Source organism: Thiohalophilus thiocyanatoxydans (genome assembly GCF_004366735.1).
Classification (GTDB): Bacteria; Pseudomonadota; Gammaproteobacteria; order UBA6429; family Thiohalophilaceae; genus Thiohalophilus; species Thiohalophilus thiocyanatoxydans.
Genome location: NZ_SOQX01000007.1, coordinates 1 through 113172 on the forward strand (window position 1 = coordinate 1; position 113172 = coordinate 113172).

The window sequence follows — 113172 nt, forward strand, 5'->3', positions numbered from 1 at the left end:
TGAGTACAACTGGCACCGCCCCCATGCCAGCCTGGATTACAAACCGCCGGTTAGCCGGTTGGGGCTTTCCGTGAACAACCTGGTGGGTTTACACAACTAGGTTATAAGCGTTTAGTCGGGTCAGGGCCTGAGGTATCCCCACAAAATCGCGAAGCATGCCTTTGCTCACCCGAAAAGGTTTTGACCTCTTGAACTGGAAATTAGATTTTCTTCCTCGAGTGGTTAATCGGGCACAATCTCGACGCGATCACCAACCGCGATAACACCTCCACTGATAACGGTGACACATATCCCGCTGTTTTTGCCCAGTGCGCCCCCAAGCCCCTTGCCTTCGATCTTGTCCAGGTAGCCGCATGGCGGGCGAGGCTTATGGTAGCGAAAAATGGCCCCGCCTATCCGAAAGGTCTTGTCGTGCAAATCCCGGGTTTTGAGATGGCTAATCACAAGGTTGCGGCGATGATGCCCCGTATCCAGCCTGGCACACAGGGGCTCTGACAGTTTCTTTTTGGCTTTATCCAGATCATCTTCGCTGATCAGCGTGACCTGGCAGGCTTCGGTCACCTGCCAGTAGCCCCTGGCGACACTGTAACGATCACCGCCCAGACCGGTTTGCTCAAGCGCCTGGATACGATCGACGGACTGCATTTCAGCCCCCGCCGAACCGGCAATATAGATCGCCTTGAGTTGCGGCAAAGCGCGATTACGCGAAAGAGGAAACAGCTTGTTAAAAAGTGACAAGATAGGGGCGGTCCTTAAATACTACCATTAACTGGCGGCAACACGGCCCGCCCGAATTTCAGGATTCGAAAAACTTGTTTGTGACAACCGTTTTTCAAATGAAAGGAGACGCATTCGTCAGCGACGTCCCCTTTTACGGTTGTTCGGTGACCCGGTTTTTTCGGGCCGTCAGTAGCGACTCATTCCCGGTACCAGCTGCCATCCGGCAGCGGCTTCATCCACAGAAAGCTGTACCAGAACCACTGCTCGCCATCGGTCGCCGGCGCAGTGCAATTGACCTTGGACCGGCCGGGCTGCAACGGCCTGGCGGGGCGTAGCGACAGGCGCGGCGGGTTACCGGTCTCGAGCTCGAGCGGGACCGTATCGCCACCCAGGTAGCACCGGATCGCCTCCGGGCGGTAGGGCCCCGGGCCCAGAGTCAAACGCAGTCCCGGCCGGTCATCGCCGGGTTCGAGCACCCCGCTGTCGGGTCGGGTTGCGGTCACCGGCAGGGGCCGCGAGCGGACCTTGATCGCGAAACTCTCCATGCCGGCGAAGGCGGTCGCGATCGGAAACCGCGGCAGGGCCGAGAACTCGCTGTCGGACCCGACGGCGCCGGACTGCTGGCCGAAGCCGACGAAATCGAGCTCGCGGACGATCCTCGCGACCGCCGGCGAGAACTCACCGAACGGGTACGCGAACAGCCGTGCCGGTCGCTTGAGTTCCTGGTCCAGGCGCTCCTGCGCCTCCACGATCTCACCCCGCAGGCGCCGCAACCAGGCGGCCTGGTCCTCGCCTTTCAGGCGCCGGATCATATGCGGATGATTAACACTGTGATTACCGATCGTGACCCCGGCTGCCTCCATCTCGCGCAGTTGATCCCAGGTCACGAAGTTGCGGTCGCCGTCGTCGATCGAATCGGTTGCGATGAAGATCGTGAACGGCCAGCCGCGCGCCTGCAGGCGCGGGAACACCTCTTCGTAGACCGAGCGGTAACCGTCGTCAAAGGTCAGCGCGATCGTCCGCTCCGGGATATCCTTCCCGGCACGGACGGCGGCGACCAGGCGCGGCAGGGGCCAGACCTCGAAGCCGTTCGCCGCGAGGTACTCCATATGGCGCTCGAACGTCTCTGGCGTCACGCTGGTCGAGGGGGGGGTATCTTCGGCGACATGATGGTACTCGAGCACCACCGCGCTGTCGGCAGCGACCGCCACCGTGGACAGAAAAAGCGCGACCAGCGCGAGGCTAGCCTGCGCCATCCAGCCGGTCCAGATCGTTGCGACGGATGACACTCCTGATGTGGTGGACATATTTCTCTCCAATAGCAGCGTATTTGATCAGCCCGGCCGCCATTGCCAGCCCGCCCGGCTTGCGTCCCGCCCTGCGTGCCTGGGCGCGGATATCACGCAGCGGCTGGAAGGCCGGGTGCGAGTTAAGGGTCCTGAGGTAGGTCCGCACCGATCCCGCGATGGTATCAAAGGCCTGCACCTCGTAGGTCGCCTGCTCCGGACGCCGGAGTGGAACGAGTCCGCATCCCGGCGTGAAGCACCACTGACCAAACAGATTGTTGCCCTCACGCGCGAAGCGCGAGGTGCCCCAGGCCGACTCCAGTGCCGCCTGCGACAGTGCCAGCGAGATCGGCACGATGTCGATCCGCGTGGCGAGCTCGCGCGCGCGCTGGAGATCCCCTTTCGCCTTCACCCGGTACCGCTTCGCCTGTTTTACCAGCCAGGCATGCTCATCGGGTGTGGCCTGCTCGCCCTCCTCAAGTTCGTCGAGGAGGGCGAGCAGCTTGTCGCGCTGCGCGAGTACCCGCCGGTTCTCGGACTCGACCACGGGCGACAGGAACTCGATGAACGCCGCCTTGCGCTCGCCGGTGTTCTCGATCACCCGAAAGTCCGGCAGTGCTCGATCGGCGGGCGGCGACACAGGCATGGGATCGTCACTGAACCGCGCCATGGCCAGGATCACTATGCCTATGCCGGCACCCACCACCACGGCCTGCCCGACGAGGTGGGGATGTCGTGACTCGATGGCCCGGATCCGCCCGGCAATGCCCCCGGGCAACCGGGCGACGATGGCCGCGCCCAACCGCCCCGGGTAGGCGAGTACCCGGCGGAGCGCGTCGATCGCCCTGGCCAACAGAGGCCGGCGGCCGATGGCGCGCGTCCCCTCGGCCAGTCGCTTCAACAACAACTTCATCGGGTCATTGTGCCCGAGCCCCACCGGTCGAGGCCAGCCGAATTCGGCACGACACGATCAACATGGCAGTTCGACCCCGCGCATCTTTGCATCGAAGCGCCTCGCCTTCGCACTGAATCGATCCCCGGACCGGGTATAGACAGCATCAATCCCCTTTCGCTGAAAAATCCCCCTGCCCCCCCGCCTTAATCCGGGCTTTTCGCGGCCGGGCCTTTCCAGTCTCCCCCCCTGGAAAGGGGCTTTGAGTTTTGATCAGCCGACAGCACCGAGGGCGACCAGCGCAAGATTCATCCCCTGCACCAGGGCAATAACCAGGATGAGCGCGACCGGATAGACCGAGGAATACGCGATAACCGGTCGCTCCGAGACGTCGGCCTGACGAATGATATCCAGTCCCGGGGTAAAGGTCATGCCGCCGCAAATGACACCAAAACATTCGCTCACCGGGATTTTCATGAAAAAGTGTCCAAACAGGAAACTGGCGAGCATGGGAATGACGGCGAACAGCACCGCGTAGGCCGCGTAATAGACCGCCTGAAAGTCCAGCGACTCGACAAAGCTCTGCCCGGTATCGAACCCGACCTGGACAAAGAACAGTGCCAGCCCCAGTTCCTTTAGCACCGCTGTCGCATTGCGCGGGAAGCGACCGATAAAATTACCAATGCGACCAAAGTGGCCGAAGATCAGGCCCGCCACCAGCGCCCCACCGGCGAGTCCCAGGGAAAACGGTCCCAGTGTCGGCACCGGGATAATAAGCCCGCCGATGGCAAAGGCAAGAAACAACGTCGCCGCCAGCGAGCCAATATCCACCCGCCGCTGCACCGTGTGATGTTCATGGCCAAGGAACAGCTCCAGTTGATCAAGCTGGTAGGGTGTCCCCACCGCCACAACCACATCGCCGTATTCCAGTGTGAGGTCGTGGCGCGGGACAAATTCCACATTAGAGCGAATGACACGGGTGATCGAGATATTGTATCGAAGTCGAACACCGAGATCGTTCAGGGAACGATTCAGTACGGAAGTGTTCTCCACCACGATGGAGCGGGTGTCGAGTTCCGAGTTCTCATCGAACTTCTCATGAATCTCCTCACCGAGCAGTTCGCCCACGGTTTTTACATCGTCGGGCAGGCCTTCCAGGCGTACGACGTCACCAACCAGAAGCACGGTGTTACCGCCCGCCGTTCGCAGCGAGAGATCGCGCAATATCCCGGATACCACCACGTTGTGCAGCTGGAACAGCTCGATATCGCGAATCAAAGTGCCGGTTAATTCGGTGTTATGGACTTTGTATACGGCAGTATGCACTTGCGAACGGGATTGCACTTCCGCCTCCATTCGCCCGCGCAATAATTTAACCGAGATCGTAATAAAAAGAATCACCCCCAGCAGGCCGAAAGGATAGGCGACGCCGTAACCAAAAATAACCTCACTCTCCGGACTGAACTGCAAGGCACTGATCAGCGCCGGGCTGGAGGTGAAGGCCCCGGCAAACAGGCCGAGTCCAACGCCGGGAGGTACCGAGGCAATGGCTATGATCGCAACCACGGTCACGCCCGCAACAGCCAGCAGTACCAGGACATTGGCAATATAACGTTTTCCGTGTTGTTTGAAGGCACGGAAAAAACTCGGGCCAGCCTCCAGTCCGACACAAAGCAAAAACAGAACAATGCCGAGATCCTGAAGGATGATGATAGGCTCGAATTGATAAAAGTAGCCGGCTATCATCGCAACGATCAAAACACCGCTGGATCCAAAACCGACGCCCTTGATCCGCAGATTACCAAATGCAATCCCGAGCAGAATCACCAAAAAGGTGACAATCAGCTCGGTCTTGCGGAAGAAGAATTCAATCGGTACAACACCTTCTGTTTCCAGCATAGGACCTGATCCCGGTTAGCGAGAAATGCCACGGACTCCGATGAGCCGTGTTCAGAGTGCAGAAAAATGAATCACTCGCAAGCTGAGGAGCGATTCACAGCGTCGTACAAGTTAAATTCATCATAGTTGACCAGACCGCCTGGTTCAATTAAACCAGAGGTTCCTGGATGAGTCAGGGTCAGCACAGATTTCTCTAATATTGTAACAATTGTTTTCTGACCCGGTTTTTCGAATTGCGCGTCGCGTTACACGAAGGCAATCAAACGGCCACAGACCAGTGCGCCGAGCCAGCACACCGTCGACAGGGTGGCATGCACCCTGAGCCGCGGTTCAATCGCGCCATGGAGCGCCAGACCGTAGGCCCGGTGCAGCAGCCATGCCGACAACGTCCCGACCGCCACCAGCACGATCTTGGTTTGCAAAAACACAATTTGTGAGTATTCCACAGCCTTGACCGAGAACAACAAGGTGCCGGCGACAATCGCGAGCGCCAGCCCGGTTGCGGCGACCGGCAGGAGCACCCGCGCCAGATTCATGCGCGGGATGTTCCGCCATAGTCCGAGGAGGTGCAGGTTGAAGGGCATGATTGCACCGACCAGCAGCGCGATGCCCAGAATATGCGTCGTGATGACCGCGGCGTAGCCCCAGCGTGATACGCGCAGATACTCCGCAACGGCGGTCGACTCCAGCGCGGCGAACAGCGATTCCACCAGCCCCTGGTCTCTAATCTCGATCCGGATACAATACGTACTCGCGCTCGCCCAGGAACAGGCGTTCCACTTTCATGTGCTTCTGCGTGCCATCGGCCGCCGGCTCACCGATGGCGCGGATCTCGACACCTTCCGCCAGATCGCCGTCCTTCAGGCCGGCCCGTTCATTGCGCCACGGCTGTCCCACTTCGACGGTCCAGGTCTCGCCTTCCACATCCACTTCGAGTCTGCCGTGGGGATTGCCGAGTCGAACGCTCGTGATCACGCCAGTGAGCTCGATATTGCCGCCGGTCGTCCAGGCCCAGCCATGATGCGCGAACCCGCTGCTGCTAAATAAGAACAGAACGATGGCCGCCAATGGCGCGAATAGTGTCCTCATGATCGTCTCCGTGCCGCAAGGCATTTGGATTGAACAGAATAGTTCAAGATCGGACTTCCCGGGGAAGCCGCCGTTAAAAACCAGACAACAAGACCGTGACGCTGGTTCCGCCGCTGCGCGGTCCAGGAGGAGTAAAGGGCTTTGACTCCTTAAGTTTTTGCTCCTCAGTCGGCGGCAAGACCGATTTCCAGGACGACCGTGCCATCATTGGCCTTGACTTCAAGGGGTGCCATCCAGCGTACACGGTCGGGCTCGATCGCCGGGGCGTCGCCCTCACCCAGGATGACATTGCGAACGGCGTCGGCGCGGGCCTGCGCCAGCGCTTTGAGGTCTTCTTCAGTGACGGTCTGGGCGGCAGTCACTTGCGTGGCCAGGTGTTCGCGGTACGCGGCGGCGTCGAGTTTCGGTGGCTCATTTTCTGCTGCGCTGGTGAAGCGCTCGCGAACCTCCCCGAGCGCCTGCTGCGGATACCGCTCGGCAAACATCGCCTCCAGCGTCTCGCGGGTTTCGGCGGCCTTCAGGCTCGGGTTGGCGACGTCGAGACCCGCCTGCTCCAGCCGCTCGACCATAGCGGCCAGGGCCTGTTGCCGCTGGAGCGCCGTGCGGTCGGCGTCCGGTGCATACGGTGCGGGAAGCTTGAGGGCGAGTTCGGGCCGTTGGTTAAGAGCGGTGCGCAGCTGGTCCAGGCCTTTTTGTTGCGGTGGTGCGACATCGCTGGAACCCGGGACGAAGGCCACCTTCGCGAGCTCGTCGGGGTCGGCGTCGCCGCCGACGAGGCTGGCCAACAGATTGAACGGCGAAGTGATAATGCCTTGCAGTATATCCGTGAACGCCTGTCGAATCGCCGGCCCGAAGGAGAACTCGGGATCGTTGACGTCACCCTGGACCGGTATATCGACCCTGATCACCCCGTCGCTATCCTTGAGCAGCGCAATGGCCAGACCCAGCGGCAGATTCGTCGCGTCCGGGTGTTCGAAGCTTTCACCCAGCTTCAGGTTGCGCAGGACAATGTGGTTGCTGGCGTCGAGACGGCCATCGTCCAGCACGTAGCCAAGATCGAGGTCCGCACGACCCGCGGCGATCCGCTGACCGGCGAACTGGACTGCATAGGGTGTAAACGCCGGGATAGCCAGGTTCTCGAAGACGAGATCGACCTGCGCCCGGCTGAGCGGGTGCCACGGATTCAGCTCCCCCTTGATCCGGGCCTGGCCGTAATCCTCGACCTGTCCTTCCAGATCAACCCGCGCCGGCTCCTCCAGCCCGGACGCAAGCCGCGAGATGCTGCCCTTGAGCTGCTGCACGCGGGTGGCGAACGGCAGCGGCAGAGACCGGTCCGAAAAGGCCAGTACCCCACCGTCGAGACGGGCGCCGCCGATCACGATGTCGAACGGTTCGGTCTCAGTTTCCGGCGCCGCTTCCGGGACGGCAGGCCGATCGACCAGTAAATCGCCCAGATTCGTGCTGCGGTCCTCGGCGATGAACACCCGGGCGGAAGGCTGATCGATCCGGATGACCGACAGCTCGAGCAAACGCGCGCCGAGGCGAAAATCGATCTCATCGATGGCCAGCGCCTGCCAGCCCACGACATCCTCACTACCGTCGCGTTCGCTAATGCCCAGCGCATCGATCCGGGCACTGCCGGCGTAGGTCAGCGGGTCGTGGCGGCCGCTGCGCAATTCGCCTTCGGTGCTCAGGTTGCCGCTGTCGACTCGCACGTGGGCGAAGCGCCGGACAAACGGTTCCGCCAGCGCGAGCGCCAGATCCTCGACCTCGAGGGTGCCGGCCAGGTCGAGCCCGGGCAATAGCTGAACCTTCCCGTCGAAGGCGAATTCCCCGCCCAGCTCGAATCGACCGCTGACCTGAAACGGCGTGACGGCGTCCTCGGCGAGGATAAAATCATCAAGCGAGAAATCGATATCGTCGAGCGCGATCGGCACCGTTGGGCCGCTCTGTTCGGGCCGGATGATCACGCCTTCTTCATCGCGCGGCAGCGGCCGGCGGACGAACTCGGTCAGCAGACGGGTGACACGCGTCTGTCCCGAGTCAAACCCTTCTTCGTGGACACGGGCACCTTCCAGGCGCGCCGTGGGTACAACAGCCGTCCACTCGAACAGGCTGGACCAGGCCGCCACGTCGACGAACAGGCGTTTGAAACCAATGAGTTCCTGGCCATCGACATCGTCCAGCGCGAGATCCTCGATCTCGACAGTGAGCGTAAACGGATTGGTGTGCACGGCCCCGATGCGCAGATCGCGGCCGAGATCGTCCGCCACCATATTGACCGCATACCCCGTTGCCACCCACGGCAGAACAAAAAAGCCGACAAGCGCGTACACAATGACGACCGCGACAAGCCAGAAACGGATTCGGCGCAGGTTGAGCCAGTACTCGCGAAGCCAGGACCAGGCCGAGCGGGCGGTATATGTCTTCATGGATTCGCCTTTGGCACGCACGGCGCCCATATAGCCAGAGAAAGCGGGATGCGAGGCGTGGGGGGGTCAGCTTTGACGCACCACCCGGAACGGACGTTCGTAACCGTCAGCTCCACTGCCGCTATCCACACTGCCGGGGACAACGATTGGAAAGGCCCCGGACAAATAAAGTATAGGAGCCATAACCCCCCTTTTCACTGAAAAACGCCCCTGCCCTCGCAGCAACCGGACTTTCACGACCAGGCCGTTCCAATCTCACTATTGGAAAAGGGCTTTAACTCCTTGAGTCGACCGCCGGGTGTACGTTGTCCTGAACAACATGGATTTATGGCGGTCATACATCGTGTATGTGGCGTAACAGGCCACCGGTGCAGTAATATAGCGTATTGCAAACACAACCAGTCTAAAGCCAATGAACGACGAGACACCGACGACAGCGCAGCCCGCCCCCACGCATAAACCCAGACCCCTGGTCGACCTGTTGGTCAGCATCCTGATCCCCTCCGCCATCCTGATGAAACTCAGCGGCCCGGAGCATCTGGGCCCAGGCGGCGCGCTTGTCATTGCGCTGGCATTTCCGCTCGGCTGGGGCACATTTGAATTATTCAAATACCGGAAATTCAACTTCATTGCGCTGCTTGGTCTGGTCAGTGTATTGCTCACCGGCGGTATCGGTCTTCTGGAGCTCGCCCCCAAATGGCTGGCGGTCAAGGAAGCCGCGATACCCGGGATCATCGGTATCGCGATCCTCGTCTCGACCTATACGCCCTATCCGCTAATCAGAACATTGGTGTATAACCCGCGGATAATGAATATTGAGAAGATCGAGATGAAGCTTCATGAACTCGGTAACCGGGGGATATTTGACCGTCGACTACAGAATGCGACGTATCTGTTGAGCAGCACTTTCCTGTTCTCCGCCACCATGAACTATCTGCTTGCCATCTGGATCGTCACCAGTCCGGCAGGCACGACCGCGTTCAACGAGGAACTCGGACAGATGACCTTACTGAGCTACCCGATGATTGCCATCCCCTCAACCGTGATGATGATAGCCATTCTGTTTTACCTGTGGCGGACAATTCGGCTGCTGACCGGGTTCAAATTGGAGGACGTCGTTAACACACAGTGAAAACTGATCGTGCCAGCGATCGAGCCTGAATTTCCCGGACTCTATACATAATAATGAACCGCGTTTGTCATCGCCCCCTTTTATGATTGAAGACCTCCGTCAGCTTTCTCATTATTAACTGAGTCGCTTCTGGTCAAGAAGACTTTTCTCAGGCGCATCGTTACGATTTCTGCGAATGGACTGTCACCAAGCGGAAATCCCTCCGGCATTTGCGCGAGGTTATGGCAGGGAAGGTAGTTCGGCTCGATAAGAATGGGTCCATTCTCGAGTACGGCGACATCCCATCCGATCACAGGTACCTGTGCATGTATCAAGTCGTGTGCGCGGCAAGTCAGCGCAAGGCATTCGGACCAATAGGGAATCGCCAGTCCCGCGATCACCGAGCCCGTATCCGGATGGGTGTTGACGGTGTCAGGGGGCAGCTGGCCCTTCTTTCGTATTCCCGGGCGACAGGTGCCCGTGTTGAGATCGATCGGGGCCGCTACACCACCGAGGTCGAAGTTATCTGCGACGGCCTGGCCTGTTGGCATGCGCAGGGCGGCCATCAGTGGCTTTGATGACTGGCCAGAGCCGCGCACAGTCATCAACCGAACAGTCGCCAATGAGCCGTTTGTGTAGCCGCGCAAAGTTTCATGATTCATGAGCGCGGGTTGCACGATATAGGGTCGACCCTGCTCAAGCGAGGTTCGACAGATAAAGTCTTCAAACTCTGTTGTACTTAACTCGAGGCCTGAACCGTCGGTGTAGTGATGGCCGTGCGCGGATGGCACACACTGCCAGCGAGAAGTGCCTTTTCCCTGGATCCAATTAGTCGGTTTTGCAAAGAGGTCCGATGCGGGTAGCTGTTCAGTCAAGCGCGAGACAACCTCTCCTCGATTGACCTCGATCAGGTTTTCGACGGTCGGTATTCCATTCGCCGTGCACCACCGTCGAAACTCTTCTTTGCTCAAAAACAGCCGCTCGTCGGCCGTCCGGGGGGAATGTCGACAGACGACCTGTAGCAACTGGCCGATCTCTTCGAGGTAGTCCGCTGCGGCAGAAAACCGCTCTGGTTTAAATAACTGAAACTTATAGTACGAATTGGGGCGTACGCCGAATTGCCAGCGCAGCATAAGCAGTTGCCGAAACTGGGTTGAGCGGGAAACACCATGCACGTTCTTGGTCTTATGGCCGAAACGTCGTACACCGCCCCATGCCTCCAGCGGGGCCTCGATGAAGCCACGCAAGAACCGGACTGCCGCGAAGAGCCGCTTTTGCGCTCCACGCTGACGTTCCCACCACACCCAGAGCTGCCAACGCCTCAGTCCAGCCCCATCCGGTTTTGCACCGGCGAGCCACCAGGACCAGATGGGTCCCGGTATGTCTCGTTCCCATTCGGTTGAAACGAGCGGCTCACTTTCATCAGTGATCTCAGGCATTCGCGTCACCTCCTTTTGACGAATAACGAACGGTCGATAGGCTCAGGCTGCCAAGAGGGCAGCAAGTTTCAGTTAGTGTGTTTGCAGGACATATGCAGGGCTCATTGAATTACGCATCATGATTATGATTCGATATGGAGGCCACAATTAGCACTACATCCCCTCTAATTGAGACAAGTGTAGGACATGTGAACCCCTTTTTCACTAAACAACCACCCTGACCATCCCGCATCAAACCGGCCATGTCGCGGCCAGGCTTCGCTAATCATACCTGGCACGGCAAATCGGCGGGTTCTCAAGCCTGTCATCCCATTCGGAGAAGGGCTTTTCCTACTTAAATTCAGGGCAGGCCCACACCGTTCCCATCTAAATAAACGTTCCCAATACCAGTCCATTACTGAGCAGCCTGGATCAAGGCTCAACGCGACGGATCCCGATTTTTCCGGTTCAGGTGGTACCGCTGCGCTTGTTCCACCCTACGTAGAGCGATTGGGTAATCGGGACTTTTATCTAAATATCCGTTCCCAAAAGGTGCAAAGCGCATAGGTCAGATTGCGCGCAGCGCTACCTGATATCCTCTGTATCGGCAGGGTGTCACGCAGGCTAACGCCAGCGTGACCTACTGGGATAGCGTGATTGGGTAATTGGACGTTTTATCTAAATACCCGTTCCCAAAAGGTGCAAAGCGCATAGGTCAGGTTGCGCGCAGCGCTACCTGACATCCTCCGTATCGGCATGGGTGTCACGCAGGCTAACGCCAGCGTGACCTACAGGGATAGCGTGATTGGCTAATTGGACGTTTTATCTAAATACCCGTTCCCAAAAGGTGCAAAGCGGCGTAGGTCAGGTTGCGCGCAGCGCTACCTGACATCCTCCGTATCGGTAGGGTGTCACACAGGGTTAGCCAGCGTATAAAGTCCGCATGAATTTGGAACCGTTGTTTAGCCCTAATTACTTTTCTGTGATGGCTTCACTGTAGTCAGGCCCAGGTTGGACCAGTTCTGCATCCCGCCGCGATACCATTTAAGTTTATGCGCAGGGTAACCGTAATCCAGCAGGGTGCGGATATTGGCCGGCGACTGACCACACCACATACCATTACAGAACATCACCAGGGTTTTCGCGCCCGAATAGTCAAACAGACCGTCCTGCTCTTTGACATCGAACTGCTCGGTCAGGATATCGATAATATCAAATGGTGCGGCACCGCGTTCCGGGTTGAGTTCTACCCAGGGAATATTAATAGAACCGGGAATGGTGCCGCGCTTGACCCAGTCCGGGGTACGCGAATCGATCACCAGAACCGAGTTGTCACCGGAAGACGCTTTTTTCAGGTACGCCAGCATTTCCACTTCACCAATGGTCTCAACCCCCGGCGCCAGTGACATGGGCTGAATACAGAACGGCGGACAATTGCGTGAGGTCTTGGCAAAGTCATCCTCTACCTTGTGGTCTTTGTCCTGATTACGTTTGATGGTAACGGTTTTGCCATTGTGCTTTACATCCACACTGCCGATTTCCGGGGTAATCTTGACTTTCAACTCTTGTGCATAGGCAGGTTGTACCAGGAGGCCAATGGAGAGCACCGCGATGGAAAACAGATGATTTATATTCATACTTGGACTCCGTGATTTTGCATGTTGTGGGAAAGAGCAGGTCAGGGAACAATCGATTCCAACATAGTATAGCCTAACAGAGTAATCAGCCTGCCCGCTCCCATTCCTGGTCTGCCCGGTTATCGCAGACCGATCTGCCGCTGATCGGGGAACAGCTCAAGCGGGAAAGGGTTTTGCCCCCCCCCGGGACTTTCGACCCGGTATTGACCTGGTACGTGGCCCGCTGTCTCTAGTATCATAGCTTTTATGAATCAACGAAATGCCTTTCCCATCCCGGTTGTCCCGGCACTGCTGATCATCAATGGTCTGCTATTCCTGCTGGAGATGACCGCCGGCGGCCGCCAGTTGATCGAGCTGTTTGCCCTGTGGCCGCTCGGTTCCGGATCGGGTGCCGGCTCGAGCCTGTTTGACAGCACGGCGCCCGGCTTTCAGATCTGGCAGCTGGTCACGTACTCGTTCCTGCACGGCGGGGTGTTTCATTTGCTGGTCAATATGTACGCCCTGTGGCTGTTCGGCTCGCGCATGGAAATGGTGTGGGGCTCGAAGGCCTTTTTGATTTACTACTTTGTCTGTGTCATCGGTGCCGCGCTGGTGCAGTTGCTGGTGGCCAGTCAAAGCGGAACGGTCTACCCCACCATCGGCGCCTCGGGCGGGGTATTCGGCCTGCTGCTGGCCTTTGGCCTGACCTTTCCCAACGAAAGGCTGATGTTGCTGTTTCCGCCGGTGGCGCTGAAGGCCAAGTGGTTCGTGTTGATCTATGGCGGCGTTGAACTCTATTTCGGCGTCACCGGCAGCTTTGCCGGCGTGGCCCACTTTGCCCACCTGGGTGGCATGCTGTTCGGTTATGTGCTGATTCGCTACTGGCGCAGCCATCCACCGCGCTATCGTTAGTCACATTGTTAATTCTGTTTTGACTGCAACTATCGCGGTTCAACGTTTATTAATGACGTACTCCAGTATCTCGACCACCTGCTCGGGGCTCTCACAGACGGCGTTGGCGGCCCGATCCACTTCTTTCAACGCGTGGGTCAACGCCGGATCATGCAGGGTGATAATGGACTTGCCCAGCGCGGCGGCATAGCCGGCATCGAACGCGGCATTCCACTGGCGATACTTGTCCCCGAACCGGACCACCACGATATCCGCGTCTTTAATCAACGTCTGGGTGCGAATAGCGTTAATCCCCGCACCTTTATGGTCATGCCAGAAGCTGTCGTCCTCTTTGCCCAGGATATTCACTCCGACGTCGTCACTACTGGCATGATCGGTAACGGGACTGACAAACGACACATCCAGACCCGCGGCCTGCGCCCCGCTCTGGATTCGCTCGCGCCAGTCGGTATGGATTTCACCGGAGAGATAGACGATCCACTGCTTGCTCATTTTCATAGAACCTTTAATAGCTTGAGCTTTTACTCTGATCCATATGTTTAAGGGTATGACTATTCAAGCCAATTGCTCTCGGCTGCTTTTTTCTAACCAACTTTATTTCTTTGGATATCGAGCTCTGAGCTCTGCCATAACCTGTTCGGCATCCAGGAGTTCGACCCGACCCTCATGCACATCCTGCACACGCCGTTGAATTTCTTCAAGCCACGCTGCATCCAATTCTTCGCGGGAGAGTATCTCGTCGTCTTTGTCCAGGCTGCGGATTAAATCGGCCGCAATGCGCGCCCGGTCCTGTATGGGCAGGGCCATTAGATCCTTTTCAATCTCTGCAATGCTACGTGACATGGTGTCCTCCTGCAGCGATTGTAGTTCATGAATTTTGAGAAACGCTACCTTCATACATACTTACCAGAAGACGGCAGGCATTCAACTATCCGGGACGGACCAACCTAACCTGTTGAAAAACTAAATTAATCCTTTCAATTCGACCTTCGATTGGCCCTTACAACGGCGGTTCGACCCCAAAATCGGCCTTGTAAGCCGTGGCCGGCTCCCGCAGTGCCAACATTCCGTGCTGTTCTTCAATGTCCCGGTAGCGGCCACGGCTGCCAAGTGTTGCCCTGACCGCCTCGAGAAATTCCCGGCCACCCACCGCCAGGCTCTGCGTCCAGCAAGTTTCGTGCGCGTACTCCCCGTTGGCCAATGCGGTTTCAATCCAGCCAGCATGTTGTTCCCGCAATCCGGCATCATGCTGAATACCCAGTAGATTACATAAGGCCAACCGATCGATCACGGCGTAGCATTGAGGCGGGTGCTGAATCTCACGGTAACCGCAGACAGTCCAGTCGTCCGGGTGGCTGACCACGCCGGCGCGTACCATGTTCAGGTCGACATACACCATGCAGCGCGCCAGATAGACCTCGCTATCGGCCGCCGTGGCGTGGTACCGGTCCTCCCAGAACGCCCCCTTGCGGCCTTTTCGCCGGTTGTATTCCTGCGCGACCCGTCCGGCAATCAGCTGCATTGACTCGGCAATCTCCCCTTCACCGTGATCGCGAACCAGCAGGTGAATGTGGTTGGAGGTGACAATGTAATTCAATACGCACAGGCCAAACCGCTTCCTGGCCTGGTACAGCCAGTACCGCCAGCGCTGGCGGTCTTTGGCGAATTTGAGCAGAAATTCCTGGCGGTGGCAGCGGTGCGTGATGTGCCAGACGTGATGAGGCAAGAAGTGACGATTGGCGCGCGGCATGGCGGCTTCCTCCTTAAAGCAGTGTTTTCATCCATGAAATGAGGCGTTTAAGGCCTCAGACAACCTGCATTTTAGTAAAAAATCTCACTCGTTCAACAAGTTACGGTGATCCGACCCCGGAATGCCTGGTTCGGTTGGTCCAATCCCTCGCTGGGTCTCTATCAGAAGCCGTCAGTAATAGCGGATACTTAATATCCGGTGAAATTGGCCGATAAGAATATAACGTACCTGGTTTAGTCAAGAAGTGAAGCATTACGCGATATGGAAGCAAATACAAACGAAGATCTCGCTCTTCAGCTTCAGCGCTATCAAAGGCTATTGGAATCCACCCAGGCTGTGCCCTGGGAGGCCAGCCTGCCCGATTGGCGGTTTACCTATATTGGCCCGCAGATTGTTGACATCCTCGGTTACACCGTCGAGCAATGGCAGGAACCCGATTTCTGGGTGCAACACCTCCATCCGGAGGACCGGGAGTGGGCAATGCAATACTGCCAGGATTCGGTTAGCCGCCTGGAAGATCATGAGTTCGAATATCGCATGATTGCCAACGATGGTCGCGTGGTTTGGTTTCGTGACATCGTCAATGTGATTCACGAAGACAATAAGACCGTAACGTTGCATGGCTTTATGTTCGATGTCACCGAGCGCAAGCAGATCGAACAGGTGATGCGAACCATGGCCAGCACCGGCTCATCCCTGGATATTAATGAATTCTATAAAATTTGCGTAAAAAACCTGGCGATGGTTTATAACAGCAAATATGCCTTTATAGGCTTGTTACAGGAGAGCAACCAGGATGTACGCACCGTAGCCGTTTGGTCTGGCAAGGATTATGCCGAAAATTTCGAATACAATCTCGATGGCACGCCGTGTAAAGAGATATTAAATCGCGAGAAGGAGCTTATTCCTAAAGATGCTTCTCTGCTATACCGCGACGACGAGTTGTTGGTGAACATGCAAATCCACAGCTACTTTGGCGCACCGTTAATTACCTCGGACGGTAAAACCATCGGCCTGGTATCTGTGATGGATATCAATCCGATGGTTCTCACCACCTTGACTTCGCCCATACTCAGTATATTCGCCACACGCATTGCTATCGAAACCGAACGACAGATTGCAATCAACAGCCTGACATATAGCCAGAATGCATTGACCCAGGCCCAACATATCGCCCATATAGGAAGCTTCGAATATGACCGGAAAAAAGACAAGTTTTTCTGGTCCAATGAAGCCCTGAGCATCCTCAACTGGACAGAAAAGAATCAAACCACCAACGACCTTAGTCACTATTGTGAACTGATAGACAATAAGGACCGTGAAGATTTCCTGATCCTGCTTGATGAATTGTTCAATAACAAGGAGTTTATCGAGCATGAACACAGGCTATTGCTGGATGGAAAAAATCGCCATATCGAATTTCGCGCCCATCACTATTTCGATAATATAAAACAACGTAACATATTGATTGGTACTATTCATGACGTAACAGAACGTTATGAGTATGAGCAAGAACTACAAAAAATGGCGAACTTTGATTCGCTCACAGGTTTGCCAAACCGTTGGATGCTAAACCAAAAACTGCATGATGCCATTGAGGCAGCGAAATCCAGCGGTATCTCCTTCTGTCTCGCCCTATTGGATCTCGACGGCTTCAAAGAGGTAAATGATACACTTGGCCATTTTGCAGGTGACAAGTTATTACGCCAGACTAAACCACGATTTGAAAACCTGTTGCGCGAACACGACTATATCGCCCGACTGGGTGGCGATGAGTTTGCTATCATCTTTTATCCAATTTCCCAAGTGAGTGAAGCTGAGCAACTGGTCAACTGTGTACACGCATCTTTTACCGAACCTTTTGAGCTCGAAAAGTCAAAAATTCAGGTAGGAGCCAGTATCGGTATAAGCGTATACCCTGATCATGGTAAAGAGAGCAGCGAGTTGTTACGGCATGCGGATGTGGCCATGTATCAGGCCAAAGAACTCCATTCCGGCCACTCAGTGTATGATGCTGAACGTGATCCATACGGCCCACGGCGCCTGGCCTTGATTAATGATATTCGTGGCGCCATAGAAGATGAACAGTTATTGGTTTACTACCAACCCAAGATTGATACCGTCACGGGTTTGGTCAAAGGGGTAGAAGCACTGGTTCGCTGGCAACATCCGGTACATGGATTTATTCCACCCAATGAATTCATTCCTTTTTGTGAAGTTAGCGATGTGATCCATGATTTGACTGACTACGTGGTAGTCAAATCTCTTAACGATACTCTGGCCTGGAATAAAGCCGGTCTTGATATCAAGGTATCGGTCAATATCGCAGCCCGCAACCTGATGAATCATTCCCTCTCCGAGCAGATACAGGCAGCGCTCACCAAAACATCGGCCTCAGCATCGATATTACAATTGGAGATCACCGAAAATGATTTAATGCATGATCCGGAAAGAGCCAAAACAACCGTGAAGAAACTATCTGAAATGGGCGTCGGACTGACTATTGATGACTTTGGTACCGGCTATTCGTCCTTGTCCTATCTCAAACATTTGCGGGTACAGGAACTCAAGATCGATCAATCTTTTGTCATAGATATGCTGAAGGATGAGAATGACGCGGTCATCGTCCGCTCCATCATCGACTTGGCGCACAGTCTCGGTTTGCAAGTCACTTCTGAAGGTGTTGAATCCGCCAATATCCTCAAACAGTTGCTCAGCTATGGTTGCGAACATGCCCAGGGATTTCACATCGCCAGACCTATGCCCGCCACGGAGCTCACCTCATGGTTAAAATCATTTAACTATCAGAAACTCTTTGAGAAGACTTAATTGCAGTCGGTTTCAGACGAAACTGGCAGCCCCTTCATTTTGGAAAACCACGATCTCTGAGCACTCTGTAAAGAGCTTCGCCCCCTTAAACGATAGAGCAAGAAGTGGCGATTGGCGCGCGGCATGACGACTTCCTCCTTAAAGCGACGTTTTCATCCATGAAATGAGGCGTTTAAGACCTCAGACAGCCTTTATTTTAGTAAAAAATATTCCTTTTTCAATAGGTTGCGGTGGTCCGACCCCGCCATGTTCAATAATAATGAGAGTCATTTGTCATCTTTTTTACGTCATACAGTTACATGATGTGTCGGTAAATCAAAAGAAAACACAGTTCCCTTATTTAACTTACTGGTGGCACGAATCACGCCGCCATGGAGCTCTATGATATTCTTGGCAATTGCCAGGCCGAGTCCGGTTCCCTTCTGACCCGCTTCGGGAGGTGCATAAAACCGTTCGAAAATGTGCGGCATATCCGTCGGGGCTATTCCACATCCACTATCTACCACCTCAAGTGACACAGTTTCAGCGTGCGGTGTAAGTATAACTGTTACCGTACCGCCGCGAGGCGTATGGCGTAATGCATTATCCAACAGGTTATCCAATACCCGTTCAATCAAGCCGACATCACCATACACAAAAGGCGGGTCATCTTCCAGACTCTGGATAAGTTGAACACCGTGTTGCTTGGCCTTGAGCTCGTATTTCTGAATTACATCCTGAACCAGTTCTTGAAAGGCAAATGGTTCCAGATTCGGCTTAATTTCATTCGCCTCCAGCTTGGCTAATTCGAACAAATCATCAACCAGCTGACCGAGATGCACGGCGTGACGAGTGGCAATCTCAATATAGTTCTGTTCTTCTTCGTTGGTTAGTTCGCCCTGCTTCAGGGTAAGAGTCTCCAGATAACCCTGCAATGAAGCAAGGGGCGTACGCAGATCGTGTGAAACATTGGCCACAAGCTCACGGCGCAAAGCATCTGTCTGACGCAGCTTGTCAATCTGATCAGTAATGCGATTTGCCATCGTATTGAAGCTTGCACTTAGCCGATCTATCTCATCCCCGCGATCGTCATGCCTGTATCGAAATGACGGAACATGGCTGCTGTTTTTGAAACTTTCCATGGCATTTGAAAGGTTTCGAAGACGACGGGTCAACAGAAAAAATAACAGCAGTGCCGCGAAAAGCACGAACAGCAACCCTGCAATTAAAACGCCGGTCCCGAGTTGCATTGTATAGCTACTTTTCAGCATTTCAGCAACGCCGACGTACTGTTCACTCGCCAGTATGATATACAGATATCCCTGTAGTAACTCATTAGTTTTAACAGGAGAAACTGAAAATATTTTACTGTCATCGGGATGACGTGGATCATTCCCCAGAATCGGCAACGCCTTCTCTTCTGATAAAAATTTATCGATCGGATCGAGGTCGATCTGCTTTTTATGAACTTTGCCCGGCGGTGCCGAGTAAGCAAGTATCTTCCCCTTTGGATCGAGCAGATAAATCTCCAGTGTGGGGTTTATCGTCATCATCATATCGAAAACATCGGCCAATGCTTCCCTGTTGATCTTCTGACTTTTTAACAGCAGTCGATCCTCGACGATATGAGTTGCCAGGTCACGGTTGAGCCGCTGCGTTACTTCCTGTTGATGACGTTCACTAAACACAACCATAACCTGTATAAAAAACACACCTATGACCACAAAAATTACGGCAAGAACCACCGCAATACGGGCATATAGGGTATGGAATAATGTACTGAGCATTTGCCTTTAGTGCTCTGCAAACTTGTAGCCGACACCCCAGACCGTAAGGATATAGCGGGGCTTTGTCGGATCACTCTCTATCTTGGTCCGCAGACGATTGATATGCGAATTTACTGTATGTTCATAGCCGTCATAACCGTAACCCCAGACCTGATCTAGCAGTTGTTCCCGCCGATAGACACGGCCCGGATGCCGGGCAAAGTGGACCAGCAGATCGAATTCCCTGGATGTAAGTGTCACGGGCTTACCGTCAAGATCCACTTCATGCTTTTCACAATCAATCACCAGCCCGTCTCGTTGGATCAGAGACTCGGATGTCGTACCGTTCTCCACCATCGCATCCATACGCCGAAAGATTGCTTTGACCCTGGCAATCAACTCGCGAATGCTGAAAGGTTTGGTGAGATAGTCATCGGCACCGGTTTCCAGGCCGAGCACTCTATCCAGTTCCGAGGTGCGGGCCGTAAGCATCAGGATAGGCAGGTAGCTCTTGTCGTTACGCAACGTCCGACAGATTTCGATACCATCCATATCAGGCAGCATAAGATCAAGAATAACCAGGTTATAGTTACCTTCATGGGCCATTTTCATGCCTTCGCGACCACTATAGGCCACGTCTGTCTCGGTGGACAGATCCCGCAGATTCATGCGTACCAACCCGGCAATATCCCGGTTATCTTCAATGACCAGCACTCTGCGTGACATCATTTTCCTCCCACTCCGTCTGACAAATACTAGACCATAAATAGCCGGTAAAATTTCACAAAAGCATCACAACGAGAGACTGACCGTCATGACATTCTCGTATATAAGAAAATCATGATAATAAAAATCAGAACTTTCCATGGGCTGTGATAATTTCGTGACAACCTTTTATTACAAATTGTAAGGACAGTGTCCGGTCCAATTCCCCGGATATAACATGTTCGTTCAGAACGCTCATCATTAAAAGGAGTATCCTCATGATTTCAAGACGAAAATTTGCCAAATTGTCTATCGCTAGCATCGCGGGCTCAATGTTTGCAACGGCTCCGGTTCTGGCCGGTAGTGGCGACAAAGAAGCCAAAGTCAAATGTTACGGCGTCAATAAATGCAAGGGACATAATGACTGCCAGACAGCTAAAAACCAATGCAAGGGGCATGGCTCCTGCAAAGGCCAGGGATTTATCAAAATGTCCAAACACGCCTGTCAGGAAATTGGCGGTTCAGTCAATAGTCCCGAATAAATCCATACTGTATGGGTCACCCTTTTGGGTGGCCCCCTTGCAGCGAATTTAATAACCGAAGGACAGGATACATGACTACGCCACCTTATCTCGGCTACGGTCTGGGCCTGCGCAAGGAACACTACAAGACCATTCTGGACGAGCAGCCTGCGGTAGACTGGTTCGAGATCCTTTCGGAAAATTACATGGTAGACGGTGGCAAGCCACTGTACTATCTGGATCGGATTCGTGAACAATACCCCATGGTCATGCACGGTGTCTCGCTGTCGATCGGGGGTACCGATCCCCTGGATAAAGCCTATCTCACCCGACTCAAGGCACTCGCAAAACGGGTGCGGCCCGCCTGGATTTCGGATCATCTCTGCTGGACCGGTGTACACGGCACCAATCTGCACGATCTCATGCCATTACCCTATACCGAAGAGACCGTTCGCCACGTGGTCGACAGGATCGCACAGGTACAGGAATACCTGGGCCGTCAGATTCTGCTCGAGAATGTCTCCAGTTACGTGGCGTTTAAGGATTCTGAATTCACAGAATGGGAGTTTCTGCGTGAAGTTGCCGAACAGTCCGATTGCCTGATTCTGCTGGATATCAACAATATTCATGTCAGTGCTTTCAACCACAACTTCGATCCGCATGCTTACCTGGCCGCTATCCCGCCGGAACGGGTCTACCAATTTCATCTCGCCGGTCATACCCATGAGGGTGATCTGATCATCGATACCCATGACCACCCGATTGTGGATCCGGTATGGGATCTCTATGCCGCGGCGGTCCGGCGCTTTGGCCATGTCTCGACCATGATCGAGCGCGACGACAATATTCCCCCCCTGGGCGAATTGCTCGTGGAACTGGAACAGGCCCGACGAATCGCCCTGAACATCCAGCATGAGCGGGTCGCATGAAACACCTGGAACAGTTACAGCACGATTTTCAGCATAGCCTGCTGACCGACGACAGTCGCAGCGTACTAGCGGCTATTACTGCCGCAGGCCGGGCCGGACCCGGCAGACAACTTTCGGTGTATACCAATGCCTATCGTTCGCGACTGCGGGAAGTGCTGGAACTCGATTTCCCGGTACTCGCCGCCGCGCTGGGTGAACAGGCCTTCGAAGAACTGGCCTTCGCCTACATCAATGCCTGTCCATCGCAGGGCTATTCACTGCGCAGTTTCGGCGCACAACTGGCTGAATTTCTCGATACGCAACCGGATTACTGCCGGACACCCGTGCTGGCCGAACTGGCCGGTTTCGAGTGGAAACTGGGCACTGCCTTCGACGCTGCCGACGTCCCTCCGGTAACGGTAAAAACCATGGCCGATATCGCGCCTGACAGGTGGCCCGAACTGCGACTGGTATTTCGCCCCAGTGTGCAACGCTGCGACTTTGAGTGGAACACACCGGCGTTGTGGCAGGCATACAAGTCGGAAATGCCGATACCTGAAGTGCAGAAAAATCCCGCGACCGAGCCGTGGCTGATCTGGCGCAGGGACCTGTCTGTCCATTTCCGATCTCTGGAAAACGATGAAGCCTTGTTGATGACGCTGGCCCTGCAAGGAAAAACCTTCGAAGAACAGTGTGAAGCACTGGCTCGCGATATGAGCAGAGACGAAACCCCACTGCGCGCGGCCTCTATACTCAAACGCTGGGTCAGTGACGGCCTGATCAGCAGGATCGATTGACAACCAGAAGGGACCTTATGAACTGTCCGGGTCGGACCAATATAACCTGTTTAAGGGTATGACGATTCAAGCCAATTGCTCTCGGCTGCTTTTTTCTAACCAACTTTATTTCTTTGGATATCGAGCTCTGAGCTCTGCCATAACCTGTTCGGCATCCAGGAGTTCGACCCGACCCTCATGCACATCCTGCACACGCCGTTGAATTTCTTCAAGCCACGCTGCATCCAATTCTTCGCGGGAGAGTGTCTCGTCGTCTTTGTCCAGGCTGCGGATTAAATCGGCCGCAATGCGCGCCCAGTCCTGTATGGGCAGGGCCATTAGATCCTTTTCAATCTCTGCAATGCTACGTGACATGGTGTCCTCCTGCAGCGATTGTAGCTCATGAATTTTGAGAAACGCTACGTTCATACATACTTACCGGAGGGCGGCAGGAATGATTGCAAATGATAATGAGACGCGTTTGTCACCGGCCCCTTTTACGCTTTTGCTTATTCAACAGGTTGCGGTGGTCCGACCCAGCCATGTCCTCAGCCAAAATGCTCCTCTATCCACTGAAACAGTTTCTGTGTATCCATCTCTGAGAGCGCCATGCTCTGAAAGTCGTCACCCACTTCTTCTTCAATCGTAATGAACTGGTACAGCAGCATGCCAGGCTGTTCATCATGCAGAATCAGAGTTATACGGCGACGAGTGCGCAGGCAGTCAATGGTCATAACATCGGCAGGAATGCCGGCGTCCCGCATGCCGCGGCGCACCTCTACCACCGGGTTGATGTGTTCGTGACTGGCCTGAATGCGGGCGTGGGCATCGTTGACCATATCGGAAAGAGCTTTCAGGGGTTCTTCAGACATAACGCTCACATTTTTTTGTAGTGAATGGAAACGAGTCAGTGGGTGTTATTGCGAAAGCGGAACAAGGTGATAGTCACCCACCATCTCCCTTGCCAGATGCCGGATGCGGTCGGGAGCATAAACCACCTTTTCCAAATAATCGGGGTCAGGGCTTGTCTTTTGTCAACCGAAAGGCAAAACGCAAGACCTGACCCTGTTTATTCTGTTTTATATCCATCAGAATTATAAACTGCTTCTATCTCCTGCAACACTACACAAGAATTTCTTTTATATTTTTCATCAACCCCCTTTTGAGCCATACCTATAACATTAGAATCTGCATCAACTATTGGACCACCGCTATCACCAGATCGAATCAACTGATTGATTTCGACTTTATTAACACCGCTCTCTACGAATGTCATCGTAATATTAGCGTCTACTATCGAATAGCTATGACCCGGCGCATATCCTGGGAAGCCTAATAGTTTTACTTGCTGTTGTATATAAGGAATTGACTGCGACTTTTGAAGTTCATTATTTGGTGGGTTTTCATCTTCATCAACCACCAACGAACATATTGCTATATCTCTATGGCGGCAAATTCGATCAACTTTAATAGTATATCGCTTTGTAGTTTCTGAATATTTGAATACTTCAATTTCTTCATAAATTTCGCCATCATCATTAGAGACCACATGCGCGCATGTTATGATACCTACGTCAGATAAGTGGAAACCCGTCCCCTGGGAAACCCTTACCTCATCATTATAATCGTAACATGCCTCAACAACCCATATAGAATTAATCGCATTCTGTTCTGGCTCTGTTATTTCTACAATAATAAATTTATGCTCATTTCCAACCAACTCATTGAACTGCTTGGCATATTTTATATATACTGGATCACGTTTTGACCTGATATTATTTAGAAACGCCAATTTCCCTTTAACAACGTGCAGATAAGAAGTCTCTTTCCCAGAAGCTCGATGTTTTCTATTGTATTTATTATTATATTCTTCCTCTGCCTTATCATAACCAAATTTTCTCCAAGCATGAAGCATAGAAGACAATTGTCTGATAAACTTCCGCTTCACATTTATAAATTCATTTACTGTTAGACCAGTCACCTCCATCCTTGAATACTTTCCTCTCAAACGGACTTTACTGTAATTAATACGAAAGCCGTTATCTTCAATTATACCTGTCAAAGTGCGCCCAGGTCGGGCATCACCTTCACTAACACTCACTATCTCTTCTGGTAATCTATTTTTGTTGCATGTAAAAGAAAAGCTTATATCATCGGCATAACGCGTATATGTGCAATTCGTTATTTTCGCTAGCTGTTGAAGTTGCGAATCTAATTTCCATGCAATCATATTTGAAATTATTGGTGAGGTAGGCGCACCTTGAGGCAAGGCATTTTCAAAGCAACATATCTGGGCGAGTATTGTGGCAACAGTATTATTAAAATTGAACGGACTGGATTTAAAAAGATTCCTTACCCTTCCAAAATGGATTTCTCCAAAGAAATTTTCTATATCAATGTTAAATATATATCTTTTATCTAGGTGTTTTTCTGCATTGGTCACAATGCTCTTATTCTTTACAAACCCGTGCGCTGCTGGTTTAGTTGGATATATATCATACAAAACATCTTTTAATGTTATTTGTATTAATTTTAGTTTTTTTGAGGGCGCATTTATATGCCTTTCTCCACCGCTCTTCTTAGGTATAACAAAATGGTGATACTTATATTCAAAATCTGTTTTATATATTATCTTTGAAAGATCGGCGTAGGAAAGACCAAAATATTTCGCTAATTCCTGATGAGTTTTTATATTTAGAAAAGCGTCTTTCATATAAGAATAGGGCGGAAGGAAGCCTAGGAATTTCTCTTATAAAACTAAGCGAAACCTTGTACTGTCACAGTCACAGTAGCGCAAGGTAAGCGTATAAGAGTCACCTTCTATTGGCCACCGCAGATAGTCAGTGGAAATTAATTATTCTAGGCTTCCTTCCATAGTTACTAATGTAAATTTATGCTCTTAAAAGTAGCACAATTATAAAAGGCTCGCATCAACCGCCAAAAGGGATCGGTGAAAAACAATAATCATTTGCATCTTCACTTACCACTACCCCTTCGACTCCAACGGATAATCCTCTGGCCTTTTGATAATCGCCAGCGACAGATCCACATCCAGATCCGGCCAGTACAGATGCTCCGCACCCTGTAGCTCAATATTACTGAGCGCGGCGATACTGGCATCACGGAACCAGGGGAAATCTTCGAAGGCCAGGAAATGCTCTTCCCCGTTCCAGAGCAACCAGAAGCCATGCGCGGAGACGTTGGTGAGCTCAACTGCCGGCATGATTGATTATATTTGCCGAATACCCGCTTTCTGGCTCACGAATGCTTTTGCCTTTCGGGCCCAACCAGTAGCCAGGTTCGCGATGTTGGTGAGCCACAGCAATTACACGAATTTCATTCTCACGTATACGATAGATTATATTGAACGGAAAACGTTTCATTACCAGTCTTCGATGATGCTCTTCCAGCCGTAGGCCAATCTCAGGATTCTCAAAACATAGTTCAATCTGAGCATCTAATTCCTCCATAAATTCCATACCAAGACCTGGCGAACTCTTATTGTAATTTCTGACAATAGCCTGCAGTTCTTTCTGCGCTCTAAAACTGTATGTTGCTCTCATCCTTGAGATAACCTCTACTATTCCCGAAGTACTGATTTTAACGACGCCATTAATTCTTCATGCGACACCAAAGTCGCTTTACCACTGTCGATTTCCGCTTCCCGCCGCCGGACTTCTTCCAGCCACGCGGCTTCCCATTCTTCGCGCGAGAGCGGCTCATCGTCGTTGTCCAGGCTGCGGATTAAATCAAGGGCGATGCGTGACCGGTCCTGTTCGGGCAGGGCCATGAGTTCCTTCTCAATGTCGTCGATGTTGCGTGCCATGATCTGTCCTCCTGCAGCTGATTGTAGTCCATGATTTTGCGGGTTGCCTGCTCGGCGCTTCGGGCAGGGGCGGGTTACTAGGTGCTAGTGACGAGTACTGTTGATCTACTCCCCTCTCCCTAACCCTCCCCCGGCCCTTCGGGCAGGGACGAGTTACGAGGTGCTAGTGACAAGGCTATTGATCTGATCACCCCTCCCTAACCCTCCCCGGCCCTTCGGGCAGGGACGAGTTACGAGGTGCTAGTGACGAGTACTGTTAATCTACTCCCCTCTCCCCCGCATCAAGTGCGGGGCAGGCTCTAACCTCCCCTTATACGCGAGGGAAGTTGGATTCCGGCCTGCGCCGGAATGACGAGCGAAGAGCGAGATTGCCGCGCTTCGCTCGTAATGACAACTAGGTCTTCTGGTAGATTTCGGCACCCTTGTCCACAAACTCCACCGATTTTTCCTTCATGCCTTCCTTGAGCGCTTCCTCTTCACTCACGCCAAGTTTAGCCGCGTATTCGCGCACATCCTGCGTAATTTTCATCGAACAGAAGTTCGGCCCACACATAGAGCAGAAGTGCGCCACCTTGTGCGCCTCCTTGGGCATGGTCTCGTCGTGGAATTCTCTGGCCCGATCGGGATCGAGCGAGAGGTTGAACTGGTCCTCCCAGCGGAATTCAAAGCGCGCTTTACTCAGGGCGTTGTCGCGCACCTGGGTGCCGGGGAAGCCTTTGGCCAGGTCCGAGGCGTGGGCGGCGATCTTGTAGGTGATGATGCCGTCGCGTACGTCCTGCTTGTTGGGCAGGCCCAGGTGTTCCTTGGGCGTGACGTAGCAGAGCATGGCGGTGCCGTACCAGCCGATGTTGGCGGCGCCGATGCCGGAGGTGATGTGGTCGTAGGCCGGGGCGATGTCAGTGACCAGCGGGCCTAATGTATAGAACGGGGCCTCGTAGCAGTCGGCCAGTTCCTTCTCGACGTTTTCTTTAACCTTGTGCAGCGGCACGTGGCCGGGGCCTTCGATCATCACCTGGCAGTCGTGTTCCCAGGCTTTTTGGGTCAGCTCGCCCAGGGTTTCCAGCTCGGCGAACTGGGCGGCGTCGTTGGCGTCGGCGATGCAGCCGGGGCGCAGGCCGTCGCCCAGTGAGAAGCTGACGTCATAGGCCTTCATGATCTCGCAGATCTCATCGAAATGCGTGTAGAGGAAACTTTCGGTGTGATGGGCCAGGCACCACTTGGCCATGATCGAGCCACCGCGGGAGACGATGCCGGTGAGTCGCTCGGCGGTCAGCGGCACGTAGCGCAGCAGCACGCCGGCGTGGATGGTGAAGTAGTCCACGCCCTGCTCGGCCTGCTCGATTAAGGTATCGCGGAAGATCTCCCAGGTCAGGTCCTCGGCCTTGCCGTCGACCTTCTCCAGTGCCTGGTAGATGGGCACGGTGCCGATGGGCATGGGCGCGTTGCGCAGGATCCATTCACGGGTTTCGTGGATGTTCTTGCCCGTCGACAGATCCATCAACGTATCGCCGCCCCAGCGGGCCGACCAGACCATCTTCTCGACTTCTTCTTCGATGCTGGAGGTGACCGCCGAGTTGCCGATGTTGGTGTTCACCTTGGTGCGGAAGTTGCGGCCGATGATCATCGGCTCCAGTTCCGGGTGGTTGATGTTGGCCGGGATGATGGCGCGGCCGCGGGCCACCTCGTCGCGTACGAACTCGGGGGTGATCTCCTCCGGGATGCTGGCGCCGAAACTCTCGCCGGCATGCTGGCGCAACAACTTCGCGTATCTTGGATCACCGCGCATCTCCTGCAGCTTGTTGTTCTCGCGGATGGCGATGTATTCCATCTCGGGGGTGATGATGCCCTGCCTCGCGTAGTGCATCTGGGTCACGTTCTTGCCCGCTTTGGCGCGGCGCGGCTGGCGAATGTGCTCGAAGCGCAGGTGGGCCAGCTCCGGATCGTCCTGGCGCTGGCGGCCGTACTCGCTGGTCGGCCCGTCGAGCAGTTCGGTGTCGTCGCGCTCGGCGATCCAGTTGGCGCGCACCTCGGCCAGGCCCTGGCGCAGATCGATGGTCACCTGCGGATCGGTGTAGGGGCCGGAGGTGTCGTAGATATAGATGGGTGGGTTGAGTTCCTCGCCCTGCTCGGTATGGGTCGGGGTGCACTCGACCTCGCGCATCGGCACGCGCAGATCCTCGCGCGAGCCGGTGACGTAGGTCTTTTTGGAACTGGGAAACGGCCGGGTGACGTCGTCGGAGAGTTGGGCCGTCTTCTGGATAAAGTCTTCGGGGATAGCGCTCATGGTGTTTGCCTCATAGCTGAATTCCACGACCGCACACGAAAAGGGGGACTGCTTGTGTGACTCCGCCTTGCCTACGCCAGTACTACCTGGATCAGGTTCGGAATGATTCAATTCATCACAGGGTATGTCTCAGCCAGTATCAGATCCCCTCACCCTTCGTCGCTCTCGGCGTCCTGCCTTCCGCGACATTAGTACATCCCTGTACGTCGCCCTCTCCCTGGGGGAGAGGGGAAGTCGGTAAGAACCTGTATTACTCGGCACCCCCGGCGGTCTGAGAGACCAAGTTAATCAATCGGGTAGGACAATGCAATACCGAAAAAGACAGGGATGAGGGTCGAGGTTTTGGTGCGTGGGAAGCACACCCTGCAAAAAATGTTCTTGGAAGGGGGTTCAGAAGGTTTTGCCCGATACCGCTTTGCTATATCGGGCCTACGCCAGGGCCACGATTGGTTCGCAAACCCAAGAGACATCACTTCTCCGCGCCTCTGCGACTCCGCGTCCTCCGCGTTGATCACGGCGATATCCAGAAAAGGAATGCGGGTGTAGGGTGCGTTCTACGCACCGCTTTCTGCCCGAGGCGGGGAGCCGGTGCGTGGGACGCACCCTGCGAAAAAGGGTCGTGGAAGGGGGTTGCGGGTCGGTTTTGCCCGATACCGCTTTGCTATATCGGGCCTACGCCAGGGTCACGATTGACCTGTAAGGCGAAAAAGATCATTGCTCCGCGCCTTTGCGTCTCCGCGTCCTCCGCGTTGATTACGGCGACACCCAGAAAGGGAATGGAGGAGGAGGGCTATTCCGCGATTTCCGGGATTTGACCGCGCTGGAGGAACCGAACGGTGTGAGCGATCACTGCGGGGTCGCGCAGGATACGGCGGTGGCCGAGGCCGTCGGTGCGCAGCAGGTGGCTGCCGGGCCAGGCCTGGTGGAGGATTTCACCCTGGGTGGGGGTGACCTCGCGATCGTCGTTGTCGTGGATCAGCAGGCCCGGGACATTTTCCAGCAGCTCCACGTTGGCCTCGGGGGAGAGCTGCTCCCACACATCCTTGCCGAAGCGGGCGATGACCCGCTCCTCGAACGCCTCGCGGGCGCGCAGCGGCAGGCGCAGCAAGTCGCAGAAGTTGTTGAACAGGTAGGGGATGCGCCCCGGCGGGCTGACCCCGACCACCCGCCGGGCGTAGACCCCCAGATGCCGCAGGGCGTAGGCGGTGACGGCCACCCCGAAGGAGTGGGCGATGATCCCCTCGAACGGCCCGTAGCGAACCGACACCGAACGCAGGGCGTGGGCGATCTCGATGAGATCGGTGCGCTTGCCGGGACTGTTGCCGTGGGCCGGGGCGTCGAAGGCGATCACCTGATAGCCGGCCTGGAGCAAGGGTTCGATGAAGGCGCTCAGCTGGGTGGCGCGGCCGTTCCAGCCGTGCATCAGCAATACCCGGGGCCCCTTGCGGCCCCAGCGATAGAGCGCCACCGTGCAGTCCTCGTGACAGGCGACATATTCGCGCTGCGCGGTATTGAGCCAGACCCGCTCGCGCGGCGGCCGACGAAAGCGGTACGGCGCAAACCAGCGCCGGCAGGCGAGCTCGCCCGCCAGCGACGGCGCCACGCTGCCGAGCAGCGCCAGCCAGGCGGCCTGGGCCCGGACGCCGGTAACATGCAGCCTGGGGGTGTGCGAAATGACCATAAAGGAACTCCCGTCGTCCCGCTCCGGCGGGGAGTATAAATATAGCCTACGTACCGGCGGTGTGCAGGTATAAACAGCCTTTATGGGTAAGCGCCCGATTTTGAAGGTATTTACCCGCCCGGCGCCTTGCGGGGGCGCGGGAAAGACCGTAATCTTGAGCGGCTGACAATAACCATAACAACCGCGCCGTGCGAGGGAGTCCCATGACGGAGATGAATTTCGAGCAAGCCCGTCTGAACATGATTGAGCAGCAGATCCGGCCCTGGGAAGTGCTGGATCAACAGGTCCTGGATCTGCTGATGGAAGTGCCGCGCGAGGAATTCGTCCCGCCCGAGTTCCGCAAGCTCGCCTTCACCGACATGAATATTCCGCTGGGCCACGACGAGGTGATGATGTCGCCCAAGCTGGAGGCGCGCATGCTGCAGGCGCTGGCGATCAAACCCGGCGACGCGGTCCTGGAAGTGGGCACCGGCAGCGGGTATGTCACCGCCCTGCTCGGCCGCCTCGCCAAGCACGTCTACAGCGTCGACATCCACGGCGATTTTGTCGAGGCCGCCCAGGCCAAACTCAGCGCCCACAACATCCAGAATGTCACGCTGGATGTCGGCGACGCCGCCCACGGCTGGGACAAGCACACCCCCTATGATGTGATCTGCCTCACCGGCTCCCTGCCGATCCTGCCCAAAGCCTTCATGCACCAGCTGGCGGTCGGCGGCCGCCTGTTCGCCATCGTCGGCGACCCGCCGGTGATGGATGTCATGGTGATCACCCGGGTCGACCAGGAGGACTGGGCCAGGGAGGACATCTTCGAAACCGACCTGCGGCCGCTGAAAAACGCGGAACAACCGGAGCGCTTCGTTCTCTGACACGCGAAAGCGTGTCAGAGAACGAGCGAGGGCCCAGGGACGAGGGACGAGTAACGAGGAACCCCGAACATCAGAACCGGTCGTACCGCTTACCTCGTCCCTCGTCACTCGTACCTCGTCCCTATTTTTATAGGGATGAAATCAAACAGCTCCGCCCCCATAATAGCGCCCATGAAAAAATTCACGCCGAGCGATCTCAAAAATCATCTGGAACAAAGTCCCGAATCCCCCCTGCTGCTGGATGTGCGGGAACCGTGGGAGTACGAGACCTGTCATATTGACGGCTCCGAGTTGATCCCCATGGGCAGAATTCAGGCGGCGGTTGAATCATTGGACAAGAACCGGGAAACCGTCGTAATCTGCCATCATGGCATTCGCAGTCGTGCCGTCGCCCTTTTTCTCGAACGGGAAGGTTTTAATAATGTGATCAATCTCGAAGGCGGCGTGGACCGCTGGGCCGACGAGGTGGATCCGCAAATGCAAAAATACCGCTAATGAAACGAATACAACTTGTTACCAGTTTAAGTCTGTTGCTGTTCAGTTTGAGCGCCGCCGCCGACGATCTGATGTCGATTTATGAGCAGGCGGTACAACACGATCCGCAGTACCAGGCTGCCGAAGCCGATTACCGTGCCAATCAGGAAGCCAAGGCCCAGGGTCGCGCGCCGTTGCTGCCGCAGGTCAATCTGACCGGCAGAACCGGACGGAACACCACGGATTACAACATCTACGAACCCAATACTAATCGGGAAGGGACCAGCGAAGATTACGACAGCAGCAGTTACAGTCTGTCACTTAGCCAGACTATTTATCGCCAGGATTATTACGTGCAACTGCGCCAGGCCGATGCCCAGGTCGCCCGGGCCGAGGCCAACTTCCGTAACGCCCGGCAGGAACTGATGGTGCGCGTCGCGCAGCGCTATTTTACTTATCTCGGCGCCATCGATAACCTGGGCTTTGCCCGGGCCGAACAAAAGGCGATCGAGCAGCAGCTGAATCAGACCGAAGAGCGTTTCAATGTGGGGCTGACCGCCATCACCGATGTGCACGAAGCCCGGGCCCGCCGCGATCAGGCGGAGGCCCAGACCATCAACGCCCGGAACGAGCTGGAGGTGGCGCGCGAAAATCTGCGCGAGATCACCGGCATGCCCCACGAGGCGATCGCCGAGCTGGACAAGGAGAGCCCGCTGTTGCGCCCCGAGCCGGAAGACATCGATCAATGGGTGGAAACCGCGCTGGATCACAGCCTCTCCCTGATCGCCGCGGAAAAATCCCGTGAAATCGCCGAAGAAGAGATCAACCGGGCCCGGGCCGGGCACTACCCGACCCTGGATCTTGTCGCGGACCATACCTATACAGATACCGATGGCGGCGGATTCGGTGCCCAGGAAACCGAAGAGACCAGCATCGCGCTGCAGCTCAATGTGCCGCTGTTCAGCGGGGGCCTGGTCAAATCCCGGACCCGCGAAGCCGCGGCCCGGCATATCCAGGCCAAGGAGCAGTACATCCAGCAGCGGCGCGCCATCGAACGCGAGATTCGCAGCGCCTACCTGAGCGTGGTCTCCAACATCAGCCAGGTGAAGGCCTTCGCCCAGGCGCTGGAATCGAGCCGTACCGCACTGGAGGCGACCGAGGCCGGTTTTGAAGTCGGCACCCGTACCGCCGTGGATGTGCTCAACTCGCAGCGCGAGCTGTTCCGGGCGCAACGGGACTACGCCCAGTCCCGTTACAACTACATCCTGGAATCGTTCCGGCTGAAACAGGCCGCCGGTGTCCTGGCAGAACAGGATATCCAGCAGGTCAACGCCTGGCTGCAGTAAACCCCGTTATGCCCCAACCGCCCCTGCTGTGCGATGCCGCCACCAGTCAGCTGGTGTTGATCGATATCCAGCAAAAGCTGGCCGCGGCCATGGAAGAGCCGGTGCGCGAGCAACTGCTGCGCAACACCGGTATTTTGAGCCAGGCGGCCAACGCTCTGGGCATTCCCGTGGTCCATACCGAACAGTATCCGACAGGACTGGGGCCGACCGAGCCGGAACTGGCCACCCATCTGAACGATCCCGCCATCGAGAAAACCTGCTTCTCCTGTTACCGCGCGTCCGGGTTTGCCGAGCAGCTGCGTCGTAACGGCCGTCGCCAGATTGTGCTGGGCGGGATGGAGAGCCATATCTGCGTATTGCAGACCGCCGTACAACTGACCGAGCACGGCTATCAGGTGTTTGTGGTTGAAGATGCCATCGCCGCACGGCGCAAGAGTCATCATCGCAATGCGCTGGCCCGACTGCGTCAGGCCGGGATTTCGGTGATCATGACCGAGTCGGCCCTGTTCGAATGGCTGCGGGATGCACAGCATGCGCAGTTTCGCACGCTGTCGAAACTGATTCGCTGATAGCCCGCGGTGATTGGGGTATGATCCCCGCACCTCCATTACCGACGCCGATCATGTCCGACTCCACCAGCCCGTTTCCCGTTCGCGACTACCTGCATCCCCGCTTCTGGCCCACCTGGGTGGGACTGGGCATGCTGTGGCTGACGGCAAAGCTCCCCTATCCGGCCATCAACGCCCTGGGCAAGACCCTCGGTTTGCTGGGCTACGCGCTGATGCCGGCCCGGCGGCGCATTGTGCGCACCAATCTGCGGCTGGCGTTCCCGGAATTCGACAAGCAGACACTGCGTCGAACCATTCGCGAGAACTTTCACTCCACGGCGATGGCGATCTTCGAATCCGGCCTGGCCTGGTGGGGTTCGGAACGGCGCCTGAAATCGCTCTACCGGGTCGAGGGGCTGGAACACCTGCTTGAGGCCGAGGCGCAGGGCAAGGGGGTGCTGCTGCTGGGCGGCCATTACACCACCCTGGAGATCAGCGGCAAATTTCTCGCCTGTCATGTCGAGGGGCTGCGCCCCACCTACAAGCGCGCCCACAATCCGCTGTTCGAAGCGGTCATGGTGCATAACCGCAACAGGATGCTGGACGGGCTGATCCGCAGCCGCGACATGCGCGACATCCTGCGCAACCTGAAACAGAAAAAAATAGTCTGGTATGCCCCGGATCAGGACTTTGGCAACCGGGCCTCGGTCTTCGCCCCGTTCATGGGCGTACCGGCCGCCACCTTAACCCTCACTGCCCGCATCGCCAAAGCCTCGGGGGCGCCGCTGGTGCCCTTTTATTCCGAGCGCCTGCCGGGCAATCAGGGCTATCGGATCCGGATCGGCCCGGTTATCAGCGCATTCCCGACCGGTGATGATGTCCAGGATGCCACCCTGATCAACCAGGCCATCGAGGAGCAGGTGCGGCGTACCCCCGCGCAGTATCTGTGGGCCCACCGGCGCTATCGCACCCGCCCGGACTGGGAACCCAAACTCTATAAAGTACGCCGCCGCAAGGCACTGAAGCGGTACAGCCGGCTGCTGTTTCTTCTGGCCCTGCCGATCACGCTCTATACCCTGTGGACCGCGCTGCGCAACCGCGACAGACGTTACCTGATCGAGCGATTCGGTCTCGGCAATGCCGACATCCGGGCCGATATCCAGCTCCATGCCGCATCGATCGGGGAGTTCAACGCGGCGCTCCCACTGATTCGTCTGCTGCAGCATAATCATCCGGCGTTGCAGATCCTGATCACCATGAACACCCCCAGTAGCCGCCGGGTGGCAGAAAAACAGCTTGGTGACAGTGTCAAATACCACTATTTGCCTGTCGACTGGCAATGGTCCATCAACCGGTACATGCAGCGTGTCAGGCCACAATGTCTTTTGATTATGGAGACCGAGCTGTGGCCCAATCTGTATGAGTATTGTTTTCAGCATGGTATCAAAAACATCATTATTAACGGTCGGCTATCACGGCGCACAACAGAATCATCAAAATTCGTACAACAGATACTCCGGCATACACTCGAATATACTTACAAAGTTTTAACCCGAAGCGAGGAAGATCAACAGCACTATCTGGCGCTTTCCGGCCCGAGAAAAATCAAACTGATGGGCAATATCAAATATGCATCAATCACTCTCCCCCGTGATTCGATGATCGAGCTGACACGGCCCTATGTCCTGGCCGCCTCAACCCGCAACGATGAAGAAAAGCTGATTGTCGAAAGCTGGTTGAAACTGGCTACGCCGCGCCCGCTGCTGGTCATCGCGCCGCGCCATATTCATCGCCTGAACAACATCCTCGACAGTCTCAAACCCCGGTCACTCAATATCGCGGTGCGCAGTCGCCAGGAGCCGATCACGGCCGAGACCGATATCTATATTGCCGATACGTTCGGCGAACTGGCGGGTTTTATTGCCGGGGCCGAATTCGTGCTCATGGGAGGCGGCTTCAAACCCCATGGCGGACAGAATATTCTGGAAGTCGCCCGGGCCGGCAAGGCGGTCATCTTCGGACAGTATATGGATAACTTCCGTGCCGAGGCCAAAGACCTGCTTGCCGCCGGTGGCGCCATACAGGTTGATAATGAGGCCGACCTGGTGGAAGCCATCAAAACCCTGCTTGAGGATCGCCAACAAAGAGAACGCATGGGCGCACATGCCCGGGCGTTCATCGAAGCCAACCACGATATCGCCGAACGCTATCTGGACGAATTGCAGAAGTTGTGCCCTGTACTGAAGAGGGGCTAGGGACTAGATACCAAGTACTCAGAACTCAATTGTAGGCCAGGTTGCTCGCAGTGCTACCTGGCATCCCGCCTCGATTCAAGGTTGTGTCACGCAGGCTACCGCCAGCGTGACCTACACGATTACTCTATTTTGGATTGTTCCAGGGGCGGGCGAAGAATAAAATCTATATGGACCAGTCACTCCACGTAGGCTCGCTCAAGCAACGCGGAGCCAGCATCTCAACTTTTCAGCCGGAACCTCGGAGTTTATGCCCGAACAAGCACTAAGAACCAGAAACTCAGAACTCAGAACTCAGAACTCAACTATACCCCGCCAGCAGCTCCTGCCAGTTGGCTTCGGTGAAATGGAAGGTCTCATTGGCGCCCCTGAGTTTGACCAGTGAGCGGTGCAGTCGCTGCAGGTTGCGTTGTTGCCAACCCTTGCTTCGACGTTTGATGACGCCACGATCAAAATCAATAAGATAGAAACGCCCTGCCCTGTCCTGCAGGATATTGTTGGCATTGAGATCGGCATGATAAACCCCCTGCTCATGGAAGCGCCCGATCACTTTGCCCAGGGTGTTCCACTGCCCGGCATCCAGCTTGCCGCTTGTCAGGATTCCGCCCAGCGCGCGGGCGCCGGGGATGCGCCGGGTCATGATATCGGCGGTATAGACCAGTCCGTGGCGAACAATTTGCGCCGCGATCGGCCGGGGGACAGGCAGACCCGATTCACGCAGACGCTGTAACAGGTGCATTTCGCGCCAGGCGCGGGTCAACCCCAGTCCGGTCCAGAGATAGCGATCCGGTGACCAGCGCGCGATCAGCCCGCCACGGTGGTAGTGTCGCAATGCCAGCTCGTGATCCTGATAGGTGACAAAAAAGGTGGTTCCACGGCCATCGGCAAAACCGACAATCGCATCCCGTCGCGCCCAGGCATCGGAGGTAAACAAAATCTGCTCCGGCTCATCGAATGTCTCATCATCATAAATGATATAGCGCTGACCGGCTTTACGGGTAACAAAACTCATCCTGCATCCCAAACTGTTGTGTTATTAAAACAATCTTAATAGTATAGATTAAATCCACCACCGCTATACACAGTCATGTCCCGCTCCCGAACCAGAATTCTGATTGTACGCAATGACAAACTTGGCGACTTCATGTTGAGTCTGCCTGTCTTTGCCGCGTTAAAGAGCAACTTTGAAAACTGTGAGCTCCACGCCCTGGTCCCCTCCTATACGCGTGATATGGCCGCGATGTGCCCCTGGATCGATCAGATTGTACTGGATCCGGGCCAGAGCCCGGGAAGCGGCGGGTTGATGCGGCTTTCACGCGAGCTTCGCAGAGGTGAGTATGATGCGGTCATAACACTCTTTTCGACAACCCGGATTGCGCTTGCAACCCTCCTGGCCGGCATCCCGATACGATTTGCGCCGGCCACCAAGATTGCCCAGGTGTTTTACAACCGGCGTATTACCCAGCGCCGCTCCAGGTCCCTGAAACCCGAATATGAATATAATCTTGATCTGGCCTACGCGTTTCTGAACAGCCTGGGAATCGAACACCCGACCCGGCCCCTTCCACCTTATCTCATTTTTCCGGCCGACGAACTAACCGCGCTGAAAAATGACTTTATAAATACGCACAATATCCCCCCCGAAAGCCGACTGGTGTTTGTACATCCGGGGTCCGGGGGATCGGCCAACAACCTTTCGCTGGAGAGCTACGCCTCGTTGATACAGCAGTTGAGTGCCGATTCAGGACTCCACTTTGTTCTGAGTGCCGGTCCCGGCGAGCAGGCCGGCATGGAAAACGTTGCCGACCTGCTGCAGGATGTTCCGCATACCCGATATATTTCCCAGCAGGGATTGACGGCTTTCGCCCGGCATATTGCTATTGCCGATCTCTTTATCGCCGGTTCCACCGGGCCTTTACACATCGCCGGCGCCCTCGACGTACCGACTGTCGGCTTTTACCCTCGACGGCGTTCGTCCACCGCATTGCGCTGGCAGACACTCAACAGTGACGACAAGCGGCTGACCTTCTCCCCGCCCGACAGTGCCGCTGAGGACGACATGGCGGCCATCGACATTACCGGGACCTCGAAAAGCATCCATACATTTATACAGGCATTGAATAATCGCCAGGGATAAAACCTAGTCGGGCATCTGTTCATTACTGCCAGCGCGCTTGCTCCCTGCAAGATCGGTAAAATAACGATATAACACTCTGAAGTGTTCTCTCTGATCGAATACCCGCTCCGCTTTTGCCTTGCCGGCCGCGGCAAGTCGCTTTTTGCTCTGCGGGTCGTCAACGAGCATTCGCAATTGTCCGGCCAGCGCCTGACTGTCCGCCGGTCGAAACAGCAGGCCATCCAGGTCATGCTCTATAATCTCGGGCACACCGCCGCTGTCGGAACCGATCACCGCCACGCCGGCCCGCATGGCTTCCACCAGCACCAGTCCAAAAGTTTCTTCATGAGAAGCCAGTATAACCACGTCACAAACCTGCATCCATGACTGCGGTTCTTCGACAAAATCCATAAACTTGATGTAGTCGGAAAGACCCGAGGCATTGACTTCCTGTTTGAGTAACTCAAGATAACGGTCGTCCATCGGATGGCCGACAATCAACCCATGAATATAATGACCTTCGGCATGCAGCTTCCGGATCGCCTCAATCACCAGGTACTGCCCTTTCGTATCCTTGATCCTGCCGAAGATACCGGCCAGGAAAGCCCCGGCCGGAATGCCCGGTTTTTCTCTTAACCCGGCTTTTTCCTCGGTGCTGAGAATTTTTGCGGGCTCAGGGACACCGTGATAGTGCGTCAGAATCCGATCTTCAAGCTGAGCGGGAAGAAATCGCCTGAGATCAGATTCCATCTGTCGGGTTATCGCGAGAACAAGATCGATATTCTTGTAGAAAAAGGTATGATAAATGTCGTTCTTGTAGCGGGTAATCTTCATATGCCGGGTAAAAACCAGCCGGGGCTTTTTCCGTGACAGCCGCTTTGCCAGTGATGCCAGTGGTAAATCCTTAACCCAATGCGCATGAATAATATCAGCGTCAAAACGATCAATGATCTTCGCCAGCTTTCTGGCGGCCAGCAACGGAAAAGGTTTAAATCCTGGCTTCAGCTCTTCGATACCGAGGGTATGGCGTTGATACATTGAACTCAACTTGCTGCCCGGCCTGACAACACCAAGCATGTTGGCTTTGTCACTCAAAATCATGGAACACCTGAAGGAATATAGCTCAAGTCCGCCAAGCGAGGGGGAAAGACATAGCTCGATAATCTTCATAATCTGTAATTCGCTGGCAGCACTTATTATCTATATCGTGGAGATTATAATTTATTGCGGCTTGATAATTCTTTTAATTCGATTAATTTCATATACTTCATATATGCATGAAATGCCGTGGTGACAGCGACTGTAATTCCGTCCTGCCCCTGAAATATTCCGCCTTTGAAAATCAACTTGCGAATAAGCGCGCCTGTGGCATGCAGGGCCGGGGTAAACCGGGTGACTTTGACACCTTTTTGATGTTTTGCCCAGGCATCGCGACTGCTTAACTGGTTGATTCGCTCTACCCAGTGGGTATAGTCCCTGTACGTAAAATGCTCTATATGCGCGTCAAGCCTGGCAATGTTTTCACCCTCGACCCTGGAGTGGGCCTTTCTGGGCAGATAGCCCGCGCGTTCTCTGTGATAGAGCCTGACTACGCGATCGGGATAAAATCCAGCAGCCTTGATCCAGTGTTCCCCGACAAAGTTGCGTCTTTTCAGGGAATAGCCATCATAGTGACTGTTAACGAGATCGAGGTTCTGGATCGCCTCGATCGTATCCTGTTCCAGTCTCTCGTCGGCGTCGATACTTAGTATCCAGTCATTTTTCGCCCCGGGGACGGCAAATGCTTTTTGCGGACCGTCACCAAGATAGGCCTGCCTGTACACCGTTGCGCCGGTGCTCTCTGCAATCTCCACGGTTTTATCCTGACTGAGTGAGTCAACCACAATCACCTCATCGCAAACCTTCTGTACCGACAGAATGCAGTCACGGATATTTTCTTCTTCGTTCAGCGTTATGATGGTCGCGGTTATGGACATGGTTTTATCCTATTTCTCCGGCCACAATTTCCGGCGTGATTGTATACAGACAGTTGGTATGCCCCAGCGGACAGGTCCGCTCGAAACACGGGCTACAGTCCAGCCCCTGGTAAATAATCCTGGCCTTGTCTGAAAGAGGTGGCGTATAAGCAGGATCCGAGGAACCGTAAATGGCAATAACTTTCGTCCCGGCCGCGCAGGCCACGTGCATCAGCCCCGAATCATTGGTTATTGCCTGATCGCACAACGCCAGCAGATCCACCACATCCACCAGTTCGGTCCTGCCACACAGATTGGTGATGCCATCGGCTACCGCAATCTGCTCACCCAGTCCGGATTCTTTTTGCGAACCCAGGACCCAGACCTGTTTCCCCTGACTCACCAGTTTACGTGCCAGCTCGGCATAATACGCTGTTGGCCAGCGCTTGGCCGGGCCGTATTCGGCCCCGGGCATCATGGCGATGATCGGCTTGTCGGTCGTCAGGCCCAGTTTCTCCAGGCAGACCTGCTGGTTGTGCGGATCGACCGCCAGATGGGGTTGCGGTATCGATGGCGCGGCATTCACCTCGCCGTCCAGCCCCAGGGCAACGAAACGCTCTACGGTCCGGTACAGCACACGCTTATCCAGTGGCCGGGTATCGTTGATGAAACCGTAACGCAGCTCCCCCCGGTAGCCGGTGCGTCGGGGGATGCGGGCAAACCACGGGACCAGTGCCGCCTTGAAGGAACGCGGCAGGACGATGGCCTGATCATAACGATGCCGGCGCAGGGCATGGCCGAGCGCCCGACGTTTGCCCAGCCCCAGTTCGCCGTGTTGCACGGGCAATGGGATCCCCTCGTGGACTTCGGGCATGCGTGCCAGCAGCGGTAGCGACCATTTGGGCGCAACCACATCAATGACGGGATTACCGCGCTGCTGTTTGAGGGTCATAAACAGGCTCTGGGCCATGACCATATCACCGACCCAGGCGGGGCCGATCACCAGGAGTCGCTCGGAAGGGGAGGTCTCGCTCACCGGTCGCCGTGATTACTGGCTGTCGCGGTGCAGCCACCGCATGTAGTCGGTGACACCCTGTTCGACGGTTTTGAAAGGGGCCGCGTAACCGGCTTCGCGCAGGGCCGTGATATCCGCCTCGGTAAAGCTTTGATAACGGCCCTTGAGATGCTCCGGGAAGGGAATGTATTCGATCTCGCCCTTGCCGTGCCAGGCGATGACCGCTTCAGCGACATCCTTGAAGGTCTGGCTGCGCCCGGTACCCAGGTTGAAGATACCGGATTTGTCCGGGTGATCCATAAACCAGAGATTCACATCCACCGCATCGCCGACATAGACAAAATCACGGCGCTGTTCGCCGTTGCCGTAACCGTCGCAGCCTTCGAACAATTTGGCCTTGCCGTTTTCCGTGATCTGGTTGTTCACATGGAAGGCGACGCTCGACATGCTCTCCTTGTGCTGCTCGCGCGGTCCGTAGACATTGAAATAACGGAAGCCCACCACCTGGCTTTTGGCCTCGGGCAGATGGCGGCGCACGTACTGATCGAACAGGAACTTGGAATAGGCGTACATGTTGATCGGCTGTTCATATTCGCGGCTCTCTTTGAACACACTGCCGGAACCGTAGACCGAGGCGGACGAGGCATATAAATAAGGAATCTTGCGCTCCAGGCAGTAATGCAGCAAAGCCCTGGAATAGTCGTAATTGTTTTCCATCATGAACTTGCCGTCCCACTCGGTGGTGCTGGAACAGGCGCCTTCATGGAAAATGGCTTTGACCTTTTTGGCGAAAGTGTCGCCGGCCTTGATGCGCGCGATGAATTCCTGCTTGTCGAGATAATCGGCGATCTCGCAATCGGCAATGTTCTTGAACTTCACGCCGTTGGTGAGATTATCTACCACGATAATGTCCGACTCGCCGCGGTCGTTGAGCGCCTTGACGATATTGCTGCCGATAAAGCCGGCGCCGCCGGTCACGATAATCATGATTCCGCCTTCTGTTTGCCTGTGATGTTTTTGATAATGTCGGTGGTGGAGTGGCCTTCGATAAAGTCCAGCACTTCCACCTTGCCGCCGGTGTCCAGCACGCATCGAGCCCCGGCGATCTCTTCGGGTTTGTAATCCCCGCCCTTGACCAGCCGATCCGGCAGCACATTGCAGATCAGCCGTTCGGGGGTGTCCTCGCTGAAGGGCACCACCCAGTCGACGCATTCGAGCGCGGATAACACGGCCATACGCCGTTCGACCGTATTGATCGGCCGCGACTCGCCCTTGAGCCGCCTGACCGAGGCGTCGTCGTTGACCGCCACCACCAGGCGATCGCCGAGCTTGCGCGCCTGCTGCAGATAGAGCACATGGCCCGGATGCAGGATATCGAAACAGCCGTTGGTCATCACCACCGTCTCGCCGTGATCGCGGGCGTCTTTGACCAGCCGCACCAGCAGATCCTCGTCGACCACGCCGGTTTCGATCTCGTGCTGGGCGCGGGCGGCGCGGCGCAGCTCGTCGATGTTCACCGTGGCGGTGCCGAGTTTGCCGACCACGACACCCGCCCCCAGGTTCGACCAGGCGGTGGCGGCGGCGAGATCCTCGCCGGCGGCTATTGCCGCGCCCAGCACCGAGATCACCGTATCGCCCGCGCCGGTGACGTCGAACACCTCGCGGGCATGGGTGGGCATGTGCAGGGCCTCCTGGCCGCGGCGCAGCAGGGTCATGCCCCGTTCACTGCGGGTGATCAACAGGGCATCCAGTTCGAACTGCTCGATCAGGGCCATGCCCTTGCTGACCACCTCCTCATCGTTCCGGCAGTGGCCGACCACGGCTTCAAATTCGGTCAGGTTGGGCGTGATCAACGTGGCGCCGCGATAGCGTTCGAAATCATTGCCCTTGGGATCGACCAGCACCGGGATCTGTTTGTTGCGCGCTGCCTGAATAAAGGCGCGCGCCTCGCGCAGGGTGCCCTTGCCGTAATCGGAGAGGATCACCGCGCCCATGCCGTCGAGCTGCTGCTCGAACTGGCGCAGCAGATCCTCGGATTGATAACTTTCGAAGCCGTCCTCGAAATCGAGCCGGATCAACTGCTGATGACGGCTGAGTACGCGCAGCTTGGTCACCGTGGCGCAGCCGGCCAGTTTGCTGAAGCGACACTCCACCCCGGCGGTGGTCAGAATATCGTCCAGGGCGTTACAGGCTTCATCATCGCCGGTCAGCCCCATCACCCGGGCCGCACCGCCCAGCGCGGCGATATTCAACGCCACGTTGCCGGCGCCGCCGGCCCGCTCCTCGGCCTCGCCGACCCGCACCACCGGCACCGGCGCCTCGGGGGAAATGCGCGAGGTGTCGCCGTGCCAGTAGCGATCCAGCATCAGATCGCCGAGGACCAGGACCCGGGCCTGTTCAAACTGGGGGAGTTGGAGTTTCATGGTTGCTCGCCGGGGCTCGCCGCTTACAGATCCTTGAGGATATAGATGGCGCCGCAATAGGGGCACTTGGCTTCGCCGCCCTGCTCCTCGATGGGCAGATAGACCCGCGGATGGGAATCCCACAGGGTCATGTTGTCCATCGGACAGTGCAGCGGCAGCTCCGCACGGGTCACTTCGTACCGGCTGGCCGCATTGGCCTGCACCGGCTTACGGGTTGCCGGTGATTGCTGTTTCGTATTCTGGGTCACTGCCTTCGCCTCCTCGCAGGTGATGATTTTATTTTACGTAGGCCAGCCAGTCTGTGTACTTGTCGACACGACCGTGGACCAGATCGAAATAGTGGCGCTGGAGCTGTTCGGTGACCGGACCGCGTATCCCCGAACCGATGGCCCGGCCGTCCAGTTCCCGGATCGGCGTCACCTCGGCGGCGCTGCCGGTGAAGAAGGCCTCGTCGGCCACGTAGACCTCATCCCGGGTGATGCGCTTCTCCCGCACCTCGTAACCCAGATCCCGGGCCAGATGCAAAATCGTGTCGCGGGTGATGCCTTCCAGCGCCGAGGTCAGCTCGGGGGTATAGATCACGCCGTTGCGCACCAGGAAGAAATTCTCACCGCTGCCCTCGGTCACGAAACCGTCCACGTCCAGCAGCAGCGCCTCATCATACCCGTCGCGCACGGCCTCCTGCAGGGCCATCATCGAGTTCATGTAATTGCCGTTGGCCTTGGCCCGGCACATGGTGACGTTGACGTGATGGCGGGTGAAGGAGGAGGTCCGGATCCGGATGCCCTTCTCCATCCCCTCGGCCCCCAGGTAGGAGCCCCATTCCCAGGCGGCGACGATGGTATGCACCTGCAGGTTGTCGGCGCGCAGGCCCATGCCTTCGGCGCCGTAGAAACACATCGGCCGGACGTAGGCCGATTCCAGGCCGTTTTCGCGCACCACCGCCAGCTGGGCGGCGTTAAGGGTCGGCTTGTCGAAGCGGATCTGCATGTTGAGAATATGCGCGGAGCGGAACAGCCGGTCGGTATGCTCCTGCAGGCGGAAAATCGCCGTGCCCTGGTCCGCCTTGTAGGCGCGCAGCCCCTCGAACACCCCCATGCCGTAATGCAGGGTATGGGTCAGCACATGCACCTGGGCGTCCCGCCAGGGGACCATTTCACCATCAAACCAGATGACACCGTCACGCTCGGCCATCGACATACCGCACTACTCCTCTGAAAAATCGGCTCAAAGGAGGGTATTCTATGCGAAAATCGCGGCGTTGTCGTTCGCTCAAGAGCCCGCCGGACAACGTCGCAAACCCGCGCGGGGCCCTCCGGCAACCCGATTTTGCCGCAGCCCCATCGCCCGGCCAGGTCAGGACGGTACGGTTCCGGCTCAACAAACATTCCCGCCCCGGAAAGTGGCGGGAAAATGGACAAAAATCGCTCACCGCCGACCTTTTCTATCGGGAATCGTCATTTTCCGAGTTGTGAAACAAACGGCGATTCCTGACCCCGTTCGAAGCCATTTTCACTTATAATCGGCCCCTTCAAGAGCCCCGGATTGCGATAAGCTTGATGCAAAAGAAACTGAAATTCGTGATTGCCTGTGAGGTAATTGATAACGTCCGGCTGATGCAGCCCCACGGTATGATTCCGTACACGCTCTACAAGCATTACGGGTATGACGCCGAGGTTCTGACCTACCGAAATGGCGAATACCCTTATATTGAAAACGAACTGAAAGGCCTCAAGATTCGCTTTCTGCCCCATTTCTTCTCAAAGAAATTCAAGCTGCCCTTTTTCTGGTACCTGGCCAGAAATGCCGGAAAAATCGACGTACTGATGGTTTATAACGTTAAAAAGCGCCCGATCTATTACGGCCTTGTATACAAGCTGTTTAATCCGAAGGGATTTCTTTATTCCAAAGCTGATACAGCACTCCCGGCATTTACCTTTTATGTGGAAAAAGCCTTTCTTCCTTACAAATTCTATATGCGGGCACTGGGTAAACTGTTCCTTAAAAAATGCAACGCGGTATCATTCGAAAGCAGCCAGCCTTACCAGAATAACAAGCAGGTAACAGCAGACAAAAAGCTTCTGATACCTTGCGGCTTTGACCCGGATATTGTCAAAAACTTGTCAGTTAGGGAAAGGAACTTTTCCGACAAGGAGAACATCGTCCTGCATGTTGCCCGAATGGGGAGTCATCAGAAAAACACCGAACATCTGGTTCGCAGCGTTGCCAAAATGCAGATCCCCGATGACTGGCGATTTGTCTTTATCGGCTCACAAACGGCCGAATTTCGACGTTTTCGGGAAACGTTTGTACGCGAGCATCCTGATCTGGAAGATCGTATGGAATTTCACGAACATATCCAGTCCAAAGCCGAACTTTATGACTTTTACAGCCGCGCCAAAATATTCTGTCTTCCTTCACGTACCGAGTCATTCGGCAATGTTCTGGTGGAAGCGCTCTATTTTGGCAATGCCATCGCCGCCACGGAAACGATCCCTTCCGTTCAGGATCTGGCAGATAAAGGCAATAACGGTATTATGTTCACTCTGGAGCCGAACGACCTCGCTCAACAACTGGAAAGGCTCATGCTGGATCCCGAGCGCCTGGCGTCAATGTCATCATCTGCAAGAGACTACGCAGAAAAGCATCTGAACTGGAAAAACACACTGCGCCCTCTGCATGAAAAAATCCAGGCCCATTACAAAAGCCATCCCAAGTCATAATGTTGTATAATATGCCCATTTTACGATTTGATACTATCAACAGTCATAAAGCAGGCCTGTTCGGGCTCTATCTTTTTGCTTTTTTTGCATTCCTGGATAAAGCCGGTACAGTTCTGGGCCTGTTGCTCATGCTCTCGGCCATGCTGGTTTCCTGGCGCCAGGTCTGGGATGACTACAAGCAGGACCCGGCTGTCTGGGTAGCCGGTATTTTTCTTATTTACCTGATCCTCCATGCCTACATCACTTCACTGGAATTCCCTCATACCTCCGAGGAACAATGGAAGGAAGCCAGGAACTGGGGGCGCCTGATTGTCTTTTTGATTCTGGCCTGGTGGATGCGGGGCAATACAAAAGTGATTTTTCACTGCCTGCTCCTCGCTCTGGCCGGAATCCTTGTAAGGCTGGTTATCGACACCGAGATGTCGGATATTGAAAAAGTATTCAACACTCAAAGGACCGGCTTTTCCTACCCGATAGGTTTTGCCGCCATCCTGTCCGGCGCTGCACTGGTAGCCATGATCATTTTCACCCCCAGAATCATGGCAACTCCCTCTTCGAGAAACACTAAAATACTCATAGCCCTGGCATGGCTTGTTATGATTATGCTCATGTTGCAAATTCAGATTACCGCCGCATCAAGAGGGGTGTGGCTGGCAACACTTGCCGTTGTCATCCTCTACTCTCTTTCCCTGTTTCAATTTATCAAACGACATCTGTTCATCTATGCTTTATCCGGCCTGCTTGTTGTCATTGTTACAAGCCAGAATACGGAACTGATCACCAAGCGCATCACGCTCAACAAGCCTACTATAGCCATGCTTATCGAAGGCGAGTCACTGGACAACGTGCCAATCAAAGGCTCTACCGCGACAAGGTTGCACCTTTGGGATTACGGCATCAAGCGATGGCTGGAACGTCCGATATTTGGCTGGGGACCCGGCACTCAAATTACCAAACACTTCAAGCCTGGTGATTTACAGGACCCGCTGGACAAAAAACAGGCTAAAAAATTAAAGCCTCAGCCTCATTTACACAACGCCTATATTACGGTGCTTTCTCAACTGGGGATAGTTGGGGCAATGATACTCGCAGCAGCCCTGATCTTGCTGGTGCGTAATCTGATTATATCGCACCGGCAAAGACTTCTGCCAACCGACGTCATCCTCGCCGCAGGCGCGGTACTGATTGTGATGTTAATATCAAACCTGACAAAAACACGCTTTGCGACCCTGGACTTTCAGTATCTGGCAACCCTGACAGCGGCTATCGCCTATACTTCTCGCTATAATCGGAAGGAAAAGCTGGAAAAGCAGACTGACTCAATGCCCGTGAAATAAAATATGGATGCTTATATCGGAATCAATCCAGGATTTTCAACTCTGCCAGATTCAAGACAAAAAATGTATTCTGAAAACAGCATTACACCCGAATCAAAAAAACGGACGGTTTAGAAAAGTGAAACGCATCCATGTTGTCGGCGTAGCCTCGCGCACCGGAACCACCTTAATGGCCGAACTGCTACATACCTGTTTTAAGGTCGATGGGTATGCCGAACATGAATTGAGTATATTCAGACGCCCACGGCCCCGCGTCGATCTGGTAGTCACGAAGTCACCTATCGAAGCTGTCGAATCGATCAAGGTTTTGCATCATGACCCGGATTTATGGGTAATCTGCATGCTACGCGATCCCAGGGATGTTGTTGTCAGTCGACACGGCAGTCGGCCCGAACTGTACTGGACCAACTTGCGGCTCTGGAAACAGGCAGTTGATGCAGCTTACGCGGAAAGCCAGCGCAATTCTCGATACATACTGATCCGTTATGAAGATATGGTTACCACGCCTGACAAAGTTCAGCAAGATATCGAACAGCGTTTGCCGTTCCTGGTACGCAAGACTCCGTTTTCAAGATTCCACGAGATCGCCAAACCATCCAGTGGATCCTTGAAGGCTATGCGAGGGGTCCGTCCGATTTCCAACAAAAGCGTGGGTTCCTGGAAAGATCACAAACCCAGACTGGTCGCCCAACTCGAATTACACGGTGATATCCAGGACTATCTTGTCAAACTCGGCTATGAATCAGACGATAGCTGGAAAAAGGAGCTGGAAGGCGTCATCGCGGATAACCAGGAAAGTTTTAAACCCGAGTTCGATGACGCCAGTCTGATACAACGTATGCAAAAACGCTGGAAACTGTTCTCGCGCTTGCTTCGTTACCGCCTCGGGATAACACGCAAAGCGTCTATCATAACAAAATAGAGAATAGCCGACTCAGAGAAAAGCTATTTAACTACTTCTCCCCGGAAAATTGCCAATTATCATTCCCTAAAAAGCTGATCCCATATCTGTTTTACATCCATCAACTGCTGTTCATACTCACCCTCTCGCGCCAGAACCTTCTGCTCCAGCAAGGCCATGCGATGAGCATGGCCGCGGTAGACGCGATAGGCGTCCTTGAGTTTTTCAACGTCCGTCTCGTTTAGCAGCCCGGTTTCGGCCAGGGTGTCGAGGATGCGGATGTTGTCGGTCCAGGTCATCAGCGCCGGATACCGGTGGGCGTAGCCGAGCACGAAGTACTGGACCAGGAATTCGATATCGACGATCCCGCCTTCGCCCTGTTTCAGATCCAGGTAACCGGGTTCTTTTTTGGCCAGCTCGGTACGCATGCGCTGGCGCATCTTGACCACCTCCCTACGCAGCTCATCCGGATCCCGCTCACGTCCCAGCACGTTGTGGCGAACCGCGTCGAAACGATCAATGATCGCCTCATCCCCGGCCACGCCCCGGGCCCGCACCAGAGCCTGGTGCTCCCATAGCCAGGCCTTGTTCAGCTGATAGCCTTCAAAGGAGGTCAGGTTACTGACCAGCATGCCCGAGGCGCCGTCGGGGCGCAGACGCAGATCGGCCTCGTAGAGCACACCGGCCGGGGTGTGGGTGGTGAGAATGTGAATCAACCGCTGACCGAGCCGGGCATAGAAGACCGGCACCGCCAGCGGTTTGCTACCGTCGGTCATCTCGTTCTGGTCTTCACTGGCATGCAAAAAGACCAGATCGAGATCCGAACCGTAGCCCAGTTCGAAACCGCCCAGTTTGCCGTAGGCGATCACCGCAAAACCCAGCTCGCCACTGTCGCGGCTGGCGGCCGGCTGGCCGTGGCGCTCGCTCAGATGCCGCCAGGCCTGCTGCAGGCCCTGCTCCAGAATCACTTCGGCGATCCAGGAGAGGTGGTCGCTCACTTTCATCAACGGCAGCACGTCGGAGACATCCGCCGCCACCACCCGCAGCACATTGATGTGCTTGAAATGGCGCAACGCTTCCATCGCCTGTTCATGATCGTCGGGATCGACCGCTGCCAGTTCACTGGCCAGTTCCTCCGCCAGCTCCGCCCTGGCCGGCGGCGCGTAGAGGCTGCGCACATCCATCAGCTCATCGAGCAGCAGCGGGTACCGGGAGAGATAGCGGGAGAGCCAGGGACTAGCCTGGCACAATTTAACCAGCTGCGAGAGCACCAGCGGGTTCTCCACCAGCAGGGCCAGATAGACGCTGCGTCGGGCGATGGTGCGCACGATCTCCAGCACCCGGTCAAAAGTGATATCGGGATCGTCGACCTGCGCCGCGGCGCCGAGCAGCAGCGGCATCAGCCGATCCAGCCGGCTTTTGCCGTTGGTACTCAGCGAATGGTAAAGCCGGCTGTCGCGCAACTCGCCGACCCGTTGCAGGATCGTCCCGGGCTGCTGGTAGCCGGCCTCTTCCAGCGCCCGGCGGGCCGGGTCGTCGTCCAGATTGGCGTGCCACAGATCGTAAAAAATGTTCTCGTTCTCATCCTCCACGCTCTGCGGGGCGGCGAAGACCTGCTCGAAATGGTTGTGCACGTGCTGGCGGTGGTGCTCCAGCTCGGCAAAAAAGGTCTGCCAGTTCTCGAAGCCCATGCTGTGGGCCAGGCGCAGTCGATCGGCCTCCTCTTCGGGCAGATCATGGGTCTGCTGATCCAGATAGCCCTGCAGGCGGTGCTCCGTATCGCGCAAAAACCGATACCCCGCCTCCAGTTCGCGCACCACGAACTCGGGCAAGACCTCCATTTCCTGCAGCAAGTGCAACACCGACAACACCTGCCGCTCCTGCAGCGCCGGCTCCCGGCCGCCGCGGATCAGCTGAAACACCTGGGCGATGAATTCGATTTCGCGAATACCGCCCAGCCCCAGTTTCACGTTCTGCTCCAGCCCCTTGCGGCGTACCTGCTTGGCGATCATGCCTTTCATGTCGCGCAGGGATTCGTAGGCGCCGTAATCGAGATAGCGGCGATAGACGAAGGGGCGCAGCATTGTGGTCAGCTCCTCGCCGGCGGCCCGATCGCCGGCCACCACCCGCGCCTTGATCATGGCATAGCGCTCCCACTCGCGACCGTGGGCCTGGTAATAGGTTTCCAGCGCATCGAAGCTGGTTACCAGCGGGCCACCGTCGCCGAACGGCCGCAGACGCATATCGACCCGGAACACAAAGCCCTCGGGAGTTTGCTGGTCCAGCATGGCGATCAGCTTCTGGCCGAGCTTGATGAAAAACTCGCCGTGACTGAGGGTGCGCCCCTCACCGCGGGTCTCGCCCTCGTCGGCAAAGCTGAAGATCAGATCGATATCCGAGGAAACATTCAGCTCCCAGGCCCCCAGCTTGCCCATGCCCAGCACCACCAGGTTCATCGGCGAGCCGTCCTCGTAACAGGGCGTGCCGTACTGATCGCAAAAGCGCGGGTATAACCAGTCCAGCGCGCCGTCGATACAGGTCTCGGCCAGATGGGTCAGATCCCGGCAGGTCTCCTCCAGCTCGGCCCGGCCGGCCAGATCCCGCCACAGGATGCGCACCATCTCGCGATGGCGAAACCGGCGCAGGGCCTGCATCAGGCCGTTTTCATCCTCGACCGGTTCGACCGCCGCCTGCCATTGCGCCGCGAACGCCGCCCGATCGGCCGACTGCAACAATCGCGGCTGCAAGGCAACAAACTCCTCGGGATGACGCAGACACTGACGCGCCACGTATTCACTGCCCGCCCAGACCGTCGGCAGCGATTCGGCAACCGACTCCTCCAGCGCCGTATCGCCCGACTTCGGGGCAAACTCCGCCCACCAGCGCGCAACCTGCTCGGCCAACGGCCCGGGTAACTTCGAAATAGCCTGATCGACGTTATTGCTCATGGATAAAAAAACCTGCTGGGTGTGCCGGATACTATGACCAAAACCGCCAGCCGTCACAACAGTTCTCTTGTTTCCTGCAATGGGAAAATTTCACTGGGAAAAAATCGCGGAGTTCGCGGAGGCGCGGAGTCGCAGAGAAAAGCAAAATGGTATTCATCGGTTACACCAAGATGGGGGATCAAATTTATCGAGTTCAGCGATGCCATGCAGCTTTGTGTAGTCTGATATGAGTTACCAGGAAGCGTCGTTTTGAAATTGGCGTTGCTGAAACTCATCCTGAATCAATGGCACACTGCGAAAACGTAAAACAATATTTTATATACTCTGCGCCTCCGCGCCTCCGCGTCCTCCGCGTTAATTCCACTGAAATAAAATAATGACTATTTACGACAGGCAAATAAAAAAGCCCCGCCATTGCTGGCGGGGCTTTTTGTTGCGCCTGGGTTAAGGCAGTCGGCTTACATCATGCCGCCCATGCCGCCCATGCCCATGTCGCCCATGCCACCGGCTGCGCCGGCACCGGCACCGCCATCTTCGTCGGGCTTGTCGGCGATCATGGCTTCGGTGGTGATCATCAGGCCGGAGACCGAGGCGGCGTTCTGCAGGGCAGTACGGGTCACCTTGGTCGGGTCCAGAATACCCATCTTGATCATGTCGCCATATTCACCGGTAGCAGCGTTGTAACCGAAGTTACCCTTGCCTTCTTCCACCTTGTTGCAGACCACGGAAGCCTCTTCACCGGTGTTGGTCACGATCTGACGCAGCGGCTCTTCCATGGCCCGACGCAGGATGTTGATACCAACGTCCTGATCGTGGTTGTCACCGGTCAGGTCGTCGATGCCGGTACGGGCGCGCAACAGGGCGACACCACCACCGGGGACCACACCTTCTTCCACCGCGGCGCGGGTGGCATGCAGGGCGTCTTCCACGCGGGCTTTTTTCTCTTTCATTTCCATTTCGGTTGCGGCACCGACCTTGATGACCGCCACACCGCCGGCCAGCTTGGCCACGCGTTCCTGCAGTTTTTCCTTGTCGTAATCCGAGGTCGCTTCCTCAATCTGGGCGCGGATCTGGGTGACCCGGGCTTCGATGTCATGCTGGGGACCGGCACCGTCGATGACGGTGGTTTCGTCCTTGGAAACGACCACTTTCTTGGCCTGACCCAGATCTTCAACGGACGCTTTTTCCAGCTGCAGACCGACTTCTTCGGAGATCACGGTACCGCCGGTGAGAACGGCGATGTCCTGCAGCATGGCCTTGCGACGTTCACCAAAGCCCGGCGCCTTGACGGCCGCGACCTTGACGATACCGCGCATGTTGTTGATCACCAGCGTGGCCAGGGCCTCGCCTTCGATGTCTTCAGCAACGATCAGCAGCGGCTTGCCGGCCTTGGCGACACCTTCGAGCACCGGCAGCAGTTCGCGGATGTTGGAGATCTTCTTGTCGTGCAGCAGGATGTACGGCTCTTCCAGTTCGGCGCTCATGTTCTGCTGGTTGTTGACGAAGTAAGGAGAGAGGTAACCGCGATCGAACTGCATCCCTTCAACCACGTCCAGTTCATTCTCCAGACCGGTGCCTTCTTCGACAGTGATAACGCCTTCCTTGCCGACCTTGCCCATGGCCTGGGCAATGATACCGCCAACTTCTTCATCGGAGTTGGCCGAGATGGTACCTACCTGGGAAATGGCGTTGTCGTCGGCACACGGCTTGGACAGTTTCTTCAGCTGTTCGACGGCCGCGTTGGTGCCCTTGTCGATGCCACGTTTGAGATCCATCGGATTCATGCCGGCGGCAACCGCTTTCATCCCTTCGGTCAGGATGGACTGGGCCAGCACGGTCGCCGTGGTGGTGCCGTCACCGGCGACATCGGAGGTCTGGCTGGAGACCTCTTTCACCATCTGCGCGCCCATGTTTTCGAACTTGTCGGTCAGCTCGATCTCCTTGGCCACGGAGACGCCGTCCTTGGTGATGGTCGGGGCGCCGAAACTCTTTTCGAGCACGACGTTACGGCCCTTGGGACCCAGGGTAACCTTGACCGCATTGGCCAGGGTGTTCACGCCCTTGAGCATTTTATGACGCGCGTCGTCACCAAATTTCAATTCTTTTGCACTCATGTTCCTTCCTCACTATCTCTTATATATAGATAAGCTATCGATGTTGACGGGCTGAACGCCGGATCAGGCTTCAACCACACCCATAATGTCTTCTTCACGCATGACGAGCAGTTCCTCGTCATCGAGTTTGACTTCGTTGCCGGCATACTTGCCGAACAGCACCTTGTCACCCACCTTGACGTCCAGCGCGCGGACTTCGCCGCTGTCCAGAATCTTGCCCTTGCCTACGGCAATGACTTCACCCTGACTCGGTTTTTCGGTGGCTGAATCGGGAATGACGATGCCGCCGGCCGTGGTACGTTCTTCTTCCATGCGACGAATAATCACGCGGTCATGCAAAGGACGGATTTTCATTCTCAGCTTCTCCTGGATGTTATTGATTTCTTTAGATTTCAAACAGTCGCCCAGACAGGAGGCCTGCCCGGGCGGGAATATCAGTCGGACTATTAGCACTCTCTACCGACGAGTGCTAATAATAGCGGTCACTGCTCGACTGTCAAGAGCAATGCCTTGATAGGGGGATTATTGGGAAATTCAAGGCCGATCGTCGTCCCGACGCTGAAATTCGCCCTCGATGGTGCGGGGCCCGCCGCCGGACTGGCCGGGGCCACCGCCCGGCGGACCGGTACGGATCACGCCACGCTGGATGGCCCAGCGGATCATGCCCTGGCGCAGGGGCGGAATCAGCAAAATAAAACCGACTGCGTCGGTGACAAACCCCGGGGTCAGCAGCAGCGCCCCGGCCACCACCAGCAACAGCCCCTCGAACATCGGCAGCGCCGGCACCTGTCCCCGGGCCAGCTCCGTCTGAAAACGCATCAGCGTGGAAAAACCCTGCCAGCGCAACAGGCCGACCCCGATCACCGCGGTCAGCACCACCAGCAAAATGGTGGGCCAGGCGCCGATTACTTCCCCAATCTGGATCAAAAAGTAAATTTCGATCAGCGGGATGGCGATAAACAAGAGCAGGAATAAACGGAACAACGGCAGCGTCCTTAATCAGGATGTGTATTCAGGGCTATTATAACAGCCTGGCGCTTTGCCAGCCGGGCGGCGGACTGGTATCTTGCCGGGCATGAGCGAACTCCCGCAAAGCCTGGTACTGTGTACCTGCCCCGATCAGGAAACCGCCCGCAAGCTGGCCGACCAGCTGGTTGCAGAGCGCCTGGCCGCCTGCGTCAATATCGTGCCGGGACTCGAGTCGGTCTACGAATGGCAGGGCAAAGTCGAGCGCGATGCCGAGGTTCTGCTGATTATCAAGACCCGGGAGGACCACTATGCGCGGGTCGAAAAAACAATTCAACAACACCATCCGTATGAACTTCCGGAAATTCTCAGGGTCTCTCTAGACGGGGGATTGCAGGATTACCTGCAATGGATTGATAACGCACTGGAATAATAATGATGATGAAAAAACTGTTCGCTGGCCTGTTATTTCTGTTCGCTCTCAATGCGGTCGCTGAAGAGGAACTGCTGGAGCCGGACAAGGCCTTTGCCTTTGAGGCAGAGGTCAAAGACGGCGCGATCCAGGCGCGCTGGGATATTGCCGATAACTATTATATGTACCGGGACAAGATCCGCTTTGAGGTGGACAACCCGGATATCAAGCTGGGCGAACCTGAACTGCCCGAAGGCAAGGTCAAGGACGACGAGTTTTTCGGCAAGGTCGAAACCTTCCGCGGCAGCGTCGAGGTCAGTGTCCCGATCGAATCCGGCAGCGGCCCGTTTGAGCTGACGGCCCATTCCCAGGGCTGTGCCGACGCCGGTGTCTGCTATCCCCCGCACCGCCAGACCGTCAATCTGGAAGCCACAGAGCCCGCCGGCTCGCAAAACGGCCAGGCAGCGGGCGACAAACGCAGTATTCAATCCCTGAACGAGGATCTTGGCCTGAACCAGGGCGATGACGAGGTGCTGGCACCGGATGAGGCCTTTGTCTTCAGTACCGAGCGGGTCGATGCCAATACCCTGCGCATGAATCTGCAGATCGCCCCGGATCATTATGTCTACCGCGACAAATTCGAGTTTTCCGTCAAGCAGGGCGATGCCCGGGTGGGCGAGGTGCAGCTGCCCGAGGGCAAATCCAAGGACGACGAATTCTTCGGCCGCATCCAGGTCTTCGAGGATGAGGTCAGCATCGACATTCCGTTGCAGCGCAGCAGCAAGGAAGCCGGCGAGGTAGAACTCGGCATCGTTTATCAGGGCTGCGCTGAAAAACTCGGCATCTGCTATCCCCCGATTCGCAAGAGCGAAACCTTTAATCTGCCCGCTACCGAGAGTATCGCCGATGATACCGCCGCCGGAGAGGCCGATGCCCCCGCCACCGCAGCGGCCGACGCCGCCTCCCCGGGATCGGGCGGATCGGGCGAATCGGCCGACGAGGCACCGCAGTCTGAACAGGACACCATCGCCGCGTCCCTGGAAACCGGCGGGATACTGGTCATACTGACCTTCTTCGGCCTCGGCCTGCTGCTGGCTTTCACCCCCTGCGTCTTCCCGATGATTCCGATCCTCTCCAGTATCATCATCGGCCAGGGCGACAGGATCACCACCGGCCGCGCCTTTACCATGTCCACCGTGTACGTGCTGGCCATGGCCCTCACCTACACCGTCGCCGGGGTGATTGCCGGGATGCTGGGCGAGAACCTGCAGGCCGCCTTCCAGAACCCCTGGATCCTGGGCAGCTTCGCGACCATTTTCGTGCTGCTGTCGCTCTCCATGTTCGGCTTTTACGAGCTGCAGATGCCCGCCGCCCTCCAGGGCAAACTCTCCGAGGTCAGCAACCGCCAGAAGGGCGGCAGCCTGACCGGCGTGGCAGTCATGGGCTTTCTCTCCGCGCTGATCGTCGGCCCCTGCGTGGCCGCGCCGCTGGCCGGGGCGCTCATCTACATTGGCCAGACCGGTGACGCCGTGCTCGGCGGCATGGCCCTGTTCGCCCTCAGCCTGGGCATGGGGCTGCCGCTGATCGCCATCGGCACCTCGGCGGGCAAACTGCTGCCCCGCGCCGGCGGCTGGATGGATGCGGTCAAGGCGATCTTCGGCGTCATGCTGCTGGCCGTCGCCATCTGGATGCTGGAGCGGATCATTCCCGACTCTGTCGCCCTGTGGCTGTGGGCCGCGCTGCTGATCATCTCGGGCATCTACATGAAGGCCCTGGAACCGCTGCCGGCCGACACCTCCGGCTGGCACCGGCTCTGGAAAGGGCTGGGGATTATCGTGCTGGTCTACGGCATCCTGCTGGTCATCGGCGCCAGCGCCGGAGCCAACGACAAGTTCCGACCGCTGCACGGCGTCTTCGCCGGCGCGGGCGGCGGCGGCAGTTCCCAGCAACAGTCGCTGCAGTTCGAGAACATCAAGACTGTCGAAGACTTCGAGAACAAGCTGGCCCAGGCCAAAGCCGCCGGCAAACCGGTGATGCTCGACTTCTACGCCGACTGGTGCATCTACTGCAAGGATTACGAGAAATACGTGTTCACCGATCAACGGGTCATCGAGCGCCTGGATAACTTCGTCCTGCTCAAGGCCGATGTCACCGATAACGATGACAAGGACAAGGCGCTGCTGCGCAAATTCGGGCTCGTCGCCCCGCCGGCGATCCTGTTCTTCGGCCCCGACGGCGAGGAGCGTCGCGGCCGGCGGCTGGTCGGCGCGATGGGCGCCGACGGCTTTCACGATCATCTGAACATGATGTCCTTTTAACCGACCGCCCGCCCCTGGCGGGGCGGGCGTCACTCACATGTTCATAGACCTGACTTCAATTAACCTGCAACGAACGGAACAGCCGTATGAAACGTTCAGTCTTTATTTCGATTATTGTAGTGGTCGCGGTGATCAGCCTGCTGGCCGGAATGTACGCCAACCGGCTGTTTGACGATCCCGAGTCAAACGCGGCAGCGCAAACCGCGCAAAACAAACCCGCCAAAACCGGCCAATCGACGGATACGCCGGAAATCCGCCCCGATTTCGGGCTGCAGGATCTGGACGACGAGCTGCGGCACGTCAGCGAATGGGACGGCGATGTCCTGATAGTCAATTTCTGGGCCACCTGGTGCCCGCCTTGCCGGCGCGAAATTCCCGCCTTCATTGATCTGCAGGAAGAATACCGGGATCAGGGCCTCACCATCGTCGGCATCGCCATCGACACCAAGCAGGACACCGTCGACTTCGTCGATCCCCTGGGCATCAACTACCCGATCCTGATCGGCGAAAAGGAGGGCATCGCCCTCTCCAAGGACTACGGCAACCGCCTCGGCGTCCTGCCCTACACCATCATCGTCGATCGCGACGGCAAGATCACCGAAACCCACCGCAACGAACTGACCTTCGAAGAAGCCGAGGCGATGATCAAACCCCTCCTTTAAAACAAGAGGGCCGAGTTACGAGGGACGAGTGACGAGGCCCATCCTTGATAAACCACCAAGACACCAGGGCACCAGGGCACCAGGGCATCTGATTTGGCATCCGCCCATTTACAAGTGGAAGAACATCGCAAAACTGACTGCACTTACACCTCACCGATCAAACAAAATTATCGGGGCAATGGCTGTGGGAGCGGGCCACGATCGCGACCGCACCCTGTCGCTGACAATCGCGCCCGAAAGGCGCTCCCACCTACCCCGCTCAACTGAATGGTGCACCCCTGAAGAATAACCATTTTTATTGTGTTTTCTTCGTGCCTTCGTGTCTTGGTGGTTAGCGCTCTTCCTCGTCACTCGTCCCTCGCCCCTCCCGAGAGGCCGCAAGGCCGAGGGCAGAGCTGTGACCGGGTTCAAACCGCCCTGGTGCGAATCTTGCTAGGATTTGTTTCGAACTGGCGGGTAAAACCGGGGTTCTGGACAAACCCCTCAAGTTGAGGCAGAATTCTTCTGAAATTGGCCGAAACAACTGCGTCAAACTGGTGTCGATCTTGCCTCGATCTTCCCGGATTTGTAGCAACGACAAGTCGAGACAAACGGCCCGCAACGCAACAACGCTATATAATAGACACTCTATGGCCCAGATACTGGTACTGCACGGACCCAACCTGAACCTGCTCGGTACGCGCGAGCCGGCGCATTACGGCGCGACCACCCTGGCCGAAATCGATCAGGCGCTGGCGGGAATCGCCGCCGAAGCCGGGCATACCCTGTCCAGCCTGCAAAGCAACGCCGAACACGAGCTGGTCGCCCGGGTACAGCAGGCCGCTGCCGAGGGCGTCGCCTGGATCATTATCAATCCGGCCGCCTTTACCCACACCAGTGTGGCCCTGCGCGATGCGCTGGCGGCGGTGGCGATTCCGTTTATTGAAGTGCATCTTTCCAACATCCATGCCCGCGAGGATTTTCGCCACCACTCCTATTTTTCGGAGCTGGCGGCCGGCGTCATCAGCGGTCTGGGTGCATACGGTTATACGCTGGCGCTGCTGTCGGCGATCGAAACTCTGAAGAACAACTAACCCGATAACCCTTTCAAGGCATTACTGTTATGGACATTCGCAAAGTCAAAAAACTCATAGAACTGCTCGAGGAATCCGGTATCGCGGAGATCGAGATCAAGGAAGGCGAGGAGTCAGTGCGCATCAGCCGCAGCGGTCCCAACGCCCCGATGATGGCCGCCCCGGCGCCGCAACCGGCCCCGGCCGCCGCACCTGCCGCAGCACCTGCCCCGGCGGCCGAAGAGAGCAGCGGGGAAGCCGCGCTGCCCGAAGGCCATGTGGTCAAATCACCCATGGTGGGGACGCTTTATCGGGCGCCGTCACCGGGCGCCACCCCGTTCGTGGAAGTTGGCCAGCAGGTCAATGCCGGCGATACATTATGCATTATCGAGGCGATGAAACTGCTCAACCAGATCGAAGCCGACAAGGGCGGCACCATCAAGGCGATCCTGGTGGAAAACGGTCAGCCGGTGGAATACGACGAACCGCTGTTTGTCATCGGTTAACCGCTTGCATCGCATTATGGCGGCATTGCCAAAACCCTGCCTCCTGGGCACCAACCAGATTGTGTAAACGATGATAGAAAAAGTCCTGATTGCCAACCGTGGTGAAATTGCGCTGCGTATTCTGCGCGCCTGCCGCGAACTGGGTATCAAAACCGTGGCGGTCCATTCCGAAGCGGATCGCGATCTCAAACATGTCCGCCTGGCCGATGAATCGGTCTGTATCGGCCCGGCCTCGTCCACTGAAAGTTATCTGCACATTCCCGCCGTGATCAGCGCCGCCGAGGTCACCGATGCGGTGGCCATTCACCCCGGCTACGGATTTTTGTCGGAGAACGCCGACTTCGCCGAGCGAGTAGTGGAAAGCGGCTTCATCTTTATCGGCCCGCGTCCCGAAACCATCCGCATGATGGGTGACAAGGTGCAGGCCATCAAGGCGATGCAGAAAACCGGGGTCCCCTGCGTCCCCGGCTCCGACGGCCCGCTGGGCAGCGACGAGGAAGAGAACATCCGCATCGCCCGTCAGATCGGCTATCCGATCATCATCAAGGCGGCCGGCGGCGGCGGTGGCCGCGGCATGCGCGTGGTGCACTCGGAAGCCGCGTTATTAAACGCCATCTCCATGACCAAGGCGGAAGCCGGTTCTTCGTTCGGCAACGACATGGTCTACATGGAAAAATTTCTGGATAATCCACGGCATATCGAGTTCCAGGTGCTGGCCGACGAACACGGCCATGCCATTCATCTGGGCGAACGGGATTGCTCCATGCAGCGCCGCCATCAGAAGGTGATCGAGGAGGCCCCCGCCCCGGGCATCACCGAGAAAATGCGCAAGAAGATCGGCGAGCGCTGCGCCGAGGCCTGTCGCGAGATCGGTTATCGCGGTGCCGGGACCTTTGAGTTTCTGTATCAGGACGGCGAATTCTATTTCATCGAAATGAACACCCGGGTCCAGGTGGAACATCCGGTGACCGAAATGATCACCAGCGTGGACATCGTCCGCGAACAGCTGCTGATCGCCTCCGGCGAGAAACTCACTTACAACCAGAAAGACATCGAAATCCGCGGCCACGCCATCGAATGCCGCATTAATGCCGAGGATCCGGAGAAGTTCGTCCCCTCGGCGGGGACCATTACCTCCTATCATGCGCCGGGCGGGCCGGGCATCCGGGTCGACACCCATATCTACAACGGCTACCGGGTCCCGCCCTATTACGATTCGATGATCGGCAAACTGATCGCCCACGGCAATACCCGCGACATCGCCCTGGCGCGGATGCGCAACGCGCTGAACGAGATCGTGGTGGAAGGCATCAAAACCAACACCCAGCTGCACCAGGAACTGCTGCGCGACGCCGCCTTCCGGGCCGGTGGGACCAACATTCACTATCTTGAAAAACTGTTGAGTGAACGGTAGTTCACTCAACAGTTTTTCAGTGCCGAGGGACGAGTTACGAGGAAAAGCGTTTACCACCAAGACACGAAGACACCAAGAACAACCGAATGAAAAATTGGTAAAATTAAGTGCGTTAGTTTTACGATGTTTTTCCGGTTGGGAATGGGTAGATACCAAATCAAATAACTTCGTGCCTTGGTGTCTTGGTGGTTTATCAAGGCAGTTCCTCGTCACTCGTCCCTCGTAACTCGGCCCTTTTATTTTATGTCCTGGTTACAACTCATCATTCCCGCCTCGGCCAAACAGGTCGAACGTCTCAGTGACGCACTCGAGTCGGTCGGGGCGGCCTCGGTGACGCTGCAGGATGCCGCGGATCAACCGCTGCTGGAACCGGCGCCGGGGAGCATGCCGATCTGGTCCGAAACCCGGGTGATCGGCCTGTTTCCGGCGGACCAGGATCCGGGGCTTCTCATCGAACGGATCAATCCGCTGCTGGCCGAACCGGTCGCTGAGTGGAAGGCCGAACCCCTGGAAGATCAGAACTGGGTGCGCAGCTGGATGGATCACTTCCAGCCGATGCAGTTCGGCCGGCGTCTGTGGATCGTCCCCGGCGGGTACACCCCGCCCGATCCCCAGGCGGTCAACATTCTGCTCGATCCCGGCCTGGCGTTTGGCACCGGCACCCACCCCACCACCCGACTCTGTCTGGAGTGGCTCGACGCGCATCCCCCGACGGATCAGGATGTTATCGACTACGGCTGCGGCTCGGGCATCCTCGCCATCGCCGCCCGCAAGCTCGGTGCCCGCCACCTGTGGGGCGTGGACAACGATCCCCAGGCGCTGCTGGCCACGGCCGAGAACCTGCGCAAGAACGGCATCGAGGCGGGCGTCAGCCTGCACCTGCCCGGGGCCCTGCCGCCGGAGACCACTGTCCCCCTGCTGCTGGCCAATATCCTGGCCGGCCCCCTGATCAGCCTGGCACCACAACTGGCCTCCCACGTCCAGCCCGGCGGCAGTATCGTTCTGGCCGGAATCCTGGACACCCAGATGGACGACGTCATCGCCGCCTACCAGCCCTTTTTCGAGATGCAGCTCTATCGCCAGATTGAGGAATGGGTTTGCCTCGCAGGAACTAAAAGCTAGGGAACGGACCAGAGACTGCCAACTGCCATCTGCCAACTCCAAACACCGGCCATGCTATGATCCCGGCCATGATGTTTGATGCACTCCCAGAGAATTGGGCACCCGTATGCTAACCTGCTGTCCTGCCTGTCGAACCTGTTTTCGGATCACCGAGGCCCAGCTGGCCATGGCCCAGGGCAAGGTGCGTTGTGGCAAGTGCAAGACCGTGTTCAACGCCAGGCAGCATTTGCAATCCCCGTCGGGCCCGCCGCCATCGCCGGTTGCCGATCCCGCGCCGTCGGCCAAAACCCCGGACAAAACGGCCCCGCCTGCGGACGATACCGATCGTATTGATCCCGCCACCCCTGACTCGGAACCGGTCTCTGAAACGCAAGCCCCAACCGGATCTGACGCCGCCGCTGAACCCGCACAGGAATCCGAACCGGACGCCGAATCCGGGCCGAAACGGGAGGCGCAACCCGACCAGAGCGAACCGGCCGCAGCGCACGAGCCGGAACCGGAACCGAGCGATCCGCAAAGTTCGTCGGCACCGGACAACGATGTCACTGCGGAGGTGTTCTCTCAACAAGCCCTGGATGACATCCTGGCCGAAATGGACCAGCAGCTCGCCTCGGGGGGGATCGACTCGTCGGGCCCCGAGCTGTCCGACCCGCTGGCCATCCCGGACAAGCCGGCGTCCCCAACGGAGACGCCCCGGGATGAGCTGGACGAAGCACTCGACACGCTGTTTGACGACCGGCACAGCAATAACCCCGTCGAGGAGCCCCTTCCCGGGATCGATAGCGACGATGACGCGCCCCCTGAAGCAATACGTGATACCGCTGACCGGGAGAGCGACGAAACCGATGTGCCGGATGAGCCGCAAAGCGAGGCCCCCGGCCCACAACGCGATGCGGTCGATGCCGCGGATGAAGCGCCGGATGCCTCCACGACATCGGCCGACGTTGATGAGGCGGTCCCCCTGCGCCTGCGTGACTCCCTGGCGATACAACCGCCCAAACGGCGCAGCTGGCTGGAGACGTTCGGCGGCGGCCTGCTGATTCTGCTATTGCTTGTCGTGCTGGCCGGCCAATTGCTTTTGTTTCGCCCGCTGGATGTTTACCGGCTGTTGCCCCAGAGCAAACCCTATCTCGAACAACTCTGTCAGCAACTGCCCTGCCGGTTCGAGACATACCGGGACCCGGAGCAGATACGTCTACTCAACCGGGACGTGCGCACCCACCCCGAGCAAGCGGATGCCCTGTTGATCACCGCCGCCCTGGTCAATAAAGCCGATTACCAACAGGCCTATCCCGATCTGCGCGTCACCCTGTTCGATCTGTCCGGTAACCGATCGGCCCAGCGTCGCTTTACCCCGACCGATTACCTGGGCGAGCGCTACTCCCCGTTTATGCTGATGGAACCGGGCACCCCGCTGCATATCACGCTCGAGGTCGTCGACCCGGGAAGCGAGGCGGTCAATTTCGAATTCGACGTTCAGTAATGTAAAAAATCAACGCCGCCGAAAAGCCCGGTGCGGTAGATCAGGATGCAACAAATGGCAAGGGTTCACGCCCGGTTTTCGCGCTTTATCCTGTCTGCCCGAACGGGTATGATAATTCGCCTCGTGCAACGGTGCGCGAGGTCAGCCAGACGATATCAACATGCAAATCGGCCCCTACCAGCTTAATAATCCACTGATCCTCGCGCCCATGGCGGGCGTGACCGATCTGCCGTTTCGCCAGTTGTGTAAACAACTGGGAGCGGGCATGGCGGTCTCGGAGATGGTCTCCTCCAACTCCCTGTTGTGGGGCAGCGAGAAGACCCGGCGACGCGCCAGCCATGAGGGCGAGATCGAGCCCCGTTCGGTACAGATCGCCGGCGCCGATCCGCAAATGATGGCCGACGCCGCGCGTCACAACGCCGACCAGGGTGCCCAGATCATCGACATCAATATGGGTTGCCCGGCCAAGAAGGTGTGTAACGTCATGGCCGGCTCGGCCCTGCTGCAGGATGAGGCACTGGTCGAGCGCATTGTCAAAGCGGTGGTCGATGCGGTGGATGTCCCCGTGACCCTGAAGATCCGCACCGGCTGGGACAGCGAGCACAAAAATGCCCCGTTGATCGCCCGGATCGCCGAAAACGCCGGCATCCAGGCACTGGCCATTCACGGCCGCACCCGGGCCGATCAATACAACGGCGAGGCCGAGTACGACACCATTGCCGAGGTCAAATCGCGAATTGGTATCCCGGTCATCGCCAACGGTGACATCAGCACCCCGCAAAAAGCGGAATTCGTGCTGCGCCATACCGGCGCCGACGCGGTGATGATCGGCCGCGCGGCCCAGGGGCGTCCCTGGATCTTCGGCGAAATCGATCACTATTTACAAACCGGCGAATTGCTGCCGGAACCGTCCGCGGAGACCATCCGCGACATCCTGGTCGGCCATTTGAAAAACCTGTATGCCTTTTACGGGGAAGATACCGGCGTGCGTGTGGCCCGCAAACATATCAGCTGGTACAGCAAGGGACAGTCTCATGGTGCCGCCTTTCGCCAGGCTGTCAACCGCGTCGACAACGTAGAACAACAACTGGATATGATTTTTGAATTTTTTGAACGCTTGATAAATAGGGAGGAACTTGCCGCATGAATGAAGCAGTGCTAATGGAAAACGCTGTGCTGACCAATAACGACGACATAACCGACTCGGCCCAGAAACCGCTGCGAAACTGTGTTGAGGATGCCATGGAAAACTATTTCCACCAATTGGAAGGCCATCCGACCAACGATCTGTATAAAATGGTGCTCGCCGAACTGGAAGAGCCGCTGTTCCGCGCCGTGCTCAAACATACGGGCGGCAATCAGAGCAAAGCCTCCGAGATGCTGGGCATCAACCGGGGTACCCTGCGCAAGAAACTCAAGCAGTACGGATTACACGAATAAGCAGCAACAACGGCTGAGCGTTCATTGATCAACCAACCGGGCAGGAGAACCACCGAAAACATCGAATTCACTGAAATAATGTGCAGCTCGCCCAGCTGATCACTTTATCGATGTTTTCAGTGGCTCGGTGGTCAAACACATGGCCCGATAACAACGTGTCATGTTAAACACTCTGCCAGGTCTTTAAACATGCAAACACAATCCCGGCCACGGCAATCCCGTGGCCGAATTGTTGGTGGGAAACACACAACCATGAATAAAATCCAGCGCGCGCTGATCAGCGTCTCCGACAAAACCGGCGTTGCCGAGTTTGCCAAACAGCTGCACGAGCAGTTCGGTGTCGAGATCCTTTCGACCGGCGGCACGGCAAAATTGCTGAGTGAGGCCGGTATCCCGGTCACCGAAGTCTCCGACTACACCGGCTTTCCGGAGATGATGGACGGGCGGGTCAAGACCCTGCATCCGAAGATCCACGGCGGACTGCTGGGCCGCCGCGGCCTGGATGACGCGGTCATGCAGGAGCATGCCATCCCGCCCATCGACATGGTGGTGGTGAACCTCTATCCATTTCGCGAAGCCGTCGCCAAACCCGACTGCGATCTGCCCACCGCGATCGAAAACATCGACATCGGCGGCCCCACCATGTTGCGCGCCGCAGCCAAGAACCATGCCGGCGTCGCCGTGCTGGTCAACAGCAGTGATTATCCGCGCGTGCTGGATGAGATGGCCGACAACGACGGCGCGCTGAGCGACGCCACCCGCTTTGATCTAGCGGTCAGGACTTTCGAGCACACCGCCGGGTACGACGGGGCGATTGCCAACTATCTGGGTGCCATCGACAGTGAAGGCCAGCATGGCGGTCTGCCGCGCACCTTCAACAGCCAGTACCACAAGGTGCAGGCCATGCGTTACGGCGAGAACCCGCATCAGGCGGCGGCCTTCTATGTGGAAGCCGATCAGCATGAGGCCTCGGTCGCCACCGCCCGCCAGCTGCAGGGCAAGGCGTTGTCCTACAACAACATCGCCGACACCGATGCCGCGCTCGAATGCGTCAAACAGTTCGACACCCCCGCCTGTGTGATCGTCAAACACGCCAATCCCTGCGGGGTTGCCCAGGCCGAGAACCTGCTGCTGGCCTATGACCGCGCCTACGCCACCGATCCCGAATCGGCCTTCGGCGGCATCATCGCCTTCAACCAGGAACTGGACGCCGAAACCGCCAAAGCAATCGTCGAGCGCCAGTTTGTTGAGGTGATCATCGCGCCATCGGTCAACAACGAGGCTGTCGAGGTGGTCGCGGCCAAGAAAAACGTACGCCTGCTGGCCTGCGGTGAATTCAGCAACGGCCGGCCGCGGCTCGACTTCAAACGGGTCAACGGCGGTCTGCTGGTGCAGGATGCCGATCTGGCTTTATACAATGAGCTCAAGGTGGTGACAAAGCGCCAGCCCTCGGAGCAGGAGATGGGCGATCTGCTGTTCAGCTGGCAGGTGGCCAAGTTCGTCAAATCCAACGCCATCGTCTATGCCCGCGAACTGATGACCGTCGGGGTCGGCGCCGGACAGATGAGCCGGGTCAACTCGGCCCGCATCGCCGCCATCAAGGCCGAACAGGCGGGACTGGAAGTACCCGGCTCGGTGATGGCCTCCGACGCCTTCTTCCCCTTCCGCGACGGGCTGGACCAGGCCGCCGAAGCCGGCATCCGGGCCGTGATTCAGCCCGGCGGCTCGATGCGCGACGAGGAAGTGATTGCCGCCGCCGACGAACACGACATCGCCATGGTCTTCACCGGCATGCGCCATTTCCGCCATTGAGCGGACTGGCCGCAACACACGATTAGCCACGCAACGGGAGCAGCCATGAAAATTCTGGTCATCGGCGGCGGCGGCCGGGAACACGCCCTGGCCTGGAAAGCCGCCCAGTCCGAACGGGTCGAAACTGTCTATGTCGCGCCCGGCAACGCGGGCACCGCCCGGGAACCCGGCCTGCAAAACGTGGCCATTGGCGCCGAGGACATTCGGGCCCTGCTCGACTTTGCCCGCGCCGAGACGATCGATCTGACCCTGGTGGGGCCCGAGGCCCCGCTGGTGGCCGGCGTGGTGGATGAATTTACCGCCGCCGGTCTGCGCTGTTTCGGCCCCACTCGCGCCGCCGCGCAACTGGAAGGCTCCAAGGCCTTCAGCAAGGACTTTCTGGCGCGCCATCACATCCCCACTGCCGCCTATGACAACTTCACCGATGTGGACGAGGCCATCGCCTATGTGCGCCAGCAGGGCGCGCCCATCGTGATCAAGGCCGATGGCCTGGCCGCCGGCAAGGGCGTGATTCTGGCCCAGACCGAGGACGAGGCGATCGCCGCAATACGCGACATGCTGGCCGGTAACGCCTTCGGCGACGCCGGCCATCGGGTGGTCATCGAGGAGTTTCTGCAGGGCGAGGAGGCGAGTTTCATCGTCATGGCCGACGGCTTGCACGCTCTGCCGATGGCCAGCTCACAGGACCACAAGGCCCGTGATGATGGCGATCGCGGCCCCAACACCGGCGGCATGGGGGCCTACTCACCCGCGCCGGTGGTCACCCCCGAGATTCACGACCGGGTCATGCGCGAGGTGATCGAACCCACCATCCGGGGGATGGCCGCCGAAGGCCATCCCTATACCGGCTTTCTTTATGCGGGGCTGATGATCGGTCCCGACGGCGCGCCCAGGGTACTGGAGTTCAACTGCCGTTTCGGCGATCCCGAAACCCAGCCGATCCTGATGCGCCTGCGTTCGGATCTGGTCGAGCTGTGCGATGCAGCCCTGGACCGGCGACTGGACACCATCCACATCGACTGGGATCCGCGCGCCGCGGTCGGCGTGGTCCTGGCGGCGGGCGGCTACCCGGACCGCTATCGCAAGGGCGACGTCATCCAGGGCCTCCCGGAAGACACCCCCGAGAGCAAGGTATTCCATGCCGGCACCGCCGAACAGGACGGGCAGATCGTCACCAGCGGCGGACGCGTGTTGTGTGCCGTGGGCCTGGGCGAGACGGTCACCACCGCCCAGCAGCGGGCCTATGCCGTGACCCGGCAGATCCGGTGGGACGGCGTCTATTACCGCTCCGACATCGGATATCGCGCCATCGCCCGCGAACAGGCGGGTAACTGGCACGAACCCCGGCAATAGCCGCCCATCATCAATAATTTCAGGCATGGCGAGACTTCCGCCACGCATTCTATTAGAATAGGCGGCTCGCTCGCGGCCCGGCCGCCGCTGGACACCGAATTCCAAAACAAGATTTAAAACACGTTTGACCAAAGGGAGATCCCCATGTCTGCAAAACATCCCATTATCGCGGTCACCGGTTCCTCAGGGGCCGGGACCACCACGGTAAAGAACGCCTTTGAACATATCTTCTTCCGCGAGCAGATCAATCCGCTGGTGATCGAGGGCGACAGCTACCATCGCTATGACCGCGCTGCCATGAAAGAGGCCATTGCCGATTTCGCCAAACAGGGCAAACAGCTCAGCCATTTCGGCCCGGAAGCCAACCACTTCGATCTGCTGGAAGAAACCTTCAAGAACTATGGCAATAGCGGCACCTGCAAACGCCGTTATTATCTGCACAGCGATGAAGAAGCCGCCGAGCATAACGGCCGTCTCGGTACCGATCTCACCCCCGGACAGTTCACTCCCTGGGAAGAGATCAAGGACAAGACCGACCTGCTGTTTTACGAAGGTCTGCACGGTGGTGTCGCGGACGGCGATGTTGATGTCTCCAAACATGTCGACCTGCTGGTCGGTGTGGTACCGATTGTGAACCTGGAATGGATCCAGAAAATCCACCGCGACAACGAACAGCGCGGCTATTCCGCCGAAGCCATTGTCGATACCATCCTGCGGCGCATGGAAGACTACGTGAATTACATCACCCCGCAGTTCTCCCGCACCCATGTCAATTTTCAGCGGGTACCGACGGTCGATACGTCCAATCCCTTTATCGCCCGGGATATCCCGACACCCGACGAAAGTTTCATTGTCATCCGTTTCAGCGATCCCACCGGCATTGATTTCCCCTATCTGCTGAACATGATCCCCGACTCCTTCATGTCACGGCGCAACACCCTCGTGGTGCCGGGTGGCAAGATGGGGTTCGCCATGGAACTGATCCTCAACCCGCTGATTCATGAGATGATCGAGAAAAAGAAAAACGCCTGAGCGCAAGCCCGTGACAGGTAATCCAAAAAACCGGGCCTCTGCCCGGTTTTTTTATGCCAGGCAGACAACGGACACCATCACCGGTGTGGAACAATCGAGGCACACCACCCGAGCAGTGCATAACCGAGCCGCTTCAAGCTGCGTCCCGATCTTCCGGGTCAGTTTATTCATCCCCTTTCAAACCACGGCTCACCGGGATGGATTTTAGCGCTTCATATCGATAACAGGCCCGGTTACGTGCTAGCATGATTGGCCCTGACAGCATGCATATGGTCTGAACTATGACACAATTTAAACTGGGGCATGCCGCTGATAACGACTGGCAGCAGGCCGCCGAACAGGTAATCGAACAGCTCGGCTCCTGCGACGGGTGTAATCTCGCCTTTCTCTATGTCACCGATGATTTCAACAATGAGCTGAGCAAACTCCTGCGCCTGCTCAAAGAGCGGACCGCCATTCCCCACTGGGTCGGCACCGTCGGCAGCGGGATCTGCTGTACCAACACCGAATACTATGATCGTCCGGCACTGGCGGTACTGGCCTGCCAGTTCCCCGAAGAGAGTTTCAGCGTCTTCGATCTGTCCCGGGAAGAACAAAACACAATCACCCGGACCGATGACTACGACTTCTCATTGCGCCCTGCCGTGGTACACGGTGATCCGCGTAACGGCCACCTCCCGCAACTGATTGATGAACTGCCCGAGAAGCTGGGTAATGGCTATTTAATCGGCGGTCTGACCTCCTCCGAACAGCACTACTTTCAGGTTGCCGACGATCTTACCGAAGGTTCCCTCTCGGGCGTCGTGTTCAAGGACATCCCCATGGTCACCGGCCTGAGTCAGGGCTGCACCCCGATCACCGAACCCCGAAAGCTGACCAGCTGCGATCACCATATGGCCATCACCATCGACAACCGCCCCGCCCTGGACGTCTTCAAGGAAGACATCGGGGAGGTTCTGGCACGGGACATTGATCGTGCCGCCGGCTACATCTTCGCCGCCTTTCCCGTGCGCGGTAGCGACACCGGCGATTACCTGGTACGCAACGTGATCGGTTTTGATCCCGAAAACAATCTGCTGGCCATCGGAGAACACATGAGTCCGGATACGCCGATCATGTTCTGTCGCCGCGACGGCAAATCCGCCGTCGAGGACATGCAACGCATGCTGGCCGACGTCAAAAAACGCCTCGGCGACGCCAAACCCAAAGGCGGCCTCTATATGACCTGCCTGGGCCGCGGCCGACACCTTTTCGGTGAGAACTCTGAAGAAATGAAAATGATCAGCGAAGCGCTCGGCGACATCCCGCTGGTCGGCTTCTACGCCAACGGCGAAATCGCCGGCCAGCGCCTCTACGGCTACACCGGCGTTTTAACTTTATTTTTATAATTTTATCAACGCAAAGAACGCAAAGCCGCAAAGGACGCAGAGTTAAAATTTTTTTCATAATAAACTAAAAATGTGAGCAAACAACCGGATCGCTTGCGTTGATTGTTGCCGACTTATCCGGAAAAAGTAATAATTATTTATATTTTCCTTTGCGTCCTTTGCGGCTTTGCGTCCTTTGCGTTATTTTTTATCTCTCTAACAAACAGGTCCATAGCATGGAATATCGCAAGCTGGGTAATACCGATATCGACGTCAGTGTCATCTGCCTGGGCACGATGACCTGGGGCGAGCAGAACACGCCTGCCGAGGCGTTCGAGCAGATCGAGTACGCGCTGGAGCAGGGGGTGAACTTTATCGACACCGCCGAGTTGTATTCGATTCCGCCGCAGGCGAAGACCTACGGGCGCACCGAGGAGATCATCGGCGAATGGTTGCAGAAAAGCGGCCGGCGTAACGAGATCGTCCTGGCCAGTAAGATCGCCGGGCCCGGCGAGAGCTGGATCCCGCACATTCGCGGCGGCAAGACCCGCTATAACCGCGAGTATATCCGCCAGGCGGTGGACGCCAGTCTCCAGCGGCTGCGGACCGATTACCTGGATCTCTATCAGTTGCACTGGCCCGAGCGTCAGACCAACTTCTTTGGTCAGCTCGGCTATCAGCACCAGTTCGATGAAGACTTTACGCCGTTACTGGAAACCCTCGAGGCCCTGGAAGAGCAGCGCCAGGCGGGCAAGATTCGCCATGTGGGTCTGTCCAATGAAACCCCCTGGGGTGTCATGCGCTTCCTGCAACTGGCCGAAGCGCATGATCTGCCGCGCCTCGTTTCGGTCCAGAACCCCTACAGCCTGCTGAACCGAAGTTATGAGGTGGGCCTGGCGGAAATTTCCTGTCGCGAACAGTGCGGCCTGCTGGCCTATTCACCGCTGGGCTTCGGGGTGCTCTCAGGAAAATACCTCGGCGGCGAGAAGCCGGCCGGCGCGCGTCTGACCCGCTATCCGGATTACACCCGCTACAGCAATCCGCAGGCGATCGCCGCCACCGAACAATACGTGGCACTGGCCCGCAAGCACAATCTGGATCCGGCACAAATGGCCCTCGCTTATATTAACAGCCGACCGTTTCTGACCAGCAATATTGTCGGCGCCACAAGCATGGCCCAGCTGCAAAGCAATATCGCCAGTATCGATCTGCAACTGTCCGATGAAGTGCTCGCCGGAATCGAGGCGATCCACCAGCAACACCCCAATCCGAGTCCCTGATCCAGGGGCTAGGTACTTAGTACTTAGTACTTAGTACTTAGTACTAAGTACCAAGAGACTGGTTGATAAGGGAGATATGTATGGCATGCCTGTTTTGTCAAATCGTCGAAGGGACCCAACCGGCCGACATTGTTTACACCGATGAAGACGTTATCGGCTTTCGCGACATCAATCCCCAGGCCCCGCAGCATGTGCTGTTCATCCCGCGGCGTCATGTCAGTACTATTAATGATTTCGGCAGCGAAGACGCCGCCCTGATCGGCAGATTGACACTGGCCGCACAGGACTATGCCCGGCAACAGGGCTTTGACGAAGAGGGTTACCGGGTGGTGATGAACTGCAACCACCTGGCCGGACAGACCGTCTACCACGTCCACCTGCACCTGCTCGCCGGCCGCCCCCTGCACTGGCCGCCGGGCTAAAACAGGTATCAGGTGCTAGAGACTAGACTGTAGATACAGTTCCCGCTTCATAGCCTGTTTATGTGTAAAAAACGCAGAGTTCGCGGAGGCGCAGAGGCGCGGAGAAAAAATATTTGGAAATTACCTCTTTCAGATGTAATACAATTAAAAACGCCTTATGTCTTAATTATGTATTACTCTGCGTCTCTGCGCCTCCGCGAACTCCGCGTTAATTCCCAGAGGAAACAAACAAAGGGGTGTGGCTCTAGCCACGTTGAAGGTCCTGGGGCATGACCTGGATGCCGCCGTTGAGGACACTGGCTTTGTAGCCGTTTTGCACCAGCAGGAAGGCGGCGGCGGCACTGCGCTTGCCGGTGGTGCAATAGCAGATGTATTCGGCCGCCTTGTCGAGTTCATCCAGGCGCATGCGCAGTTCGTGCAGAGGGATGTTGTCCGCGCCCGGCATATGATTGTGATGGAATTCGCGTGCATGACGCACGTCCAGCCAGCGCGCCCCGCCGGCGACCCGAACCCGCGCCTCATCGGGCGGGATACGGGCCAGTAGCGGCTCCCTTAGCAAGGCGTCAAACTCCTCCTTGGACAGACGCATCACCTGTCCATCGGAAGTCATAGTCACCGACGCGTTACGCTTGCCGCCGGACAGCAGCGCCTCTTCACCAAAACTGTTTCCCGCCTCCAGGCTCGCCAACCTGATGCTGCGGGTAACCTGCGCCTTGCCTTCTGTCAGGACATAGTAATAATCGCCCGGCTCACCCTGCTCGATGATGACCTCTCCGGCCCTGACCTCCACAGGCTGCATTTTCTCCAGTAACTGCTTGATGTTCGCCGGCGGCATCGCTTCAAAGGCCATAATATGCCGCACCTTGCGAATCCAGCTGCGGTCGGGTTCGCCGCTGTCCGCCGACTGCGGCCTTGCCGAAGAGGGACTTTCCTGTTCCGAATTTGTGACCGTGTTTTCCGAGACCGCCATCTGATCCCACATCATCATATAATCGAGTATGCTGTTATCGATTCGGATCACTCGCGCCCGTGTCAGGGCGGTCGCAGTGGCCCGGCGCGGCTGGCCGTCCGCCAGCGGGAAGCGGGCGGCATCATCGTGCGCCGAAATCACCCGATTCATATCCCCATCTGATGATACAAGCTGGATATCGCCCTCCAGAAGATACACAGTCTGGTTGTCAATATCGCCCTCACGAAAAAGACTGACACCGATTCCCGGTGAATCGAGTGTGATCAGCGTGATCAGTTCCTCCAGGCGCTCCGTGGAAAGAGAAGCGATAGGCTCATATGTTTTGAATTGCTCAATACTTAAAGCCGACTTGTCGTTCATCCGCGACACCCATCAAGATTGTTATAATCATCCTGAACAGCCGGCATCCAGCCCGAACTGTTCCCCTGAATCAGTCATAATAAACAACCGGGTGGGTATTGTTATAAAGTCATCTGCACAAGGTATGTTAACCCCATCACACAACAGCAGTGCAGAACAGCGCTCGCCTGACAGTGACAGCGCGTTTGCCCATTCACCATAAAAGCCTGTCGCACCTGAGTGTACAGTTCTGCCCGTACATGTCCTGCCAGCGACTGCAGTTTCCCTTTCTCTGCCTGTCACCCGGACGAATGGCCTGATTGATTGCCGTCCGGGGACGCTAACGTGCCAGGCCGGTTCCATCCGCATACTTGAGGGCATGCTCAATAATCTGTTAGTGGCGGGAGATGGGAAATCACGGCAAAGATCGCAAAACAAGAAACAAGCAGCCGTCCGGACAGGCGTTCCAAATAGCACGACAGCTATACGGTACGGGGGTGGCGCGCCCTTTCAGGGTCGTCGGCTGGAGGACGGGCCCGGGGAAAGCCCCGAGAGCGACGCACGACGCCATACATGGCGTCGGTAGACCCTGTCGGGAAAGACGTAACCGTCGGCCTGCACGGATGTATTACGGCGTGCCGGGGGAAGGGCACGGCCGCCCCGGTAAAAGGGTGAGCGGGGCAATCGGAACGCCTGTTTAAAGGCGCAGCCCGCCCAGACGCCGGGTGGTCTGTCGCCGCTGCCAGAGGACGCCGCCGGCAAATGCCGCCACCGCCGACACCACCAGACCTGTCAACCAGAGAAGCCCGTAGCTGCCCTGCTGCTTTTGTCCAAAGGCATCGCGCGCCAGGCGCAGCTGGAGCTTGGCACGTTCCGCCTTGACCTGATCCAGCTGGTTGTTGAGGCGCTCGTTCGCCTCCTCCAGTGCGGTTTGATTCTGACGCAGTGCTTCGAGCTCCTCGAGATTCTCGGCCCGCTTCGTCTCAAGCCGTTCAAGCTGAACCATTGCCGGCGGTTCCTCGGCGGTGTAAATTTCCTTGATCCAGCCGGTGAGATCCTTGTCAGTCCGGATCTGCAAATAGCCATTCCGGCTATCCAGTACCTCCAGTTGCATACCGGTGGTAACCACCCCCACCGGTGTTGAACGGCTGTCCGGTTCCGGACGCACCCCGACCCGCAGTTGATCGCTGATATAAATCGTATCGGCGTCCTCATCCGCATGGAGTGCGCCGTTTAACGGGCCGACCAGGCAAATCAGGAAAATGAGGGGTCTATAATACATGGCGGGAACAGTGTAATAAATTTCTTCCGTTTATGCAGCATCAGGGGGCCCCTGTCCGGACCGGATGCGAGTGACAAGGCCCGCTTTCAGGCACAGGAGACATAGATCTGCCGCTGTCGAACTGAGACCGGCAAAGACTTCAGAGATTGCCCCTGACAGGGCCCCCATACGCAATAGCCGTCCCCGGGGCGAAACCGGGCGCCATGCAGGGTGCACTGTATCAGCTCATGCGAATAGTCGAGAAACTGATCCGGCAGCCAGTTGAGCGGCGCGCCGGTGTGCGGACAACTGTTGACATAGGCGTATATCCGCCCTTCCATCTTGACAAGGAAAATCGTCGGCTCCATATCCTCGCATGGCAATGTCACCTCCAGGCTTCCCGGATCAGTGAGCTCATCGACATGACAAACCCTGAACTCTTTCACACGCGCCACCTGTCTGCATATGCCTCTGAGCCCCTGAAAATCAGGGAAAACACTTGCATCGTCAACACAAAATCGTCAAAAATAGCCTTATGTCAGCTTTAAATTTCGTTAGAGTGTGCTATTTTAGCATCAGTTAAACAATACGTTGAGAACATTCAGGAGCAATCATGGCAACGAAGAAAAAAGCCAAGAAGAAAACTGCGAAGAAGAAAACCGCTGCCAAAAAGACCCCGGCAGTCAAAAGCATCAAGGAACCGATGACCAAATCCACCCTGTATGCGACTATCGCTGAACGTACTGATCTGCAGAAGAAGCAGGTTGCCGCTGTATTCGAGGAACTGGCCACTATCATCAATGGCCACGTCAAGCGTAATGGCGCCGGCGTCTTCACTCTGCCGGGTCTGCTCAAAATCAAGGTTGTCCGCAAACCGGCCACCAAGGCTCGCAAGGGTATCAACCCCTTCACCGGCGAACCGACTGTATTCAAGGCCAAACCGGCCCGCAATGTGGTCAAGGCCCAGCCGCTCAAGGCGCTCAAGGATATGGCCGCCTGAACGACGGCAACGACCAGAGAAGCTAACGGCCGGGCATCTGCCCGGCCGTTTTCGTTCCGGTGCCGGCCGCCTGCCTCAAGGCAAATACGGCACTCACACTCTCCCCAACCGGCTCTGGCCAACGCCCGTTGCCGAACAAGCCCGCTATTCCCCTGTAACTTATCCCGGCTATTGACCCGGGGGGATTTGCAAAGTCGCCCGGAATTGGCTATTTACTAAAGACATTCCTGAACAAAGTCGACGGTAACCCAATAATGCCTACTCACTATACGCCCTTGGCTCTGCACAAATTATCCAGCCACATCGGCTTCCATCGCCCCCAGCAATTGCTGCCCGATCATCTGACACTGGATATGCCTGCTATCTATGCCATGACCGATTTACAACGGGTCGCAGCGGTCACAGTGGAACCCTCCGTATCGCTGGCTGCCGCCAATCAGAAAATGATTTCCAATCAGGTGAGGTTATTGCTGGTTTGCAGGGCGGATAATTCGATTGCGGGCATTCTGACCGCAACCGATATTCTGGGAGAAAAGCCTGTACGTTACATGCACGAGGTGAACTGTACCTATAATGAAGTGACAGTGCGCGATATCATGACACCGCACGACGAGCTCGATGTACTCAGACTCACCGACATCCAGATGGCCTGTGTCGGCGATATTGTCGCGACACTACAGCAGGTGGCCCGCCAACACGCCCTGGTCATCGACAGTGACCGTTATGGGCTGCAGCGGGTACGGGGCATTTTCTCCGCATCGCACATCAGTCGGCAACTGGGCATGCCGATCCCCGAAAGTGGCCGGGCTCACAGCTTTGCCGAACTGGAGCAGGTCCTGGCGACAGGCTGACAGTCCGGGCCGGGCCGGCCTCAACGCGACGCCGGCCGCAGGCACCGGATTATCAGAAACAGTGGCTCAGAAGCGGATATCCACCCCGACGAAACCGCCATCCTCAAGTTCCACATCGCCCCCACCATTTTCGATCTCGGCCTCTATGTTCTGAACGCCCGCCATAATGCTGGCCTGGGGCGTTATCTGGAAGGAGGCGAACAACCCCCATTCGGTGAAACTTTCCGCATCCTGGAACGTAACAACCTTCGGGGCGTAATAGAAAAACCCACCCAGGCCGAAACCACCCCAGTTCTCCGGCAGCAACAACATATCACCGCCGATCGCGACCGCGGAGACATTATACTCACTGGCTTCACCATAATAGGCTCTGCCGCCAATCGAGACGATCAGGGGAAAATCAAGGCTTTCACCACGTACCTGCACCCCAAGATGAGTCAGAAAATCATCATTCCGTACTGCTTCATCGCGATCGGTGAACATCACGCCGAACTCTGTTTCCAGTCGACCGAGCTGTTCTCCGAACGAATCGGTGGCATAGGAGAAACGCGCCACCTCGTCACCCAGATAAGCCTTGATGGCTTCGGCGCTGGCAGTGCTGCTGACAAGGGTAAGTATAATAATCTGGATTATTCTGCTTGGCATAGTAATTCCTGACCTGTGTTTTAATAGACCTGATTGGAATAACGGGATATTAACAGGGAATCCCGGTCAAAAAACAGTATTTTTACCTCTGTAACAGCGGCTGGGAACGGCCAGAGTCCGGTTTTACAGCGCATCAGCCCTCCTGGCAAATCTGTCTGTACGAGTCAGGGACATCGGTAATTTGCGGGTTTTCCCTTATAAGCGGCAGGGCAAGATCCCGGGATGCGCCGCCCACTTGATGGGTAACCCTGGCCGTCCCATAAATGATCACACAAAGGGCTTCGCCCGGTTCGCCTACGCTGACGATCACCTCCCCCGGCGGGATCCCGACCAGCGAGGAGCACTCGTTCAATGCGACCAGCCTGTCTGGCGCAACATGACGAAACAGCGCGACACCGCGTAATGCGGTATCCGTGAGGCGCTGCTTATAACGCTGAACCACACGGCATCGTAAAGTTCAGCCCGGCCGCTGATCACTTTCTCCAGGGTGTCGCCGGAGATCGCCAGCAAAACGGAAGGCTGGCTTACCCTGATCGCCGAGATGCGCGGCAAACAAAACAAAGCGGCGATTTCGCCGAACAGTCCACTCCACCCCAGACGGGCCAATACCGTACTTTTCATTTCGGCGCGATCCCGAACCTCGACTTCACCAACCGCCAATAGGTAGCTTCGGGTATCAATTTGATGTGGACGACACAGGAATTCACCGGGCACGGTACTGCGCACCACCCCATGATCGACTAATCGTGACTTTTCTTGTCGATTCAACAACTCCCCGAATGCCTCATGGCGCTCGACGGCCAGCTCAGCGCTGCGCCGCAGATGTCCGTTTCCTTGCATAGTCTCCTCCTGTCAGGGCTTTCGACGGGGCCAATGCCTGTCCGGGGCTGTATTAGCAAAGTTTAATAATCAGCCCCGGACAGCAGCAAGAACAGGAATCGTTTCACAGTTTCCATTTTTCAACCCAGCTGGCAAAATACCCGGATGCGAAGTCATGTCACTGTTCCGTTGCAGCCATCAGCCCCCTGACCGGACGCCAGCCAGATGTTTATTCCTTTGGACAGGAAACCCGAATGGCGCAATCCGCCGGTCATTACGCTATTGCTGCTCGTGATCAATGTCCTCTGTTTCACGCTCTGGCAAGGAGAGGATCAACGCCTGGAGGAGCAGGCCTACGACTATTATCTCGATTCCAGGCTACCCGCCATTGAGCTCCCGCTATATCGTAAATTTTTGAGCGAACAGGGATTCGAGGCCCAGCTCGAGCAACAGGAAGACGATGATATATTGTTATCCCGTCTGCTGACTGACGGGAAATTCCAGCAACTTATGAAGGGTGGCCAGCTCATTAATCCGCAACATCCGGACTACGCTACCTGGCAGGAACAGCGCCGCATCTTCGAAGACTATTTGCAACGTATTGTCACATATCAATACAGTTTCAAAACCGCCGAGCCTTCGCTCACCACGCTGATTACTCATATGTTTCTGCATGCCGACTGGGGGCATCTGATCGGCAATATGATTTTCCTGTTCCTGGTGGGTTTCAGCGTGGAAATGACACTGGGGCGAACCCTCTATCTCTCCGCCTACCTGATCGCCGGTGCCAGCTCCGGACTGTTTTATCTCTGGCTCGATCCCGACAGCCTGATGTGGGGTATTGGCGCCTCGGGCGCGATCTCCGGACTGATGGGTATGTATACAGTCCTCTTCGGCCGGCGTAAAATCCGTTTCTTCTATACCCTGCTGTTCTATTTTGATTTTGTCCGGGCACCGGCGATCATTCTGTTACCAATCTGGCTGGGTTACGAGGTCATTACCCAGATCTATTCACCGAGCAATATCAATAATTTCGCGCATATTGGCGGACTGTTGAGCGGAGCATTAATCGGCTATATCGCCCTGCGCTATGGCAAAGCCGATCTCGACTATCTGGACCGCGAAGAGAACAAACAAGCCTACCTTAAGGGATATCAGCAGGGACTCGAACATGTCGCCCACATGGAATTCGACAAGGCACGCAGAATTTTTCTGGAACTCAGGGAGAAGCATCCGGAAAAGATCGAGATTACCGAGCAGCTTTTTAATATTGCAAAATTGTCCAGCGATGAGGCCATACACGAATACGCCAGGGAACTTCTCGACCCCGACAATTCCCGAACCATGCCGGTTCGACAATTGCGCGATATCTTTATTGCCTATGTTGAACAGGTACAGCCCAACGTCCGTCTCGGCCCGGACCAACTCATATCAATCGCATTACGCTTATCCTCAGGCAATTACCTTCAAGATGCCGAAAAGATCATTTTATACCTGACAACACGCAAAAGTGATTTTGCCCGTAACCCGGAAGGATTGTTGGCGCTGGCGAGTCAATATAACCGCAATAATAACCACAAGAAAGCCGAAAAATATTTCAATATTCTTTTACAGTGCTATCCTGACAGCCGTGAAGCTGAACACGCACGTCAAGTACTGGGTTGATTCGCTACCATCATACGCTCTATTACCTGACGGTACTCCTCAACATCCTTTAAAAGAGGGTGGCCCGCATATTTTTTATTCAGAAAGTCGAGAACCTGCAGTGCCTTCTTCTCCTCCCCGAAGTACTCAAACATAATCTGCGAAACCAGCAAATATGCTCCGGGAATCCCCTCGTAACTGGGAAATTCCTGATGCAGGTTATTCAACAGATTCAAGGCTGCACGTGACTGACCATTCTTCCTGAGTAATTCCGCCAGTTCATGTCGTTCGCGAGCGCCGGCCGGCTTCAACTTCGGGGCAATTTGCGACGCTTCCAGATAAACCCGCATGGCCTCCGACGGTTTGTTGGCATGCAATAATCGCATGATATAATCTGCGCTGTGCTGAATCAGACCTTGCTGGTTATTCGCTGCAATATAGAAACGGTGTAATTTTTCTCTGACATCAAGCTCTCCCGGATTCTTTTCTATTTCACGGATGAGTTTCTTTTCCGCCTCTTCCGTTTTCCCTTCCTGCAACAATATATCAACCTGACGAAAACGTGGATCGGAAGCCGGCTTTCCGCTATCTTCCTCCAGGTATGCTTCTGTCACGGAAAACCCTAGCTGTTCATGATACTGGTAAATCACATACCCCATCATGTTGTACATAATAAGCATGAAATACATATTGATGAAATTGCTGCTGGCGAACCAGATGTTTTTGGGCAGGGTGGTTGTCAACAAATCACTGGCGACCGTCGCGCCACTCAACAACAGCGCAAGGAACAGGCACATAATAAAATACGACGGTCCAATTCGCTTGATGGTTACCAGTATCATCAGCGGATTAAGCGCCTTGAAAATACTGTGCTCAACGGCAAGTATCATCACAGCTGCCGGGAAAGCCGCAACGGATATCATAACTGCCAGAATAAAGGGGCCGAAACCGAAAAGACCAAGCACTTTATAGTTGAGCAGGGCAATAAAAAATATTAACAACAGTTGTTTGAGCGGCAGTTCCAGCTCATCAAAAATAACACTTCCGGTAATCGGCTTCGGCTTGAGATAGCCTTGTGCGGTGTCCTCCAGAATTGCGAATGCATACTTGAAGAACACAATATTGATGACCAGCATGAACAGCATACCGAAGGCGGAACCCGACACCAGCATGCTCAACCCGGCCAGGGCCAGAATGAACAACAATGGAACCGCATGCGCGGGAAACAGAAAAAAGCGAGGGATCCGCTGCCAGAACGGCCGAATCAGGTTGCCGGCACCCAAAGAGACGGTTTTCTGCCCGCATAAGGGACAAACCGGCTCGATACCATCGGTATCAGACGCCGCGCATGTAGTGCAGAAATTGACCCGACATGCATTGCACTGCCAGCGTGCCGGTGCGGCAGGATGATATTTACAATAGATTTTTTCCATAATACCGGGCGCCTGGCCAACAATGACCTTCACAAGACACGATGCAGGCTATTGTCGCCTCTTTGCTCACAAAAATCGACACAACAAGCGCGTACACGGGAACCAGAGGCTGTTTTGCAACAGGCACATAAAAAAAAACCTTCCCACTCAGTGCTCAACGGGAAGGGTCCAAGCGAAGGTCTGGCTTGAAAAGTCGCGCTGTCTCTTGTCGGTAGCGACAGCAGGGAGACCGGTTGTTTAAACCTAGCCGCCACTTCCCTCCCTTGCAAGTCCGGATCGAGCGCCTGGCATACCGTTTCGCTTCGCTTTTTTATCTTATGAGTGAAGTTTTCCTGCCAAGTTATTGAATTGTTTTTATATTAGATTTCACTTATTTTCTTTCTGGCACTCCCGACAAATCAGGCGGTAGCCCAGCATTTTCTGCCGGCCTGCCGCACTCATTACCCAGGGCCGGTTCTGCCAGGGTGGACGATGACGCACGTGCCGGCGGTGCCCGCATGAAAGCTCGGCGATCCAGTCGCCCTCTTCATCCTGCACAAATCCGGAAATACTGACCAGAGACTCAGTCACGGAAGTTGGTGAACTGCAGCGGCATCTCCAGGTTGGCCTCCTTGAGCAGCGCCATCGCCGCCTGCAAGTCATCGCGCTTTTTGCCGGTAATCCGCACCTGCTCGCCCTGTATCTGGCTTTGCACCTTGAGCTTGCTGTCCTTGATCAGCTTGACGATCTTCTTGGCCAGGGCCTGATCGATACCTTCTTTCATGGTCACATCCTGGCGTACCTGCTTGCCGGCATGTTCGACATTGCCCGGCTCCATGCAATCCAGATCCACGCCCCGTTTGCTGAATTTGTTGCGCAAAATATCCAGCATCTGCTTGAGCTGAAAATCGGCATCACCATGCAACGTCACGGTTTTGTCATTCATTTCAAACTTCGCCCCGCTGCCCTTGAAGTCAAAACGGGTCGACACTTCACGATTGGCCTGATCCACCGCGTTGGTCACCTCGTGCATGTCGATTTCAGATACGACGTCAAAACTGGGCATACCGGCTCCTTTATCGTCTTGTTATTCAGCAGGACACCGGCGGATTGTCTGAAGCCGTCGCATCCTGGTCCATAAACGCCGGCCCGCGGGGATAAAGCGACAGGGCAAGCCGGCCCAATCCGGTTCCGGATTTTACACCATTTGACAACAACATTCAGGCAGGTAGAAACCCATGCCGTCCCGGTAGCCGAAAACAACTCCTCGCAACAACCCGGCGCGCCATCCCGATGTTATTCCCCGCCGGCGCGAGCCCGAAAAGCGGACTACTCTTCACCTTCCCGTTCATACCATTGAATAATATGTTCGGGATACTGCTCCGGGTGTATATAGTCCTCACTGACCACTTTCTCGCTCACACTGATTCCCGCCTGCGCCACGGAATCGGGGTCTCCGGTGATCAGCGGGTGCCAGGCAGGCAGGGACAAACCCTGATACAGGCGTTTATAAGCGCAACTGGACGGTAAATGATCAATCAGCTCGGGCAGACTGTCAGGCGTCAACTCCAGGCACTCGGGAACCGCCCGGGTACGGGTTGCGTAATGGCGACACTGACAACCCGGCTGCTGCAACTGCCGGCAGGCAATATTGGTGAAGTAGAGATCCCCGTTGTCCTCATCTTCCAGCTTGAGCAGACAGCAACGCCCGCAACGATCACACAGGGATTCCCATTCTTCGGGGCTCATCTGCGCCAACGTCTTGTCGCGCCAGAAATCAGCCATGACTTAAAAAGGCGTTGAGGTTGCGGATCAGGGCGCGCTTGTCCCGATCTGACAGAAATTGGCCCAACTCCAGCTCCCGGCCCTGGCAACGCAACTCTATCCGGCTGCTGTACCAGGGGTGTGACGGGCTATAGACATGCAGGCGGCACCAGAATCGCTGGCAATACCACTCCAGTGTCGGCCAGCGCCGCCCGCGCTGTACCCACACTTCATTGTCCTTGAAGCGGATGACTTCCTGCACCCGGGTTTTAAGCGAGACATAATAAAGCAGACAGAACAGGGCGGTGATCTCCAGCCCGGCAAAGGGCAATATGAGCCAGGCTCCGGCCAGGGCAAAGCCGATAGCAAACGACAGGCACAAGACCGCCGCCACCCCCACAAACCAGAGATTGACCTGCCAGCTTGAGGGAGCGTGGGGACGCGCGATGATGCAACCGCTGCTCCAGTGCGTATCGTGTTCAACCTGCACCATGGCTCAATTTAAAAAGCTGACTCCGAGCCGGAAGTTGTTCGCCGCCGGATCCACATGCCGGATTTCAGCCTGCAGGTTCAGCTCACGGGACTCGCCCAGAGTATTGACCCTGAACCGCAACCGGACTTTTTCACCCACTTGCGCCGGCCGCTGGCTGACCATGGCCATACCACTGAGAGAGAAATCGGAGGACTCCAGAACCTGCTCATCACCGCGGTGGTTTACCAGATGCACGGTCCGCCGAAACGGGATACGTCGATGCTGTCGCTTTTCCATAAAATACCTCCCTGCAACCGGAGTCCTCCCGGCAGGCTCTATGGAAGCATAGACCATTTGCGCGGCGAGTAACGGTATTCCCGCGGCTTATCCCCCTCGAGCGTGAGTTGGCGCACGTCTGGCCGCATCGAAGGGACTCGTCCGGGCCGGACCCGCCTCATACCGGTCTCTGCTGCCCCGGCCAAACCACACCCCGCCGTGGCTGGCAGACCGCCGGCACACCTGGCATCAGGCGCCTGTTCAGCGACGAGAGCTCCCGGCCTCTGGCGGCAAGAACCCCGGTGTTCGTTGGATATTCCAGGCCGGGAACCGTCCCGCCGGATCAGCGTGACGGTGACCAGTGATGACGTAACTCGTCCATTTTGTAACGCTGGCCGTCCAGCTCAAAATCGACAAACGACAGGGCAACTCCCTCATCGCTTTCGCGAATCACTTTCATATTGAAGGCAATCTCGGGACGGGCGGAATCCAGAAACTGCAGCTTGATGTGGGCCCCGATGGGCAAGCGGAGCCGATGGCGCAGCTCGACGAAGACGCCGGTATCGGAGATATCCCGCGTAGTGGCATGAATCACGCCGAAGGTGGAATGGCTGATCTTGACCCGCGCCGGTCTTGGCTTGCGCAGCTGGTTACGCTTCTCGCGCACATCAAAATAAGAGGAGAGCCTGGCAATCATTCCCCGTCCATCCCCATAACGCTTCGTCCTGACATGATTATTCTTGGTTATTTGTCCCGATTTTATCGGGTTATTTATCTCGATTTTACCGTGAGTTGGCGAAAAGCCCAAGCCTCATACCGGGTTTTCTTCAGACGCGCCTCGCCGCCAGCCACGCTCAATCTCGACCGGGACGGGCGGTCAGGACTATCAACAGCAGCAGCCCTCCCGCCAGGGTCACAATGATAATCCCTTCAAGGTATTCGAGTACAAAATTCAGCACCGGCCCCCCGTGATGCAGGCAACTCAGCCCGACTCCTGCCTGTCGGCACAGTCGATACACAGGGCAGCGTGGGGAATCGCCCTGAGCCGGGCCGGCGCGATGGGGTTGCCACAGGCACGGCACAGTCCATACTCATTCTGCTCAATACGCTGCAGGGCCTGATCGATCTGGCTCAGCGTCTCGCGTGCCTCCTCGTCCAGCGCCGAGAGCACTTCCTCGTTTTCCAGCTCGACAGCCTGTTCTTCCGAGTCTGCGCTGGCTGGCCGCTGTTTATCGTCAGCAATCGCGGTAACCCGCTCGAGCAGTTCACGGCGTTTGGCAAGCAGGGCCTGGCGGTATTGCGCGTAATCGGACATCGCGAATGTATTCCCTGTTGGTTGGGTGAACCAAAGAACACCGTAAGCCACAATCCCGACCCGAATCAAGCGTGCCGCCCCCCCGGCGCCGGCCGGGGCTACTCTTTCTTCCGAAAACTGCTACGCAGTTCCTCGATGCTGCCGCGCTGCCCCTGGAACTCATAATCGAGAAACATCAGTCCGAGACCATCAGACTCGACCCGAATCACCTGCATATTAAATACAATATCCGGAGAGCGGGACTGGGGCAGTAGCATTTTCAGCTGAGCCCCCTCATCCAGGGGCAGGGTCGTATCCGTCATCACGAACACCCCGCCGTCGGAAATATCCCGGGTGCTACCTTCCACAACATCAAGCTCGGGAGAATAAAGTTTAACGCGCGCATTGACCAGCTTGCGCTTGTAGTACCGGCGTTCTTTCATACCCTGCTCTCCTGCGGATTTGGACCGGGCTGTTGTTATTTATCCTCGCCACGCAGACACCTCTTCCCGCCGCTTATACGCACAAATAATACGTGATAAAGCACCCGGTCACGAGGCGCTGAGTCAGCCCCTTATCAGAACTATCGGCTATACAGCCTCAAAATTTAATCCCGCCGGACGAGCAGCTAGCGCCTGTCGCCGGCGGCGGTTTGCCCCTCTTCGACAAATCGCAGTATCAGGCTGCTGCCGCTGCGACGCACAAGCTGCATGGTGAACAACACATCCATGGAATCCGTGCCCAGCTGAAAGGGGATCTCAGAAAAATCGTGTCCGTTGTGGCCAATCTCGGCACAGAGGCGAACCGCCGACGGCGACCACTCTTCGATCCGCGCCGAAACACAGCCCAAAGCCGGGTGGTAGAGACGAACATCGGCTGCTGCCAGCTGACGGTTAAACTGACGACGTTCCTGTTTCATTTGCCGCCTCCTGTGGATTATGGCCTGAAACCTTGATACTGACGCACCTGACTCAGAATAGTCCGCGGGGCATTAAATTGCCATTAACCCGGTGCCAGCAGACGCGCCATGGATGTCGGGTACAGCGTCCCCTTCTACTCAACCCACCAGCCGGTAAATTCCACCTCGCCCACGGGCATTTCCTCGATATAGCGGCAACCCCGCTTGAGCAGGGTATAGCACTCGAATTGCTCCAGTTGCCTGACATAAGAGCCGAATTTTTCCGGCGCGGAGAGGTTCATCTCGATCGTCCCGTCGGGATGAACAAAAAACTGCAGCGTATTGCCTTTCTCGTCAATAATGCCCAGGAGATTGCGCGGATAACCCAGCAAACCGCTCTGTATTGTCGACAGAATATTATCCAGCGCCATAAAGCGCGCATCATCGATGGAAACGAACTCATCGGCGATGTTATCCGTATAAAAACAGATGTAACCTTCGACCCGATCACTCATTGCGTCCCGCTCCGTCACCTTGCCGACGTTCAACCTGCCGACCGATCAACGTCAGCACACCACCGAGGAGCAAAGAAATAATACCCTGCATAATGTCAATACCGACATTCGAGTAAATCAACGGCGCAGCGAACTTCCATACCCCGAACAAAACGATCACACTGCCGACAAGGGTCAGCATTCTGGCAAATATCACGCGCATCTCCCGGCTAGATTATTCGATAAAATCCAGTCTCTCCTGCACACTGGCGATACCTTCTGCTGCACAGTCCGCATCAATATCACCACCCGGCGCACCGCTGACACCAATCGCCGCGATGTTGGTCCCCGCCGCCTGAATCGGCAGCCCGCCATCCATCACCACAATCCCGTCGATGTGATTGAGTTCCGGGCGAATATCCTGGCGACTGCCGCGAAACTCACCGGACGGCATCCCCGACATGATCACCAGATTGGCTTTTTCCTCGGCAATCTGCAGAGTGAAGCGGCTGGCCAGGGTATCGCGCATCGCCATCTGGGTATTCCCGTTGCGATCCACGACGACCGCACTCACCTGGTAGCCCTTATCCCGACACGCCTTGACCGCCGCGTCGGCAATCTCGGCGGCCAGATCCATCGTGATACGTTTTACACTGACCACCTCGTTGGCCTGCAGCGGCAACGCCGCCAGTAGCAGCACGCCCGCCAGGCAGACACCGTGTCGCCCTGTTCTCATACTTGCCTCCTGAACCATTTGTCCGACAGTCGGCCCAATATTGGCCCTGTTCTTATAACTCTATCAACGATGGCAGCGGAAATGCCACTTAGTTCTTAGTACTAAGTACTTAGTTCCTAGCCCCTGTTTTTACAGCCAGTCCGTTAACGCAATCCCGATCCCGACCCGTTTCACTCTGGCGTTATAGTCAATCAGACTCTCGCCATAACCATCAAAATACTGGATAAACCACCTGGCCCGGCGACTCATGGGAAAACTCCAGTTCAACTCCACTGCGCCCCGGTTATCGTTCTTCAGGTTGTTACGCAACATCATTGAGAGGGTATGCTTTTCATTGGCATAGGCCAGACGGATCTCGCCCTTCCCCATATAGTGTTCAATATCCGGATTGTCATCCTGCTGCCCCGACGACTCAAGCCGCAGCCACGGTTTAAAACTCAGGTAGAAGTTCTTTCTCTCTAAAATAAATTCGGCATACACCCGGTTCCAGCTACGGGATCTGTCACCGCTTCGCCCGTTGGACTGATGACTGATACCGATCGTATTCATCTTGTTGGTAACCCCGAGCCACTGCCAGTCATTCTGCATGAGCAGGAACAGCTCCGGCTCGTGGTTGGTCTCGCGAAACGGCTGCGAGTTGTCATCGTTATAGGCCTGCCAGTAGGACTGGTTGGTATAGGCTGCGTAAAGGGTCGATTCATCTCCGAACAGCTCGTCGGTAATCGGCATCTTGATGCTGATCTGGAACTTGACCTCGGTCTCATCGAGCTCAGCCTCTTTCTGGGGATCTAACGGGGGCTGATTGGGCCTGCTGTTGTAGGTCAGCGGCAACAGATAATTGGGTCTGTGCGGTGTCAGGACAAACTCCTGAAAACGGGTCTCCCGTTCGATCCGTACCCGTTTATCCAGCGGCGTTTCGGCGGTTTTATCTGCTTCTGCGGCCGGCAAATTTCCCGGCAGCAATCCGGCCAGAAATAATAATCCGTACGCCACTGCCGGGCGCCGGAGGCTTTTAGAAAGCAGCATGACAACTCCTGGTGTGCGCACCTGTATTTCCATAGCACATTCCGGTTCAACACTTCCTTTTAACGACGCAGATCCGACAATGCCCACTCGGCGCGCTCATAACCCAGGTCAATCATTTCCTGCGCTCGATGGAACTCGAACATCCCGCAGGCATTGACCGGGATCTCGATCAGGTGATCCGGGTTGTAGGCGGCGATTCGAAAACGGGCAATGCTGTTTTGCATCGCCTCAAGGGAACGGGAAGTAATGTTGAATATATCGATCTCCGGCGCCGGCTCATCGCTCATCCCCAGCTTGTCCTGCAATCCCTCGATGAACTGGCCGATGGCACGTTGATAGCGGTTTTGATCGTCTGCGACCGGTGCGGACTGTGGCTCTTTTTGTTCAAGTTTTTCCTCGCTGCGGCCGCTGAGCGTGACCGCCACGGTCTTGTCGGTGCTGTCGCGCAGGGTCGGGGCTATCGGCACCGGATTAAGCAGTCCGCCGTCGACCAGCAGTCGGCCCCGGCGCTTGACCGGGGTAAAGACGGTCGGGATGGCAATGGAGGCGCGAATGGCTTCGAACAGGGAACCTTCGCTCAGCCACACTTCGCGACCGGATTCGATATCGGTGGCCACGGCGGTGAAGGTGATAGGCAGATCTTCGATATTGACATCCCCCAGCATCGCCTCAAGCTTGTTCATAATCCGCTCGCCGCTGAACAACCCGCTGCGGCTGAAGGCAAAATCGAGCAGCCGCACGACATCGTAGCGATTGAGCTGAGTGACCCACTCTTCGTACAGTTCCAGTTTACCGGCAGCATAGATACCGCCGATCAGCGCCCCCATCGAGGCCCCGGCGATCGAGGTGATGCGATAATCACTGTTTTGCTCCAGCCAGTGAATCACACCGATCTGCGCCAGTCCCCGAGCTCCGCCGCTACCCAGGGCCAGAGAGAGTTCCTGCTCACCGTCAGTCATGTCATCATCTACCTGTCTTCATAAGTAGGACAAGTGGTGCGGCAATACCGGGACAAACCGTATCCCCTCACCGCTTCTAACAGATCCGCATCATGCGCCATGCCGCCTGTAAAATACAGGCCCGATCACTGCCGACCCGTCCGCCTCAGGGGAAGACTTCGCAGAGACAGATGGGATCACGACAAACGCTGACCTTTTCCGGCATACCGTTTTTGCAGAGCCGTCAGACCACCGGCGGCTCGTTCCGCGGCCAGGCCGAGGCGTCGATGGTCTCCTGATAGGCGTGCCAGGTGGCATGGCCAATCACCGGCATGCCCAGCGCCAGTCCCAGCAGGCCGGTGGCAAAACTGAGTAATACAATGGCCACGATCAAGCCCGCCCAGAGCAGCATTGCCGGCTTGTTGCGCAGCACCGCGTTGATACTGGTCAGCACGGCGGTCACCGTATCCGCGCGCCGATCCAGCAGCATCGGCAGGGAGAAGGCACTGGCGCAAAACACGATCGCGGCGAAAAGGGTTCCCACCGCCGTGCCGACACCGAGAAACAGCGCAAAGTCGGCCAGTTCGGGATCCCCGGCCACCGGAAAAAAGACATGCACCATCGACGCGGCCCGGGCCCAGATCAGCACCACCACCAGCAGGATCACCGCGAAAACCAGCAGATTGCCCAGATGCCGGCGCCCCTCGCGCAAGCAATAGCCCAGCACCGGCTGACGCCCGGCCTGCAGCTGACGGCTGATGGAGTAGAGTCCCACTGCCATCACCGGCCCGATAAAAATAAACCCCGACAACATCGCCAGCAGCAGATAGACACTGCCGTAGTACCAGGCTATCAGACTGATGAGGTAACTGAGCAATAACACGATGCTGCCGTAACTGAGGCTGGGCAGCGGTGCGCCCATCAGATCCTGCCAGCCCAGACTCAGCCAGCGTAACGGCGCGCCGGGGGCCAGCCGCCGACAGGGGGCGACAAACGGCAGTTCCTCCGGATTGCCGGATTCGTCGGATGACGATGTACTCATAGCTGTCCCCCGAAATGGAGAAAACCGGTGTTGTTGTTCTGATAAGCCAGCCGATTGCCCGGCCAATCGGCTGGCCGCTGGCAGCGAGCATCAACCGTCGACGCGAGCAGGGTAAAAAAACCCGTCAGTACCGCGCCCCAAACATAAACCACGCCCTCCCCAATAAAACAGGGGGCGGTTCATTGACTCACTTCAGGTGCGCACCGCGCTGTTACTGCACCGACCCGAAGTGGGGATCGGTCACGTCCGCCGGTGCCGGCACACCGGCAATCCGCGAGCCCTGGTTCACCGGGCCATTGGGAAACAGGCGATACAACCATTGTGCACCCCCCTCCTCCTCGAAACGCTCCTTGAGCGCCTCGGTCAGCTCGCGCGCATGTTGCAGCTGGCCATTGTTCTCGTAGTGCACACGCATAAATTTGATCACCTTCCAGTGATCATCGCTCAGGGGAATACCGAGCTCGCTGGCGATCTCTTCCGCCTTGCTCTCGTTCCAGGCCCGGAAGGTCTCCAGTGACTCGTCATCATGGATGCCGAGCACATTATCCCGTTTCTCTTGATTGGTCATGTCGTTCATTAACGTTTCTCCTTGCGCGTACATCAATCAGGGAAGCTTGTCTGAATCATTTACTCAGGAATAAAACAACGCTTCATATTTCAAGTCTAGTTGAAATTTCGTTGACCGCGAAATCCCGCCACCTATCCGAACATACCTTGAGAAATCTGACTAGCGCTGCGTACCAGGCAGGTTGCCCACGTTTGCACACCACCTGTTTATTTTATAACCAGAAATCAAGCCGGTTTCAGGCTGGTTGTTGACACCAAAGGCACAAAAATTTAAAGTAGTATATTAAATACTACATTCAAAAACCGACTGTCTGACCCGGAGTACCCAATGCAATCGACTGCCTGGTATACCTCGCTTGTTCTTATCCTGTTGCTCAGTGCGATCTTTATTTTCGTGTTGCGCCGCTCGCGTGACAGTGGCGATGCCGCCGAAGTGGCGCGCCGCGCCTACGCCCCGCGCAGCAAACTGTTCGCCCTGGCGCTGGCCGCCGGCGTGATTATCACCGTCGTCACCCTGCTGCCCTGGCCGCATCAGCTGCAGGCCGGCGCCGGGATAGACCGGGTGGTCGAAGCCACCGCCCGCCAGTGGAGCTGGAGCCTGAGCGAGGACCGGGCACAGGTTGGCGAGCGTATCGAATTCAAAGTCAGCAGCGAGGACGTCAATCACGGTTTCGCTCTCTATGACCCGGACATGCAGCTGGTCACCCAGATCCAGGCCATGCCCGGCTACATCAACCGTTTGCAGCACACCTTCGAGAAACCCGGTGAGTACCGGATCCTGTGTCTCGAATATTGCGGCCTGGCCCATCACGCCATGACCGCCAGTTTCACGGTCTCCCCGAACTAACAATTAATAACCAGCACGAGGTAATCCGATGAGTTCATCCGTCACCGCGACTGCAACGCAGTCCAGGGAACGTCTTTATCTGCAGATCTACATGGGAATCACCCTGGCGGTCCTGTTGCTGATGCTGCTGGCCGGGGTCGCACTACGCGCGGCCCAGGGCACGCTGATCAATCTGCCGCCCGATCTGTTCTATCAGGCCATGTCCCTGCACGGTACCGGCATGGTGGGTATCGCCGGCCTGGCCGGGGTTTCGATCATGTGGTATTTCCTGCGCCGGTACGTGGCGCTGACCCCGGGTATCTTCCTGGCCAATTTACTGCTGTTTACGCTTGGCGTGGTGATGATTCTGGGGGCGATCCTGCTGGGCGGCTTCGCCGGCGGCTGGACCTTCCTCTATCCGCTGCCGGCCAGCTCCATGGGCCAGTGGAACACTCATGCCGCGGCCGCCTTCATTGGCGGACTGCTGATCATCGGCGTCGGCTTTTTACTCTTCTATCTGGATGCCGGGCGCGCCCTGCTCGCCCGCTATGGCAGCCTGGGCCGCGCGCTGGGGCTGGATCAGCTCTTCTCCGGCAAGGTGGATGCGGACCATCCGCCGACCGTGGTCGCCAGCACCATGGTGCTGATCATTAACATTCTCGGCACCCTGGCCGGCGCGGTGATCCTGGTGATGAGCCTGATCAACCTTTACCTGCCCGCCGTGACCATCGACCCGCTGTGGGCCAAAAACCTGATCTATTTCTTCGGTCACGTCTTCATCAACGCCACCATATATATGGCCGTGATTGCGGTATACGAGCTGCTGCCCCACTACACCGGGCGCCCCTGGAAACTGACCCGCCCGTTTCTCGCCGCCTGGGCCGCCAGCACCCTCATGGTCATGATCGTCTATCCCCACCATCTGCTGATGGACATGGTGATGCCCGCGTGGATGCTGATCATGGGGCAGATTATCTCCTACCTCAGCGGGCTGCCGGTGTTACTGGTCACCGCCTGGGGCACGCTGGTGCAGATCTACCGTGCCAACGTCAACTGGGAAGCGCCGGCCAGGTTTCTGGTCCTGGGCGTATTCGGCTGGTCGATCGGGGTCATTCCGGCCATCGTCGACGGCACCATGACGATCAACAAGGTGATGCACAACACCCTCTGGGTACCGGGCCATTTCCATTTTTATCTGCTGCTCGGCCTGCTGCCGATGGTGCTGGGCTTCATGCTGCACGTCACCCGCCTCCCCGACAGCCGCATCCATCCGTTACTGGAACGGGGCGGATTCTGGCTGTTCAGTGGCAGTGCGGCCGCCTTTGTCGTCATGTTCCTCTATAGCGGCCTGCACAGCATCCCACGTCGCTTTGCCGAATACCTGCCGGCCTGGGTCGCTCAGGCACAGCTTTCCACCCTGTTCGGAACGCTTGTCCTGCTCAGCCTGGCGGCGTTTTTCATCCTGCTGCTGCGGCGTCTGGCGCAGGTGCGCATGCAGGCATGAGGCGCGCGCTACCGCTACTGACGGCCCTGGGCGTGGCGGTGAGCGGCGCGCTGATCGGCTGGCAGCTGACCCACGGCTTTCAGGCCTTTACCTGGGAGAGTTACCGGCGGATGGAGGTGGCACAGACGCCGCGCAAGGTCCCCGATGTGCCGTTGCAAACGCATACCGGCCGGCCATGGCGCCTGGCCGAGTCGGCGGGCCGGCTGCGGCTGATCAATTTCATCTATACCCGCTGTCCGACCCTGTGCCGGACCTCGGGCAGCCGCTATGCCCGGCTGTTGCAGGCCATCGAACAACGAGGCTGGGACGATCGGCTGCAGTTGATCAGCCTCTCCCTGCAACCGGACTACGACACCCCGCCGCGCCTGCGCGACTACCGCCGACGCTATCACGCCGCTGACGACGGGTTGTGGCTCACGGCGCGCACCCGCCGGGAAGCGGATCATCGCCGCCTGCTCGAGAGTTACGGTGTGGTCAGTATTCCCGATCCCTGGGGCGGCATTCAGCACAATGACGCCATCCATGTCGTCGATGCAGCAGGCAACCTGATTCGTATCCTCGACGCCACCGGGGTGAAATCGATCCTGGCTCAACTCGAACCGCTGGTTGAAAATCATGTGGCGCTGGCGACCCGCTAGCGGCGGCCTCGCACTGGGCCTGCTATTGGCCCTGTTGATCAGCCGGCCGTGGCTCGAGGCCGGCATGGCCTGGCACATGGGGGTGCAGATCCCGCTGCTGGTGGTCGTGGGCGCTCTGCTCGCCGGCCACTGGCGCGCCCGCCTGAGCCCGCCGGGGATCCGTCGTTACCGCGCGACTCTGTTGCTCTTCGCCCTGTTCACCCTGGCCCTGTGGATGCTGCCCCGGCTGCTGGATGCCGCCCTGCATCAGCTCCCGGTGGAGCTGGCCAAGTGGTTCAGCCTGCCACTGGCCGGGGCCGCGCTGCGCCTGGCCTGGCCCCACCTGCCGGTCATCCTGCGCGGCGTCCTGCATCTGGAAGCCATTGCCACCCTGCTGCGCCTCGGTTGGCTCTATCTGCAGGCGCCGGAGCGCTATTGCGTCAGTTACGGCATCGGCGATCAACAAAGCCTGGGCTATCTGCTCGTGATCTATGGCGCCCTCTACGGGGGACTGCTGGCGATCAAAATCCTGTTCCTGCCCGGCGGGGTTCGCCCGCTTCACGTCGAATCCTCAAACGCCAAATTATCCTAATCCTCTGTCACCCGTTGCCGACATACTGCTCAAGGCCTGTCAAAAGCATTATTATGGGCAACCCCCGGCCCTGATAACCAAGAATGACTATCAAGTATTCCGATGCGCAAAAAGCTGGAATCCAAACAGATCATTATTGTGAATGCAGTCGTCGTTCTGCTGTTCATTGTCATACTGGTTACTGTCAATCTGTTTCACTTCAACCACCTCAACAGCAATCTCTCGTCGATCAACGAAATCTATAACACCAAGCTTGAGATCATCACCCGGATGTCACGTATCGTCCGGGATCGCTCCCTGACCATGTTGAATATGCACCTGTCGAACGATATCTGGCATATCGATGAGCAATATATGCGCTTCAACCAACTGGCACCGGAATTTATTCAGCTGCGCGAACGCCTGCGCCAGCAGCCCATGGCCCCGGATGAACAGGCCGAGCTGGATCGCTGTCTGGCCCTGATCAGGAAAACCCAGCCCCTGCAAGAGCGAATCGTGCAACGCATCTACGACGGCCGTGATGCGCAGGTTCTGGATGACATCATGTACGAGGATATGCCGCTGGAGAGCCGGCTATGGGAAGGTTTTAACAGGCTGGATCGGATCGTACGCAACAATGCCGAACAGGCCCGCCAGGTCGCCAATGAAGAGTTTAAAAACTCGCTGTATATCATCATCAGCGTGGCGGCTGTACTGGCGTTATTGACGGTCCTGCTGATGAAGCATGCCCTGCGTCGGCTGCAGCTTATCGAAACCCGTCTCATCGATCGCGCCGAACTGCTCAGCTGGGATGCGACTCACGATCCCCTGACCAATATATGGAACCGTCGCTTTCTGGAACACCGCGTCAATCAGTTAATCAACGGTGATTATCCGCCCGAACCCCGGCATGTACTGGTCTATATCGATCTGGATAATTTCAAACCGATCAATGATATCTACGGCCATTTTCTGGGCGACGATTTCCTGCGAGCCATCGCCCTGTGTGTCGAAGCCTGCATCCGCAAGAATGATACCCTGGCCCGTATTGGCGGCGATGAGTTCGCTATCCTGCTGGAAAACTGCACCGGCGAGAAGGCTAGTGCCATTGCCGAATGCGTCCGCTCCGCCATTAGTAACTGCACGATAACCTATGATGGCCAGCCGATTCGTAACGGTGGCTGCAGTATCGGTATTGCTGTTTTCGACGAACATCTCGAGAATTTTCAAAATCTGCTCAAACAGGCCGACCATGCCTGTTACGACGCCAAGCGGGCCGGCGGGAATCGCATCAGCTACGCCGACCGCAACTAACCGGAAACCAAAGGCCGCCTTCCAGCACCGGGTTAAACCCCGCGCATATCCCGGTCGTCAGGGACAAACGGGCACAGCTCGTTACAAATGCGCTATAGTACTTTCGCTTCCTCGATCTCGCGCGCAATCTTGCGGGCTTCGTTGAAAACCATTCCCAATCTGGATGTCGGCTTGGAGACAACAGCCAGTACGGCGCGATCACCGATTTGAACAATAAGAACGCACCCGTTATCCCCTTCGATCAAAACCTGCTTGAGGTTGCCTCGCTCCAGTTCGGAGGCCGTCTTGCCTCCCAGAGAGAGCAGTGAGGCACACATCGCACCCAAACGGTCCTGATCGACATTATTACGCATCACGGAGGCAAGATTAATCCCGTCACGCGACATAACCGATGACGCTTCGATGTCCTGTGAAATATTGTTGAGCCTTTTTAAAATCGGGCGGATTTTCTGTCCCGTATCTTCCTGAACGTTCTGTTTCTGCTCTGTCATCATATAGCAAACTCTCCATGGTATTTAACCGCTTCCACACATTAATGATTGTTAATATTTACAACCAGAAACATGAACAAATTAAACTATTTATATTTGACAGTCTGAAGGGCGGCAGCTTACACAATACAGCTTGCCGGTACGGACATGACAGACCACCTCGGCACCGGCTTCGACTTCACCGGCACAACTGTCACATAACGTCCCAACCTCAACCTTCTCTTTAAAATATCCCACAACAGGGCGCCTGATACCGCCGTAATTCAGCTCGAATGGCTCCGACTTGACTATAGCACCCCGAAAAACCTCTTCAACGCTTCGCCAGCGCGAAACAAGATACTCCTCCAGTCCGTACTCGCGCAGACTTTCTTCCATCAGATTTTCACGATAATCAAACAACTCATCCGATATCACCATCCAGTGATGCGCGGTTTTCGGATGATCGCCAAAATAACACTTCTCACCTGTAAAAATTGATTTCAGAAACGAGAACTGCTTCTCAATTGCGCGTTCCCGTGTCACCCCCTCAAAAAAAACCGATAACTTCGGATCGGTATATACTTTAGCGTAAAAGTTGGTCAAAATTTCTCTTAAACCCGTATCCTGATTCAGCGCGTCCCACAACGCCTTATCCGGAGCCAGCACACCCTTGCGCTTGTGAAAGTTGTTATACATCACACACCATATAATAAATATGGCCCGGCCAATAAGGCCGGGCCGAAACATCACACCGCCCCGTCAAGACCGGTCATGGCCTGGCGCGACTTGGTCAAAGCCATTCCCAGGTTGACACTCTTGCGACAGACAAAAGTAACAACGTGCTCTTCATTGCTTTTCATTCGCAGAAAAATATGCACGAGGTTGTCACTCATAATGACAATTTCCTGGAAATAATGGTGGCCGTCGTCGGCAACACCACGCGCCTTTTTAAACAGGCTCTCGATCGTCGAAACATTCGGCCCCTGAAAAAGATCAGCCGTTGCCGCCGCGAGGATGTCCATAACTTCCTGTGGGTGTGAATCAACGGTTTTGATTCCCAGCAGCATACCTGTAGTCAGGTCGACATACCCACCGGCAAGACATTCCGGGATTTCACCAACCGATTTTGCAATTGCCTGATCTAATGACATCGTTTTCTCCTTCGCTGAATAATATTAGTGTTTGTTATAACTCATTGCTGACCGTTTTTTTCATGCCATTATTGACATAGTCAGCAAAACCTTCGATAAATTTGACCTGTTCGTCCGACTGCACCCATCGGGGCTCAATTTTTCGAACAGACTCAAGTGCTTCCAGTGCAGACTTGCCTTCCATAATCAATTGCGCGGCAAGCAGGGTGCCGGTTCGACCCAGACCTGCCTTGCAGTGATACGCGACCGGTTTCCCTTCGGCCATTCTCTTCCTGACCTGTTGGCACATCTCATAGGCCTCTTCATATTCCGGTGCTTTCATGTCATCGATCTCCAGCCACAGGGCGTCGATGCCATACTCTTTCAGTTTCCGTGGCTCGAATTGCTCCTCGGTCAGGGAAACAAGCACCTTGATTCCGACACGCTGCAGCGCGCGCAGATCATGATCTTCATCCGCCACGATACCCGGCCAGGGCGTACCCGCCAGCAGTCCCTGTTTCAACCACAAAAAACCGCGCGGGCCAAATGAATCACTGACAAATTCCCTGGCGGCTTCAGGCATCGGTGGCGGTGTCGGGATATCAGCCTCCGCATCGATTTCCTCTGGTTTGGCGTCTGGTGATGGCACCGAGCATGTGCCGTTCAGAATAAAATTACGCGTGACCTTGCTTTCGGGTTCTATAAAGAACTTTTCAGTCTCATTACACTCCTGGATCCAGCCACCGGCCAGCAAGGCGGTTTTATCGGCCAGCGCCTTTGCTTCCTGCTGGTTATGCAGCACCACCAGTAACGCACTGCTTTCTCCAAGTTTGTACAAATAGTCAAGAATTCGCTCTGCCTCGCTTGTGCTCAATTCGGCGGTTGGCTCATCCACGCAGAGCAGGCCGGGACCGGCCGCCGCCTCGCGGGCGATCGCCAGCTGCCTCTGCACGGGAATGGGTAACTGCACGACCCGCTGATCGAGACAATCGGCCAATTCATCCAGACCGGATTGTTTCAGCAGACGGATGGCGAGATCCTGTTTTTGCGCTTTTGACAGCTCATGTTTTTCAGGTAATTCGTTCAGAATATTCTCCTGCACCGTCGAGGTAATCAGGCGCATATTCTGTGACACCAGAACCGGATATTCCGCCTCGCCCAGTGGATCGCCCCGATAGGTCACCTCGCCCCAGGTGCGTAGATTGGATACCGCCTGGTTGATACCGCAGATGGTACGCAACAGGGTCGACTTGCCGGTCCCTCCCGGTCCCAGCAATGCGAAGACACCGCGTTCAGGCACAGACAAATCGACCGAACGCAGGATTACGTTGTCGCCAAAGGCAACGCCAAATTGACTCAAATTAAGCACAGGCATGTTCCGGTTAGTTGTACATCGTGTTTTTTAGCTACAGTCCCGGATCCAGGCTGTATAGCAGGGACTCGGTGAGTCGAATGACATCATTCGACACCCGGGGATCCACCTCCATGACGGGAGCGGTAATCTGTCTTCCTGACAGGACAGCGTGATAATCATCGATCGAAGGTCCCTCACCGGTTTCCATCCGGGTCACCCCCAGCGCGATACCGGAAGCATCGATATGTCCGGAAAATGCATCCAGATACTTCTCCAGCGTCTGTAACGGATCTGGTTCGAGATTATTCATCAGGATAATCAATCCGATCGCGCCATCGGAGAGAATTTCCCACATAAAATCAAAACGCTCCTGACCCGGGGTACCGTACAGATGAATTCTTTCGCCGTCCTCGAGCTTGATCAGGCCGTAGTCCATGGCCACGGTCGTATTGTCCTTCATCTTGCTGACATCATCCGTTGCAGACTCTTCGGTCTGAAACGGCTCAATATCACTGATCGAGGTGATGGCCGTTGTCTTCCCCGCACCCACCGGGCCGGTAAAAAGAATTTTATAGGTACTCATGCCACCTCACTGTCCATGTTTCTCAGGCGACTCAGTAGCGACCCGAACAGTCCCCGTTTCTCATTTTTCGGTACCTCTACAGGCTCCACGACCGCATCGGCCTCCCGTCTGGCCCGATCGGCCAGACCAGCGGCATGGGCCGCGGTAAAGATAGAAAACACCTCCTGCAAAGGCAGTTCCAGCTTTTCGCTCATTTCATACAGGCTGCAGGGATTCCTGGCCCAGTAAGCGATGATTTTGAGTCCGTCATCGGTCAATTTGATACGGGTGATATTCGGCCAGCGGCGTAAATACTGTCTGTCCGCCGTCGAAATGTCGTACGGTATGCGCCCCTTGCAGGTCAACAAACCCAGATCCCACATAAACGTTTCAACCGACATGCTGCGGGTCTGTCCCGAGATGGAAGCGGCAACGCTGTCCACCCCGGCCCTGTCCAGGTAGGTAACTTCCACGGAGGAGGACAATCTGTCATCCAGCGGCGCGATGGCCATGCTGCGGATTTGATTGTCTGACAGGTTGGTCAACACCTCGCCTTTTGCAGGCTGAATCAGAATCGATTTATGACCCCAGCATTTAATCAGCGCGCTCTCATGTCCCTGCTTTGAGGTGTCGAGTGCCTCAATGGCACGGCCGAGCAGGAACCGATCCAGATCAAAGCACATCTCATCGGTTTTTCTGATCATCTCCCGTTGCCGGTTGAACGTCGATTTGTCCTGCTCAATTTTGGTATTCAGTTTTGACGCGACTTTTTTGGTTTCAATTTTGGTTTCAATGGCTTCCATCGCCTTTTTCACCCTGTCTTCCGATATCCCGGCACTTGCCGGAACATCAAGCTCGACATCGGGCAACTCTTTTCGGATCGAATCAATCAACTCATCAGTATTTATCGGCATTTTCATACTCCTTATCGCCCAGCCATCGGCTTCGGTATTACAAAAACCGATAGCGGGAATGGACTGATTGTCTTTCACGATATCTCTGTATTTTTCTGCCATGTTCTCCGCTTCCAGGTTCAGCAAGAAGAGCTGGGCATCCGTTACTGAATCAAGCAGACGAATGTTGCGTACCTTCGGGCTTATCGCCTGACTCAGTCGTTCAATCGACCGCTTGTCAAAGCCGAACGCTGAAATTGTGATGTTGTTTTGCGGCATAGTCCTGCTTCAGGGTTTACCAGGGCACCGCCCCGATTTTCAGATTCGTCGCTTCGTCCATGCCATCCTTACAATGGCTTTCCACGAGCAACAGATGAATGTCGCCGCTGTTATCCCCGCAGGGGCTGTCAGCCAGAGCGACACAGGTCGTACTCGTGTGTAGTGTTGTGACTCGGGAATCGGTCTGCCGGGAAGCGCACGCTGGAAAACACGCGGAAGTGTTCCTGTGGCAACCCAGCCGTCCTAGAGCACGCTCCGTAGACCTGTAGTTTTGAGCCCCCGACTTTCACCGGGTTTTCCCTTGTCACATTCTTGATTACATTCTCGAATTGAGAACCTTACCAATCATGTCAGTTAAGAACCTTAACAACCTTGTCAGTTATATATCTATAGTTTATAGCGCTACAGAAAACAAGGTTAAAAGAATTATTTTTTATGCTAGTTTTAACTCTCTGACAAATGAGGATTTTTATTACACGCAACAAAAGGATGGTTTATAAGAGTTTCTGATGGTTTATTCAAAAATGGGAAAAAGGCGTTTTAAAGGAGTCTGGCGAGCCGGTTGACCGCTTTCCAGGTCACCAGCTGCAGCATCCCCGAATTCACATCGGGGGTCGACATACAGGCCAGAATGGCCTTGTCGAAAACCGGCAGAATAGTGACACAACCCGAGCTGGAGCGAATAAACATCTCCTCGACCTGGCCGTACTGCAGCTCATCGATAATCTTGCCGCACACCAGCTGCAGCTCGATATACAGCGCCGCCACCCTGTCCGCATCCTGAACATTGCCTTCATGCGCGATCACCAGACCGTCCGGTGAGACGACAATCGACAGCAGAATACTCGGATTCGCCGAGTTCAACTCCTGCAGGACGGATTCAAGATCGGAGACTGGCAAAACGATTCCTTAAATTTAACTGCTGCCGACAGGATGCAAACAGGGATTGATTGTTAACTATTATTATCATCAAACTCGCGAAGACAACAAGCATGCCACTACATATGTTACCAAATTTTGAAGTTTTTGTTATACGCGTCACGCATCCCGCCCGTGTCATGGGGCAACACATACCAATAAGGTTCAGCCACGACGGTTGTTGAACATCTCATCGGTATCGTGACCGACCGTTTCCCGTGCGACTCGCTGACGCTTGTAGCCGGTGGTAGTGCGGATTCGTGTCCACATGGTCCAGATGTAGAGCACGATCGCGATCAGCTGCAGCAGACCGCCACACAACACGACCCAGCTCAGCAGGGTCATGTCATTGGTGCTGCGCACCAGTTCCCCGGCGAAGCGCAACAGGGTACCGCTTAACAACAGCCAGTAGACCCGTCTGATCGCGGTTTCCCGGTAACGGGGATCATCGCGGGAAGGTTTGGGAAATAGCCACAGGGCCACGCCGAGGATCATAAACATCACAAAACCGACGAACATGATATGGGTGTGGGCCGAGATCAGATAGGGATGCGGCCATTCGCCGTACAACTCGCGGCGCAGCAGCATCCAGCCCCCGAGCAGCAGACCGAGGATCAAAAACACAAATGCGGTCTTGATAAATCGTCGGGGCAGTTCGGTCATCGCGGCTTAATTCCGTATCAGAATAATAGAAGAAGCGTACCAGATCGGTGCCGTGATGGGGTTGTCGAAGCCGGCGTTGGCGTTATACCTGTACACTGGCCCGGCTCCCGGCGGGTATTTTGCCAGCCGGGGCCGAGCCGCCGACTTCTACTCGTCCTGATCCCAGATAAGATTGAGCAGCGCCACATCCTGACGCTGCTGCTTGAGCGGGCAGGCGGGACAGCCCTGGGAAGACGGTTCGTTGCGGCATCCGCGACACTGTTCAAGCAAGGCCTCCGCCTCGGTGAGCCGGTGTTGCAACCGGGTCAGATCAGCAATGCGTTCGCCAAGCGTCTGGCCGACAGCCGACAGCCGGGCCGAGACGGCCCGCCGCCCCTCCTCGCCCGTTTGACACTGCTCTCTGGCCTGCACCACCTCGCCAATCGTCTCCAGTGACAAACCGCTGTCGGCCAGCTCGAGGATCGCCGCCAGCCGGGCCCGGTGATGATCGGTATACAGCCGGGTGCCGCCGCCGCTGCGTAACGGTTTCAGCAAACCCGCCTCTTCGTAATAGCGAATCGTGCGTACCGTGGTGCCGAGCTGTTCGGCCAGCTCCCCGATTTTATACTTCATCACACCTGCCGGAACCGATCCGGTTACATCCCGACCAGTTGCGCATTGTAGCCGCCGGACTCGACCTGCTGGAGCAGGCGGCTTGAGTCGGCCACCTCGCTGTCATAACTGACCAGCAGCAGATGCGGCTTCTGCTCGCTGAAGCGCGGGGCAATCACCCCGTCGACCTGGCGCAGCCGCTCTTGCAGAGCATTGCGCTCGGTGTCGGGCAGGGTTTCGTTCACATGAATCATGATGTCGGCAACTTGCATGCTCTTCTCCTTCCGGTTCCGTTAAAATCTTACGTTAACGTAAGATTAGACGAAATGCTCGGCAATGCCAACCTCCCGGCGGCTTGCGTTCAGCCGGTCGGCGGCAGGCCCTGCAGGATGTTGCCGCGCACCGGCGGGGAGAAGAAGGTTCGCCGCAGCAGATCGGCCGAAAACGGCTCGCTCCGATTCCAGGGCAGCAGCGATACCAGCCGGGCCATGGTGCAGTAGCCGAACAGGATCTGTGCCCAGGTGCCGAGTGTCGGAATCCAGTAAATCAGCTGCAGCGGCGCGGGCAGCGCGATCAGCAACAACAGCAGATAACCGAGGCGCACCTGTACCGGAAAGGCGGCAAGACTGCGCTCGCGCAGCAGAAAGTGGATCAGCTGGAACACGGTGATACCGATGGCGACATAAAATCCCGGGGTCCAGCCCAGCACCCCGGCGCTGAGAAACCCCACCGTCACCAGCCAGTACCACCAGCTCAGGGTTCGGTATTCGAGCAGGAACATGGCATCTCTCCCGGGTCAGAATAAGTCAAAACGGTTCGGGCGAATTATAGAACAGGCAACAAGCGCGGACAGTCCCCTCATCGACAGAGCGCCGCTCCCACCCGTGCCGCCCGGCGTGTCAGCCCACCCCGGGCAGATGGTGCAGCGCCTGATCGATGGCCTCGGCCGGGTACTCGAAGTCCTCCAGCTCGCCGCTGAAGTACTTGTCGTAGGAGCCCATGTCGAAATGGCCGTGGCCGGAGAGGTTGAAGAACAGGGTCTTCGCCTCGCCGCTTTCCCTGCAGCGGTTGGCCTCGTCGATCACCGCGCGAATGGCGTGGTTCGACTCGGGCGCGGGGATGATGCCCTCGGCCCGGGCGAACTGCACCCCGGCCTCGAAGGTGGCCAGCTGCGGTACCGCCACCGCCTCGATCAGCCCTTCATTATACAGTTGCGAGACCAGCGCCGAGTCGCCGTGATAGCGCAATCCGCCGGCGTGGATGCCCGGCGGCACGAAGTCGTGGCCCAGGGTGTACATCTTCATCAGCGGGGTCAGCCCCACCGAATCGCCGAAGTCATAGGCGTAATGGCCGCGGGTCAGGGTCGGGCAGGAGGCCGGCTCCACCGCCACCAGGCGCACGGCCTTGCCGGCCGCCTTGTCGGCAAAGAACGGGAAGGCCGCACCGCCGAAGTTGGAGCCGCCGCCACAGGGGGCGAAGACCATATCCGGATAGTCGCCCACCTTCTCGAACTGTTTCTTCGCCTCCAGGCCGATCACCGTCTGGTGCAGCAGCACATGGTTGAGCACCGAGCCCAGCGCGTAGTTGGTGTCGTCCCGCGAGGCCGCCTCTTCCACCGCCTCGGAAATGGCAATCCCCAGCGAGCCGGGGGAATCGGGATCCTTGGCCAGGATCTGGCGCCCCGATTCGGTCCGGTCGGTGGGGCTGGGCAGCACCTCGGCGCCCCAGGTCTGCATCATCGAGCGGCGAAACGGCTTCTGCTCGTAGCTCACCTTCACCATATAGACCCGCACCTCAATGCCGAACTTCTGGCCCACCATCGCCAGGGAGGAGCCCCACTGGCCGGCGCCGGTCTCGGTGGCCAGGCGGCGAATCCCCGCCTCGCGGTTGTAATAGGCCTGGGCCACGGCGGTGTTGGGCTTGTGCGAACCGGCCGGGCTGACACCCTCGTACTTGTAATAGATCTTCGCCGGGGTGCCCAGCGCCGCCTCCAGCTGGTGGGCGCGGTACAGCGGCGAGGGTCGCCACAGCTGATACACCTCGCGCACCGGCTCGGGGATGGTGATCCAGCGCTGATCGCTCACCTCCTGTTCGATCAGCGACATGGGAAAAATCGCACTCAGGGCATCGGGGCCGATCGGCTGCCCATCGGGCCCCAGCGGCGGCAATGGCGCGTTGGGCATATCCGCCACCACGTTATACCACTGGGTGGGCATTTCGGACTCGTCGAGCAGGATCTTGGTTTGCATTATTGTTATCCCGGCTGGTGGACCTCACAGAATCTTACCCGAAGGCACTGGCGAGGCAAACCACAGACTGAGTTCTGAGTGCTGAGTGCCGAGTCTGGGTCACTGATGTTATCGAAGGACCTGTGGGAGGCGATGTCTTGCCACTTGTCCTTCGCGCTTGAAAAGCGCTCCCACAAGCCCTTCGGGCGAAGTGCTTAGTACTTAGTTGTCCCGCCACAATCCGACACGACGCTGGATAACAGGCCATCGACCGTGATATTGAAGGCTGGGGTGATGGGACAGCCTGCCGCGTGCAGGACCCGGGCGGTCCAGACGTTGCAGGTGTTGAACAGATGGTACGTCTCGCGGGAGCGATAAAAGCGGCTGTTGCCGTACAGCCCTGGCTGAAGCGCGACCGCCGACTCACCCTCGCGGGCGAAGCGGCTATCGAGATGCCGGCCCATCCGGGCGAAGCCGTCACGGGAGAATTCAAGGTAAACGATCTCGCTGCGCGGAAAGTAGTCGATCACCGGCTCACTGAACCCGACCACATGCAATACACTTGAAGTCGGCCACAACCCGGCCTTGAGCAGATGACCGACGTGAGGTTCCGGACTCAGGTAGTAACCGCGATCACCCCAGCCAAACTCCAGATAACGCGCACCGGGAAAGTCCGCCTGCTCGGGCAGCAGCCCCGGTGGAATCGCAGCCCGTTCGATCACGATCCCTGCGTGCCAACCGTGGCTGACCAGGTAGATCGGCACCACCGGCTCCCCCTCACCGGGTGGAAACAGACCGTCAGGCGGCGCCGCGCAAGCACCCAGCCACAAGGCCAATGCGCCAAGCCACAGCCCCGCCACGACGGGATTGAGACATGCCGATATGCTGTTCATCAATACAGCATATCAGAACAGGTTACGGGAACGAGGGCGAAGTACTGAGTACTGAGTACTTAGAACTAAGAACTAAGTACTTTTATTTAATATTTCCTGGAGAAGTGCCCGATGATCTGCCCCATCGCCTCCCGCCAGCGGCCCTCAAGCTGCGGATTGAACTGTGGATCGTGTTCACGGATGGCCGTCAGCAGGCTGTTGAGCCAGTAGTCATACAAATGCGGCTGCACGGGAGCGTGCCCATGGCGGCTGTGAATCTCGGCCATCTTGTCCACCTCCCGTTTGACGATCTCGCTGCCGGCGGCAAACATGATGGAGTTGGACAGGGTCCGGCGCAGCAGGCGCCGCTGGCGATTGAAGTCGGTGTTGGCAAAGGCGTTTTTCACCTCCGGATGACTTTCGAGAAACACATCGTAAAAGCGTTCGATAAAACCGCCGTTATGCAAACAGCGGCCGTAACTCTGGTGTAGATCGTCGTAGCTGTCGCCCGACGCGGTATTTCCTGCTGACATTGATTACCTCGGATAATTTGTGAACATTCCTGGCCTGGGGGAGGGGCCAATCACTAAACCGTATTATACGCAAGATAAACTTATTGAAAAACAGTAACAGGAAGTCGATCTGTTACAACAATGTAAACAATCCACAAGACGCAGCAATATAGTCAGGAATAAAACACTCGTCACCCGGGCGTCCGGCACCGGCAGCGCATCATCGAGCCTGACTCGCATTCAAAGAATGGGTTACAACGGGAGGCTGTCTGGCGTCTTTGGCAAACGCCATTTAGTGCATGATGTTGCGCTCTGTCATCCCGGCGACACGGGGATGACAGAGCAATGAACGCCGTTCAGCAGTCACCGACCCGCTTGCCGTCGAAGGTATTGCGCATCTGCATTTCACCCATCGGCCCGGCCTGGACCTTCATCTCGAACCAGCCATCGGAGGTTGTGCCGTGAAAGTTCACTTCACCATGCCCGGAAGAGGAACCCTGTGCCGTTTCACACTCGATCTCCCAGACAACCTTGCTCGGCGAATCCGAGGTTTTGTTAAATGTACAGCCCTCTTCCATGTCCTCGGGCTTGAAGCTGATATCCTCTTTGGTCACACATTCCTGCTTGGTCGTTGGTTCCTTTTTCATCATGGACGCCATATTCTCCGGCATGCCGCTGACGTCCATCTTGTAGGTCATCTCCCACATTCCGGGGTCGACATTATAATCCTGCCCGTGGACCGGCTGGGCCAGCATGGCAACCAGCATTCCCAGTGCGACAAAAAGCTTTTTCGAAAACATTGTCTTCTCCTTATTCTTTGTTGCAATCATAGATTTGAATTCAGGGAACTAGACATCCTAATCGTCCCCGATCTGAAACTCGCCATTTTCATAGCGTTCGATAACCCGCTGCGCCGCCGACTCGTCTTCATCCTCCACGCTCAGCTTGATGTGACCCATCGGCATCAGCTCGCCGATCCCGCCCTGCAGGTACTCGCCGTTGACGTAGGTGTCGATCCCCTGCGACTCCAGCAGTCCCTTGACCAGGTTGCCCTCGATATAGTCATTGGCAGTGTAGACGATAACCATCAGCTGCTGCTGTCCGACTCATACGGATAGCGGACATGACCGTAACGAATCACCAGTACTGTCAATGCGATGACCAGCGCCGCGCCGGCCACCGCCAGGATACGCCAGACATCCATGTCCTTCATATCCAGTATCATGTAACGGGCCAGGGCAATGATGGCGATATACAGCGGAATCCGGATCGGCAGTTTGCCCGACTTGAGATAGATGCCGACCATCGCCAGCACTTCCAGATAGATGAACATCAGCAGCAGATCCGCCAGGGTGACCGCCCGGGCCTCGACCATTACCCCGATCTCGATGCCGAAGGCGATAATCGTCGCCACTGCGATCAGAACCAGCCCGATCTCCTGCAGCAGATCCAGCGACTCGCCTGTGACTATTTTCAGTTTTTTCATTAATACCACCTGTCAAATCGCCCTGTCGGGTGAAGGAATCGAAAACCATGCCAGTCAATCGTTCCCCCTTCTTCCCAACCCCGCGTTTGTTCGCTATATTCTCCGAAATCCGACACCAAGCCTACCCATGCCCGACATTATCTGCAAACACTGCGACCATGTCTTTGACGACAGCCAGAACTACTGTCCCCACTGCCGTACGCCGACCCCGGCCCAGCAGGAGCGTCTCGCCGCCGGTTCCAAAAAGCGCTTCCTCTACGCCTTCATCGGGCTGATCGTGTTTGCCACGCTGATGATTCTGATCCTGCCGCGCGACGCCTGAGCCCTCACCACAACCTTTCCCTTGCAACAATCCCCCTTAACCGGGCAACCGGACAGGCTCTTGTCAGCCTGGACATCCCCCGGGTACTGGCCGGTGTCCGACCCCGATCTTCCCTGTAACGGATTCAATCGGTGGAATTAGACTGAATCTAAACTACACTGTATCTAAAGGTTGGACACACGGGCTGTGCCGGTTGTGTTCGGTCCCGGTCAATAGACGCTATTTTATTATCTGTTCAGGCAGGTTTGCGCGATGTATCAGGCCGATAAAGCGCGTCGACAACCATCAGGCAACCGTCTGACGAGCCAATTTGAACCTGAGCGCAACATGAACGGTGTCCCGGACACCAAGCCGGACCCGTGTTCCTCAATTGAAACAAACCACGACCCGATCATTTGCACCACACGATAGTCACGCACTATCAGCGGTATCGAAACAAACGATTTTCCCCGCTGCCGGTTCTTGCCTAGAGTTGAAAGCCACCCTCGGCAGATCGGGATGAAAGTACCTACTGCAAAACGCAAGGAGAACACGATGGATGACATAACCAAATGCCCGGTGATGCACGGCGGTGCCACCGAAAGCGGCCAGTCGAACATGGAATGGTGGCCCAGAGCCCTGAATCTCGACATTCTGCATCAGCACGACACCAAGACGAACCCACTGGGTGAAGAGTTCAACTACCGCGACGAGGTCAAAAAACTCGACTTCGACGCACTGAAAAACGATCTGCACGCACTGATGAAAGAGAACCAGGCCTGGTGGCCGGCGGACTGGGGCCACTACGGCGGTCTGATGATCCGCATGTCCTGGCACGCGGCGGGCACCTACCGTATCGCGGATGGCCGCGGCGGCGCAGGCACCGGCAATCAGCGCTTTGCCCCGATCAACTCCTGGCCGGATAACGCCAACCTGGACAAGGCGCGTCGCCTGCTCTGGCCGATTAAGAAGAAATACGGCAACCAGCTCAGCTGGGCCGATCTGATCACCTATGCGGGCACCATCGCCTATGAGTCCATGGGCCTGAAAACCTTCGGCTTCGGTTTCGGTCGCGAGGATATCTGGCATCCGGAAAAAGATACCTACTGGGGGTCGGAGAAAGAGTGGCTGGCCCCCACCGGTAGCGAAGGCAGCCGTTACTCCGGCGAGCGGGATCTGGAAAATCCGCTGGCCGCGGTGATGATGGGCCTCATTTACGTTAACCCCGAAGGCGTGGACGGCAACCCGGACCCGCTCAAGACCGCCCATGATGTGCGCGTCACCTTCGAGCGCATGGCGATGAACGACGAGGAAACCGCGGCCCTCACCGCCGGCGGGCATACCGTGGGCAAGTGCCACGGCAACGGTGACGCCGCCCTGCTCGGCCCCGAACCCGAAGCCGCCGATGTGGAAGAGCAGGGGCTGGGCTGGAACAACCACACCCAACGGGGTATCGGTCGTGACACCGTCACCAGCGGCATCGAAGGCGCCTGGACCACCAACCCGACCGTGTTCGACATGGGTTATTTCGACATGCTGCTGGATCACGAGTGGGAATCCAGAAAGAGTCCCGCCGGGGCCTGGCAGTGGGAACCGGTCGATATCCAGGAAGAAGATCGGCCGGTGGATGTTGAAGGGGGATCGACCCGTTACAACCCGATCATGACCGACGCCGACATGGCCATGAAGATGGATCCCGACTATCGCAAGATCCTGGAAAAATTCCGCGCCGACCCGCAGGCTTTCCAGGACGCCTTCGCACGGGCCTGGTTCAAACTGACCCACCGTGACATGGGGCCCCGAGATCGCTACATCGGCCCGGATGTCCCGCAGGAAGAGTTGATCTGGCAGGACCCGGTGCCGGCCGGCAACACCGACTACGATGTGCAGGCCGTGAAAAAGAAGATTGCCGCCAGCGGCCTGAGCCTCAGCGAGATGGTCAACACCGCCTGGGACAGCGCCCGGACCTTCCGCGGTTCGGACATGCGCGGCGGCGCCAACGGCGCGCGCATTCGCCTGGCCCCGCAGAAGGACTGGGAAGGCAACGAGCCCAAGCGGCTGAACAAGGTCCTGGGTGTGCTGGAACCCATTGCCAAAGAGAGCGGCGCCAGCCTCGCCGATGTGATCGTGCTGGCCGGCAACCTCGGCATCGAGCAGGCCGCCAGAGCCGCCGGCATGGAGGTGAGCGTGCCCTTCTCACCCGGGCGCGGCGATGCCAGCGACGCGATGACCGACGCCGACTCCTTCGAGTACCTGGAGCCCCTGCATGACGGCTACCGCAACTGGCTCAAGAAGGACTATGTGGTCAGTGCCGAAGAGCTGCTGCTGGATCGCACCCAGCTGATGGGCCTCACCGCCCCCGAGATGACCGTGCTGGTCGGCGGCATGCGGGTGCTGGGCACCAATCACGGCGGCACCCAACACGGGGTGTTCACCGATCGCGAAGGCGCCTTGACCAATGACTTCTTCGTCAACCTGACCGACATGAACAACACCTGGAAGCCGGCCGACAAAGGCCTGTATGAAGTGCGCGACCGGGCCACCGACCAGGTCAAATGGACCGCGACCCGGGTGGACCTGGTCTTCGGCTCCAACGCCATCCTGCGCGCCTATGCCGAAGTCTATGCCCAGGACGACAACCAGCAGAAGTTCGTCAACGACTTCGTCAAAGCCTGGCGCAAGGTGATGGACGCGGATCGCTTCGACCTGGTGGCCTGAATAACGGCTCAACGGTACGCAAAGGCGCAGGTCAGGTTGCGCGCAGCGCTACCTGACATTCTGCGTATCAACAGGCGTGTCACGCAGGCTAACGCCAGCGTGACCTACACTGGTTAGGTGCCAGGTGCTAGAGGCGTAGGTCAGGTTGCGCACAGCGCTACCTGACATTCTGCTAACACCCGCGTGACCTGCAGAATAAGCCGGAGTATAAGGTGCGCATGAATTTGGAACAGAGGCGGTTCGTTTCTATCTGGCGGCCTGAATACCTATTCCTGACAAGCAGCGCAAAGGCGTAGGTCAGGTTGCGCGCAGCGCTACCTGACATTCTGCGTATCGACTGAAACGGACTATAACCTGAAGCAACAGGTATCAGGGATACGACTCTCTGGCACCTTTTTTATTTCAGACAGATCCCCTGCGCGGGATCCCCCTGCGCACTTGTTTTGCGTTTAAGCTCCCGACTACACTGAGGTCGGTCCACGCCCCCGGCGTTTAAACAAGGAACATCACCATGACCGGCCTGAAACTCTACGACTTCGACCGTTCCGGCAACTGCTACAAGATCCGGCTGCTGCTGGCCATGCTGGGGCTGGACTACGAGCGCATCCCCACCGACAGCAGCGTCGGCGAGACCCAGACCCCTGAGTTCAAACGCCTTAACCCGCGCGGGCAGATCCCGGTGCTGATCGATGGCGAGACGCTGCTCTGGGATTCCATGGCGATCCTGGTTTACCTGGCGCGGCGCTACGGCGACGAGCGCTGGCTGGCGAGCGATGCCCTGGGCGAGGCGCGGGTGATGCAGTGGCTGGCCGTGTCGGAGAACGAACTGCTCTACGGCCTGGCCCGCGCCCGCGTCGCACTGCGCTTCAACAAGCCCTTTGATGTGGAACAGTGTCACCGCGACGCCACACCGGGGCTCGATACACTGGAGCAGCACCTGGGACACAACGACTGGCTGGCGGCGGATCACCTGACCATCGCCGACATCGCCTGCTACCCCTACGTCACTCTCGCCGATGAAGCCGGTCTCTCCCTGGCTGATTACCCGGCGATCCGCGCCTGGCTGCAACGGATTGAAGCCGCACCGGGCTGGGTGCCGATGGTCGAATGACCCGCCGGCAAGGGAGGATTACAGGTTCGCCACCCTGCCCGGCTCCCCGGCCCACCTTTGAATAATGCGCGACAGTTCGGCCAGGCCGTCGCTCAACGCAGCCGGACCGGGCTGTAATATCAACGGCGATTTGATCTCGTATAACTGGTTATCCCGTACCGCCGGGATCCGATCCCAGCCGGGGCGTTCGGCCACCGTGGTCGGCTGGAACTTCTTGCCGCACCAGGAGCCGATGATGATCTCGGGCTGGTGTTCTATCACTTCGCGGTCATCGGCAATGATGCGCCGTTTGGCGTCGGGATGTTGCGCCCGATCCGCACAGACATCCTCACCGCCGGCGATGGCGATCAGCTCCGAGACCCAGCGGATGCCGGAGATCCTCGGCTCATCCCACTCCTCGAAATAGACCCGCGGCCGGCGTGACAGCGCGGCGGCCTGTTCCCGGGCCTGTTCGATATTCCCTGACAACTCGGCAACCAGCGCCTGCGCCTTTTCTCCGGCACCGACCATGTTGCCCAGCAGCAGGATGTTATCCAGAATCTCATCGACACGGCGCTGGTTGGTGATCAGCACCTGCACGCCCTCGCGGATCAACCCGGCGGCGATGTCCGCCTGCAGATCGGAAAAGCCCACCACCAGGTCCGGTTCCAGCTCGAGAATCTTGTCCAGCTTCGCCGTGGTAAACGCCGCCACCTTCGGCTTCTCTTTGCGCGCCTGCGGCGGGCGCACGGTAAACCCCGAGATCCCGACGATCCGATCCTGCTCGCCCAGGCGATAAAGAATCTCGGTCGGCTCCTCGGTCAGGCAGACGATCCGCCGGGGCAGGCTGGCCTGCATCACGATTTGCTCAACGCCCGGATCTTGCGAGTGTGCTGCAGCCGGTTATACTCCCCGCGCACTTCCAGCAGACAGCGACTGCACAGACAGTCCTCGTACTGCTCGGAGATATACTCCAGCTGCTCGGTACTCAGCACCACCGTCTGGCACTGGCAGAGCATGATCGATCCGGACTTGCATTCAAAAAGTGTGTTACAACGCGCGCATTGTTTGGATTCATGTTTTGGCATAACGACTCCTGTTGTGACAAACAACCCTCCCTGGCCACGCGGGTTATTGCTCTTATTTCCGAACTTTCCTGTTGAGATTGATAAAACTGACTGGAACGAAAGATCTTCGCGATATTTTTACGATCCCAAATCCTTCGATATCATCTTTTCTCTTTGATACACAATGACCGAACCAATCCTGATTAAACCCAACACCAATATAAATGCGGAAAAGGCGTAGATCATATCGGGCTGCAACTCATGCTTGAACAGCGCAATTAATATCTCCCGAATAACAAAAACAATTGCCGCGTCGATAATAAAAGTAAGCCTGAGTCTGCTGGTATGAAAATACTCAACCAGAGAGCGGGATAACTCGATCAGTACATAGAGCGTGAGAACATCAGCAATAATGTCGATGTAGTATCCAGTGACACCTTCAAAGGCAAGTAACTTCCAGGTCGTAAAAAACAGCTGCACCGCACCAATCGCCACGCCGAAAATCAGGAACACCAGAATAATCCCAAATACGATATCAACGGCCTTGTTAAAATAACCCTGTATTTTTTTACTAATCATGTATCCCTCTCATATCCTGAATGATACGCCCTGGTTTATAAAACTTTATCCGAACATGGATGACCTCACCGAAACTCGCCGGCTCACAATAACGGCGCATTCACCTCCAGCTGCCAGCGG

At 56.6% G+C, this 113172-nt stretch carries 119 protein-coding genes and 1 riboswitch (1 of these 120 only partly in view); of the genes, 42 read left to right on the forward strand and 77 right to left on the reverse strand.

Translation table 11 applies throughout. The features are described from left to right. Nucleotides 1-222 precede the first annotated feature (222 nt). The 7 genes from EDC23_RS11425 to EDC23_RS11455 all read right to left on the reverse strand — a co-directional run bounded on the left by EDC23_RS11425 (nucleotide 223) and on the right by EDC23_RS11455 (nucleotide 8318). Nucleotides 223-738, reverse strand: a complete 516-nt coding sequence (locus tag EDC23_RS11425) for an MOSC domain-containing protein (RefSeq protein WP_134084681.1) — start codon at nucleotides 736-738, stop codon at nucleotides 223-225. Between the two features lie 179 nt (nucleotides 739-917). Continuing rightward, a complete protein-coding gene (locus EDC23_RS11430) occupies nucleotides 918-2027 on the reverse strand; it encodes a polysaccharide deacetylase family protein (RefSeq protein ID WP_134084683.1) in 1110 nt (369 codons plus the stop codon). Then, entirely contained in the window at nucleotides 1963-2919 is a 957-nt protein-coding gene (locus EDC23_RS11435) for a glucosaminidase domain-containing protein (RefSeq protein ID WP_134084685.1), read from the reverse strand. Before EDC23_RS11435 ends, EDC23_RS11430 begins: the two co-directional genes overlap by 65 nt. A 252-nt stretch (nucleotides 2920-3171) precedes the next feature. Then, the gene (locus EDC23_RS11440) at nucleotides 3172-4797 is read right to left on the reverse strand and encodes an aspartate:alanine exchanger family transporter (RefSeq protein WP_134084687.1); all 1626 of its coding nucleotides are present in this window, start codon (nucleotides 4795-4797) and stop codon (nucleotides 3172-3174) included. A 245-nt stretch (nucleotides 4798-5042) separates the two neighbouring features. Next, the gene (locus EDC23_RS11445) at nucleotides 5043-5507 is read right to left on the reverse strand and encodes a hypothetical protein (protein ID WP_134084689.1); all 465 of its coding nucleotides are present in this window, start codon (nucleotides 5505-5507) and stop codon (nucleotides 5043-5045) included. A gap of 13 nt (nucleotides 5508-5520) precedes the next feature. Continuing rightward, nucleotides 5521-5886, reverse strand: coding sequence for a DUF6152 family protein (locus tag EDC23_RS11450; protein ID WP_134084691.1), 366 nt, complete (start codon nucleotides 5884-5886; stop codon nucleotides 5521-5523). 164 nt (nucleotides 5887-6050) lie between these two features. Continuing rightward, nucleotides 6051-8318, reverse strand: coding sequence for a DUF748 domain-containing protein (locus EDC23_RS11455; protein ID WP_166668851.1), 2268 nt, complete (start codon nucleotides 8316-8318; stop codon nucleotides 6051-6053). Nucleotides 8319-8730: 412 nt separating this feature from the next. On the opposite strand from EDC23_RS11455, the gene EDC23_RS11460 reads away from it, so the two are divergent. Further along, nucleotides 8731-9450: a VC0807 family protein gene (locus EDC23_RS11460; protein WP_134084695.1), complete on the forward strand. Its 720-nt coding sequence runs from the start codon at nucleotides 8731-8733 to the stop codon at nucleotides 9448-9450. An 80-nt stretch (nucleotides 9451-9530) separates the two neighbouring features. On the opposite strand, the gene EDC23_RS11465 is transcribed toward EDC23_RS11460, so the two are convergent. Continuing rightward, nucleotides 9531-10868 (reverse strand): sugar-transfer associated ATP-grasp domain-containing protein, encoded by a 1338-nt coding sequence (locus tag EDC23_RS11465; protein WP_134084697.1) that lies wholly within the window; start codon nucleotides 10866-10868, stop codon nucleotides 9531-9533. A 947-nt stretch (nucleotides 10869-11815) separates the two neighbouring features. Next, nucleotides 11816-12484 carry a rhodanese-like domain-containing protein gene (locus EDC23_RS11470; RefSeq protein WP_134084699.1) on the reverse strand — a complete coding sequence of 223 codons (669 nt, stop codon included), beginning with the start codon at nucleotides 12482-12484 and terminating at the stop codon, nucleotides 11816-11818. A gap of 246 nt (nucleotides 12485-12730) precedes the next feature. Between EDC23_RS11470 and EDC23_RS11475 the strand changes: the two genes are divergently transcribed. Then, the gene (locus tag EDC23_RS11475; protein WP_134084701.1) at nucleotides 12731-13375 is read left to right on the forward strand and encodes a rhomboid family intramembrane serine protease; all 645 of its coding nucleotides are present in this window, start codon (nucleotides 12731-12733) and stop codon (nucleotides 13373-13375) included. A 39-nt stretch (nucleotides 13376-13414) separates the two neighbouring features. On the opposite strand, the gene EDC23_RS11480 is transcribed toward EDC23_RS11475, so the two are convergent. The 3 genes from EDC23_RS11480 to EDC23_RS11490 all read right to left on the reverse strand — a co-directional run bounded on the left by EDC23_RS11480 (nucleotide 13415) and on the right by EDC23_RS11490 (nucleotide 15125). Further along, the gene (locus EDC23_RS11480) at nucleotides 13415-13867 is read right to left on the reverse strand and encodes a YtoQ family protein (protein WP_134084702.1); all 453 of its coding nucleotides are present in this window, start codon (nucleotides 13865-13867) and stop codon (nucleotides 13415-13417) included. A 102-nt stretch (nucleotides 13868-13969) separates the two neighbouring features. Beyond that, complete coding sequence (locus EDC23_RS11485; RefSeq protein WP_166668852.1) at nucleotides 13970-14218, reverse strand: addiction module protein; 249 nt, start codon at nucleotides 14216-14218, stop codon at nucleotides 13970-13972. Between the two features lie 157 nt (nucleotides 14219-14375). Continuing rightward, nucleotides 14376-15125 (reverse strand): transposase, encoded by a 750-nt coding sequence (locus tag EDC23_RS11490; RefSeq protein ID WP_134084706.1) that lies wholly within the window; start codon nucleotides 15123-15125, stop codon nucleotides 14376-14378. A 261-nt stretch (nucleotides 15126-15386) separates the two neighbouring features. Here EDC23_RS11490 and EDC23_RS11495 point away from each other — a divergent pair, with 261 nt between their 5' ends. After that, nucleotides 15387-17954: an EAL domain-containing protein gene (locus EDC23_RS11495; protein ID WP_134084708.1), complete on the forward strand. Its 2568-nt coding sequence runs from the start codon at nucleotides 15387-15389 to the stop codon at nucleotides 17952-17954. Between the two features lie 287 nt (nucleotides 17955-18241). Here EDC23_RS11495 and EDC23_RS11500 read toward each other — a convergent pair whose 3' ends face one another. Further along, the gene (locus EDC23_RS11500) at nucleotides 18242-19720 is read right to left on the reverse strand and encodes a sensor histidine kinase (RefSeq protein ID WP_134084710.1); all 1479 of its coding nucleotides are present in this window, start codon (nucleotides 19718-19720) and stop codon (nucleotides 18242-18244) included. A gap of 6 nt (nucleotides 19721-19726) precedes the next feature. Continuing rightward, nucleotides 19727-20425: a response regulator transcription factor gene (locus EDC23_RS11505; protein ID WP_134084962.1), complete on the reverse strand. Its 699-nt coding sequence runs from the start codon at nucleotides 20423-20425 to the stop codon at nucleotides 19727-19729. 257 nt (nucleotides 20426-20682) lie between these two features. On the opposite strand from EDC23_RS11505, the gene bufA2 reads away from it, so the two are divergent. The 3 genes from bufA2 (at nucleotide 20683) to EDC23_RS11520 (ending at nucleotide 22630) form a co-directional block, all read left to right on the forward strand. Then, nucleotides 20683-20946, forward strand: coding sequence for a BufA2 family periplasmic bufferin-type metallophore (gene bufA2, locus EDC23_RS11510; protein ID WP_134084712.1), 264 nt, complete (start codon nucleotides 20683-20685; stop codon nucleotides 20944-20946). A 71-nt stretch (nucleotides 20947-21017) separates the two neighbouring features. Then, nucleotides 21018-21854, forward strand: coding sequence for an MNIO family bufferin maturase (bufB, locus tag EDC23_RS11515; RefSeq protein WP_134084714.1), 837 nt, complete (start codon nucleotides 21018-21020; stop codon nucleotides 21852-21854). Continuing rightward, the gene (locus EDC23_RS11520; RefSeq protein ID WP_134084716.1) at nucleotides 21851-22630 is read left to right on the forward strand and encodes an HvfC/BufC N-terminal domain-containing protein; all 780 of its coding nucleotides are present in this window, start codon (nucleotides 21851-21853) and stop codon (nucleotides 22628-22630) included. The genes bufB and EDC23_RS11520 overlap by 4 nt, the downstream gene beginning before the upstream one ends. Nucleotides 22631-22735: 105 nt before the next feature. On the opposite strand, the gene EDC23_RS11525 is transcribed toward EDC23_RS11520, so the two are convergent. From EDC23_RS11525 to EDC23_RS11560, 8 genes are all read right to left on the reverse strand, one after another. Then, a complete protein-coding gene (locus tag EDC23_RS11525; RefSeq protein WP_166668853.1) occupies nucleotides 22736-22984 on the reverse strand; it encodes an addiction module protein in 249 nt (82 codons plus the stop codon). Between the two features lie 173 nt (nucleotides 22985-23157). Further along, nucleotides 23158-23481, reverse strand: a complete 324-nt coding sequence (locus EDC23_RS11530) for a hypothetical protein (protein ID WP_134084720.1) — start codon at nucleotides 23479-23481, stop codon at nucleotides 23158-23160. A 197-nt stretch (nucleotides 23482-23678) separates the two neighbouring features. Beyond that, entirely contained in the window at nucleotides 23679-25322 is a 1644-nt protein-coding gene (locus EDC23_RS11535) for a reverse transcriptase domain-containing protein (protein WP_134084722.1), read from the reverse strand. A gap of 273 nt (nucleotides 25323-25595) precedes the next feature. Next, the gene (locus EDC23_RS11540; protein WP_134084724.1) at nucleotides 25596-25832 is read right to left on the reverse strand and encodes a DUF2442 domain-containing protein; all 237 of its coding nucleotides are present in this window, start codon (nucleotides 25830-25832) and stop codon (nucleotides 25596-25598) included. Further along, nucleotides 25819-26172, reverse strand: a complete 354-nt coding sequence (locus tag EDC23_RS11545) for a type II toxin-antitoxin system RelE/ParE family toxin (RefSeq protein WP_134084726.1) — start codon at nucleotides 26170-26172, stop codon at nucleotides 25819-25821. The genes EDC23_RS11540 and EDC23_RS11545 overlap by 14 nt, the downstream gene beginning before the upstream one ends. Nucleotides 26173-26189: 17 nt before the next feature. Beyond that, nucleotides 26190-26435 carry an addiction module protein gene (locus EDC23_RS11550; protein ID WP_134084728.1) on the reverse strand — a complete coding sequence of 82 codons (246 nt, stop codon included), beginning with the start codon at nucleotides 26433-26435 and terminating at the stop codon, nucleotides 26190-26192. Nucleotides 26436-26829: 394 nt separating this feature from the next. Beyond that, nucleotides 26830-28719: a phosphomethylpyrimidine synthase ThiC gene (gene thiC / locus EDC23_RS11555; RefSeq protein WP_134084730.1), complete on the reverse strand. Its 1890-nt coding sequence runs from the start codon at nucleotides 28717-28719 to the stop codon at nucleotides 26830-26832. A gap of 790 nt (nucleotides 28720-29509) precedes the next feature. Beyond that, nucleotides 29510-30400, reverse strand: a complete 891-nt coding sequence (locus EDC23_RS11560) for an alpha/beta fold hydrolase (RefSeq protein ID WP_134084732.1) — start codon at nucleotides 30398-30400, stop codon at nucleotides 29510-29512. Between the two features lie 212 nt (nucleotides 30401-30612). On the opposite strand from EDC23_RS11560, the gene EDC23_RS11565 reads away from it, so the two are divergent. The 5 genes from EDC23_RS11565 (at nucleotide 30613) to lpxL (ending at nucleotide 35889) form a co-directional block, all read left to right on the forward strand. After that, complete coding sequence (locus tag EDC23_RS11565; protein WP_208321370.1) at nucleotides 30613-31266, forward strand: protein-L-isoaspartate O-methyltransferase family protein; 654 nt, start codon at nucleotides 30613-30615, stop codon at nucleotides 31264-31266. A gap of 171 nt (nucleotides 31267-31437) precedes the next feature. Continuing rightward, complete coding sequence (locus tag EDC23_RS11570) at nucleotides 31438-31761, forward strand: rhodanese-like domain-containing protein (RefSeq protein WP_134084736.1); 324 nt, start codon at nucleotides 31438-31440, stop codon at nucleotides 31759-31761. Then, the gene (locus EDC23_RS11575) at nucleotides 31761-33086 is read left to right on the forward strand and encodes a TolC family outer membrane protein (RefSeq protein WP_134084738.1); all 1326 of its coding nucleotides are present in this window, start codon (nucleotides 31761-31763) and stop codon (nucleotides 33084-33086) included. Before EDC23_RS11570 ends, EDC23_RS11575 begins: the two co-directional genes overlap by 1 nt. 8 nt (nucleotides 33087-33094) lie before the next feature. Continuing rightward, nucleotides 33095-33655 (forward strand): hydrolase, encoded by a 561-nt coding sequence (locus tag EDC23_RS11580; RefSeq protein WP_134084740.1) that lies wholly within the window; start codon nucleotides 33095-33097, stop codon nucleotides 33653-33655. Nucleotides 33656-33675: 20 nt separating this feature from the next. After that, nucleotides 33676-35889 (forward strand): LpxL/LpxP family Kdo(2)-lipid IV(A) lauroyl/palmitoleoyl acyltransferase, encoded by a 2214-nt coding sequence (gene lpxL, locus EDC23_RS11585; protein WP_166668854.1) that lies wholly within the window; start codon nucleotides 33676-33678, stop codon nucleotides 35887-35889. Nucleotides 35890-36187: 298 nt separating this feature from the next. On the opposite strand, the gene EDC23_RS11590 is transcribed toward lpxL, so the two are convergent. Beyond that, nucleotides 36188-36898, reverse strand: coding sequence for a 3-deoxy-D-manno-octulosonic acid kinase (locus tag EDC23_RS11590; protein WP_134084745.1), 711 nt, complete (start codon nucleotides 36896-36898; stop codon nucleotides 36188-36190). Between the two features lie 75 nt (nucleotides 36899-36973). Between EDC23_RS11590 and EDC23_RS11595 the strand changes: the two genes are divergently transcribed. Next, nucleotides 36974-38023: a glycosyltransferase family 9 protein gene (locus EDC23_RS11595; protein WP_134084747.1), complete on the forward strand. Its 1050-nt coding sequence runs from the start codon at nucleotides 36974-36976 to the stop codon at nucleotides 38021-38023. 3 nt (nucleotides 38024-38026) lie between these two features. On the opposite strand, the gene EDC23_RS11600 is transcribed toward EDC23_RS11595, so the two are convergent. The 7 genes from EDC23_RS11600 to EDC23_RS11630 form a co-directional block, all read right to left on the reverse strand. Further along, entirely contained in the window at nucleotides 38027-39097 is a 1071-nt protein-coding gene (locus EDC23_RS11600) for a glycosyltransferase family 4 protein (RefSeq protein ID WP_166668855.1), read from the reverse strand. A gap of 119 nt (nucleotides 39098-39216) precedes the next feature. Then, nucleotides 39217-39978 (reverse strand): glycosyltransferase family 2 protein, encoded by a 762-nt coding sequence (locus EDC23_RS11605; protein ID WP_134084751.1) that lies wholly within the window; start codon nucleotides 39976-39978, stop codon nucleotides 39217-39219. A gap of 4 nt (nucleotides 39979-39982) precedes the next feature. Further along, the gene (gene waaF / locus EDC23_RS11610) at nucleotides 39983-40993 is read right to left on the reverse strand and encodes a lipopolysaccharide heptosyltransferase II (protein ID WP_279585927.1); all 1011 of its coding nucleotides are present in this window, start codon (nucleotides 40991-40993) and stop codon (nucleotides 39983-39985) included. Nucleotides 40994-41005: 12 nt separating this feature from the next. Then, a complete protein-coding gene (gene rfaD, locus EDC23_RS11615) occupies nucleotides 41006-41959 on the reverse strand; it encodes an ADP-glyceromanno-heptose 6-epimerase (protein WP_134084753.1) in 954 nt (317 codons plus the stop codon). Next, entirely contained in the window at nucleotides 41956-43395 is a 1440-nt protein-coding gene (hldE, locus tag EDC23_RS11620) for a bifunctional D-glycero-beta-D-manno-heptose-7-phosphate kinase/D-glycero-beta-D-manno-heptose 1-phosphate adenylyltransferase HldE (RefSeq protein WP_134084755.1), read from the reverse strand. Before hldE ends, rfaD begins: the two co-directional genes overlap by 4 nt. A 23-nt stretch (nucleotides 43396-43418) precedes the next feature. Beyond that, a complete protein-coding gene (locus tag EDC23_RS11625) occupies nucleotides 43419-43643 on the reverse strand; it encodes a zinc-finger domain-containing protein (protein ID WP_243830781.1) in 225 nt (74 codons plus the stop codon). A 28-nt stretch (nucleotides 43644-43671) separates the two neighbouring features. Further along, nucleotides 43672-44595 (reverse strand): branched-chain amino acid transaminase, encoded by a 924-nt coding sequence (locus EDC23_RS11630; protein WP_134084757.1) that lies wholly within the window; start codon nucleotides 44593-44595, stop codon nucleotides 43672-43674. Nucleotides 44596-45011: 416 nt separating this feature from the next. On the opposite strand from EDC23_RS11630, the gene EDC23_RS11635 reads away from it, so the two are divergent. The 3 genes from EDC23_RS11635 to EDC23_RS11645 are packed head-to-tail and all read left to right on the forward strand — an operon-like array spanning nucleotide 45012 to nucleotide 48377. Then, nucleotides 45012-46118 carry a glycosyltransferase family 4 protein gene (locus EDC23_RS11635; protein WP_166668856.1) on the forward strand — a complete coding sequence of 369 codons (1107 nt, stop codon included), beginning with the start codon at nucleotides 45012-45014 and terminating at the stop codon, nucleotides 46116-46118. Between the two features lie 11 nt (nucleotides 46119-46129). Next, nucleotides 46130-47455: an O-antigen ligase family protein gene (locus EDC23_RS11640; protein WP_166668857.1), complete on the forward strand. Its 1326-nt coding sequence runs from the start codon at nucleotides 46130-46132 to the stop codon at nucleotides 47453-47455. Nucleotides 47456-47462: 7 nt separating this feature from the next. Continuing rightward, nucleotides 47463-48377 (forward strand): sulfotransferase family protein, encoded by a 915-nt coding sequence (locus EDC23_RS11645; RefSeq protein WP_134084763.1) that lies wholly within the window; start codon nucleotides 47463-47465, stop codon nucleotides 48375-48377. A gap of 59 nt (nucleotides 48378-48436) precedes the next feature. On the opposite strand, the gene glnE is transcribed toward EDC23_RS11645, so the two are convergent. From glnE to EDC23_RS11665, 4 genes are all read right to left on the reverse strand, one after another. Beyond that, a complete protein-coding gene (glnE, locus tag EDC23_RS11650; protein WP_134084765.1) occupies nucleotides 48437-51304 on the reverse strand; it encodes a bifunctional [glutamate--ammonia ligase]-adenylyl-L-tyrosine phosphorylase/[glutamate--ammonia-ligase] adenylyltransferase in 2868 nt (955 codons plus the stop codon). Nucleotides 51305-51762: 458 nt separating this feature from the next. Then, nucleotides 51763-53418, reverse strand: a complete 1656-nt coding sequence (gene groL, locus EDC23_RS11655; RefSeq protein ID WP_134084767.1) for a chaperonin GroEL — start codon at nucleotides 53416-53418, stop codon at nucleotides 51763-51765. 63 nt (nucleotides 53419-53481) lie between these two features. After that, nucleotides 53482-53772, reverse strand: coding sequence for a co-chaperone GroES (gene groES / locus EDC23_RS11660; RefSeq protein WP_134084769.1), 291 nt, complete (start codon nucleotides 53770-53772; stop codon nucleotides 53482-53484). A 180-nt stretch (nucleotides 53773-53952) separates the two neighbouring features. Continuing rightward, nucleotides 53953-54402 carry an FxsA family protein gene (locus EDC23_RS11665; protein ID WP_317622982.1) on the reverse strand — a complete coding sequence of 150 codons (450 nt, stop codon included), beginning with the start codon at nucleotides 54400-54402 and terminating at the stop codon, nucleotides 53953-53955. 91 nt (nucleotides 54403-54493) lie between these two features. On the opposite strand from EDC23_RS11665, the gene cutA reads away from it, so the two are divergent. The 16 genes from cutA (at nucleotide 54494) to EDC23_RS11745 (ending at nucleotide 72059) form a co-directional block, all read left to right on the forward strand. Then, a complete protein-coding gene (gene cutA, locus EDC23_RS11670; RefSeq protein WP_134084773.1) occupies nucleotides 54494-54817 on the forward strand; it encodes a divalent-cation tolerance protein CutA in 324 nt (107 codons plus the stop codon). A 5-nt stretch (nucleotides 54818-54822) separates the two neighbouring features. Further along, nucleotides 54823-57114 carry a protein-disulfide reductase DsbD gene (gene dsbD / locus EDC23_RS11675; RefSeq protein ID WP_399359413.1) on the forward strand — a complete coding sequence of 764 codons (2292 nt, stop codon included), beginning with the start codon at nucleotides 54823-54825 and terminating at the stop codon, nucleotides 57112-57114. A gap of 86 nt (nucleotides 57115-57200) precedes the next feature. Then, nucleotides 57201-57776 (forward strand): TlpA family protein disulfide reductase, encoded by a 576-nt coding sequence (locus tag EDC23_RS11680; RefSeq protein WP_243830783.1) that lies wholly within the window; start codon nucleotides 57201-57203, stop codon nucleotides 57774-57776. Nucleotides 57777-58405: 629 nt separating this feature from the next. Beyond that, on the forward strand, nucleotides 58406-58849 hold the full coding sequence (gene aroQ, locus EDC23_RS11685) for a type II 3-dehydroquinate dehydratase (protein ID WP_134084776.1): 444 nt from the start codon (nucleotides 58406-58408) through the stop codon (nucleotides 58847-58849). 29 nt (nucleotides 58850-58878) lie between these two features. Continuing rightward, the gene (accB, locus tag EDC23_RS11690; protein WP_134084778.1) at nucleotides 58879-59334 is read left to right on the forward strand and encodes an acetyl-CoA carboxylase biotin carboxyl carrier protein; all 456 of its coding nucleotides are present in this window, start codon (nucleotides 58879-58881) and stop codon (nucleotides 59332-59334) included. Between the two features lie 70 nt (nucleotides 59335-59404). Beyond that, on the forward strand, nucleotides 59405-60748 hold the full coding sequence (accC, locus tag EDC23_RS11695) for an acetyl-CoA carboxylase biotin carboxylase subunit (protein ID WP_134084780.1): 1344 nt from the start codon (nucleotides 59405-59407) through the stop codon (nucleotides 60746-60748). Nucleotides 60749-60991: 243 nt separating this feature from the next. Further along, entirely contained in the window at nucleotides 60992-61870 is an 879-nt protein-coding gene (gene prmA, locus EDC23_RS11700; RefSeq protein ID WP_134084782.1) for a 50S ribosomal protein L11 methyltransferase, read from the forward strand. A gap of 106 nt (nucleotides 61871-61976) precedes the next feature. Continuing rightward, the gene (locus EDC23_RS11705; protein ID WP_134084972.1) at nucleotides 61977-63353 is read left to right on the forward strand and encodes a DUF3426 domain-containing protein; all 1377 of its coding nucleotides are present in this window, start codon (nucleotides 61977-61979) and stop codon (nucleotides 63351-63353) included. A gap of 160 nt (nucleotides 63354-63513) precedes the next feature. Continuing rightward, complete coding sequence (gene dusB / locus EDC23_RS11710; protein WP_134084784.1) at nucleotides 63514-64500, forward strand: tRNA dihydrouridine synthase DusB; 987 nt, start codon at nucleotides 63514-63516, stop codon at nucleotides 64498-64500. Continuing rightward, entirely contained in the window at nucleotides 64497-64793 is a 297-nt protein-coding gene (gene fis, locus EDC23_RS11715) for a DNA-binding transcriptional regulator Fis (protein WP_134084786.1), read from the forward strand. The genes dusB and fis overlap by 4 nt, the downstream gene beginning before the upstream one ends. A gap of 252 nt (nucleotides 64794-65045) precedes the next feature. Beyond that, a complete protein-coding gene (gene purH, locus EDC23_RS11720; RefSeq protein ID WP_134084788.1) occupies nucleotides 65046-66605 on the forward strand; it encodes a bifunctional phosphoribosylaminoimidazolecarboxamide formyltransferase/IMP cyclohydrolase in 1560 nt (519 codons plus the stop codon). A 45-nt stretch (nucleotides 66606-66650) separates the two neighbouring features. Beyond that, nucleotides 66651-67958 carry a phosphoribosylamine--glycine ligase gene (gene purD / locus EDC23_RS11725; protein WP_134084790.1) on the forward strand — a complete coding sequence of 436 codons (1308 nt, stop codon included), beginning with the start codon at nucleotides 66651-66653 and terminating at the stop codon, nucleotides 67956-67958. Between the two features lie 144 nt (nucleotides 67959-68102). After that, complete coding sequence (locus tag EDC23_RS11730; RefSeq protein WP_134084792.1) at nucleotides 68103-68990, forward strand: phosphoribulokinase; 888 nt, start codon at nucleotides 68103-68105, stop codon at nucleotides 68988-68990. A gap of 281 nt (nucleotides 68991-69271) precedes the next feature. Continuing rightward, a complete protein-coding gene (locus tag EDC23_RS11735) occupies nucleotides 69272-70378 on the forward strand; it encodes an FIST signal transduction protein (RefSeq protein WP_134084794.1) in 1107 nt (368 codons plus the stop codon). 215 nt (nucleotides 70379-70593) lie between these two features. Next, on the forward strand, nucleotides 70594-71637 hold the full coding sequence (locus EDC23_RS11740) for an NADP(H)-dependent aldo-keto reductase (RefSeq protein WP_134084796.1): 1044 nt from the start codon (nucleotides 70594-70596) through the stop codon (nucleotides 71635-71637). Between the two features lie 80 nt (nucleotides 71638-71717). Further along, a complete protein-coding gene (locus EDC23_RS11745; RefSeq protein ID WP_134084798.1) occupies nucleotides 71718-72059 on the forward strand; it encodes a histidine triad nucleotide-binding protein in 342 nt (113 codons plus the stop codon). 244 nt (nucleotides 72060-72303) lie between these two features. Here the strand turns inward: EDC23_RS11745 and EDC23_RS11750 are convergent, their stop codons facing one another. The 3 genes from EDC23_RS11750 to EDC23_RS11760 form a co-directional block, all read right to left on the reverse strand. Continuing rightward, nucleotides 72304-73389 carry a cyclic nucleotide-binding domain-containing protein gene (locus EDC23_RS11750; RefSeq protein WP_134084800.1) on the reverse strand — a complete coding sequence of 362 codons (1086 nt, stop codon included), beginning with the start codon at nucleotides 73387-73389 and terminating at the stop codon, nucleotides 72304-72306. Nucleotides 73390-74065: 676 nt separating this feature from the next. Further along, entirely contained in the window at nucleotides 74066-74650 is a 585-nt protein-coding gene (locus EDC23_RS11755) for a TIGR04211 family SH3 domain-containing protein (RefSeq protein ID WP_134084802.1), read from the reverse strand. 86 nt (nucleotides 74651-74736) lie between these two features. Beyond that, nucleotides 74737-75075, reverse strand: a complete 339-nt coding sequence (locus EDC23_RS11760; RefSeq protein WP_166668858.1) for a Rieske (2Fe-2S) protein — start codon at nucleotides 75073-75075, stop codon at nucleotides 74737-74739. Nucleotides 75076-75242: 167 nt separating this feature from the next. Between EDC23_RS11760 and EDC23_RS11765 the strand changes: the two genes are divergently transcribed. Together EDC23_RS11765 and EDC23_RS11770 are read left to right on the forward strand one after the other, a co-directional pair. After that, a complete protein-coding gene (locus tag EDC23_RS11765; protein WP_134084806.1) occupies nucleotides 75243-75629 on the forward strand; it encodes an HU family DNA-binding protein in 387 nt (128 codons plus the stop codon). Nucleotides 75630-75883: 254 nt separating this feature from the next. Then, nucleotides 75884-76480 carry a CBS domain-containing protein gene (locus tag EDC23_RS11770; protein ID WP_134084808.1) on the forward strand — a complete coding sequence of 199 codons (597 nt, stop codon included), beginning with the start codon at nucleotides 75884-75886 and terminating at the stop codon, nucleotides 76478-76480. A gap of 66 nt (nucleotides 76481-76546) precedes the next feature. Here the strand turns inward: EDC23_RS11770 and EDC23_RS11775 are convergent, their stop codons facing one another. Together EDC23_RS11775 and EDC23_RS11780 are read right to left on the reverse strand one after the other, a co-directional pair. Then, entirely contained in the window at nucleotides 76547-77125 is a 579-nt protein-coding gene (locus EDC23_RS11775; protein WP_134084810.1) for a YfaZ family outer membrane protein, read from the reverse strand. A gap of 348 nt (nucleotides 77126-77473) precedes the next feature. Then, entirely contained in the window at nucleotides 77474-77965 is a 492-nt protein-coding gene (locus tag EDC23_RS11780; protein WP_134084812.1) for a cyclic nucleotide-binding domain-containing protein, read from the reverse strand. Between the two features lie 204 nt (nucleotides 77966-78169). Between EDC23_RS11780 and EDC23_RS11785 the strand changes: the two genes are divergently transcribed. Continuing rightward, nucleotides 78170-79609, forward strand: coding sequence for a rhomboid family intramembrane serine protease (locus tag EDC23_RS11785; RefSeq protein WP_134084815.1), 1440 nt, complete (start codon nucleotides 78170-78172; stop codon nucleotides 79607-79609). Here EDC23_RS11785 and EDC23_RS11790 read toward each other — a convergent pair. The 17 genes from EDC23_RS11790 to EDC23_RS11870 all read right to left on the reverse strand — a co-directional run bounded on the left by EDC23_RS11790 (nucleotide 79594) and on the right by EDC23_RS11870 (nucleotide 90517). Next, complete coding sequence (locus tag EDC23_RS11790) at nucleotides 79594-81021, reverse strand: tetratricopeptide repeat protein (protein WP_134084817.1); 1428 nt, start codon at nucleotides 81019-81021, stop codon at nucleotides 79594-79596. The two genes, EDC23_RS11785 and EDC23_RS11790, sit on opposite strands and share 16 nt — an antisense overlap. Before the next feature lie 366 nt (nucleotides 81022-81387). Beyond that, a complete protein-coding gene (locus EDC23_RS11795) occupies nucleotides 81388-81663 on the reverse strand; it encodes a DUF3565 domain-containing protein (protein ID WP_134084819.1) in 276 nt (91 codons plus the stop codon). Continuing rightward, entirely contained in the window at nucleotides 81584-82066 is a 483-nt protein-coding gene (locus EDC23_RS11800; protein ID WP_134084821.1) for a YajQ family cyclic di-GMP-binding protein, read from the reverse strand. The genes EDC23_RS11795 and EDC23_RS11800 overlap by 80 nt, the downstream gene beginning before the upstream one ends. Nucleotides 82067-82329: 263 nt before the next feature. Continuing rightward, on the reverse strand, nucleotides 82330-82785 hold the full coding sequence (locus tag EDC23_RS11805) for a YcgN family cysteine cluster protein (RefSeq protein ID WP_134084823.1): 456 nt from the start codon (nucleotides 82783-82785) through the stop codon (nucleotides 82330-82332). After that, on the reverse strand, nucleotides 82778-83257 hold the full coding sequence (locus EDC23_RS11810; protein WP_134084825.1) for a DUF2244 domain-containing protein: 480 nt from the start codon (nucleotides 83255-83257) through the stop codon (nucleotides 82778-82780). The genes EDC23_RS11805 and EDC23_RS11810 overlap by 8 nt, the downstream gene beginning before the upstream one ends. A 3-nt stretch (nucleotides 83258-83260) precedes the next feature. Then, entirely contained in the window at nucleotides 83261-83533 is a 273-nt protein-coding gene (locus tag EDC23_RS11815; RefSeq protein ID WP_166668859.1) for a PilZ domain-containing protein, read from the reverse strand. 322 nt (nucleotides 83534-83855) lie between these two features. Next, nucleotides 83856-84209: a PilZ domain-containing protein gene (locus tag EDC23_RS11820; RefSeq protein WP_134084829.1), complete on the reverse strand. Its 354-nt coding sequence runs from the start codon at nucleotides 84207-84209 to the stop codon at nucleotides 83856-83858. 285 nt (nucleotides 84210-84494) lie between these two features. Further along, on the reverse strand, nucleotides 84495-84827 hold the full coding sequence (locus EDC23_RS11825) for a TraR/DksA family transcriptional regulator (protein ID WP_134084831.1): 333 nt from the start codon (nucleotides 84825-84827) through the stop codon (nucleotides 84495-84497). Nucleotides 84828-84925: 98 nt separating this feature from the next. Then, the gene (locus EDC23_RS11830; RefSeq protein WP_134084833.1) at nucleotides 84926-85249 is read right to left on the reverse strand and encodes a PilZ domain-containing protein; all 324 of its coding nucleotides are present in this window, start codon (nucleotides 85247-85249) and stop codon (nucleotides 84926-84928) included. Nucleotides 85250-85434: 185 nt separating this feature from the next. Then, nucleotides 85435-85725 (reverse strand): hypothetical protein, encoded by a 291-nt coding sequence (locus EDC23_RS11835; RefSeq protein ID WP_134084835.1) that lies wholly within the window; start codon nucleotides 85723-85725, stop codon nucleotides 85435-85437. Between the two features lie 134 nt (nucleotides 85726-85859). Next, entirely contained in the window at nucleotides 85860-86219 is a 360-nt protein-coding gene (locus tag EDC23_RS11840) for a hypothetical protein (RefSeq protein WP_134084837.1), read from the reverse strand. Continuing rightward, on the reverse strand, nucleotides 86212-86415 hold the full coding sequence (locus EDC23_RS11845; RefSeq protein WP_134084839.1) for a hypothetical protein: 204 nt from the start codon (nucleotides 86413-86415) through the stop codon (nucleotides 86212-86214). Before EDC23_RS11845 ends, EDC23_RS11840 begins: the two co-directional genes overlap by 8 nt. An 18-nt stretch (nucleotides 86416-86433) precedes the next feature. After that, nucleotides 86434-86934 carry a GlcG/HbpS family heme-binding protein gene (locus EDC23_RS11850; RefSeq protein ID WP_134084841.1) on the reverse strand — a complete coding sequence of 167 codons (501 nt, stop codon included), beginning with the start codon at nucleotides 86932-86934 and terminating at the stop codon, nucleotides 86434-86436. A 129-nt stretch (nucleotides 86935-87063) separates the two neighbouring features. After that, nucleotides 87064-87960, reverse strand: a complete 897-nt coding sequence (locus EDC23_RS11855) for a phospholipase A (protein WP_134084843.1) — start codon at nucleotides 87958-87960, stop codon at nucleotides 87064-87066. 59 nt (nucleotides 87961-88019) lie between these two features. Further along, nucleotides 88020-88919: a patatin-like phospholipase family protein gene (locus EDC23_RS11860; RefSeq protein ID WP_134084845.1), complete on the reverse strand. Its 900-nt coding sequence runs from the start codon at nucleotides 88917-88919 to the stop codon at nucleotides 88020-88022. Between the two features lie 223 nt (nucleotides 88920-89142). Continuing rightward, nucleotides 89143-89940, reverse strand: a complete 798-nt coding sequence (locus tag EDC23_RS11865) for a DUF2189 domain-containing protein (protein ID WP_134084847.1) — start codon at nucleotides 89938-89940, stop codon at nucleotides 89143-89145. Nucleotides 89941-90151: 211 nt separating this feature from the next. Next, a complete protein-coding gene (locus EDC23_RS11870; protein ID WP_166668860.1) occupies nucleotides 90152-90517 on the reverse strand; it encodes a TusE/DsrC/DsvC family sulfur relay protein in 366 nt (121 codons plus the stop codon). A 318-nt stretch (nucleotides 90518-90835) separates the two neighbouring features. On the opposite strand from EDC23_RS11870, the gene EDC23_RS11875 reads away from it, so the two are divergent. From EDC23_RS11875 to EDC23_RS11895, 5 genes are all read left to right on the forward strand, one after another. After that, nucleotides 90836-91354: a cupredoxin domain-containing protein gene (locus EDC23_RS11875; RefSeq protein ID WP_134084851.1), complete on the forward strand. Its 519-nt coding sequence runs from the start codon at nucleotides 90836-90838 to the stop codon at nucleotides 91352-91354. A 28-nt stretch (nucleotides 91355-91382) separates the two neighbouring features. Continuing rightward, a complete protein-coding gene (locus tag EDC23_RS11880; RefSeq protein WP_134084853.1) occupies nucleotides 91383-92837 on the forward strand; it encodes a cbb3-type cytochrome c oxidase subunit I in 1455 nt (484 codons plus the stop codon). Then, nucleotides 92834-93475, forward strand: a complete 642-nt coding sequence (locus EDC23_RS11885) for an SCO family protein (RefSeq protein WP_134084855.1) — start codon at nucleotides 92834-92836, stop codon at nucleotides 93473-93475. The genes EDC23_RS11880 and EDC23_RS11885 overlap by 4 nt, the downstream gene beginning before the upstream one ends. Continuing rightward, nucleotides 93453-94046: a hypothetical protein gene (locus EDC23_RS11890; protein ID WP_134084857.1), complete on the forward strand. Its 594-nt coding sequence runs from the start codon at nucleotides 93453-93455 to the stop codon at nucleotides 94044-94046. Before EDC23_RS11885 ends, EDC23_RS11890 begins: the two co-directional genes overlap by 23 nt. A 102-nt stretch (nucleotides 94047-94148) precedes the next feature. After that, on the forward strand, nucleotides 94149-95339 hold the full coding sequence (locus EDC23_RS11895) for a GGDEF domain-containing protein (protein WP_134084859.1): 1191 nt from the start codon (nucleotides 94149-94151) through the stop codon (nucleotides 95337-95339). A 92-nt stretch (nucleotides 95340-95431) separates the two neighbouring features. Here the strand turns inward: EDC23_RS11895 and EDC23_RS11900 are convergent, their stop codons facing one another. From EDC23_RS11900 to EDC23_RS11980, 17 genes are all read right to left on the reverse strand, one after another. Next, nucleotides 95432-95833: a roadblock/LC7 domain-containing protein gene (locus EDC23_RS11900; RefSeq protein WP_243830784.1), complete on the reverse strand. Its 402-nt coding sequence runs from the start codon at nucleotides 95831-95833 to the stop codon at nucleotides 95432-95434. 87 nt (nucleotides 95834-95920) lie between these two features. Next, entirely contained in the window at nucleotides 95921-96505 is a 585-nt protein-coding gene (locus tag EDC23_RS11905) for a truncated hemoglobin (RefSeq protein ID WP_166668861.1), read from the reverse strand. A gap of 50 nt (nucleotides 96506-96555) precedes the next feature. After that, complete coding sequence (locus EDC23_RS11910; RefSeq protein ID WP_134084863.1) at nucleotides 96556-96960, reverse strand: hypothetical protein; 405 nt, start codon at nucleotides 96958-96960, stop codon at nucleotides 96556-96558. A gap of 34 nt (nucleotides 96961-96994) precedes the next feature. Then, nucleotides 96995-98308 (reverse strand): phosphatase domain-containing putative toxin, encoded by a 1314-nt coding sequence (locus EDC23_RS11915; protein ID WP_166668862.1) that lies wholly within the window; start codon nucleotides 98306-98308, stop codon nucleotides 96995-96997. Nucleotides 98309-98345: 37 nt separating this feature from the next. Next, nucleotides 98346-98876: a GTP-binding protein gene (locus EDC23_RS11920; RefSeq protein WP_134084867.1), complete on the reverse strand. Its 531-nt coding sequence runs from the start codon at nucleotides 98874-98876 to the stop codon at nucleotides 98346-98348. Next, nucleotides 98873-100027, reverse strand: a complete 1155-nt coding sequence (locus tag EDC23_RS11925) for a hypothetical protein (RefSeq protein WP_208321366.1) — start codon at nucleotides 100025-100027, stop codon at nucleotides 98873-98875. Before EDC23_RS11925 ends, EDC23_RS11920 begins: the two co-directional genes overlap by 4 nt. 225 nt (nucleotides 100028-100252) lie before the next feature. After that, nucleotides 100253-100337: riboswitch (cyclic di-GMP riboswitch) on the reverse strand. A gap of 230 nt (nucleotides 100338-100567) precedes the next feature. Next, nucleotides 100568-100927 (reverse strand): roadblock/LC7 domain-containing protein, encoded by a 360-nt coding sequence (locus EDC23_RS11930; RefSeq protein WP_166668863.1) that lies wholly within the window; start codon nucleotides 100925-100927, stop codon nucleotides 100568-100570. Between the two features lie 183 nt (nucleotides 100928-101110). Next, complete coding sequence (locus tag EDC23_RS11935; RefSeq protein WP_134084873.1) at nucleotides 101111-101608, reverse strand: cbb3-type cytochrome c oxidase subunit I; 498 nt, start codon at nucleotides 101606-101608, stop codon at nucleotides 101111-101113. 147 nt (nucleotides 101609-101755) lie between these two features. Next, nucleotides 101756-102220, reverse strand: coding sequence for a MerR family transcriptional regulator (locus EDC23_RS11940; RefSeq protein WP_134084875.1), 465 nt, complete (start codon nucleotides 102218-102220; stop codon nucleotides 101756-101758). Between the two features lie 23 nt (nucleotides 102221-102243). Beyond that, nucleotides 102244-102471: a hypothetical protein gene (locus EDC23_RS11945; RefSeq protein ID WP_134084877.1), complete on the reverse strand. Its 228-nt coding sequence runs from the start codon at nucleotides 102469-102471 to the stop codon at nucleotides 102244-102246. An 89-nt stretch (nucleotides 102472-102560) separates the two neighbouring features. Then, a complete protein-coding gene (locus tag EDC23_RS11950) occupies nucleotides 102561-102980 on the reverse strand; it encodes a hypothetical protein (RefSeq protein ID WP_134084879.1) in 420 nt (139 codons plus the stop codon). A 118-nt stretch (nucleotides 102981-103098) separates the two neighbouring features. Beyond that, on the reverse strand, nucleotides 103099-104451 hold the full coding sequence (locus EDC23_RS11955; protein ID WP_208321372.1) for a TrpB-like pyridoxal phosphate-dependent enzyme: 1353 nt from the start codon (nucleotides 104449-104451) through the stop codon (nucleotides 103099-103101). A gap of 191 nt (nucleotides 104452-104642) precedes the next feature. Continuing rightward, nucleotides 104643-105320 (reverse strand): DUF2459 domain-containing protein, encoded by a 678-nt coding sequence (locus tag EDC23_RS11960; RefSeq protein WP_134084886.1) that lies wholly within the window; start codon nucleotides 105318-105320, stop codon nucleotides 104643-104645. Nucleotides 105321-105406: 86 nt separating this feature from the next. After that, entirely contained in the window at nucleotides 105407-105832 is a 426-nt protein-coding gene (locus EDC23_RS11965) for a globin (RefSeq protein ID WP_134084888.1), read from the reverse strand. Between the two features lie 335 nt (nucleotides 105833-106167). Beyond that, nucleotides 106168-106611: a DUF3617 domain-containing protein gene (locus EDC23_RS11970; protein ID WP_166668864.1), complete on the reverse strand. Its 444-nt coding sequence runs from the start codon at nucleotides 106609-106611 to the stop codon at nucleotides 106168-106170. 57 nt (nucleotides 106612-106668) lie between these two features. Beyond that, the gene (locus EDC23_RS11975; protein WP_134084892.1) at nucleotides 106669-106899 is read right to left on the reverse strand and encodes a putative signal transducing protein; all 231 of its coding nucleotides are present in this window, start codon (nucleotides 106897-106899) and stop codon (nucleotides 106669-106671) included. Then, nucleotides 106899-107297 (reverse strand): phosphate-starvation-inducible protein PsiE, encoded by a 399-nt coding sequence (locus EDC23_RS11980; protein WP_134084894.1) that lies wholly within the window; start codon nucleotides 107295-107297, stop codon nucleotides 106899-106901. Before EDC23_RS11980 ends, EDC23_RS11975 begins: the two co-directional genes overlap by 1 nt. A 127-nt stretch (nucleotides 107298-107424) precedes the next feature. Here EDC23_RS11980 and EDC23_RS11985 point away from each other — a divergent pair, with 127 nt between their 5' ends. From EDC23_RS11985 to EDC23_RS11995, 3 genes are all read left to right on the forward strand, one after another. After that, nucleotides 107425-107619: a hypothetical protein gene (locus EDC23_RS11985; RefSeq protein WP_134084896.1), complete on the forward strand. Its 195-nt coding sequence runs from the start codon at nucleotides 107425-107427 to the stop codon at nucleotides 107617-107619. Nucleotides 107620-108153: 534 nt separating this feature from the next. Then, nucleotides 108154-110316 carry a catalase/peroxidase HPI gene (katG, locus tag EDC23_RS11990; protein ID WP_134084898.1) on the forward strand — a complete coding sequence of 721 codons (2163 nt, stop codon included), beginning with the start codon at nucleotides 108154-108156 and terminating at the stop codon, nucleotides 110314-110316. Nucleotides 110317-110827: 511 nt separating this feature from the next. Continuing rightward, a complete protein-coding gene (locus tag EDC23_RS11995) occupies nucleotides 110828-111427 on the forward strand; it encodes a glutathione S-transferase family protein (RefSeq protein WP_134084900.1) in 600 nt (199 codons plus the stop codon). Nucleotides 111428-111445: 18 nt separating this feature from the next. On the opposite strand, the gene EDC23_RS12000 is transcribed toward EDC23_RS11995, so the two are convergent. The 4 genes from EDC23_RS12000 to EDC23_RS12015 form a co-directional block, all read right to left on the reverse strand. Further along, entirely contained in the window at nucleotides 111446-112264 is an 819-nt protein-coding gene (locus tag EDC23_RS12000; protein ID WP_134084976.1) for a cobalamin-binding protein, read from the reverse strand. Then, on the reverse strand, nucleotides 112264-112494 hold the full coding sequence (locus EDC23_RS12005; protein ID WP_134084902.1) for a cysteine-rich CWC family protein: 231 nt from the start codon (nucleotides 112492-112494) through the stop codon (nucleotides 112264-112266). The genes EDC23_RS12000 and EDC23_RS12005 overlap by 1 nt, the downstream gene beginning before the upstream one ends. A 117-nt stretch (nucleotides 112495-112611) precedes the next feature. Continuing rightward, nucleotides 112612-113052, reverse strand: a complete 441-nt coding sequence (locus EDC23_RS12010; RefSeq protein ID WP_134084904.1) for a phosphate-starvation-inducible PsiE family protein — start codon at nucleotides 113050-113052, stop codon at nucleotides 112612-112614. 83 nt (nucleotides 113053-113135) lie between these two features. Next, nucleotides 113136-113172, reverse strand: partial view of a hypothetical protein gene (locus EDC23_RS12015; RefSeq protein ID WP_134084906.1) — the 3' portion only. Its footprint extends 473 nt past the window's final position; 37 of the gene's 510 nt are visible here — the last part of the coding sequence; its start codon lies off the right edge, out of view — the gene reads right to left on this strand; its stop codon occupies nucleotides 113136-113138.

Excerpts from the sequence above, each read along its gene's own strand:
- EDC23_RS11855 (WP_134084843.1), bottom strand. The coding sequence starts at position 87,960 with ATGCTGCTTTCTAAAAGCCTCCGGCGCCCGGCAGTGGCGTACGGATTA.
- EDC23_RS11750 (WP_134084800.1), bottom strand. The coding sequence starts at position 73,389 with ATGAACGACAAGTCGGCTTTAAGTATTGAGCAATTCAAAACATATGAG.
- EDC23_RS11525 (WP_166668853.1), bottom strand. The coding sequence starts at position 22,984 with ATGTCACGTAGCATTGCAGAGATTGAAAAGGATCTAATGGCCCTGCCC.
- EDC23_RS11440 (WP_134084687.1), bottom strand. The coding sequence starts at position 4,797 with ATGCTGGAAACAGAAGGTGTTGTACCGATTGAATTCTTCTTCCGCAAG.
- EDC23_RS11460 (WP_134084695.1), top strand. The coding sequence starts at position 8,731 with ATGAACGACGAGACACCGACGACAGCGCAGCCCGCCCCCACGCATAAA.
- lpxL (WP_166668854.1), top strand. The coding sequence starts at position 33,676 with ATGATCCCCGCACCTCCATTACCGACGCCGATCATGTCCGACTCCACC.
- EDC23_RS11995 (WP_134084900.1), top strand. The coding sequence starts at position 110,828 with ATGACCGGCCTGAAACTCTACGACTTCGACCGTTCCGGCAACTGCTAC.
- EDC23_RS11550 (WP_134084728.1), bottom strand. The coding sequence starts at position 26,435 with ATGGCACGCAACATCGACGACATTGAGAAGGAACTCATGGCCCTGCCC.
- EDC23_RS11900 (WP_243830784.1), bottom strand. The coding sequence starts at position 95,833 with ATGATGACAGAGCAGAAACAGAACGTTCAGGAAGATACGGGACAGAAA.
- EDC23_RS11920 (WP_134084867.1), bottom strand. The coding sequence starts at position 98,876 with ATGAGTACCTATAAAATTCTTTTTACCGGCCCGGTGGGTGCGGGGAAG.
- EDC23_RS11740 (WP_134084796.1), top strand. The coding sequence starts at position 70,594 with ATGGAATATCGCAAGCTGGGTAATACCGATATCGACGTCAGTGTCATC.
- EDC23_RS12000 (WP_134084976.1), bottom strand. The coding sequence starts at position 112,264 with ATGCAGGCCAGCCTGCCCCGGCGGATCGTCTGCCTGACCGAGGAGCCG.
- bufA2 (WP_134084712.1), top strand. The coding sequence starts at position 20,683 with ATGATTTCAAGACGAAAATTTGCCAAATTGTCTATCGCTAGCATCGCG.
- EDC23_RS11780 (WP_134084812.1), bottom strand. The coding sequence starts at position 77,965 with ATGCAAGGAAACGGACATCTGCGGCGCAGCGCTGAGCTGGCCGTCGAG.
- EDC23_RS11790 (WP_134084817.1), bottom strand. The coding sequence starts at position 81,021 with ATGGAAAAAATCTATTGTAAATATCATCCTGCCGCACCGGCACGCTGG.
- EDC23_RS11885 (WP_134084855.1), top strand. The coding sequence starts at position 92,834 with ATGAGGCGCGCGCTACCGCTACTGACGGCCCTGGGCGTGGCGGTGAGC.
- EDC23_RS11645 (WP_134084763.1), top strand. The coding sequence starts at position 47,463 with ATGCTTATATCGGAATCAATCCAGGATTTTCAACTCTGCCAGATTCAA.
- EDC23_RS11580 (WP_134084740.1), top strand. The coding sequence starts at position 33,095 with ATGCCCCAACCGCCCCTGCTGTGCGATGCCGCCACCAGTCAGCTGGTG.
- EDC23_RS11480 (WP_134084702.1), bottom strand. The coding sequence starts at position 13,867 with ATGAGCAAGCAGTGGATCGTCTATCTCTCCGGTGAAATCCATACCGAC.
- EDC23_RS11950 (WP_134084879.1), bottom strand. The coding sequence starts at position 102,980 with ATGTTCCTGCTCGAATACCGAACCCTGAGCTGGTGGTACTGGCTGGTG.
- EDC23_RS11775 (WP_134084810.1), bottom strand. The coding sequence starts at position 77,125 with ATGCCAAGCAGAATAATCCAGATTATTATACTTACCCTTGTCAGCAGC.
- EDC23_RS11935 (WP_134084873.1), bottom strand. The coding sequence starts at position 101,608 with ATGACCGAACTGCCCCGACGATTTATCAAGACCGCATTTGTGTTTTTG.
- EDC23_RS11530 (WP_134084720.1), bottom strand. The coding sequence starts at position 23,481 with ATGTCTGAAGAACCCCTGAAAGCTCTTTCCGATATGGTCAACGATGCC.
- EDC23_RS12005 (WP_134084902.1), bottom strand. The coding sequence starts at position 112,494 with ATGCCAAAACATGAATCCAAACAATGCGCGCGTTGTAACACACTTTTT.
- purD (WP_134084790.1), top strand. The coding sequence starts at position 66,651 with ATGAAAATTCTGGTCATCGGCGGCGGCGGCCGGGAACACGCCCTGGCC.
- EDC23_RS11830 (WP_134084833.1), bottom strand. The coding sequence starts at position 85,249 with ATGAAAGAACGCCGGTACTACAAGCGCAAGCTGGTCAATGCGCGCGTT.
- EDC23_RS11575 (WP_134084738.1), top strand. The coding sequence starts at position 31,761 with ATGAAACGAATACAACTTGTTACCAGTTTAAGTCTGTTGCTGTTCAGT.
- EDC23_RS11840 (WP_134084837.1), bottom strand. The coding sequence starts at position 86,219 with ATGAGTGATCGGGTCGAAGGTTACATCTGTTTTTATACGGATAACATC.
- EDC23_RS11745 (WP_134084798.1), top strand. The coding sequence starts at position 71,718 with ATGGCATGCCTGTTTTGTCAAATCGTCGAAGGGACCCAACCGGCCGAC.
- EDC23_RS11545 (WP_134084726.1), bottom strand. The coding sequence starts at position 26,172 with ATGAGAGCAACATACAGTTTTAGAGCGCAGAAAGAACTGCAGGCTATT.
- EDC23_RS11925 (WP_208321366.1), bottom strand. The coding sequence starts at position 100,027 with ATGCCGCAAAACAACATCACAATTTCAGCGTTCGGCTTTGACAAGCGG.
- EDC23_RS11940 (WP_134084875.1), bottom strand. The coding sequence starts at position 102,220 with ATGAAGTATAAAATCGGGGAGCTGGCCGAACAGCTCGGCACCACGGTA.
- cutA (WP_134084773.1), top strand. The coding sequence starts at position 54,494 with ATGAGCGAACTCCCGCAAAGCCTGGTACTGTGTACCTGCCCCGATCAG.
- EDC23_RS11535 (WP_134084722.1), bottom strand. The coding sequence starts at position 25,322 with ATGAAAGACGCTTTTCTAAATATAAAAACTCATCAGGAATTAGCGAAA.
- thiC (WP_134084730.1), bottom strand. The coding sequence starts at position 28,719 with ATGAGCGCTATCCCCGAAGACTTTATCCAGAAGACGGCCCAACTCTCC.
- EDC23_RS11850 (WP_134084841.1), bottom strand. The coding sequence starts at position 86,934 with ATGAGAACAGGGCGACACGGTGTCTGCCTGGCGGGCGTGCTGCTACTG.
- EDC23_RS11565 (WP_208321370.1), top strand. The coding sequence starts at position 30,613 with ATGAATTTCGAGCAAGCCCGTCTGAACATGATTGAGCAGCAGATCCGG.
- EDC23_RS11630 (WP_134084757.1), bottom strand. The coding sequence starts at position 44,595 with ATGTCGATGGCCGAGCGTGACGGTGTCATCTGGTTTGATGGTGAAATG.
- EDC23_RS11835 (WP_134084835.1), bottom strand. The coding sequence starts at position 85,725 with ATGAAACAGGAACGTCGTCAGTTTAACCGTCAGCTGGCAGCAGCCGAT.
- EDC23_RS11680 (WP_243830783.1), top strand. The coding sequence starts at position 57,201 with ATGAAACGTTCAGTCTTTATTTCGATTATTGTAGTGGTCGCGGTGATC.
- EDC23_RS11465 (WP_134084697.1), bottom strand. The coding sequence starts at position 10,868 with ATGCCTGAGATCACTGATGAAAGTGAGCCGCTCGTTTCAACCGAATGG.
- EDC23_RS11785 (WP_134084815.1), top strand. The coding sequence starts at position 78,170 with ATGTTTATTCCTTTGGACAGGAAACCCGAATGGCGCAATCCGCCGGTC.
- groL (WP_134084767.1), bottom strand. The coding sequence starts at position 53,418 with ATGAGTGCAAAAGAATTGAAATTTGGTGACGACGCGCGTCATAAAATG.
- EDC23_RS11560 (WP_134084732.1), bottom strand. The coding sequence starts at position 30,400 with ATGGTCATTTCGCACACCCCCAGGCTGCATGTTACCGGCGTCCGGGCC.
- EDC23_RS11960 (WP_134084886.1), bottom strand. The coding sequence starts at position 105,320 with ATGAACAGCATATCGGCATGTCTCAATCCCGTCGTGGCGGGGCTGTGG.
- EDC23_RS11755 (WP_134084802.1), bottom strand. The coding sequence starts at position 74,650 with ATGTATTATAGACCCCTCATTTTCCTGATTTGCCTGGTCGGCCCGTTA.
- EDC23_RS11815 (WP_166668859.1), bottom strand. The coding sequence starts at position 83,533 with ATGGAAAAGCGACAGCATCGACGTATCCCGTTTCGGCGGACCGTGCAT.
- EDC23_RS11795 (WP_134084819.1), bottom strand. The coding sequence starts at position 81,663 with ATGACTTGCAGGCGGCGATGGCGCTGCTCAAGGAGGCCAACCTGGAGA.
- EDC23_RS11980 (WP_134084894.1), bottom strand. The coding sequence starts at position 107,297 with ATGAAAAAACTGAAAATAGTCACAGGCGAGTCGCTGGATCTGCTGCAG.
- aroQ (WP_134084776.1), top strand. The coding sequence starts at position 58,406 with ATGGCCCAGATACTGGTACTGCACGGACCCAACCTGAACCTGCTCGGT.
- EDC23_RS11635 (WP_166668856.1), top strand. The coding sequence starts at position 45,012 with ATGCAGCCCCACGGTATGATTCCGTACACGCTCTACAAGCATTACGGG.
- katG (WP_134084898.1), top strand. The coding sequence starts at position 108,154 with ATGGATGACATAACCAAATGCCCGGTGATGCACGGCGGTGCCACCGAA.
- EDC23_RS11605 (WP_134084751.1), bottom strand. The coding sequence starts at position 39,978 with ATGTCCATAACCGCGACCATCATAACGCTGAACGAAGAAGAAAATATC.
- EDC23_RS11865 (WP_134084847.1), bottom strand. The coding sequence starts at position 89,940 with ATGAGTACATCGTCATCCGACGAATCCGGCAATCCGGAGGAACTGCCG.
- EDC23_RS11765 (WP_134084806.1), top strand. The coding sequence starts at position 75,243 with ATGGCAACGAAGAAAAAAGCCAAGAAGAAAACTGCGAAGAAGAAAACC.
- EDC23_RS11800 (WP_134084821.1), bottom strand. The coding sequence starts at position 82,066 with ATGCCCAGTTTTGACGTCGTATCTGAAATCGACATGCACGAGGTGACC.
- rfaD (WP_134084753.1), bottom strand. The coding sequence starts at position 41,959 with ATGATTATCGTGACCGGCGGCGCCGGCTTTATCGGCAGCAATATCGTC.
- EDC23_RS11500 (WP_134084710.1), bottom strand. The coding sequence starts at position 19,720 with ATGCTCAGTACATTATTCCATACCCTATATGCCCGTATTGCGGTGGTT.
- EDC23_RS11890 (WP_134084857.1), top strand. The coding sequence starts at position 93,453 with ATGTGGCGCTGGCGACCCGCTAGCGGCGGCCTCGCACTGGGCCTGCTA.
- EDC23_RS11455 (WP_166668851.1), bottom strand. The coding sequence starts at position 8,318 with ATGAAGACATATACCGCCCGCTCGGCCTGGTCCTGGCTTCGCGAGTAC.
- glnE (WP_134084765.1), bottom strand. The coding sequence starts at position 51,304 with ATGAGCAATAACGTCGATCAGGCTATTTCGAAGTTACCCGGGCCGTTG.
- accB (WP_134084778.1), top strand. The coding sequence starts at position 58,879 with ATGGACATTCGCAAAGTCAAAAAACTCATAGAACTGCTCGAGGAATCC.
- groES (WP_134084769.1), bottom strand. The coding sequence starts at position 53,772 with ATGAAAATCCGTCCTTTGCATGACCGCGTGATTATTCGTCGCATGGAA.
- purH (WP_134084788.1), top strand. The coding sequence starts at position 65,046 with ATGAATAAAATCCAGCGCGCGCTGATCAGCGTCTCCGACAAAACCGGC.
- EDC23_RS11975 (WP_134084892.1), bottom strand. The coding sequence starts at position 106,899 with ATGGTTATCGTCTACACTGCCAATGACTATATCGAGGGCAACCTGGTC.
- hldE (WP_134084755.1), bottom strand. The coding sequence starts at position 43,395 with ATGAAACTCCAACTCCCCCAGTTTGAACAGGCCCGGGTCCTGGTCCTC.
- EDC23_RS11875 (WP_134084851.1), top strand. The coding sequence starts at position 90,836 with ATGCAATCGACTGCCTGGTATACCTCGCTTGTTCTTATCCTGTTGCTC.
- EDC23_RS11570 (WP_134084736.1), top strand. The coding sequence starts at position 31,438 with ATGAAAAAATTCACGCCGAGCGATCTCAAAAATCATCTGGAACAAAGT.
- EDC23_RS11520 (WP_134084716.1), top strand. The coding sequence starts at position 21,851 with ATGAAACACCTGGAACAGTTACAGCACGATTTTCAGCATAGCCTGCTG.
- EDC23_RS11595 (WP_134084747.1), top strand. The coding sequence starts at position 36,974 with ATGTCCCGCTCCCGAACCAGAATTCTGATTGTACGCAATGACAAACTT.
- EDC23_RS11490 (WP_134084706.1), bottom strand. The coding sequence starts at position 15,125 with ATGCCGCGCGCCAATCGTCACTTCTTGCCTCATCACGTCTGGCACATC.
- EDC23_RS11485 (WP_166668852.1), bottom strand. The coding sequence starts at position 14,218 with ATGTCACGTAGCATTGCAGAGATTGAAAAGGATCTAATGGCCCTGCCC.
- bufB (WP_134084714.1), top strand. The coding sequence starts at position 21,018 with ATGACTACGCCACCTTATCTCGGCTACGGTCTGGGCCTGCGCAAGGAA.
- EDC23_RS11450 (WP_134084691.1), bottom strand. The coding sequence starts at position 5,886 with ATGAGGACACTATTCGCGCCATTGGCGGCCATCGTTCTGTTCTTATTT.
- prmA (WP_134084782.1), top strand. The coding sequence starts at position 60,992 with ATGTCCTGGTTACAACTCATCATTCCCGCCTCGGCCAAACAGGTCGAA.
- EDC23_RS11430 (WP_134084683.1), bottom strand. The coding sequence starts at position 2,027 with ATGTCCACCACATCAGGAGTGTCATCCGTCGCAACGATCTGGACCGGC.
- EDC23_RS11985 (WP_134084896.1), top strand. The coding sequence starts at position 107,425 with ATGCCCGACATTATCTGCAAACACTGCGACCATGTCTTTGACGACAGC.
- fis (WP_134084786.1), top strand. The coding sequence starts at position 64,497 with ATGAATGAAGCAGTGCTAATGGAAAACGCTGTGCTGACCAATAACGAC.
- EDC23_RS11880 (WP_134084853.1), top strand. The coding sequence starts at position 91,383 with ATGAGTTCATCCGTCACCGCGACTGCAACGCAGTCCAGGGAACGTCTT.
- EDC23_RS11505 (WP_134084962.1), bottom strand. The coding sequence starts at position 20,425 with ATGTCACGCAGAGTGCTGGTCATTGAAGATAACCGGGATATTGCCGGG.
- EDC23_RS11810 (WP_134084825.1), bottom strand. The coding sequence starts at position 83,257 with ATGGTGCAGGTTGAACACGATACGCACTGGAGCAGCGGTTGCATCATC.
- EDC23_RS11770 (WP_134084808.1), top strand. The coding sequence starts at position 75,884 with ATGCCTACTCACTATACGCCCTTGGCTCTGCACAAATTATCCAGCCAC.
- EDC23_RS11705 (WP_134084972.1), top strand. The coding sequence starts at position 61,977 with ATGCTAACCTGCTGTCCTGCCTGTCGAACCTGTTTTCGGATCACCGAG.
- EDC23_RS11495 (WP_134084708.1), top strand. The coding sequence starts at position 15,387 with ATGGAAGCAAATACAAACGAAGATCTCGCTCTTCAGCTTCAGCGCTAT.
- EDC23_RS11590 (WP_134084745.1), bottom strand. The coding sequence starts at position 36,898 with ATGAGTTTTGTTACCCGTAAAGCCGGTCAGCGCTATATCATTTATGAT.
- EDC23_RS11860 (WP_134084845.1), bottom strand. The coding sequence starts at position 88,919 with ATGACTGACGGTGAGCAGGAACTCTCTCTGGCCCTGGGTAGCGGCGGA.
- EDC23_RS11825 (WP_134084831.1), bottom strand. The coding sequence starts at position 84,827 with ATGTCCGATTACGCGCAATACCGCCAGGCCCTGCTTGCCAAACGCCGT.
- EDC23_RS11970 (WP_166668864.1), bottom strand. The coding sequence starts at position 106,611 with ATGTTTTCGAAAAAGCTTTTTGTCGCACTGGGAATGCTGGTTGCCATG.
- dsbD (WP_399359413.1), top strand. The coding sequence starts at position 54,823 with ATGATGAAAAAACTGTTCGCTGGCCTGTTATTTCTGTTCGCTCTCAAT.
- EDC23_RS11735 (WP_134084794.1), top strand. The coding sequence starts at position 69,272 with ATGACACAATTTAAACTGGGGCATGCCGCTGATAACGACTGGCAGCAG.
- EDC23_RS11435 (WP_134084685.1), bottom strand. The coding sequence starts at position 2,919 with ATGAAGTTGTTGTTGAAGCGACTGGCCGAGGGGACGCGCGCCATCGGC.
- EDC23_RS11540 (WP_134084724.1), bottom strand. The coding sequence starts at position 25,832 with ATGCCGGCAGTTGAGCTCACCAACGTCTCCGCGCATGGCTTCTGGTTG.
- EDC23_RS11475 (WP_134084701.1), top strand. The coding sequence starts at position 12,731 with ATGAATCAACGAAATGCCTTTCCCATCCCGGTTGTCCCGGCACTGCTG.
- EDC23_RS11870 (WP_166668860.1), bottom strand. The coding sequence starts at position 90,517 with ATGAACGACATGACCAATCAAGAGAAACGGGATAATGTGCTCGGCATC.
- EDC23_RS11470 (WP_134084699.1), bottom strand. The coding sequence starts at position 12,484 with ATGAATATAAATCATCTGTTTTCCATCGCGGTGCTCTCCATTGGCCTC.
- EDC23_RS11910 (WP_134084863.1), bottom strand. The coding sequence starts at position 96,960 with ATGTCATTAGATCAGGCAATTGCAAAATCGGTTGGTGAAATCCCGGAA.
- EDC23_RS12010 (WP_134084904.1), bottom strand. The coding sequence starts at position 113,052 with ATGATTAGTAAAAAAATACAGGGTTATTTTAACAAGGCCGTTGATATC.
- EDC23_RS11945 (WP_134084877.1), bottom strand. The coding sequence starts at position 102,471 with ATGCAAGTTGCCGACATCATGATTCATGTGAACGAAACCCTGCCCGAC.
- accC (WP_134084780.1), top strand. The coding sequence starts at position 59,405 with ATGATAGAAAAAGTCCTGATTGCCAACCGTGGTGAAATTGCGCTGCGT.
- dusB (WP_134084784.1), top strand. The coding sequence starts at position 63,514 with ATGCAAATCGGCCCCTACCAGCTTAATAATCCACTGATCCTCGCGCCC.
- EDC23_RS11895 (WP_134084859.1), top strand. The coding sequence starts at position 94,149 with ATGCGCAAAAAGCTGGAATCCAAACAGATCATTATTGTGAATGCAGTC.
- EDC23_RS11730 (WP_134084792.1), top strand. The coding sequence starts at position 68,103 with ATGTCTGCAAAACATCCCATTATCGCGGTCACCGGTTCCTCAGGGGCC.
- EDC23_RS11805 (WP_134084823.1), bottom strand. The coding sequence starts at position 82,785 with ATGGCTGATTTCTGGCGCGACAAGACGTTGGCGCAGATGAGCCCCGAA.
- EDC23_RS11820 (WP_134084829.1), bottom strand. The coding sequence starts at position 84,209 with ATGATTGCCAGGCTCTCCTCTTATTTTGATGTGCGCGAGAAGCGTAAC.
- EDC23_RS11640 (WP_166668857.1), top strand. The coding sequence starts at position 46,130 with ATGCCCATTTTACGATTTGATACTATCAACAGTCATAAAGCAGGCCTG.
- EDC23_RS11965 (WP_134084888.1), bottom strand. The coding sequence starts at position 105,832 with ATGTCAGCAGGAAATACCGCGTCGGGCGACAGCTACGACGATCTACAC.
- EDC23_RS11905 (WP_166668861.1), bottom strand. The coding sequence starts at position 96,505 with ATGTATAACAACTTTCACAAGCGCAAGGGTGTGCTGGCTCCGGATAAG.